Genomic DNA, 85,408 nt, shown 5'->3' on the forward strand with positions numbered 1-85,408 from the left:
TGACTACAGATTAAGCACGCGGGCTTGATTCACCTGACTCGCGGTCTAAACCGAACGCCGTGTGCAGTGAACGAACTGCAAGCTCTAAATAGTTTTCTTCAATAATCACTGAAATTTTGATTTCAGAGGTCGAGATCATCAGAATGTTGATGCCTTCATCTGCAAGTGCGGTGAACATTTTGCTCGCTACGCCAGCATGTGAACGCATACCCACGCCAACAATTGACACTTTTACGATGTCATCACGGGTTGCAACTTCACGTGCACCAATTTCCTGTGCAGTCGCTTCAAGAATCGCTTTGGCTTTGGCCAGTTCACCACGGTTTACGGTAAAGGTGAAATCAGTGGTGCCATCTTCTTCAACGTTCTGGATAATCATATCCACTTCAATGTTGGCAGCGCCAATTGGGGCCAAGATTTTAGAGGCAATACCTGGCTCATCTGGCACACCGAGAATAGTCAGTTTAGCTTCGTCACGGTTAAACGCGATACCTGAGATAATTGGCTGTTCCATGTTGTCTTCCAATTCAGTAGTAATAAGAGTTCCGACGTTGTTTTTAAACTCTTCGTCAAATGCACCATCGTTGTCGTTATCGAAGCTAGATAGTACGCGTAAAGGCACCTGATATTTACCAGCAAATTCTACAGAACGGATTTGCAGGACTTTTGAGCCTAAAGATGCCATTTCCAGCATTTCTTCAAAGGAAATACGATCCACTTTTTTTGCTTTTGGCGCAACACGCGGGTCAGTGGTGTATACACCATCAACATCGGTGTAGATCTGGCATTCATCTGCTTTTAATGCTGCGGCTAACGCAACACCGGTTGTATCTGAACCACCGCGGCCTAAAGTTGTGGTATTGCCTTGCTCGTCTACACCCTGGAAGCCTGCAACCACAATCACACGGCCGGCATCTAAATGACCGGTCATGACATCGGTGTCAATCGCTTCAATACGGGCTTTGGTGAACGCGCTGTCAGTTTTAATTCCGACTTGGCGACCGGTTAGAGATTTAGCTTCTACGCCAATAGAATTGAGCGCCATAGCTAACATGGAAATCGTTACCTGCTCACCCGTAGAAACCATCTGGTCAAGTTCACGTGGGTCAGGGGTGTCGGTAATGGCTTTCGCGAGAGCGAGCAGGCGATTAGTTTCGCCACTCATTGCTGATACAACAACGACCACCTTGTGGCCATGGTCATGCCAGCGCTTTACGCGACGAGCAACATTTAAAATGCGCTCGGGCGTACCCATAGAAGTACCGCCATATTTTTGAACGATTAATGCCATAGTTGTTCCATATAAGCCATGACCCTGATTGCCGCCAGGGTCAGTTACACAAAAGTGAAGTTATTTTGCTTCCAGCCAGGCAGTTAACTCTGCCATCACGGTTGCAAACTTCTCGTTTAGTGGCGCGCCACCTTGTGCTAAGTCAGGTTTACCACCACCTTTACCACCAAGCTCAGTAGCCAAGTGTTTGATGATGTCACCTGCTTTAATAGACGTAGTGAAGTCTTTTGCAACGGATGCAATCAGGCTCACTTTGTCACCCTCTACACCGGCAAGTACAATCACTGCGTTGTCTAATTTTGATTTCACACCGTCATGCAGGTTGCGCAGTGCTTTGGCATCCATACCCTGAACAGTGGTAATAAGTGTTGCACGGCCAGCAATGGTCTGAACTTGGCTTAAAAGTTCACCCGCTTGCAGGCTGGCTAGTTTCTGATTTAGTTGTTCAATCTGTTTTTGCAGGCTAGATGCTGTTTCAACAATTGCTTCAACTTTCTCAATGGTTTGCTCTTTCTGTGCTTTTAACAGCGCATTAATGGTGTTGATGTCACGATCAGCTTTTTGCGCAGCTTCAATCGCTTTGGTGCCTGTCACCGCTTCAATACGACGCACGCCTGCAGCCACACCACCTTCAGAGGTTATTTTGAACAGACCGATGTCACCAGTGCGTTTCACGTGAATACCGCCACATAGTTCGATCGAGAAGTTTTTCTCTTCAATTACTGAACCCATAGACAGTACGCGAACTTCATCACCGTATTTTTCACCGAACAGCATCATCGCGCCTTTGGCTTTCGCAGATTCGATATCTAACAGCTCAGTGGTCACTTCGGTATTGGCAATCACTTCAGCATTCACCAGACGCTCAATTTCTTGCAGCTGTTCAAATGAAACCGGCTGGTCGTTGGCAAAGTCAAAACGTAATACGTCTGATGCAACCAGTGAGCCTTTTTGCTGTACGTGTGAGCCCAGAATTTGACGCAGCGCAGCGTGCAGCAGGTGAGTCGCCGAGTGGTTGCGTGCAGTTGCAGCACGAATGTCCGCTTTGACAATTGCTTCCACGTTTTGTGCTGCTTTCAGGCTACCCATGGTTACAATACCCTGGTGTACAAAAGCACCGCCCGATTTTTTGGTGTCTTGCACTTCAAAAATACCGGTGTCGTTTTTGAAAATACCGGTATCACCGATCTGACCACCGCTTTCTGCATAGAATGGCGTCTGGTTCAGGACGATCAGTGCTTCATCACCTTCAGCGACTTCGTCAACCTGTTCGCCATCTTTATAGATGGCAATGATTTGACCTTGACCTGCAGTGGCATCGTAACCATCAAACTGGGTTTCACCATCCACTTTGACTACGCTGTTATAGTCGATGGCAAATTTACCGGCATCACGTGCACGTTGACGCTGTGCTGCCATTTCAACTTCAAAGCCAGCTTCATCAATGGTTAGGTCGCGTTCACGGGCAATATCTGCGGTTAGGTCGGTCGGGAAACCGTAAGTGTCATACAGTTTAAATACCACTTCGCCTGGAATCACAGAACCTTTTAAGTTCGCCAGTTCGCCTTCAAGCAATTTCAAACCTTGCTCAAGTGTTTTGGCGAATTGTTCTTCTTCTTTCAGTAATTGCGCTTCAATACGTGCTTTTTGAGCTTCCAGTTCAGGATACGCCGCACCCATTACTTCAATCAGCGGTTGCAGCATTTTGTGGAAGAATGAACCGGTTGCACCGAGTTTGTTACCATGACGCACGGCACGGCGGATAATACGGCGCAGTACATAACCACGTCCTTCGTTAGACGGATTGACGCCATCTGCAATCAGGAAGCAGCAAGAACGGGCATGGTCAGCCACCACTTTAAGTGAAGCTGGATATTGTACCGGTGTGCCTTTTTCTTTGGCTTCCGCTTCAAGTGCAGAGGTATCTAGACCAATAATTTCAGCTGCTGCTTTTAAAAGATGCTGGAACAGGTCAATTTCGTAGTTGGAGTTGACGTGCTGTAATACGGCAGAAATACGTTCCAAGCCCATACCGGTATCGACCGAAGGAGCAGGAAGCGGGTGCAATACGCCATCAGCAGTACGGTTGAACTGCATAAAGACGTTGTTCCAGATTTCAATGAAACGGTCGCCATCTTCTTCAGGTGTGCCTGGTAGGCCACCCCAGATATGATCGCCATGGTCAAAGAAAATTTCAGAACATGGACCGCATGGACCGGTATCACCCATAGCCCAGAAGTTATCAGATGCGTATTTCTCGCCTTTGTTGTCGCCAATACGGATAATACGTTCTGGTGCTAAACCGATTTCCTTGTTCCAGATGTCGAATGCTTCGTCATCGGTGTGGTAAACCGTGGCATACAGTTTGTCTTTTGGCAGGGCTAACCATTCATCACCGGTCAGGAATTCCCAGGCAAACTTGATCGCATCACGCTTGAAGTAATCCCCAAAAGAGAAGTTACCTAACATTTCAAAGAAGGTGTGGTGACGCGCGGTATAGCCGACGTTGTCTAGGTCGTTATGTTTACCACCGGCACGTACACATTTTTGTGAAGATACGGCACGGACATAATCGCGCTTTTCCAGACCTAAGAAACAATCTTTAAACTGGTTCATACCAGCATTGGTGAACAGCAACGTTGGGTCGTTGGCGGGAACCAGAGAACTCGACGCGACACGTGTATGCCCTTGCGATTCAAAGTAACGCAAAAATGCTTCACGAATTTCAGCTGATGTCATAAAACGAGTACTCACAACCAAGTCACTCCATAATTCTCGATTTGGCTAAAAGCATAACAGTCTGACAAGATTTTCTCTGCTGTTATACGGGCTTAAAATTTAAAAACGCCAAATTATAACGGAAAAAGCCACACTCACCAATGATTTTAAAGTGTTTTGATGACAAATCTGCGGCGAAAACCCAAACCTCAAAGTCATCTAATCTGCTGTGAAATCACAAGCTGTTGTCATTGCTGCGGTTTAGCCAGTTACCGTGCATCCTGCTTCTTTTTATCAAGCAGAAAATAGTGCTGCCAACTGCTTAAATATTGGACAGGTTTAAATTAATTGCTGAGTTTGGCAGGAATTATTCGCCGTGTCTGGCGGAAATCCTTTAACATAAGCACAGACAAGATTGATGTGCAGTTTGAAGGAATACGGATGCAACGAGTGGCGATTAATGGCTTTGGGCGAATTGGGCGAAATGTACTGCGTGCCTGGTTTGAAAATCCTAAAGAATTTCATTTTGATATTGTCGCGATTAATGACGTTGCCGATGTTGCCACGCTACTACATCTGTTTAAATACGATTCAACCCATGGCCGTTTTCCGGGGCAGGTAGAAATCCAGCTGGAACAGGAACAGATTTATCTGTGCATACACTCGGGGCAGGCCAAGCTGAAAGTTCAGGTGCTGAGCCAGCCACAGCCGGCACAGTTGCCATGGCAGCAGTTAAATATTGATGTGGTGCTGGAATGTACCGGCCTGTTCCGTTCGCGTGAAGCTGCAACCCAGCATATTCATGCCGGTGCCAAACGGGTGATTATTGGCGCAGCACCGTTTGACACGGTTGATGCCGCCATTGTTTACGGGGTCAATCATCATGAGGTCAAAGCCTCAGACCAGATTATTTCCAGTGTTTCCTGTACCACTCAGGCCTTGGTGCCGTTGGTTAAAATTGTGGATGATGCTTTTGGTATTGAAACCGCGCTGATGACTGAAATTCATGCTGTCACGGCTGATCAGTCGGTGCTGGATCATGCGCACCGTGATTTACGCCGTGCACGTGCATCCGGTCAGAATATTATTCCAACCACCTCAAGTGCTTTAGGCGCCTTAAAACAGGTGATGCCCAAAATGGAAAACCGTATTGATGGCTATTCGATTCGGGTGCCCACCATTAATGTCGCCGCCATTGATGTCAGCTTTATTTCCCAGTCACCCATTACCGTGCATAAATTGAATGAAGTGCTGGTGAAAGCCGCGCAGCAGGATTATGCCGAAATTATGCAGGTCACCGATGAGCCACTGGTATCGAGTGACTTTAACCATTCGCCGTATTCTTTAATTGTCGATCTTACCCAGACCATGGTGGTCGGGCATCAGGCCAAAGTCTTTGCCTGGTATGACAATGAATGGGGCTATGCCAACCGTTTACTGGATTTATGTGAATCTTTTGCCCATCAGGCGCATTAATTTCTATCTGTCCAAATCTTTGCCTAAGCTTGGACTGTACGATGGTGGTCTAACCGGGCGAAATGCGATAACAGCCGAGTATTGACAGGTTGGAGGCGATTTTTCGCCTTTTTGCTATATTTTTCGTTAAGATAAAACAAAACAAATAAGTCGAGCACTACACATGATGTTTATTCTACTTTGGGGATTTATTTTACTGTTGGCCGTAGCGGTGATTTTTCTGATCTGGCTGCAGTTTAAAAACCAGCATGATCATTTGAATCGCCAAAGCGATAATCATCAGCTCGAAAACAAAGTCATCAGTCTGGAAGAGAATCTGAAAAAGACTTTAGAGATCATGCAGGATCTGGCCAAGAAAATGCACGTGCAGCAGGAAGCGCTGGATAAATCAGCGCAGCGTATTCATCAGCTGGAAACCCAGAATGTTGAGCTGGTGAATTTAATTACTCAGGTGCTGGATCCGAATAAAGTCAAATAAGTCTTTTTTAAGCAGATGGACGCAGGGCAGAGGGAAAATGATTTCCATCTGCGCTGAAAAAAAGATGATGAGTTTGGGATGTGTCCAGCTCCTTTATCTTCCTCAGCAAAAACAGCTTTTACTCTCGAAATGACAACTCCAGCCGGGCAGGATTGCAATGGAATTGATCAGACAGAGAAAATTATCAAATTTGCGATGCACAGCCCATTTGATCGTGCTAAACTAGGAGAAATCGGGTGTGCTCCCGATTTTTTTATGCGGATTTGTTCCGCGCAGACAAGAATTTAGGTTTACAACATGCCCATTTCAGAGACATGGTTATTACCTGATGGTGTAGCTGATGTATTACCAGAACAAGCGCAAGTCATCGAAACATTGCGCCGTAATTCACTGGATTTCCTCGCATCTCGAGGTTATCAGTTGGTGTACACGCCATTTATTGAATATATCGAATCTCTCTCTTCTCTTTCAGAATCGAATCAAGATTTAGACCTGGCCACGTTCAAGGTGATTGACCAGCTGTCTGGCCGTCTGCTTGGCGTGCGTGCCGATATGACACCACAGGTGGCGCGTATTGATGCGCATGTGCATCCGGTAGATGGTGTGGCGCGTTATTGCTACGCTGGTACGGTTTTGCATACCAAGCCACAGGGCTTTAATACCACCCGTGCGCCTTTGCAGCTGGGTGCCGAACTGTTCGGTTCCGACAGCATTGATGCTGATGTGGAAATGGTTGACCTGATGATCAGCCTGATTCAGGAAGCCGGTCTGGCCGATGGTATCCATCTGGATTTAGGTCATGTGGGTCTGTTCCGCAGTCTGGTACAAAAAGCTGGTCTGAACAAAGCCACTGAGCGTCAGTTGTCTGATTTATATCAGCGTAAAGCCTTGCCAGAACTGGCGGACTTTACCCAGGATTTAGCCTTTGGTTCAGATTTCTATGCGCTGGGCCGTTTTGCCAGTGATCTGGATGCACTGGAAGCCCATTTAAGCGCCGATGTGCTGGCCAATGTGGAATTCAAACATGCCTTTGATGCGGTAAAAACCACCCAGGCAGAAATTCAGGCACGCTGGCCAAATCTGCATATCGGGATTGATGTGGTAGAGCTGCGTTCGTATCACTATCACACCGGTTTAATGTATGCCGTTTATGCACCAAACCGTGCAGCACCACTGGCTCAAGGCGGCCGTTATGATGGTATTGGCCAGCATTTTGGTCGTGCCCGTCCGGCAACCGGTTTCTCTTGCGACTTATATGCGCTCAGCGCCGGTCGTTTCGAAGCCAAATCGGTGGTGGTTGCACCAAAGGGCAATCAGGCAGATTTATTGGCTGCAATTCAGGCCACCCGTACCCAAGGCTTAAGTGTAATTCAGTTATTGGGTCAGGATGATTTAAGCTCTGTACCGTATGCAACTCACCAGCTGGTGAATCGTAACGGTGAGTGGACGGTCGAAAAAATTTAATCGCCAGCGCATGTGTTCATGTCACATGTGCCTGGTTTTCAATTTTAACAGCATGATGTAATGAGGCTATTATGGGCAAGAATGTTGTGGTACTTGGTACCCAATGGGGCGACGAAGGTAAAGGTAAAATCGTCGACCTGCTCACAGATCAAGCGGCTGCGGTAGTACGTTATCAAGGCGGACACAACGCAGGTCATACTCTCGTGGTTGGTGGTAAGAAAACTGTATTACACCTCATTCCATCTGGTATTTTACGTGAAAACGTACTGTGCTTAATTGGTAACGGTGTGGTGCTTTCACCTGAAGCGCTGATCAAGGAAATGACCATTCTTGAACAGGAAGGCGTGCCAGTTAAAGAACGTTTACGTATTTCTCCAAACTGTCCATTAATTCTTCCGAACCACATTGCGCTGGATCAGGCACGTGAGAAAAAACGTGGCAATGCCAAAATTGGTACTACCGGTCGTGGTATTGGCCCTGCCTACGAAGATAAAGTGGCGCGCCGTGCAGTACGTGTGGCTGACCTGGTACGTGGCGGTGACGCATTACGTGCGCAGCTGGCTGAATTGCTGGATTACCACAACTTCCAGTTAACTCAATACTACGGTGTTGAAGAAGTTAAACTGGACGACGTGATTGCACTGTGTGACCAATGGCGTGAAGTGATTGCACCATTAGTGGTGGATGTAACCACTGAAATTCATAATTACCGTAAAAACGGTGACAACATTATGTTTGAAGGTGCGCAAGGTTCATTGCTGGACGTTGACCACGGTACTTATCCGTACGTGACTTCTTCAAACACCACCGCGGGCGGCGTAAGCTCAGGTTCAGGTTTGGGTCCATTGCATCTTGACTATGTGCTGGGTATTACCAAAGCCTACACCACGCGTGTGGGTGCTGGTCCATTCCCAACTGAACTGGTTTACGACGCGGCAAATGACGTGGGTGATGCAATTGGTAAACACCTGGGTACAGTGGGTCACGAGTTTGGTGCATCTACTGGCCGTCAACGTCGTTGTGGGTGGTTCGATGCAGAAATCCTGCGCCGTTCAGTCGATGTCAACTCACTGTCTGGAATCTGCCTGACCAAGTTAGACGTATTGGATGGTTTAGAAGAAATTAAAATCTGTGTTGGCTATGAAAACACCGATTCAGGTTGTGTCGGTTCTTCTGACGCGCTGGCTTATGAAAACTTGAAGCCAATTTACGAAACCATGCCAGGCTGGTCTGAGTCAACTGTGGGTGCGACCAGTGTTGAACAATTGCCTGAAAATGCAATCAACTACATCAAGCGTCTTGAGCAGTTAATTGAATGTCCAATCGATATCATTTCAACCGGTCCAGACCGTGCAGAAACCATTATTCTGCGTCATCCGTTTGAAGCTTAATCGTTTAAGCTGAAATGAGAAAACCCTGTGCTTGCACAGGGTTTTTTATTTTTGGCCGAGAAAAATAGCGCACCATCTTGAGAATTCCCTGATTTTGTTTATAGTGCTAGGCACTTTCGAACAATTAGAGAATGTTATGAAATATAAGAACTTAGCCATTGGAATTGTATTGGCAACGCATTTGACGGGCTGCGCCACTGTGGCAGAACTGGCCGGGGCAGATTCAGCGACCTTAAACTTAAACGCCAGTCAGAGCTATCAGCAAATGTTGCAGGAAGCCGAGCAGAAAAAGGTGCTAGATACCCGTTCTGCCACCTATAAGAAAGTCAATCGCGTGTTTTTAAAGATGAAGCCCTATGCCGACCAGATGAACCAGACCGGGCAGACTTTTGAGTGGCAAGTGGCGGTGATTAAGTCACCTGAAATTAATGCCTATGTGGCTCCGGGTGGCAAAGTAGTGTTCTATACCGGCATTGTTGAAAACCTGAAACTGACCGACAATGAAGTCGCGGCGATCATGGGCCATGAAATGGTGCATGCGCTAGAAGAACATGCCAAAAGTAAAATTGGTGCCCAGACCCTGACCAATCTGGCGGTTAGTATTGGCTCGCAATATGTGGGCCAGTCGGTAGGCGGTTATGGTGGTTTACTGCTGGATTTGGGTAGCCAGTTTGGGGTAGGGTTGCCTTATTCGCGTAATCTGGAAAGCCGCGCCGACAAAGGCGGTTTACTGTTAATGGCCAAAGCCGGTTATGATCCGAATGCGGCCATTACGCTCTGGCAGAAAATGAATGCCAATGATGCGCGTGGAAATAGCGCCATTGCCAAGTTTATGTCGACCCATCCCAGCAATAATGACCGTATTGCCGCGTTACAGCAGATGATGCCGGAAGCAATGCAGTATTACCGCGCTGCGAAGTAATTCAAGACTAAAGTTGCACACATCAGCACTGTCTATTCAGATGGTGCTTGCTAGAATAAAACACAGCAAAAACATTGGGTCAGGCAGGATGCATAAAAATATTTCAAGTACCATTTTCTATTCGTTACTATTTGCCATGGGCGGTGCACCGACCATTGCGATGTTGCTGATTCTGTTACAAAAGCATGATCCGAATATTATGTATCAGGCCTTTATTGGCCTGAGTGTGATTTTTGCCTGTATTCTGGTGCCGCTGGTGCTGATCCAAAACGCCTATTTATTCTATAAACGTAAAAATCCGGCACTGGAAGAGAAAATGGAAGTGGTTTCGCAGATGTATCTGGGCCTGAATATTTTCTGTCTGGTATTCTGGATTTTCTATCAGTTTGCCTATTAAGGCCGTATTTCGCTCGTTGCTGCTGATGTAGCTACAGTTTACACAGCACTGCCATTGTTTACATAAATGATATGATTATGAAGCCATTTCAGATTTAAAGCATTGAAATGATTTCATATAATTCATGAGTATGTGTATAGCCGAATGGCGGAGATTATTATAATGAACAAAAAATTGGTATTGAGTTTTTGTGCCGCAAGTGCAATCACTTTTTCAGGCTGTACAACCGTGGCCGATATGGCCGGTGCAGATACCGCAACCCTAAATGCAACCGCGGCGCAAAGTTATAGCCAGATGGTGCAAGATGCGCGTAACAAGGGGCAGCTGGACACCAGTTCAAGTACCTATAAACGTATTAACACGGTGTTCCAGCGTTTAACACCGGTTGCCAACCAGATGAACCAGACTGGTCAGCCATTTAGCTGGCAGCTGGCAGTATTAAAATCTGACCAGATTAATGCCTTTGTCGCGCCCGGCGGTAAAGTGGTGTTCTATACTGGTATCGTCAATAAACTGAACCTGACTGATGCCGAAATTGCTGCGATTATGGGCCATGAAATGGTGCATGCTCTAGAAGAACATGCCAAGAGTAAAATTGGCGCGCAGGCACTGACCAATCTGGCTTTAAATATCGGTTTAAGCGCTGCAGGCAGTAACGTTGGCCAGTTAGGCGCTGCAGCGGCACAATTGGGTGCACAGGTGGGTGTGGGCTTGCCATATTCACGTAATCTGGAAAGCCGTGCCGATGAAGGCGGTTTAATGCTGATGGCGCGTGGTGGCTATAACCCGCAAGCGGCAATTACCTTATGGGAAAAAATGAACCGCTTGGAAGGTGGTGGCGGGGCATCGTTCCTGTCAACTCACCCATCGAACAGCCAGCGTATTGCAGCGATGCGTGAGAACTTGCCGGCTGCTCAGGCCATTTATAACCAGAACCGTCGTTAAGCTTCTGGGTTTAAAATGGATTTAAAAATGCCTCATATGATGAGGCATTTTTTTATGCATGATGTTGATGGAATTTGATTGAAAGCCATCAAGGCGCCGGGTTGGGCTGCTGACGGTGAATCGCTTCAATGCCTTGTAAAATGTCATCGGACAGATTGACTTCAAAGGCATCAATATTTTCTTTTAGCTGTTCCAGCGAAGTCGCACCAATAATGGTACTGGTGACAAAGAACTGCTGCTTAATAAAAGCCAAAGCCAGTTGGGTTAAGCTGAGGCCATGTTGCTCGGCCAGTTGCGCATATTGTTCAGTGGCCCATTCACTTTCTGGATTGCTGTAGCGGCTAAAGCGTGAATACAGGGTAACACGCGCATTGGTCGGACGGGCACCATGCCGGAATTTCCCGGTTAAATAACCAAAGGCCAGAGGAGAGTAAGCCAGTAAGCCGACGCCTTCATATTTGGCAATTTCCGACATGCCAATTTCATAAGTACGATTCAGCAGGTTATAGGGGTTTTGTACGCTGACAAATTTGCTTAAACCGAGTTTTTCCGCCAGATGCAAAAACTTCATGGTGCCCCATGGGGTTTCATTGGAGAGGCCAATATAGCGAATCCGGCCGTTCTGGATTTCCTGCTGCAATGCGGTCAGGGTTTCTTCAAGGTCGGTGACATGCTGCTGTGCATGGGCTTCGGTATTGCCATAACCCAGTTTGCCAAAGAAGTTGGTCGGGCGCTGTGGCCAGTGCAGTTGGTATAAGTCAATATAGTCGGTTTGCAGGCGTTTCAGGTTGCCATCCAGCGCAGTGCGAATATCGGTAGCGTTGTAACGGGTTTGACCATCACGAATATGGCTGCCGCCTTGAGCCGGTCCGGCAATTTTTGAGGCCAAAAACAGCTTGTCCCGTCCACCGCGCGTCTTGAGCCAGTTGCCAATCATGACTTCGGTGGCACCTTGAGTTTCTGGTTTCGGTGGCACCGGATACATTTCGGCGGTATCCCAGAAATACAGGCCACGTTCCAGCGCATAATCCAGCTGGGCAAAGGCTTCATCCTGGGTATTCTGTTCACCAAAGGTCATGGTGCCCAGACAGATTTCAGGCAATAAAATACCGGTATCAGCAAGGGGATTGAACTGCATAAGATGTCCTTATTCAAAATATCATCAAGCGAATAGGGACTAGGCTAAACCATCGCAGGCAGACTGTTAAATCAATATTTTAGGTTAGTTTGTAAATATTTTTCACATAGCGAACAGGCACAAAAAAGGCAAATCCGAAGATTTGCCTTAAGCATATAGCAGTTTAAGACTTATTCATCATCAAACTGTTCATCTGCTGCATCATTTTGCTCTAAAGAGGCATCAAAAATCAGAATGGCTTTACCATCAGTTTCTATCATGCCTTGTTCTTCCAGGGTTTTCAGAACACGGCCGACCATTTCACGTGAACAGCCAACAATGCGGCCAATTTCCTGACGGGTAATGCGGATTTGACGGCCATTTGGCAAAATCATGGCTTCAGGCTGCGCAGACAGGTCAATCAGACAACGCGCAATACGGCCTGAAACATCAATGAAGGCCAGATCGGTCACTTTACGCGTGGTATTTTTTAAACGGCGCACCAGTTGGGCAAATACCGCATAGCTTAAATCTGGATATTGCTTGCTGAGCTCGTGGAAGTTTTCATAAGTCACTTCGGCAATTTCACAAACGTCACGTGTGCGTACTTCTGCAGTACGTTGTGGATTTGCTTCGAATAGACCCATTTCCCCAAAGAAGTCACCCGGATTCAAATACGCCACAACAATTTCGCGATCATCATCTTCACGCAGAATGATGGAAACAGATCCTTTCAGAATCAAATAAAGTGATTTTGATTCAGACCCCGCATCAACAATTGTGGTCCGTTTCGGATAACGGTTGATATATGCACGTTTTAATAATGCCTTGACTGAATCTGGTAATTGACCAGGAGACAGGGCATCGGTGCTTAATTGTGAAAAGTTTGAAGTCATGCTAACGGTTCCGAAAATGGATAAATAATAGATCGCACAAGACCTAGTATGAACTTGTCACACAGTAGAGATGAAATTCCTTATCAACTCAAATTATGTTAGTGTACAGGCACCTTGTAAATTTATAGTTTTTTTGAAGGACTTGCAATGCAAACGAGTGTTCATTGGCTAGAGAATGTTGCTTTTGAAGCAAAATCGGAAAGTGGCCATAGCGTGGTGATGGATGGTTCTGCCGAGTATGGTGGAGAAAACCGTGGACCACGTCCCATGGAGCTCATTTTAATGGGACTTGGTGGTTGTGCATCGTTTGATATTGTGACCATTTTAAAGAAATCACGTCAGGATGTGACTGGTGTGGTTTGTCAGCTGAAAGCAGAACGTGCCGATTCGATTCCGGCAGTATTCACCAAAATTCATTTGCATTTTGTGGTGACAGGCAAGGCAGTCAAGGAAAAGCAGGTCGCCAAGGCAGTTGAATTATCCGCAGAAAAATACTGTTCAGCTAGCAAAATGCTGTCAGATGGTGGTGTTGAAATTAGCCACGATTTCGAGATTATCGAAGCAGAATAATCATGACTGTAAAGTCATGTAAAAAGTCGGTTAATTACCGGCTTTTTTATTTTTCCATGGTTTTAGACCTCGCAAAAAATTGGCCGCAATGGGCAGAGCTCTCAAAATATGTGTTTCCCGTTACATAGGTCGCAACGTCATTGCTGTATAAAAATAATCCTGATGCTGACTTGAAATTGGCCGGTCACAGACCAATATTATAATTGAGTTATATCTGTTGCATTAAAATAACACTTTGAAAAATATATGAAAAATCATTTGAAATTGCCAAAAGTACTCCCATATATGTTTCAAGTGAAAAAATTGTTGTGAGGAATAACAAGAATGCGTTTTGAAAAATTTACAAATCGCTTACAGCAAGCTCTCTCCGATGCGCAATCGCTGGCGATGGGCAAAGACCATACCGCCATTGACGGCATTCATGTCTTGGCCACTCTGTTAGAAGAAGCATCCAATGTCAGCTTGTTACAGCAGGCCGGTGCCCAGTTGCGTGATTTGCAGAGCAAGTTGCAGCAGGCACTGAATGATGCGCCAACGCTAGCCAATCCGACTGGCGACATTAATTTAAGTCCGGAAGCGGTTAAAGCCTTAAACCTGGCCGATAGCTATGCCCAGAAAGCGGGCGATGAATTCCTGTCTACCGACTGGGTATTACTGGGCCTGAGCGAAGTTGGGACCACTAAAAGCTTATTGAACAGTATCGGTGTCAGCGCAGACAGTCTGCGTCAGGTGATTTTAAAAATTCGAGGTGATGAAAAAGTGATGAGTAATAATCATGAAGATCAACGTGATTCACTCAATAAATACACTGTAGATTTAACCGAACGTGCGCTGGCTGGCAAGCTCGATCCGGTGATTGGTCGTGATGATGAAATCCGCCGTACCGTACAGGTCTTGTCACGTCGGACCAAAAATAACCCGGTACTGATTGGTGAGCCTGGGGTCGGTAAAACCGCAATTGTAGAAGGTCTGGCACAGCGTATTGTGAATGGTGAAGTGCCAGAAAGCTTAAAAGGCAAACGCGTGTTATCGCTGGACCTGGGTTCATTGCTGGCCGGTGCCAAATATCGCGGCGAGTTTGAGGAGCGTTTAAAAGCGGTCCTGAAAGATCTGGCCAAGCATGAAGGCGAAATCATCCTGTTTATTGATGAGTTGCATACCCTGGTTGGCGCAGGTAAAGGTGATGGCGCGATGGATGCCGGCAACATGCTGAAACCGGCGCTGGCACGCGGTGAATTACGCTGCGTGGGGGCAACCACGCTCGATGAATATCGTCAGTACATTGAAAAAGATGCCGCCCTTGAGCGCCGTTTCCAGAAAGTGCTGGTCGATGAGCCAAGTGTCGAAGACACCATTGCCATTTTACGTGGTCTGAAAGAGCGTTATGAAGTCCACCACGGGGTGAAAATTCTCGACTCGGCGATTATTGCTGCAGCGAAAATGTCACATCGTTATATCACTGACCGTCAGTTGCCCGATAAAGCCATTGACCTGATTGATGAAGCAGCATCGCGCATCAAGATGGAGCTGGACTCTAAACCGGAAGCGCTGGATAAGCTGGAACGCCGTCTGATTCAGTTAAAGCTGCAACTTGAAGCTGTGAAAAAAGATGAAGATGCCGGCAGCCGTGCAGAAGTCAGTCATCTGGAAAAACAGATCGAAGACGTCCAAAAAGACTATAACGATCTGGAAGAAGTGTGGAAGTCTGAAAAAACTCTGGTCGAAGGCACTAAGCAGATTCAGGCGCAGCTGGATCAGGCGCGTATTGCCTTGCAAAAAGCACAGCGTGAAAATGATCTGGGCGAGATGTCGCGTCTGCAATATGGCGTGATTCCGGAACTGGAAAAACAGCTGGCCCAAGATGAGCTGGTGGAAGAGAAAGAAGAACCGAAGTTATTGCGCAATAAAGTCACCGATAACGAAATTGCGGAAGTGGTCAGCGCAGCCACCGGTATTCCGGTTGCGAAAATGCTGCAAGGCGAGCGTGAAAAACTGCTGCAAATGGAAAGCTTCCTGCATCAGCGTGTGGTAGGGCAGGATGAAGCGGTGATTGCGGTATCCAATGCGGTGCGCCGTTCACGTGCCGGGTTGTCGGATCCGAACCGTCCAAGTGGTTCTTTCCTGTTCCTGGGTCCAACCGGTGTCGGTAAGACCGAGTTAACCAAAGCCTTGGCCAATTTCCTGTTTGACAGCGATGACGCCATGATCCGGATTGATATGTCCGAATTTATGGAAAAACATTCAGTCAGTCGTCTGGTCGGTGCGCCTCCGGGCTATGTCGGCTATGAAGAAGGCGGGGTATTAACCGAAGCCGTACGCCGTAAACCATATAGCGTGGTGCTGTTTGATGAGGTGGAGAAAGCCCATCCGGATGTATTTAACATCTTGCTGCAGGTGCTGGATGATGGTCGCTTGACCGACTCGCAGGGCCGTGTGGTGGACTTTAAAAACACCGTGATTGTAATGACCTCGAACCTGGGTTCAAGCGATGTGCGTGAACTGGGCGATAATCCAAGCCGTGATGATGTACGCAATGTAGTGATGGCGGCCGTGTCTGAGCATTTCCGTCCGGAGTTTATCAACCGTATTGATGAGCTGGTAGTATTCCATGCCCTGGAAAAAGCGCAGATTCGTGGTATTGCCGATATCCAGCTGGACCGTTTACGTGCCCGTCTGGCCGACCGCGATATCAAGTTAACGGTAGATGATTCTGCCTTTGACCAGCTGATTGAAGCCGGTTTTGACCCAGTTTACGGTGCGCGTCCATTAAAACGTGCCATCCAGCAACAGGTAGAAAATAATCTGGCGCAGAAAATTCTGGCCGGTGACTTCCAGCCGGGAGATACCATTGTGATTACGGCAGATGCAGGCCAACTGGATTTCCAGAAGCTGAAACTGAACTAATCCGCACACGGTTCATCTAAACTGTTTAATCAAAGACCTGGCTTCGGCCGGGTTTTTTTATGGGTATATCTGCAGCAAAAAGCCGGGTAGATGTCGTGATTCACTCTGCAAAGTAAGTCCACGCTGGATGATGAGTGATAGCGTAAAGTTTCCGATGTAAAAAAGCCTGCTATAGGGTAGCAGGCTTTTTATTGCTAATCGAATGAACTGTGAATAGAAAAGGATCAAATCATCCTTTGCCATTCACCGTCCTTGCCAATCACATTTTAGATTTGTGGATGCTGGATTTTCCAGGCGCGGTGAATCTTCTGGTTACGCTTGAAATCTGGACCAATGGTTTCATGGCTGATCTCCTGGATATCAAACAGCGCTGGCAAGGTTTCATCCATTTCAAAACCGCGATAGTTATTCGAGAAGTACAGGGTGCCTTCTGTGGTTAAACGGTTCATGGCGCGTTTAATTAGCGAGACATGGTCACGTTGTACATCAAAAGTGCCGTAGAATTTTTTCGAGTTGGAGAAGGTGGGCGGATCAATAAAGATCAGGTCATATTGCTCATGACCTTCTTTTAGCCACTCAAAACAGTCGCTGGCAAAGAACTGGTGTTGTTCATCGGCATGGTCGACGGTTAAGCCGTTTAAGACAAAGTTTTCTTTGGACCAGTTCAAATAGGTGTTGGACAAGTCCACACTGGTGGTGCTGGCTGCGCCGCCTAAAGCAGCATGCAAACTCGCCGTTGATGTATAGCTGTACAGATTGAGGAAATGCTTGCCTTTAGCTTCTTTGGCAATGCGTAAACGAATCTGGCGATGGTCCAGGAATAGGCCGGTATCCAGATAGTCGGTGAGGTTAACCAGAATCTTGGCCTGACCCTCCTGCACAATAAAGCGTTTCGATGCGGTACTTTGTTTGGTGTACTGGTTTTTACCTTCCTGACGGGCACGGGTTTTAATAAACACGGCATCACGGCCTAAACCGGTCACGGCACGAATCGCTTGTAGCGCCAGGTTAAAGCGTTTTTTTGCTTTTTCAGGATCAATTTTCTTCGGTGGTGCATATTCCTGCACATGCAGACGATCACCATATAAATCGACCGCAACATTAAAGTCCGGTAAATCGGCATCGTATAAACGCAGACAATAGACGTTTTCTTTAACCGCCCATTTCTTTAAGGCCTGCATGTTTTTTTGCAGACGGTTGGTAAAGTCTTCGGCACCTTCAATTGGTTCAAACTGCTGTGGCTGCCAGTCGGCCAGGAATGGTTTTACTACTGCCGATGGTTTGACCGTACCAAAACGAATGTAAATTGGCAGCTTACCATTCATTAAACGCAAGGTTTGCGGCTCATTAAATGCCAGCACATCGGCCTGTTCCACCTGGGCTGCAATGACAGCAGCAGACTGGTTCGGGAAATGTTTTTGTAGCAGGGCAGACAGACCTAAATACAAGGCACGGTTCGAGGCTTTATCTCCCAGACGTTCACCATACGGCGGGTTGGTCACCACAAACGCAGTTTTGCCTTCGGCCTGAAAATCTGGCCAGTCTGACAAGGTGCGTTCTTCAATCTGGATATGATCGAGCAGACGTTCAAAACCGGCAGCAATAATATTCTGTTTGGTGGCTTTGACTGCTTCCCAGTCGGCATCAAAAGCATAGAATTTTGGCAGTGGCTGTTCCAGCGCCTGTTGATGACGCTCAGCCGCTTCTGCCTTTAATGACATCCACAGTTCATGGTCATGGCCATTCCAGCCATTAAAGCCGAAACGGCGTACCAGACCCGGTGCACGGTCGGTTAAAATCAGCAGGGATTCAATAATAAAGGTACCTGAACCACACATCGGGTCCAGAATAATGTCCGGATTCTTTTCTTTGAGTTTGGCTTTTTGCAAAATTGCCGCGGCCAGGTTTTCTTTAATTGGCGCATCGGTCATAAAACGGCGGTAGCCACGTTTATGCAGTGAATCCCCGGACAAGTCGAGGCAATAGGTATGCTCGGTTTTGCCGGCCAGAATATAGAGGGTAATTTCCGGTTGCTTGGTGTCGATACTTGGGCGGCGGCCTACCGCTTCCATAAAGGAATCGACCACACCATCTTTGGCGCGTAAGGTGGCAAACTGGGTATTGACCTTGATTTCGCGTTCCACATGCAGGCGAATGGCAAAGGTGCTTTGTGGTGCAAAAATCAGTGACCAGTCGAAGCTGATTGCACCTTCATAAAGCTCTTCAGCTACATCACGTGCGTCGTGATGGCGTTCCAGCTCATAAGTGTGAATTGGCATTAAGACACGGGAAGCCAAACGTGACCACATACAAATGCGATACGCCTGTTCCAAGCTGCCTTTGAAAATTAAACGACCCGGTAAACGTTCAATATTTTGAACCCCTAAACCTTCTAATTCCTCTTGAAGCAAGGTTTCAAGTCCATCTGCACAGGTGACCCAGTATGTAGAAAGACGCGGTTTCGAATGCATGTAAATTTCCAAAAGCAACAAAGCAATCTGATATTTTAACGTATTTTCACGGCTTTGGGCGGATGTTGTGCTGAAGATATACAAGATTTATTTGTACTAAAACCCACACAAATTTGATCCATTTTCTGTGCTTCCCATCGGTTGGTATACATTTTGCAAAATAGATAACGATAACGAAAAATGACCTTAACTTTAAAATTGGAGAACGGGGAAATATGCGAGTCGAAAGCAGTGATCAGTTAATTGCCCACAATGAAGCCTTTTCAGTGGCTACCTTATTGTATACACGTTTACGCCGGGTCAGCGGCAGGGTAATTGATGCCTTGTATCTGGTCGATCATCCGGGCTATGCCAAAGATGTGATTGAGCTGGCCTTAGCCACCGGAGATGCTGAATTAAGCCGTTATGCCGAACGGCTGACCAAGCTACTGGATTTAAATGCACCGTTGCTGAACCCGCTAGATGAGGTCATCGACGAACAGGTTGAACCCGAAATTACCGAGGAGGAAATTTACCGGGCACAGGTGTCGCATCATTATATTGGTGCTTTACGTTAAAACCGCCATCATCCACATCAACAAGCTCTCGATTCTGGGGGCTTTTTTATCTATCATCCAAAAATAGCCTAAGCAATATTGACCAAAACCGGTTGAATTATCCTGTTGAATTTATGGTAATGATTGAAGAAAACTTGATTCCTTGGCAGGAAAAGGGCTTTAAATGTTGAAATCTTCAGCGCCATCTTTTGGGAATCTCTGTATAATACGTTGACTTAACGTATAAGGAATCTCTCATGCACTTGGCGGCATTGCATACTCCGAGCCAGATTCAACTCAATAAAGATGGAAATCTAAAACATTTCATCACCATCGAAGGGCTTTCCAAACAAACCCTCACCAAAATTTTGGACACCGCGCAGTCCTTTTTTAATGACCAAAATCAGCTGATCACTAACAACCTGCTGGAAGGTCGTACGGTTATGAACCTGTTTTTTGAGAATTCAACCCGTACCCGTACCACCTTTGAAGCTGCAGCCAAACGTCTTTCGGCCAACGTGCTTAACATTGACATTGCCCGTTCCAGTACCTCTAAAGGCGAAACCCTGCGCGATACGCTGTGGAACTTGGAAGCCATGGCCGCCGATATTTTTGTGGTGCGTCATTCCTCTTCAGGTGCAGCGCATTTTATTGCCAAAGATGTCTGTCCAAATATCGCAATTATTAATGCCGGAGATGGCCGTCATGCCCATCCGACTCAAGCGATGCTGGATATGCTGACCATTCGCCGTGAAACCAAAAAAGACTTTGCTGACATGAGCATTGCCATTATTGGCGATATTAAACATTCACGCGTGGCACGTTCTGATGTGGCGGCGTTACAAACTTTAGGCTGTAAAGATATTCGCGTGATTGCACCGAATACCTTGCTGCCATTTGGTTTTGAAGAATACGGAGCCGATGTACGCCTGTTTAATAAAATGGAAGATGGCATCCGTGACTGTGATGTAATTATTACCTTGCGTATCCAGAATGAACGGATTGATTCGCCGGCGCTGTCCTCACCGGCAGAATTCTACAAAATGTATGGCCTGAACAAAGAGCGTCTGGCGCTGGCCAAACCGGATTGTATCGTGATGCACCCGGGACCGATGAACCGGGGTGTGGAAATTGATTCCAGCATTGCCGATGGTCCGCAATCGGTGATTTTAAATCAGGTGACCAATGGTATTGCGGTGCGTATGGCTGTGCTGGCACTGGCGATGCAGGGTCAACTGCAGGAACAAGGTTTAATTGAAGCGATTGCGGTATAAGGAATCAGTCATGCGTATTGTAAAAATTGAAAATGTCCGCGTTCTTGATCCAATGCAAAAGACTGATCGCGTGCAAACGGTATATCTGGAAAATGGCAAGCTGGTTGCAGAAACAGCAGATGTGACTGAAACCATTGATGGACAAGGCAAATGGCTGATGCCAACCATGGTTGATCTGTGCGCGCGGATGCGTGAACCGGGTCAGCAGCAGCATGGTACTTTAAAATCAGAAGGCAAGGCGGCACGTGAAAACGGTATTCTGCACGTGTTTACCCCACCAGATTCCAAGCCGATTGTGCAGGACAATGGTGCTTTGATTCACGGTCTGGTCGAAAAAGCCATGCTGGATGGTGGTATTTATTTACAGGTGATTGGCGCACAAACCCAAGGCTTGCAAGGCAAACAGCCTGCCAATATGGCCGGTCTGAAAAAGGGCGGCTGTACTGCAGTTTCCAATGCCAATGCATCCTTTGTTGATGATGATGTCGTGATTCGCACGCTGGAATATGCAGCCGGTCTGGACCTGACCGTGGTGTTCTATGCCGAAGAACCGCAAATTGCTAAAGATGGCTGTGTGCATGAAGGTTTTATTGCTTCACGTCAGGGCTTGCCTATGATTCCGGCGCTGGCCGAAACCGTAGCCATTGCCAAATACCTGTTGATGATTGAAGCGACCAAAGTCCGTGCGCATTTCGGTTTACTGTCCTGTGGCGCTTCGGTCGAGCTGATTAAAATTGCCAAAGAAAAAGGCCTGCCAGTAACCTGTGATGTGGCGATGCATCAGCTGCATTTAACCGATCAGGTGATTGATGGCTTTAACTCGCTGGCGCATGTACGTCCACCGCTACGTGCTGAAAAAGACAAAGAATTGCTGCGTCAGGGCTTAAAAGATGGCGTAATTGATGCGATCTGTACCCATCATGAACCCTTAAGCAGTTCGGCCAAAATGGCGCCGTTTGCTGAAACCTTACCGGGCTTTACCGCTTTTGATACCTTTGTGCCCTTGGGCGTGCAACTGGTTGAGGAAGGCCTGTTCAGTCCGCTGGAATGGGTGCATACCGTGACACTGGCACCGGCAACGGTTGCGCAAATGGCAGATCGCTGGATGCAGGAAGCTGGCTGGATTCTGGTCGATCCTGAACTGGAGTGGACGCTGGATAAAGACAGCATTCTGTCTCAAGGCAAGAACACACCGCTGATTCAGCAAACCGTGAAAGGCAAGGTAATTCAGACTTTCCTGGCCTAAATTCGCCTGTTCAAGAGCCAGCATTTGCTGGCTTTTTTTATGTTTTAATTTAAGTACATAAAGAAAAATACAATTATTTACAACGTATAAAAAATGACCAGATACACTAAAAAATGCGAGTAGAACAATGAAAAAAATGAGGCCATATCATGCAAACCAGATTGATAGAATTATTGAAAAATAGCGTGTCATCCATTGTGCTAGACGGGGAAACGGATTACCTCATTGAGAAAAACCGTGCCTTAAATGATTTTTATCCGGTGTTTTTATCGGTGTTAAGACACCGGCCATCCCTCATTGACAGCCTGAGAAATCAGCTTAATCCGCGGCTGGCTGAAATTTTTGGTACCAACCTGAACCTGAAACAGCAGTTTCTGGAATTTAGCCGCGGTCAGGCGCCGGCAGATGAAATTGAATCTATCCTGAACCGGGCCATCGTACCAACCTTAGGTTTTTTAGAAAGCGAGGCCGGCTCGACCGATCCTGAGGCGATTGTGCATTTGCTTGATCAGCATATGCCGGACATTCAGGCTGCTTTGCCGGAATGGGCCGCTGCGCTGCTGGCCGGTTTGGGCGTCAATGCCACTGCCGGGCAGACTATTCATCAGGCGCCTGAGTTATATGAAGAGGTGCCGGAACAGAAGCGCTCGCCGTGGGTACCGATTCTGATTTTTATTATTCTGGCATTGTTACTGGCCTTTTTATTTAAAGCCTGTTCTGAACGTAATGAAGAAGAGGTGCCTGTTACCCAGGCAGCAGCGACGGAACCTGCCTATTTGCAGGTCAATACCGGTTCCAATGGCGATCTGGTCACCTGTCAGTTGTATCTGAACAATCCGGCTTATACCGACATTCTGCAAACAGAAGTTAAACGGATTTTTAACCATCCGACAGGGTGTGGGGTGAATAGCGCCAGCAATTATCATAGTGAATTTATTGATCAGGATGTGATTCCAACGGCATTGAAAATCCTGAAAGATGTGCCGAATACCAATATGACCTGGATGGGTGAGCAGATTGCGATTCAGTCCATCAATCCGGCAGATGCGCAGCGTGTGGCCAATCAGCTGCGTCCTTTGGCTAAGAATATGACCATTACGGTGCAGCAGGATCTCGATGTACAGACCGCCACACCAGCCACCACAACCGCAGCACAAGCCTTGGCTGTGATTAACCCGGATAATATTCAGGCGCTGGATGTCGCCACCGCCTTAAATCTGGAAGCAATTCATTTTGAGTCGGCATCTTCGACTGTACCGGAAGCCAATCAGCCAATTCTGGATCAGGCTGCGGCCTTAATCCAGCGTGCGCCGCATGTACATTTGACCATTAAAGGCCATACCGATGCGGTAGGTAGCAATGAAGCCAATAATCTGTTGTCCTTACGCCGTGCTGAAGCGGTACGTGATTATCTGGTGCAGCGTGGGGTTGATCCTTCACAGTTACAGGCCGTGGGGTATGGCCAGCAACAGCCGATGGAACCAAATGCAACCCCAGAAGGGCAGTTCCAGAACCGTCGTATTGAGTTTGAAGTATTAAATACAGAAACCGGGGTGGTACGTGCGGTCGATGACCAAGGTATTGTCGAGAAAAAAGCAGAGTAAGGATTGAGTTAAGGAAATAGAAAAGGACGACGTCAAGTCGTCCTTTTTGGTTTAGTTGAAAAGCGGAGGTAGCGGTGGGGATGTATTCACGACCATCCGATGCCCGCTTTTAAAACCAGCCATTAAGCTGCATTACGTATTAAAGGCACCCCGGTGACTTTCTGGATTTCATCAAAACTGACCTCCGGTGCCAGTTCCACCAGCTGCACGCCGGTTGGGGTAATATCCAGAACGCCCAAATCGGTAATTACGCGATGAACCACGGCTTTACCGGTCAGCGGCAGGCTACACTGTGAAACGATTTTAGGTGTCCCATCTTTGGCGCAGTGTTCCATCAACACCACCACTTTTTGCACACCTGCGACCAGGTCCATGGCACCGCCCATACCTTTGACTTTTTTGCCCGGAATCATCCAGTTGGCCAGATCGCCCTGTTCAGAGACTTCCATGGCCCCCAGAATGGCAATATTGACATGGCCGCCACGGATCATGGCAAAAGAGTCTGCGCTAGAGAAAAACGAAGCACCTTGACGAGCTGTGACCGTCTGTTTGCCGGCATTAATCAGGTCAGCATCGACCGTGGCTTCAGTTGGGAATTCCCCAATCCCGAGCAGGCCGTTTTCTGACTGTAGCCAGACGTTGATATTTTCTGGAATATAGTTAGCGACTAAAGTTGGTAAACCAATCCCTAAATTGACATAGAAACCATCTTCCAGTTCTTGTGCGGCGCGCTGCGCCATTTGATTACGCGTCCAAGCCATGGTTTAAGCCTCCGCCTTTAAAGTCATTTGTTCAATACGTTTTTCAGGATGTGCATTTAACACAATGCGGTTGACATAAATCCCCGGCAGATGGATTTCATCTGGATCGAGCGCGCCAATCTCTACAATTTCTTCGACTTCGGCAATGGTGATTTTGCCCGCCATGGCACAGACCGGATTAAAGTTTTGTGCAGTTTTACGGAAAATCAGGTTGCCGGCCTTGTCGGCTTTATAGGCTTTGACCAGGGCAACATCGGCAGTTAAAGATTCTTCTAAGATATAATCCTGACCTTTAAACTGGCGCACTTCTTTGCCTTCCGCGATGACAGTACCGACACCGGTGGCGGTATAGAAGGCTGGAATACCCGCACCCCCGGCACGTAATTTTTCTGCCAGTGTGCCTTGCGGGGTCAGTTCAACTTCCAGTTCACCGCTCAGAAACTGACGTTCAAATTCTTTGTTTTCACCGACATAGGATGAAATCATTTTTTTAATCTGTTTGGTTTCAAGCAGCAGCCCCAGACCAAAACCATCGACACCGGCATTGTTGGAAATACAGGTCAGCTGTTTGGCACCGGTGTCTTTTAGCGCGGCAATTAATGCTTCAGGAATCCCGCACAGGCCAAAACCACCTACGGCCAGGGTCTGGCCATCCTGAACCACGCCATTTAAGGCGGCTTGTGCGCTGTCATAGACTTTATTTGCCATGTGTCACCTCTATTTTTTATCCTTTTTCAGCAGGTTGCTGCTGTTACATCCTTGAGTGGCTTGAGGGCATTGCTCAAGCCGGGTTTTATTCGGTTATTAAGCGCAGGCTTTTTGCCAGTAGGCATTGGCATAATTGGATGGATTATTGCGCTGTAAAACATTGCTGATATTACGACTGGCCTGCATCAAGGCATCCAGCTGAATACCGGTTTCATAGCCCATGTTGGACAGCAGATAATACAGATCTTCGGTCGAGACATTGCCGGATGCGCCTTTGGCATAAGGACAGCCCCCTAAACCGGCAATCGACGAGTCAAAAACGCGAATACCTTGCAGCAGTGATTGATAAATATTGGCGATAGCCATGCCATAGGTATTATGAAAATGACCGGCCAGCACCGTTGCATCCAGCTCAGCCAGACAGGCATCCCAGACTTTTTTCACCCGGTCGGGTGTGGCGGTGCCAATGGTTTCACCTAAAGACACTTCATAGCAGCCCATATCCAGCAGGCGCTGCGAAACTTTTGCCACCTGCTGTGGATCAATCGCGCCTTCGTACGGACAATCGACCATACAGGACACATAACCACGCACACGAATGTTGTGCGCTTTGGCTTCACGCATCACATCGCTGAATTTTTCAAAACTTTCATCAATTGAGCAGTTGATATTTTTACGGGTAAAACTTTCAGAGGCTGCGGTAAAGACCGCAACTTCTGTACAACCCACTGCCAGCGCAGATTCAAAACCTTTCAGATTTGGCGTGAGCAGGCTGAACTGAATGTTTGGATCTTTGGGCAAGCCGGCAAACAGCACATCGCTGTCTGCCATTTGCGGTACCCATTTGGCCGATACACAGGAACCAACTTCAATGGCCTGTAAACCGGTTTGCATTAAATCCAGAATCAGCTGTCTGCGGTCATCCAGGGTTAAGGGTGTTTTTTCATTTTGCAGGCCATCGCGTGGCCCGACTTCAACAATTTTGACAAATTCGCTCATGCGACTTCCTCCGCCAGCGGCTGGAATTCCACCAGCTCATCGCCAGCTTTGACCTGATCACCGGCCTGGAAGTAAGAGCTGGCCACGATGCCATCATGCGGTGCACGAATCGAGTATTCGATTTTCATGGCTTCGAGGGTCATCAGGACATCGTCTTTTTTGACTTTGTCATTGGCCGCGACCAGTACCTGAGTGATGACACCCGGCATTGGCGCAGTCAGGTTGTTTTCAGCACCTTGTTCATCATCCTGGTTAAATACCGGTTTCAGATAGGTAAATTTATAGCTCTGGCCATTCTGGAACAGGGTAATGCCATGTTCAGTCTGGCTAAAGGCCAGTTTTTGCTGTTTGCCGGCCAGCTTGAATTGCAGGGTATGCGCATCCAGTAACTGACCCTCAAGCTCAAAAGTCTGACCCTCATACTGTGCGACAAAGCCATGTTCTTGTGCTGCAAACTGGATATTTAAGGTTTTGTCATTACATTGTAATTTGATTGTCTGCCCCGATTGCAGGTTTAAACGCCAGAAAGCATTGGTCTGCCAGACCGGATTGCTGGCGCTCGGGTTCTGGGCCAAACGTGACAGCAATTCGATGAAGGCCGCGCTGACCACTAGCGTACTGATCAGCTCTGTGGCCGGTTTTAGCAGGAATTCTTCTTCGCGCTGAATCAGGCCAGTATCCAAATTGGCATTCTTGAAAGAATCGCACAGTACCAGACGATCCAGGAAGGCAATGTTGTTGCCCAGACCATCGACATGGAACTGACCTAAAGCATGGTGCATTTGCGTTAATGCTGCTTCACGGTTTTTGCCCCAGACAATCAGTTTGGCAATCATCGGGTCGTAGTAGGTGCTAATTTCATCGCCTTCAACAATACCGCTGTCGACACGTACCGCTTCATTTTGTGCTGGATAATGCAGATAGCTGATTTGACCAATCGCCGGAATAAAGCCTTTTTCAGGTTCTTCGGCATAAACACGTGCTTCTAAAGCATGGCCGTGAATCTGTAATTCATGTTGCTGTTTCGGTAAAGGTTCACCGAACGCGACACGTAACTGCCATTCCACCAGATCCTGACCGGTGATCATTTCAGTGACCGGATGCTCAACCTGTAGACGGGTGTTCATTTCCATGAAATAAGCAGTACCGTCTTGTTCAACGATGAACTCGACTGTACCGGCACCGACATAATTTACTGCACGTGCAGCGTCAATTGCGGCTTGGCGCATCGCTTCAAGTTTATCTTCCGGCATTTTCGGTGCTGGTGCTTCTTCCAGTACTTTCTGATGGCGGCGCTGTACCGAGCAATCACGCTCAAACAGATGCACATAGTTGCCATGGGTATCACCGAAAACCTGAACTTCAATATGACGCGGCTGCACGACATAGCGTTCAATCAGTACATCTTCATTGCCAAAGCTGGAACGGGCTTCACTCTTACATGAGGCCAGGGCGCTAAGGAAATCTTCACTGCGCTCAACCAGACGCATCCCTTTACCGCCACCGCCGGCGCTGGCTTTAATCAGCACCGGATAGCCAATGTCATCGGCTTGCTGTTTTAAGAACGCAGCATCCTGATTGGTGCCATGATAACCCGGTGTCAGTGGTACGCCGGCTTTTTCCATCAAGGCTTTAGAGGTCGCTTTTAAACCCATCGCCAGAATGGCGTCAACTGGCGGGCCAATAAAGACAATGTTGTTGTCCTGACAGGCAAAAGCAAACTGGTCATTTTCAGACAGGAAGCCATAACCCGGGTGAATGGCTTGTGCGCCGGTGCTTTTTGCGGCTTCGATAATCCGTTCAATCTGTAAATAGCTTTGTGCTGCTGGTGATTCACCAATATAGACTGCTTCATCGGCCAGTTTGACATGCTGGGCCTGAGCATCTGCATCTGAATAGACTGCAACAGTTGCAATTCCCAGTTTTTTGGCAGTACGAATGACACGGCAGGCAATTTCACCACGGTTGGCAATTAAAATCTTTTCAAACATCGTTAGGATCCTTCTAGTTGTTATGCCGTGGTCTTGATCCAGGCCGGGCTTTGTTTGTTAAGGAAAGCATTTAAGCCGTTTTTCGCCTCATCTCCCTGGCGAACGTGGGCAATATGCTGTGCGGTTTGCAGCAAGAGGTCCTCGGTCAGGACTTGCTGGTTCACCATCTGAATGAGCTGTTTCGATGCATGCTGTGCTTCTGGGCCACCGAGTAATAAGACCTGCACAATTTCATCAATTTTGCTGTCGAGCTGTTCCGGCGTGGTCACTTCATGTGCCAGACCAATAGCGTGTGCCTGTTCTGCAGAAATTCGTTCAGCAGTTAAAAAGTAACGTGATGCCTGACGCGCACCAATGGCACGAATGACATAAGGGCTGATGGTGGATGGCGCCAGACCTAAACGCACCTCAGAGGTCGCAAATTTGGCATCGGTGCTGGCCACACAAATATCACAGGCCGAGGCCAGACCCATACCGCCGCCAAAGGCAATGCCATGTACGCGGGCGATGGTTGGCTGTTTCAAGGTGGCCAGACTTTGCAGCATTTTCGCTAGTTTCAGGGCATCGGCTTGGTTTTCTGCTTCAGAGGCTTGACCTGCTTGTTTCATCCAGTTCAGGTCTGCACCTGCAGAGAAGCTTTTGCCGCGTCCAGCTAAAATTACGACACGTACATCCTCACGCGTATTCAGATACTGAAAGCAGGCGTGTAATTCTTCAATCACTTGGGTATTGAAGGCATTGTGCAGTTCGGCACGGTTAATCCACACCGTAGCCACCTGATCTTGCTGTTCGAGTTGTAAAAATTGATAATCCATTTTTGTCACCTCTTACATGCGGAACACGCCGAATTTGGTTGGCTGGATTGGGGCATTTAATGCTGCCGCCAGACTGAGTGCCAATACTTCACGCGATTGTGCCGGATCAATCACACCATCATCCCATAAACGCGCAGAAGCATAATATGGATGACCTTGACGCTCGTACTGGTCACGAATAGGCTGTTTAAACTGATCTTCTTCTTCTGCTGACCAGCTGCCACCTTTGCTTTCAATCTGGTCGCGTTTCAGGGTCGAGAGTACACTCGAAGCCTGCTCACCGCCCATCACCGAAATACGCGAGTTTGGCCAGGTCCACATAAAGCGTGGTGAATAGGCGCGGCCACACATGCCGTAGTTGCCAGCACCAAAGGAACCGCCAATCACCAGGGTTAGTTTCGGCACATTGGCTGTCGCGACTGCCATTACCAGTTTGGCACCATTTTTGGCAATGCCTTCATTTTCATACTGACGGCCAACCATAAAGCCGGTGATGTTCTGAATGAAGAGCAGGGGAATATTGCGCTGGGTACACAGTTCAATAAAGTGTGCGCCTTTTTGTGCCGACTCGGAAAACAGAATTCCGTTATTGGCAATAATGCCGACTGGCATACCGTACAGTTTGGCAAAGCCGGTGACCAGCGTGGTCCCAAAACGTGCCTTGAACTCGTCAAAACGTGAACCATCGACAATACGGGCAATCACTTCACGCACATCAAACGGTTTACGTGCATCGGTCGGGACAATGCCGTACAGCTCGGACGCATCAAATAATGGTGCTTCGACATTTTGCGGCTGTGGATTTGGTTTTTTATTTAAATTGGCGACGATGTTGCGGGCAATGGCCAAAGCATGTTCGTCATTTTCTGCCAGATGATCGGCCACCCCTGATAAACGCGTGTGTACATCACCACCGCCCAGGTCTTCACTGCTGACCACTTCACCAGTGGCAGCTTTCACCAAAGGCGGACCACCCAGGAAGATGGTACCCTGATTCCGCACAATAATGGTTTCATCGGACATGGCAGGGACATAAGCACCGCCGGCTGTACAGCTGCCCATCACCACGGCAATCTGGGCAATGCCCATGCTCGACATGCGCGCCTGATTGTAGAAAATACGGCCGAAGTGGTCACGATCTGGGAACACTTCATCTTGCAGCGGTAAATAGGCACCGCCAGAATCGACCAGATAGATACAGGTCAGATGGTTCTGCTCGGCAATTTCCTGAGCGCGTAAATGCTTTTTCACAGTCAGCGGATAATACGTTCCGCCTTTGACTGTCGCATCATTGGCAATGATCATACAGGTCACGCCATTGACCTGACCGACACCGGCCACGACACCGGCAGCAGGTACATCATCCTGATACACCTGATAGGCAGCCAGCTGACCAATTTCAATAAAAGCCGTACCCGGATCAATCAGATGGTCAATCCGTTCACGTGGTAATAATTTACCGCGATCCAGATGTTTCTGACGTGCAGTTTCACCGCCGCCGAGGGCAATTTTCTGGACTTTCTGTTTCAGGTCATCGACCAGGGTTTGCATCGCTGCGTGGTTGTTTTTGAACTCTTCGCTGCGAATATTGATTTTGCTCTGTAATTGATTCATGCCAACATCCTTGTCTATTCTTGTGATTTATTTTTTAGGCAGTTTCGTTAAACAGTTCGCGGCCAATCAGCATACGGCGAATTTCCGAGGTGCCTGCACCAATTTCATAGAGTTTGGCATCACGCCATAAACGTCCAGCAGAAAATTCATTGATATAACCGTTCCCACCTAGCGTCTGAATGGTTTCACCGGCCATCCAGGTGGCTTTTTCGGCTGCATATAAAATTGCGCTGGCAGCATCTTTACGCAGGCTGCGGCTATGCTCGGCTTTGTCACATTCTGCACCTACGGCATAGACCAGTGCTTTACAGGCCAGCCAGGTCGAATACATATCAGCAATTTTGCCTTGCATCAGCTGGAATTCGCCCAGTGCCTGACCAAACTGTTTACGCTCGTGGATATACGGAATCACGGTGTCTAGGCAGGCATCCATAATGCCCAGTGGGCCTGCGCTTAATACAGCACGTTCATAGTCCAGACCACTCATCAGCACTTTTACGCCATTGCCGACACCACCGAGGACGTTTTCTTTCGGTACACGCACGTTGTCAAAGAACAGTGGATAGGTATTCGAGCCGCGCATGCCCAGTTTATCCAGGTGCGTACCGTGGCTGAAGCCCGGCATGTTTTTTTCAATCAGGAAAGCGGTCATGCCTTTGGCACCGGCCTGGGTATCAGTTTTGGCATACACTACCAGCACGTCTGCATCGCCACCGTTGGTGATCCACATTTTTGAGCCGTTTAGCAGATAATGATCGCCCTGATCTTCAGCTTTGAGTTTCATGCTCACCACATCGGAGCCGGCATTCGGTTCTGACATGGCCAGTGCGCCGACATATTCACCTGAAATCAGTTTCGGTAAATAGCGCTGTTTCTGTTCTTCGTTACCATTACGCTTAATTTGGTTCACACATAGGTTAGAATGTGCTCCGTAGGAAAGGCCAATGGATGCTGAGGCACGTGAAATTTCCTGCATGGCAATAATATGTGCCAGATAACCGAGGTTGGTGCCACCATATTCCTCACTTACAGTCAGACCGAGTAAACCCATGTCCCCAAACTTTTTCCAAAGATGAGCAGGGAATTCGTTGTCACGGTCGACCTGTTGAGCAATTGGTGCGATCTCTTTTGCACAAAATGCAGCAACTGAATCACGAAGGGCGATCAGTGTTTCATCCAAACCGAAATCCAAGCTTTGTAAATTCATTTCTTCATCCATCCTGCGGTTATATTTGTTGTTTCCAAAAAAGCATTTTTGTTGTGCTTGGTTTTTAACATACATCGAAAATTTAAAAAAGTGAACTAAAATTCACAAAATGATTTACAATTCATTTTATCTGGTTGAGAATAAGATATGAGTTATAAAAGATCATCATTGATGCAGGAACGAATGGAACAGAATCGCCTGTCGATTTTGCAGTCCGCTCGTGAACTAATTGCTCAAGGGGGCTTTAAAGAGGCGTCGATTCAGGCCATTGCGGAACGTGCCGGTGTATCTACCGGTCTGGTCTATCGATATTTCGAAAACAAAAGCCAGATTTTAATTGAAGTGTTGTCGAATGCGATTCAGCATGAGGTTGAAATTTTGAACCACATTGCCGGCTCGGATTTATCGCCAAAACAGAAATTGCAAAAATCTGTTACAACTTTTGTGAAGCGTGCCATGAACAGTCCCCAACTGGCGTATGCGCTCATGTTTGAACCGGTTGATTCGGAAATGGAACATGAACGTTTTCGCAGTAAACAGCTGATCAAGCAGAGCATTAAGGAAATTTTGGCTGAAGGAAAAGTCAATGGTGAGTTTGAGTTTGAAGATTTGAACACCGCCGCACTGGGCGTGGTTGGCTCTATGACTTTTGTGGTGATTGAACCTTTAAACCCATCTCGCAATGTGATGTTTGATCAAAACTATAAGGATTACTTTGTCAAACAGATTGCCGATTTTTGTATGAATGCAGTACGTCGACAGGAGGGAAGTGAGTAAAAAACGATAAAAACGGCAGGGAAGACAGACAGGTAGTCGTGGTTCAAAAACAATTAGTAGAGTTGAAAATCAGAATTACAAAGAATCAAGGAGAACGATTCAATGACACAAGTACGGTTAAGCTACGCCTACGGAACGAGCAGCCAGCCTTTACTGGGCACAACGATTGGTGAAAAATTTGATCAGGCTTGCGCGCAATACGCCGAACAGGATGCGGTGGTCAGCCTGCATCAGAATGTGCGTTTGAGCTACCGGCAGTTGCAAGAGCAGGTGAATGCCTTTGCCTGCAGTTTACTGAAACTGGGCTTTCAAAAAGGTGACCGTCTTGCAATCTGGTCGCCGAACTGCGTGGAATGGACCATTACCCAGTTTGCGGCCTTTAAAGCCGGCATTATTCTGGTGAACCTGAACCCGGCCTATAAAAGCAATGAGCTGGAATATGTACTGAATAAAGTGTCGTGTAAGGGACTGGTGATTGCCTCGCAGTTCAAGACCACCAATTATCAGGAGATTCTGACCAAAATTGCCCCGGAGCTGAACCAGGCAGCAAGCAAAGTGCTGAAAGCCGAGCGCCTGCCGCATCTGAAACATATTATTAAAATTGATGATCAGGAACATGCCGGATTACACCGCTTTCAGGATTTACTGACCCCGCCAAGCAAAAAAATGCTGCAAAAACTGCAGCAGATTTCTAGTGAATTGCAGTTTGATGAAACTATTAATATTCAGTTTACATCGGGCACCACCGGGAATCCGAAAGGCACCATGCTGACCCATAACAACATTTTAAATAATGGCTATTTTGTCGGTGAAGCAATTCATCTCAGCCCGGCAGATCGGGTCTGTATTTCAGTGCCGTTATTCCACTGTTTCGGGATGGTGATGGGGAACTTGGCCTGTATCACTCATGGTTCCACCATGGTTTATCCATCAGCCGTATTTAACCCGCTGGATACTTTAAAAGCCATTCAGCAGGAAAAATGTACCGCTGCTTATGGCGTACCGACCATGTTCATTGCCATTTTAGAGCATGAACAGTTTGATGAGTTTGACCTGTCAAGCTTGCGCACCGGTATTATGGCCGGCAGTCCATGTCCGCAGGAAATCATGCAGCGCGTGATTGACCGCATGCATATGTCGGAAATTACCATCTGCTATGGCATGACTGAAACAGCACCGGTAAGTGCGCAAAGTTCAACGGAAGATTCGGTGGAACGTCGCGTCAGTACCGTAGGCCGAGTCCATCCACATCTGGAAGTCAAAATTGTCGATGAAGAGGGCAAGGTGGTACCACGTGGACAGCTCGGTGAACTCTGTGTTCGCGGTTATTCGGTAATGCTCGGCTATTGGGAAGATCAGGAAAAAACCGCAGAAGTGATTGATGCTGCACGCTGGATGCATACCGGTGATATCGCTGAAATGGACGATGAAGGCTTTGTCAAAATTAAAGGCCGGATTAAAGATGTGGTGATTCGTGGCGGTGAAAACCTGTTCCCGAAAGAAATTGAAGATTTCCTCTATACCCATCCGGCGGTTTGCGATGTACAGGTGATTGGCGTACCTGACCATAAATATGGCGAAGAACTCTGCGCCTGCATTATCTTGCATGAAAACGACCCTTGCACAGAAGAAACCATTCGCCAGTACTGCGCCGAGCATATTTCACACAACAAAGTGCCACGTTATGTGCGTTTCTTTAGCGAGTTTCCAATGACGGCATCGGGTAAGGCGCAGAAGTTTAAGCTGCGTGAATTTATGCGTGAAGAGTTAAACCTAAAAGAAATTGCTTGATTCATGCAGGCATCTAATCACATGACAGGGCGACAGGGATATCGCCGGTCATGTGATTGAATCTCGGGAAAAATCAAATCAGAGCAAAATTGCTTTGCTTTCCGCGAGCTGTCATGACTTTCCAACAAGAATGATCTTCGCAAGTCTATTCAAGAGTCAGAGGTAGAGTGAGTTAAAGATGGCCAAAAACTTTCACAGTGAAGTCATTGTCGCCGGCTATGATGATCACATCCGTAAACTGATTCCCGGCTATGAACTGGTACATCAACAGATTGATGCCATTCTAACAGCAGAATTACCGGAAACTGCGCATATTCTGGTGGTCGGGTGCGGGACAGGCTATGAGCTGACCTATTTATTGGCGCATCATCCACAGTGGCAGATTACCGCCATTGATCCCTCCCGTGCCATGCTGGAACAGGCACAAAATACGATCCGCTCAATTGCAGGTGCCGAGCGGGTGCAGTTTATTCAGGCCGATACCCAGAGTTTAGAGTCCCCTCAGCCTTTTGATGCGGCACTGGCCATTCTGGTGGCGCATTTTATTCCCATGCCGGCCAAAGCCGATTTTTTTCAGGACATCTGCCAGCGCTTAAAACCGGGTGGTGTGTTCCTCAGTTATGACCTGATGCAGCCTGAAACATTGGCTGAACAGCAAGTGCTGCAGCATGTAGCGGTGCAACAGGGCTTAACAGTGAGGCAGAGTGAAAAGATGATTGCACATCTGGATGATGATTTTGAACTGGTTTCGGCTGAACAGACCAAAGACGTATTAACAAAAGTCGGATTTAAAAGTTGCAGGGTTTATTGTCAAATCATGAATTATTATGGTTTTTTTGCACGAAAATAAACGAAACAGGGGCTACACAGGCAGGTAGCACACAGACCAAAGAGCAAGGAAGTAGGGAAAATAATGTCGGCATATTACAGTTTTATCAGACGTGAACAGCATGCAGATGGTAGCAGCACAGCTTATTATGAATCGAATATTCATGCTCAGGGCGCGTGGAATCCGCATGAGCAGCATATGGCACCTGCCACCGGTATTCTCTGTGCAGAGCTGGAGCAGTTCCAGCCACGTGCAGAAATGCGCATTGGCCGGGTCGGGCTGGATATTTTTGGTTTGATTGCCTTTGGTGAATTTTCGATTACCACCCGCATGATTCGCCCGGGCAAAACCATTGAACTGATTGAAGCGGAAATGTGTGCCAATGGCAAAACCTGTATTGTGGCGCGTGCCTGGAAAATGCTGACTTCCGACACTCGAGGCATTGCCGGTCTGGAAGATTTACCGGCAGAAAGTCCGGACTATTTACCCGAGTGGGATGGCATGCGCTGCTGGCCAGGCGGCTATATTCAAAGTATTCAGACCCGTGCCCATCTGGACCATCGTCCGGGCAAAGGCATTGTCTGGCTCAGTAATCAGCTTGAAATGATTGACGGCCAGCCGACATCGGATTTTACCCGCCTGATGGGCATGGTAGATACTGCCAATGGCGTGGTGCCACGTCAGGACCCGAATGCCGGTTGGGGCTTTCCAAATTTGGATCTGCAAATTCATCTGCACCGCTTGCCGCAAGGCCAGTGGCTGGGACTGGAAGTGGTACAACAATATGGTGAAGATGGTATTGGTCTGACCAGCGGCATTCTGCATGATGTTCATGGGCCATTTGGACGCAGTGAACAGATTCTGACCTTAAGAAAGTTCTAAAACTGGCTCAAATCTATCAGGACGAATTGATTCGTCCTTTTTTTATTGGCATGCTGTGGGCAGTTCAAAATATAGATGAAACAGATGCGAATCGGGATTATTGGCGCGGGGCGGGTAGCACATCATCTGGCACGGGCATTGAGTGCACGGCACCAGATAGTACAGATTTATAGCCGCAGTTTGGATAAGGCAGCGCAGCTGGCACAGCAGGTACAGGCCAGTGCAATTCATAGCCCTGAACAGTTTGATGCAACATTAGACTTGGTGATCATTGCGGTGAGTGATCAATCCATTGCCGCGGTAATTGAGCAGGTGCATCCTCATCTGCCTGAAGTGCTGATGGTCCATACCTCCGGCAGTACTGCAATGCAGCTGTTGCAGCAGGTACATGCACGTGCCGGAGTATTTTATCCGCTACAAACCTTTAGTCTGGAACGTGAGATTGACTGGACTCATACCCCTTTATTTATTGAAGCGGCACATGAAGACGATCAGGCTGTATTGTTGCAGCTGGCCAATGAACTCAGTCAGTGGGTTTATGCCTATAGCTCCGAGCAGCGTCTGAGCCTGCATCTGGCCGCGGTGTTTGCCTGTAATTTCAGTAATTATTGTTATGACATGGCCCGGCAAATTGTTGATGTCCAGCAGGTCGATTTTAGTCTGCTGTATCCGTTAATGCTGGAAACGGCGCAGAAGGCCACCCAGGCCGACCCTAAAATCATGCAGACCGGCCCGGCCATGCGTGGTGATCAGAATATTTTACAGATGCATCAGCAGTTATTGGCCGATGCACAGCGACCCGATTTACAGGCGGTTTATCAACTATTCAGCCAGCAGATTTTAGAACGTCATCAGTCATAACCCATTGTTGTTATTTTCGGGTTGATGCTGATTGATCGAGTGGGCGATCCGATCTTTTGACTAATAGATCATCTATTTTAAAATCTTTGATCTTAAAATAGGGACGTATAAAAAAAGCGCTGAGATTTCAGCGCTTTTTCAACTTTGCGATTAAGAAATTTTCTTAAAGATAAAGTCGTTAATCTTGTGACCGGCTTCAATACCACGGCGTTCAAATTTGGTTTGCGGGCGCCATTCCGGACGTGGATAGCTGTTGCCTTTGCCTGCCAGGTTTTCTAAACGTGAACGGTTGTCCAGCACGTCCAGCATCCATTCTGCATACGGTTCCCAGTCAGTTGCTGCATGGAAAGTACCGCCCATTTCCAGTTTTTGTTCAATCAGTTCCATACGCTCATCCACCACAAAGCGGCGTTTGAAGTGGCGTTTCTTTTGCCATGGGTCCGGGAAGTACAGTTGCACGGTGTTAATGCTGTTGTCTGGCATTTCACGCAGCACCTGAATTGCATCGGCATCCAGTACGCGCAGGTTGCTTAAACCGGCTGTGCCTGCTTCATATACGCACTGGGCAATACCCGGCACATGCACTTCAATACCCACAAAGTTACGCTCCGGATTGGCCTGCGTCATTAAGACCAGTGAACGGCCCATTCCAAAACCGATTTCTACCGTTAAAGGACGTTCTGGATGTTCAAAATGCTGACGTAAATCGCCAACCGGATATTCCAAAATTAGGTGACCATATTGTTCAAGCGCAGTACGTTGAGAGGTGTTGAGTGGTGAGGAACGACGCATAAACGTCACAATTTCACGGTGCTCGTTTAAGTTGTCCAGCTCGACGACTTGCTGGTCTAATTGATCATTCGACATAACTTTGGCAATCGTAAAAAATTCAAATGCGGTATTTTAAGTCCTGAGCAGTTGAAGTCAAATTTTTTCATGCATTGCGCTATTTTTTTCACGGTAGCTGTCATGAAAATGCAGAAATAGTTTCATCAAATGTTCATGCATCTGTCATGTCTAAAAAATAGCCTGAATAAGCTTTAACAACTGATAAAAAACAATGAAATTACATACTTTATGCTGGGCCATGGCACTCATGGGTTGTGGCTTTTCTGCACATGCAGAGCTGATGTTCAGTCAATATGTCGATGGTACGTCGAACCGTAAGGGACTGGAGATTTATAACCCCGATACGACAGCGGCCGATTTATCTCAGTATCAAATCAAGATTTTTTCCAATGGCTCGACCACAGCCGGACTGACGGTGTCTTTAGAGGGAGTGTTGCCGGCCAAAGCTGAATATCTGGTCGGGCGAAGTGAATTGGAGCTGGTGCTGGGCGATCTGGTCAAAAAAATCGCAAGTCTGAATTTTAATGGTAATGATGCGGTTGTGCTGTATAAGCATAATACACCGGTCGATCGTTTTGGTGTGCTTGGACAGACTACGAGTTGGGCAGAGGGCACCAGTTTAAGCCGCAATAAAACCACGCATAGTGTTAGCTCAGTTGACCCAACAGCACCTTTTGATGTGAACAGTGAATGGACGGCCTGGTCTGACCGGAATGCTTTTAGTCAGTATTTGCTGCCAGAAGGAGAGCAGCCACCGCCTGTGACGGAAACGATTAGCTGTAGCAGTTCTGATACTGCCATTGCCGATTTGCACAGTGCCAGCAAGAACCAGATCTATACCGTGCGTGGGGTGATGACCGCAGATTATCGTTATAGCAATGGTTTTTCCGGTTTTTATCTGCAAACGCCAGATAGCAAAGCCAAACCAAACCTGAATAATGCGATTTTTGTTTATATTCCGGCCAGCAGCCAGATTAAAGGCGGGCAGGTTGGAGAAGAGGTGATTTTACGTGGCCGCCTCACTAGCTATCAAAACCAGCTGCAGCTGGACCAGCTGACTCAGGAGATTCAAACCTGTAATCCGCAAGCGGCAAGCTGGGTGGCACCAAAAACAGTAAATTTACCCTTTGAAAGCCTGACGGATATTCAGCAACACGCACCGCAGCGTTATCAGGGTGCACTGGTTAAACTGCCGCAAACTCTGACCGTCAGTGAAAACTATAATTATGGCCGTTATGGCGAGCTGGCCCTAAGCCTTGGGCGCTTATATATGCCGACCAATCTGTATCCTGCCAAATCCGACGAAGCACTCAGCCTGGCCAAGCAAAACCTGCTATCCAAAATTATTCTGGATGATGGCTATAACAACCAGAACCGGACGCCGTGGTTGCCGCTGAACTTTAATGCGCAAAATACCTTAAGAGTCGGCTATGAGCTGCAAAATGTAGAAGGGATTTTGGAATATCGCTTTAACCAGTGGCGTATTCAGCCTGTTCAGGGCAGAACCTTGCCGAATATCGTGGCAGACAAAAATGAGCGCAGCAGCGTCAGCGCCAAAAATACTGCCCAGATTCGTGCTGCGGCCTTTAATGTCCTGAACTATGACAATGGCGCGGCACAAGGCTTCCCGACCGAGCGCGGAGCAAAAACCAAAGCAGAGTTCGACAAGCAGCATCAGAAAATTGTCAGTGCCTTAAAAGCCATTGATGCCGATGTCTATGGCCTGAATGAAATTGCCAACAATGGTTATGGCCCAGACAGCGCCATTGCCTATTTAACCCAAAGTCTGGGGCCAGACTGGAAGTATGTGACACCGCCAAATGCAGATCGCTTGGGCACCGATGCCATTGCCGTAGCAATAATTTATAACAGCAAACGCCTGACGCCGGTGAATGCTGCTGCCGTGTTTGATGATGGTACACAATTGAACCGTGTCACCATAGCGCAAAGTTTTAAGCCTGTGGCGGGTGGTGAAAGCTTTACCGTGGTGCCTCAGCATCTAAAATCCAAAGGTAGCTGTCCTGATACCGGCCTAGATGCAGATCAGGGTGATGGTCAAGGCTGCTGGAATAGCACCCGTGTGACCGCAGTACAGAAATTAATGCAATGGCTGGCGACTAATCCAACCCAAGTAACACAGCCCAATGTCCTGATTCTGGGCGACTTAAACAGTTATGCCAAAGAAGATCCGATTTTGGCGCTGGAAAAGGCCAACTATAAAAATCTGTTTAATGATGAAAAAATCGGACAGGGCAAACAGGCTTATAGTTATGTGTTTGGCGTGGCCAGTAATACCCAAGGCTATGGCGGCGCCGGTAATTTAGACCATGCCATTGCCGATGCGCAATTGTATCCACGGGTTAAACGTGCTTTTGCATGGGCCATTAATGCCGATGAACCGACGGCGCTGGCCTATAACGAAGACTATAAAACTGCCGAGCAGATTCAGGCCTTTTATAGCCCGGATGCTTTCCGTTCATCTGACCACGACCCGATTATTATTGATCTGGATTTGGCAGATGCACCGGTAGAGCCAAAGCCATCGGAAGACTCCAAAGCGGATACCCATGGGGGGAGTACCGGTCTATGGTCATTATTGGGATTATTCGGTCTGAGTGCTGCGGCTTGGTTACGTCGCCGTAAATAAGGCGGGTATTGATCTGCCATAAAAAAACGCCTGATTATCAGGCGTTTTTTTATGTGGTTTTACTCAAGCTTAATTCGGACTTAATTTATCAATCAGGGTGTCACTGGCTTCATTCAAGCCAATCAGCTCGACCTGAATCCCGCGAGCTTCAAATTTTTGCACCACGGTATTCAGCATATTCACTGAGGTTAAATCCCAAATATGCGCGTGAGTCAGATCAATCTTTACCTGTTGCAGATTTTCCTTAAAGTCAAAGAACTGGAAAAACTTGTCCGAGCTGCTAAAGAAAATCTGTCCGGTAATCTGATAACGGCGTGTATCCTGTACGCGTTCAGACTGAACTTTGACTTCACTTTCCAGCTTATTCACCAGGAATAAGGCCGACAGCAATACCCCAACGAAAACGCCCAAGGCCAGGTTGTGCGTCGCCAGTACAATCGCCACCACGGTCAGCATCACAATATTACTTTGCTTTGGATGCTTGCTAAAGTTACGCACCGAATCCCAGTTAAAGGTGGTAAAGGCCACCATAATCATAATCGCCACCAGCGCCGCCATTGGAATATAAGCCAGCCAGTCTTTAAAGAACACCACCAGACACAGCAGGAAAACGCCGGCGACCAAAGTAGAAAGACGGGTACGCGCACCAGAGCTGACGTTAATAATCGACTGGCCAATCATGGCACAGCCGGCCATCCCGCCCATAAAACCACTGACAATATTGGCATAGCCCTGACCACGACATTCCTGATGACGGTCACCTTCAGTTTCTGTCACTTCATTCACAATAGTGGTGGTCATCATGGTTTCCAGTAAACCCACCGTTGCAAGGGTGATGGAATAAGGGAAAATAATCGCCAGCGTTTCAAAATTCAGCGGAATTTCAGGAATTAAAAATACCGGTAAGGTGTCTGGAAACTGTCCCAGATCGCTCACCGTACGCATATCGGCACCCAAAAATAGCGCCAGCAGACTCAGCACAATAATGCAGATTAACGGTGAGGGCACCGCCTTGCCAATTTTAGGCAGATAGGGAAACAGATAAACTACCGCCAGCCCCAGGCCGACAAAGACATAGCCCCACAGATCCATTTGCATCAGCTCTGGAAGTTGCGCGACAAAAATTAAAATCGCCAGCGCATTCACAAAACCATAGACCACCGATTGCGACACAAAGCGCATCAGCTTGGCCACTTTAAAATAGCCGGCCACCACTTGAATGATTCCGGTCAGTACCGTTGCCGCCAGCAAATATTGCAGCCCGTGCTCTTTGACCAGGGTAATCATCAGTAGCGCCATGGCACCTGTCGCGGCCGAAATCATTGCCGTGCGGCCACCAAAAAAGGCAATGGTCACGGCAATACAGAAGGAGGCATATAGGCCAACTTGTGGATCGACACCGGCAATTGCAGAAAAGGCAATGGATTCAGGAATCAGGGCCAGCCCCACCACCAGACCGGCCAGCACATCGGTCCGGATATTGGAAAACCACTCTTCTTTTTTCAGACTAATCACAATCGGCTTTTCATGAAACTTTAAAGGCGACTATGGTAAAACAAATGAAGTGAAAAAAGCAGCCGCAATCCACTTGAAAAAGCGCCGCGCTTGCTCAATATTGAAAAGGTAAATGTTTTTTACGCATTTACGCTTTTTTGCAATTTACAGGTTCGATCACTTGAAAGTTTGTTAGAAGCCATTTAAAACAGTTAGTAGTTATATAACAAGGATCAGATATGAAGCTTTATTATTCACCGGGTGCATGTTCTTTAGCGGCCCATATTATTTTAAATGAAATTAATGTAGATTTTGATTTAGAACGTGTCGACCTGAAAACCCATAAAACCGAAAAAGGTCATGATTATTACGAAATTAATCCAAAAGGCTATGTTCCGGCGCTTGAGATTAATCCAGGTCTGATTCTGACCGAAAACGTGGCAATTTTACCGTTTCTGGCCCAGCACGATCCAAAACAAGATTTAATTCCGCCATCAGGCATGGGCCGTGCCAAAGTGCTGGAATGGTTAGGTTATCTCAACTCGGAACTGCATGATGCCTACGCGGTATTCTTCGGTGGCCAGTTAACCGATGATGAAAAAAATAAAGCCTATGCTGAAATTGACCGTCTGTTAAGTTATATTGATAAAACTATTGGTGAATCAGACAATGAATATCTGGTCGATGATAACTTTGGCCCGGCCGATGCCTATTTATTCGTACTGACCAACTGGTCGAACCATATTCATCATGATTTAACCCCATATACCCATATTATTGCGCTACGCAATAAAGTGGCCGAGCGTCAATCGGTGCAGATTGCCATGCGTGATGAAGGCTTGATTCCTTGATTCAGGTCTAAAAACCGTAATAAAAAAGGACTCAAGCAGAGTCCTTTTTTCATGTTTCGCTTTTAAATCAAGTGAAACCTAGAAGATTAATTTATCTCTCGGCGAAGCTGCAAAAGGGTTTATTTAAAGAAATAACCGGTTTCTGGCGAGCTGGCATTGGCCATTCTTTTACGCGGCATCCGACCTGCCAGATAAGCTTCACGACCTGCTTCCACTGCTTTGCGCATTGCCGAAGCCATCAGGACCGGATTTTGCGCTGCTGCAATTGCAGTATTCATTAACACGCCATCACAGCCCAGTTCCATGGCAATTGCTGCATCGCTGGCAGTGCCGACACCCGCATCGACCAGTACTGGTACTTTGGCATTTTCTTTAATAATAGAAATAGTATGCGGGTTTAAAATCCCCAGTCCTGAACCAATTAAGCTACCCAAAGGCATAATTGCCACACAGCCCATGCTTTCCAGTTCTTGCGCCACAATCGGATCATCCGAGGTATAGACCATAATCTCGAAACCATCATCAATAAGCGTGCGTGCTGCCTTTAAGGTTTCGGTGATGTTTGGATACAGGGTTTTTTCATCGCCCAGTACTTCCAGTTTTACCAGATTATGACCATCGAGCAGTTCACGTGCCAGCATACAGGTACGCACTGCACTGTTGGCATCAAAACAGCCGGCTGTATTTGGCAAAATGGTATATTTTTCTGGTGGAATCACAGACAGCAAATTTGGCTGATCGGGATGCTGACCAATATTCACGCGACGAATAGCAACAGTTACAATTTCCGCACCGCTGGCCTGAATGGCCAGATCTGTTTCCTGCAGATCTTTATATTTTCCCGTGCCCACCAGCAAGCGCGAGTTAAAAGTGCGTGAACCGATTTTAAGTAGGGTGTCTTCCATACGTGCTCCGTCTTAGCCGCCGCCAACGGCATGAATAATTTCAATGCGGTCTTGATCATGAATAGGGGTGCTTTCCAGTCGGCTTTTCGGCACAATCATCTCGTTTTGTTCTACCGCAAAACGTTTGCCTTCCAACCCCAGTTGTTGCACCAGTTCTAGTAAATTATGGCACTGTGTCTGTTGTAATTCGCCGTTTAAATAAATGTGCATACCTGCAGTTTCCTAGCTGTTCCGTTCCCGAATTATCGGGCATATTTCATGGCATTCCAGGCCAGTACCAGCCAGCCGGCAATCATTAGCGCACCGCCAATTGGGGTAATGGCCCCCAGAGCGCGCGGCAAACCTAGCGCCATCACATACAATGAGCCACAGAAAAACACAATCCCGACCTGAATCAGCAGGAAGCTGGCTTTAATGGGAAATTGAGTCATGACTTTGGCCAGAATCGCCAGTGCCAATAATCCGAGGGCATGATAGAAAAAATAATCAGTCGCTGTTTGCCACCACGCCAGTTGAGCTTCTGTTGCGCGTGCTTTTAAGCCATGTGCCCCAAATGCACCTAACATCACCGCAAGTGCTAAATTAAGGGCAGAAATTGCAATCCACATAGCAAGAATGACCTGAGTAAATTTGCGCTCAACCTTAACATTTTTCCGGGCAACGAGAAAGTGAAAAACTTTCACCCTGAAATGTGGTATTGAATCCAGCTTTTTGATTTTAGGGGGGAAGAAAATGTATTTCTTTAAGATCATCGCCCGGTTTCAGCAAGCACAGACAGCAAAAAAGGGCAGATCGCCCTTTTTTAACTTTAGCACTCTGGAATCATCACTTAGTTAGATGACATTGCCACTTTAATTTTTTCCATGGCATTTTTTTCAAGCTGGCGAATACGCTCCGCAGAAACATTATATTCAGCTGCTAGTTCATGCAGGGTCGATTTATCATCATCTAACCAGCGACGCTGCAAGATATTACGCGAACGGTCATCCAGCTGCTCCATGGCTTCATGCAGGGCAGAAGTACTTTGTGCCTCATAATCTTCATCTTCGACCAGACGGGCCGGATCGTAACGGTTATCTTCTAAATAAAGCGCCGGCGCAACATGGGTAGTGTTTTCACTTTCATCATCATTTTGCGCTTCGAAAGCCGCGTCATAAGCGGTCAGACGGCCTTCCATTTCCAGGACCTGTTCCGGAGTGACATTCAGGTCGTTGGCAATCGATTTGGCTTCTTCCAGCGTCAGTTTTTTGCTGGATTTTTTCAGGCTGCGTAAATTAAAGAACAGTTTACGCTGTGCCTTGGTGGTGGCAATTTTAACAATACGCCAGTTACGGATCACGTATTCGTGAATCTCGGCTTTAATCCAGTGCACGGCAAATGACACCAGACGCACGCCCATATTCGGGTCGAAGCGTTTCACGGCCTTCATTAGACCGAGGTTGCCTTCCTGAATCAGGTCGCCTTGTGGCAAACCATAACCTGCATAACTACGCGCAATATGGACTACAAATCGCAAATGCGACATGACCAGCATTTTTGCTGCATCTAAATCTTGATCGTAATAATAACGTTCAGCTAACTCTTTTTCTTGTTCAGCCGTTAAAATAGGAATTTGATTGACGGTACTAATATAAGCACCGAGATTTACGCCTGGCGCAGATAATGACAGGGGCATCAACTGATTGCGGCTGTCACTCATGAGTTCTCCTTATAGGATCGGTGGGTCGTATTACCTGTAAATTTCATCTTAATACCAATATCCTTGCAAATTAAGGAAAAAAGGTAGAGAAATGTAAAGTTTTATGCCAATGCATGCTGTTTACTTTAATTGAAAATTATTTAATTTCAATAAAGTAATGAAACTCGTTGGCAGAAATTTGTGTCAATTCACAGCCGTACTGGTGAATCTGACAATAGCGGCTGACATCTTGCTGACTATGCGGGTCAGAGGACTTGAGCAGAAAGTGTCCGGCGCCGGTTTTTTTTAAAGCGCGTTTTAGCATCAGTAAGGGCATGGGGCAGGGTTGTCCCATCGCATCAATGATGATCATTTCATCGACAGAGTTGTCCATAATCTGCTTCAATCGGGTCTTTAAAAAAGGACTCAAAATATTAGCAAATTTGGTGCCAAATCTAAAGTTTATTTGCGGTTTTTATCAAAATATAACATTGAAAAATCTTGAATTAACTCTGTCGAAAAAAGCATGAATTCTGAATAAGATAAATCAAAAAAAATCTATTATTTGTCATAAACCCGTGTTAAGCTCGATGCGTATTTAGGATTTGAGATAGGCAGTTGTTGTTTGTCGCCCTATTACAAATTGGATGTAACCGGGATTTTGTTAATAGTTATACAGAATGATTACAAGCTTAGAAATAAAAATATTTTTAAACTTTGTTTACTCTGCTGTTTGCAACACCGGGTGGTCCTTCTTTTTAATCAATGAGGATTAACTTATGACAGCTCGTGAACAAGGCGTAGTTAAATGGTTCAACGACACTAAAGGTTTTGGCTTTATTCAACGTAACGGCGGCGACGATGTATTCGTTCACTTCCGTGCGATTCAAGGCGAAGGCCACCGTTCACTTCGTGACGGTCAACGTGTTGAGTTCAGCGTAGTTAAAGGTCAAAAAGGCTTCCAAGCGGAAGAAGTACAACCTTTAGACTAATCGTTGGATTAATCTGAAAAACGCTCCATCTATTGGGGCGTTTTTTGTTTATAATATGATACGTTTTTGTGATTAATAAGTTAGAGCACATTTTTATGTCATCTGGTTTTGAAACCTTAAATTTACATCCGAAACTGAGACAAGCTATTGCGGCCTTAGGTTTTAAGGAAATGACGCCCATTCAGCAAAAGGTTTTAAAATTTACTTTGGCTGGACATGATGCCATTGGTCGCGCCCAGACCGGTACCGGCAAAACCGCTGCCTTCCTCATTAGCGTCATCAATGACTTATTGAATAATCCGGTGAAAGAGCAGCGTTTCCGTGGTGAGCCGCGTGCCCTGATTCTGGCACCGACCCGTGAACTGGCCTTACAGATTGAAAGCGATGCCAAAGAGCTGGTGAAGTTTACCGACCTACATGTAGTGACCTTGTTGGGCGGTGTCGATTTTGACAAGCAAAAAGCGCAGCTGGATAAAAACTTTGTCGACATTATGGTCGCGACCCCGGGTCGTCTGATTGACTTTGTCGAGCAAAAAGAAGTCTGGCTGGATCAGCTGGAATTTCTGGTGATTGATGAAGCCGACCGTTTACTGGATATGGGCTTTATTCCATCGGTAAAACGGATTGTGCGTTTTTCACCGCGTAAAGAGCAGCGCCAGACTTTAATGTTCTCAGCCACTTTTAGCTATGATGTGCTGAATCTGGCCCAGCAATGGTTATTTGAACCGGTGACTGTCGAAATTGAACCGGAAAAGAAAACCAATGCCGATGTCGAGCAGCGCGTATATATGGTGTCGAATTCAGACAAATATAAACTGCTGCAAGATATTTTGCGCGACGAGCCGATTGAAAAAGTCATGATCTTTGCCAACCGCCGCGATCAGGTGCGCCGTCTGTATGACCATCTGAAACGTGATGGCTATAAAGTGGTGATGCTATCTGGTGAAATTGCCCAGGATAAACGCCTGAAAATGCTGGACCAGTTTAAAAATGGCAAGCACAACATCATGATTGCCACCGATGTTGCCGGACGCGGCATTCACGTCGATGGTGTATCGCATGTGGTGAACTTTACCTTGCCAGAACAGTCAGATGACTATGTACACCGTATTGGTCGTACCGGTCGTGCTGGTACGCGTGGGGTGAGTATCAGTTTCCTGGCCGAAGATGATGCCTTCTATTTGCCAGAAATTGAAAAAGCCATCGGGCAAAAACTGCCATTAACCCGTTTAGATGGTTATTGCTAGACTTTACTATGTCGTGTTGTTGCTGAGGCAGCTACCCGCATCAAAATGAAAAAATGGATCAGCTCCAAAGGACCTGATCCATTTTTTATTGCATCTTTTGATTACGTTCAGATTAGTTGGCCTGACAGCGGAAGGTGAGTACGGTCTGATAATCATCATCCTGTGCCAGCTGGGCATTACGACCCGAGATGGTGCCGAGCACAGTCGCGGCAGCCTGAATCATCTGTCCGGTCTGTTCATCGACCACGCCTTTTAAAGCGCCGTTATAAGTGGTCTGTTCATCGACCACCACCGGTGTAGCGCGGCTACCACAGGTTTTGTTGGCCGCACTAATCGCATTGTTTTTGGAGATGATATTGCTTTTACCTAAACCGGTGACTTCGTACTGATTATTTTCTTTCTGAATTGCCAGCGAAGAGGTCGGGTTTGAAGCACAGGCGGTCAAAAATAGCGCAGCGGTGGCTGCAGCACTTAAACCAATCAGCTTGTTCATGTGTGGTCCCCATATTTTATTTGTTGAATCAGTCATCTATCTAAACATATCTGCACTTTTAGAGTTTGTAGAAGCTGTAAAGAAATGCAGTTTTATATAGTGGCTCTGTGACAGACAAGCCGGCCATTAAAACTCAGGATTTATACAAATAACCCAACGCAAATAGAGTAAATTCTGTGGTTTATGCTAATCTTGAGGCAGATTTTATAGATAGATATAAGCCAATGACGGATACAATGGAAGCTACGGTTCATCAGAATATTCATCAACGTCAGTCGATTGGGCATCTGGTCGAGCCGGCACCGAATGCAGCGCAGCTGGAGCGTGCCTTTCAGGCAGCCTTGACCGCGCCTGATCATCATCGTTTAAAACCGACCCGTTTTGTGGTGATTCCGGCAGAGCGCCGCGAAGCTTTTGGGGAGTTGCTGGTACAGGCTCTGGCCGATTTAGGCCAGACCGATGCGGTGCAGCTGGAACGTGTGAAACATCATCCTTTCCGGGCGCCATTACTGGTGCTGGCACTGACCAAATTCCAGCCGCATCCTAAAGTTCCGGATTTTGAGCAGACCTTAAGTACCGGGGCGACGGTACAGAATTTCCTGCTGTCTTTACAGGCACAAGGCTTTGCCAGCATGTGGCGCAGTGGTGCTGTAGTGGAATCACAATTATTGAAAAAAGCTTTGAAATTAAATGAAGATGATTTAATTTCAGGCATCATCTATATTGGAACTGCCGCAAAAGCGATTGCGCCGCGTGCGGACATTCAGACTGACGCCTATGTCAGTTACTGGACGGAATAAGCATCGCATACGGCTGAGGATATAAAAATAATGTCAGAATTGAATTTTGCCAGTCTGGTAGAACCGGTCAATATTGATCAGAAAACCGCATTAAGAATTACCGTCTTGGGTGGGGGCAGTTTTGGTACCGCCATGGCCAATACCGCGGTGCGTAACGGCTGCGATACCATGATCTGGATTCGGGATGAAGCCACCGCTGAAGAAATTAACCGCACTCATATCAATAAACGCTATTTGCCAGATTTTCCTTTAGAGCCGGGCTTAAAAGCAGTGTCGGATCTGGAGCTGGCGGTGCGCGACCGCGATATTATTTTGGTCGCCATTCCAAGTCATTCTTTTCGTGATGTGCTGAAGCAGATTAAGCCGTTTATCACCTCGCAAGCGGTGGTGTCCCTGACCAAGGGCATTGAGGCCAAAACCTTCTGCTTTATGAGCGATATTATTCGTGCCGAATTGCCAGAAGTGCCGTATGGCGTGCTGTCTGGCCCGAACCTGGCCAAAGAAATTGTAGCCGGGCAGCCCGCCGGAACCGTGATTGCCAGCCAGTCAGAACTGGTGCGTTATGCGGTGCAGCAGGCACTGCACAGTGCTTTATTCCGTGTATTCGGTAGTGATGATGTACACGGGGTGGAACTTGGCGGGGCGTTAAAAAATATTTATGCCGTGGCGATGGGCATGGCTGCCGCGTATAACGTCGGTGAAAATACCAAAAGTATGATTCTAACCCGAGCCTTAGCTGAAATGAGCCGTTTTGCGGTCAAGCTGGGCGCCAACCCGCTGACGTTCCTTGGTTTGTCAGGTGTCGGTGATTTATTTGCCACCTGTAGCAGTCCATTGAGTCGTAATTATCAGGTGGGGTATGCACTGGGCAAAGGTAAAACCCTGGAACAGGCCACACAGGAACTGGGCCAGACTGCAGAAGGGATTAATACCATTGTGCAGGTCAAAGCACGTTCTGAAGAGCTGGATGTGTATATGCCAATTACCAGCGCCTTGTATGATGTGATTTATGAAGGACAGCCGCCGCTGACGATTGCACTGGCACTCATGAAAAATGGCCATCGTAGTGATGTAGAGTTTGTATTGCCGCATCATGAGGTATAAATTGGTTAAAATATGACAGTTTGATGAACCGAACTGTCATATTTACTGCTTATAATGCGGACAAAATGAAATAAGGAAATGTATATGCAATTGACCCTAGTGCGTCATGGTGAAGCTTCACCACCCGTGCATGGTAATGATATTAAACGTCCCCTGACCGAACGTGGGCATACCCAGGCACAGCAAACGGCAGAGTATTTAAAAGATCTGATCCGTCCGGATGTGTTTGTGGTCAGTCCGCTGTTACGTGCCCAGGAAACGCTGGCGCATATCCAGACCTATTTTAAAGATGTGCCTGTGGTGATTTGCAATACCATTAAACCGGATGATGATGCGACTCAGGCTGTTGAGTGGTTATCGCATTTGCCTTATGAATCAATTGCCGTGGTGTGTCATATGAATGTGGTGGCACATATTGCAGAGCAGTTAACTGGGGAATCTTTCCATCCTTATGCGCTGGCAGAAGCGCGTATTTATGAGCAGGCGGTCATTGCTGCAGGTTTATCGACACAAATAAAAAGTTTTATTCCAGACGCATAACAACACACTTTATTTCATGGCAGTACAATAACAATGTTGCAAATATGGATGCCGGAAGCCAATGGGGTTTGGCAATGGTCGAGCGAGGAGTACTGGGTTCAGGCCAATACCCTGGAAGACCTGATTCAGGCGATACAGCTTCATCAGGGTGAAGAAGCAGTGGTGTATTTTCCGAGCCGGGATATACAGATGCTGCAACAGCAGATGAGCAAGGCCCAATACAAGCAGCTGGGGCCAGACGGAATTAAATTCCTGCTAGAAGAGTTTGTGGTATTGCCAATTGATGCCATGAAAGTGCTGCATCATTTTCAGCAGCCGGACCGCCTGACTTTACTTGGTGTGGCGCAAAGCCATGTCGAAACCTTGCAACATGCTTTGGCGCTATTGCCGGTCAAAGTCACGGCCTTATTGCCAGACTTTTTATTGCTGCCAGTGCCTGAGCCTGATCATATTGTGCTGGCCAATGTCTGTGGCCGGTTGCTGGTACGTGAAAATGAATATCTGGGCAGCTCGGTCGATGATCTGGCTTTATTTCTGGATTATCAGGCGCCTGAACAGCATTATCAGATCAGTAATTTTACCGCCGAACAGATGCACAGTATTGAGGCTATCAGCACGCATGAGCAGTTAAACTCTTTCCATTATGAAGTGCCGGTGCTGAAAAAAGTCAAACAGCATCCTTTTAATATTTTACCCAAAGCCAAAAGTGAATCGGGCATTTCGGGTTACTGGAAAGCCTGTGCTGCGGTATTTTTGGGGATTCTGGTGGTGCAGTTCAGTTATGATGCCACGCGCTGGTATCAGTATAAAAAAGTTGCGAATCAGACCGCGGTGCAGGCGATTGATCAGTTTAAATACTGGTTTGGGCAAAACTATCCGGTCACCGAGCAAAATATTAAAAGCCAGTTTGAATATCAGTTAAAACAAAGCCAGACTGCCGATACCCAGGCCTTACAGTTGCTCAGTCGGGTCGGGCCGGTATTGATGCAGAATCAGATTGTGGCCAGACGGGTCAATTATGATCTGTCCAGTCTGAATATGGAATTGCAGGCCAGTTCCGCAGCCAGCTTGCAGGCATTGACCCAGCAATTAAACCAGCAAGGCTTTAAGGTCGAGCTAGGTAATATTCAACCGGCCGCCAACGGCGCAATCGGACTGGTGAAAATACAATAATGAAAGCAGTAGAAAAAATTCAGCAGCGTTGGGATCAGTCGCTGGAAAAATTAAATGACTATTTAGATACGCTGAGCTTGCGTGAACGGATCATGGTGATTTTTACCGGTATTTTTGTGCTGGTGGCCGCCGTCGGATCGGCGCTGTGGTATATGCACGGCGCAGCAGATCAGCAGCAAAAACGGCTCAATACCTTAAAAGATCTGGTGGTGTGGATGCAAAGCAACGCCGTGACCATGAAGCCGGCCGGGGATGTACAGCTCAGCAGTCTGGAAAAAGTACAGCGCGTGGCACAGCAGCAGGGTTTATCGGTTGCATCGCAGCAGTCGGGTGAAAAAATTCAAATTGTAAGCAGTCATGCACAATATTCTGTGCTGGCCAATTTCCTGACCCAGCTGGCACAAATGGGATTAAGCATTGAAAAAATGGAATTAATTTTCGATGCCGGGCAGATTAAATTAACGGCGACAGTGCAATAACCGGTAAAAATAAACAATGGTCAAGCATGGTGTTTTCAACAATCTGGGCCTATAATAGGCCGACTTAAAAAGCCGTAGACTTTTGCCGATATGTTGTATTCTCTTGCCCGCCCTTTGTTGTTTTCTTTGGCACCGGAGCGTGCACATGAGCTCACATTATCTTTATTAAAATCAGGTCATAAAATGGGCCTGATGCGTCAGCAGGTGGCAGCAAAACCGGTCACCTGTATGGGTATTGAATTCCCGAATCCGGTAGGTCTGGCTGCAGGCCTGGACAAAAATGGTGCCTATATTGATGCACTGGCCGCTCTAGGTTTTGGTTTTATTGAAATTGGTACCATCACCCCGCGTCCACAAGCCGGTAATCCACATCCGCGTCTGTTCCGTTTACCGCAGGCCAAAGCCATTATTAACCGCATGGGTTTTAATAATGATGGCGTCGATAAGCTGATTGAAAACGTCAAGGCCGCCAAATTTAAAGGCGTACTGGGGATTAATATTGGTAAAAATGCCGATACTCCGGTAGAAAAAGCGGTTGATGATTATCTGATCTGTTTAGAAAAAGTTTATAATTACGCCTCTTATATTACGGTCAATATCTCATCACCAAACACCAAGAATTTGCGTAGTCTGCAAAGCGGCGATGCCCTGACCGAGCTGTTGCAAACCTTGAAACAGCGTCAGTTGGCGTTGGCCGAAGAGCATCAGCATTATGTACCGTTGGTGCTGAAAGTCGCGCCAGATCTAGAACCGTCCGATATTGAATTTATTGCCCAGCAATTACTGCAATTTAAAATTGACGGTTTAATTGTGACCAATACCACCTTGTCTCGTGAAGGGGTAGAGAATTTGCCACATGGCGATGAAGCCGGTGGTTTATCGGGTGCGCCAGTATTTGAAAAGAGTACCGCGTGTCTGGCAGCCTTTGCCAAAACCTTAGAGGGCAAAATTCCTTTAATTGGTGTTGGTGGTATTCTTTCAGGTGAGCAGGCAGTTGCGAAACGCAATGCCGGTGCAACTTTGGTACAAGTGTATAGCGGTTTGGTCTATACTGGCCCGGAACTTGTGAAAGATTGTGTAGACGCACTTTAAAGTCATGAACGCCATCGATATCTTTATACTGATTATTCTGCTCATTGGAGGGCTTAACGGTTTGCGTCAAGGATTTATTAAAGCCTTTGCGAACTTGGTCGGTTGGATTTTTGCCCTGATTGTGGCGGCAAAATATGCTTCCGTTCTAGCGCCTTCAATGACCGCTCTCAGTGCTGATCCGGTGGTTCAGAAAATTGCGGCCTTTGCTTTTATTGTGTTGGTGATTGTGGTGCTGACCTGGATGGTGAGCGCATTATTAAACCGCATCTTGAAATCGCTGAAACTGGGCCCATTAAATCGTTTAGCCGGTGGTGCGTTTGGTACCCTCAAAGGTCTGCTGATTGTGCTAATTGCCATTCAGGGCATTGGGCCGTGGGTCGAAAGTTCGCCGCACTGGAAACAGTCCAAATTTATTCAAACCCTTTTACCTTATGCGCCTTGGGCCACACAAATGTCCAAAGATGCCGCCAATGAGGCTTTACAGCACATCAAATCAGAAGATGCTCCGAAATCTTCTGGTTCTTCATCTGAACCTGAACGAAAGGGCGCAGATGAGTCAACGAATAATCCTTTTTATTAATCCTAGCTGGTCTGCGAGGTTGCTATGTGTGGAGTAGTTGGTATAGCTGGTAAATCACCTGTTAACCAAATGTTGTTTGATGCATTAACGATGTTACAACATCGGGGACAAGATGCAGCTGGGATTGTCACTTGCCATGAAGGTCGCTTGTTCTTGCGTAAAGACAACGGCATGGTGCGTGATGTATTCCATACCCGTCACATGCGTGCCTTGCTGGGCAACTACGGGATTGGTCATGTGCGTTATCCGACGGCAGGTTCATCTAGCAGTGCAGAAGCGCAGCCGTTTTATGTGAACTCGCCGTACGGTATTACGCTGGCGCATAACGGTAATCTGACCAATGCCGAAGAAATTCATGAAGACCTGTTCAAGACTGATTTACGTCACATGAATACCGATTCAGATTCAGAAGTACTGTTAAACGTTTTTGCCCATGAATTACAAAAACGCGGCAAGCTGGAGCCGGCAGCAGAAGATATCTTCCATGCGGTAACGCGTGTGCATGAGCGTTGTAAAGGGGCTTATGGCGTGGTGGCCATGGTGACCGGTCAAGGGATTGTGGGCTTCCGTGACCCGCATGGGATTCGTCCGTTAATTTACGGTTCGCGTGAAACCGATGAAGGCATGGAATACATCATTGCCTCTGAATCGGTGGCAATTACGGCACTGGGCTTTAAAGTCGAGCGTGACCTGGCACCGGGTGAAGCCATCTTCATTGACTCTAACGGCCAGATGTTTACCCAGCAGTGTGCGGCGCAATCTGAATATCATCCATGTATTTTTGAATATGTGTATTTCGCGCGTCCAGATGCGACCATTGATGGTATTTCGGTATACAAAGCCCGTTTAAAAATGGGTGAGAAGCTGGCGCAAAAAATCCTGCGTGAATGGGGTGAGGAACACGATATTGATGTCGTGATTCCAATTCCAGATACTTCGCGTACTTCGGCCTTGGAACTGGCCAACACCTTAGGTGTTAAATTCCGTGAAGGCTTTATGAAAAACCGTTATATCGGTCGTACCTTCATTATGCCAGGTCAGCAGCAGCGTAAAAAATCGGTACGTCAAAAGCTGAACCCGGTTGAGCTGGAATTTAAAGGCAAGAATGTGTTACTGGTAGATGACTCGATTGTGCGTGGTACCACCTGTAACGAAATTATCCAGATGGCACGTGACGCTGGTGCCAAACGCGTATTCTTCGCTTCAGCGGCACCGATGGTGAAATATCCAAACGTGTATGGTATTGATATGCCGGCTAAATCTGAGTTGATCGCCTCTAGCCGTAGCGTCGAAGAAATTCGTGAAATTATTGGTGCTGACCGTCTGATTTTCCAAGATCTTGAAGATTTGAAAGCTGCAGTACGTACCCATAAAGTACCAGAAGTCAATGATTTCGATTGCTCGGTGTTTGATGGGGTTTATGTCGCAGGCGGTATTGATGAAGCCTATCTGGATAATCTTCAGCAAAAACGCAGCGATACAGCTAAAAAGAAAAAAGACAATTATATTGATGTGAATATTGATGCTGCATCGGTAGATTTGACCGGTTTGAAAGAAGAATAATTCTTGTAAAACTGGCAGGAAAAGCGGGAAATTCCCGCTTTTTTCATTTATGATGTCGCCTAAAGACAATGTAATTTAAGGAAATTTACATTGAAAGATGTAGGTTACTACTTTATTAAAAACAAGAATATGATGTGGTCTGCAAGCCTGTGTCTGCTTGCGGTCATCCTGACCATTTTTATTTTAAATACTGTACTGGGTTTGCTGGTGCATTATATTGATGCTTCGCAGTCCATTTACTGGCATAGCTTAAGCCCTTATCTGGTCGCGGTACTGCTGTCTTTAATGGGCATTTCCATTGCCATTGAATTATATATTTTCCGTTCTGGCGGCCACTCACTGGCCAAGCAGCTGTGTGCACGTCGTTTAAGCCTGATTGAAAGCACGCCGGAAGAAAGTGTTGCCTTAAAAATTACCGAACAGCTGGCCGATACCTTCGCGATTGATACGCCGGCGCTGTATGTCCTGCCGGATGAAGTCGGGGTAAATGCACTGACCGCCGGTTTTTATCCACGCGATATTGCGATTATTCTGACCTGGGGCGCCTTGCAAAACCTGGATGAGCAGGAACTGTATGGCTTGCTCAGTCATGAGTTTCATCAAATTTTAAGTGGTGAAACTGCGGAAAATACCAAGCTGAAAATTCTCTACAGCAGCCTGACCACGTTTAGCCAGTGGGGCAGTAAAGTGGCCAAACTCGGCTTTGGCAAGCAGTATTACAACACCGCTTATGCACCTGCCACGCCTTTTGTTGCACTGGGCGGCATGATCTGGCTGATTGGCAGCTTAGGCATGCTGATTACCCGTTTTATTAAATATTTAAACCTGAGCGGGCGTACCTTTAAAAACGACCTGAAAACCAAACGTTTAATCCAGAACAATGCCAATATTCAAACCCTGCTCAGGATTTATGTGCACCATGCCGGTTCGCAAATTCACAGTGAATATTCGGAATCAATTGCGCATATGTGTTTTGCCAACTCGCTGAGTCCGCAAAGCTGGTTGAATATCCATCCGAGTATTGATGCGCGGATTTATGAGTTAAATCCGGCACTGGTACAGGATCTGCAACTGGAAAACCTGAAAAAGCTGCGCAGTCAGCCCTGGTTTGGTCTGTTTCGTTCACTGGAAGAAGTCAATGGTGAATATTATGCACCGTGGAGTTCGCCGCAACCTTTGCCTTTGTTGCGGTTATCCCCGATTAGTTTTGCCATTAAAGATGCAATCAAGCCGCTGAAACCGGAAATCCGCCGTAATATGCCGCGTCCGGAACTGATCCAGCGTGCCTTGCAGACGGCCACTGGTTCGCGTGAGGTGATGATGGCAATTTTAATGATTCGCCAATACCGCGAATTTATTCCGCCTGAAGTAGAAGTCAGCCGTGCCATTGTCGATGCCTTGTTAAATCTGGATGGTCGGGTGCATATCTCCATTTTTCTGGAAGCCTGCCAGAATATTGGCGGTATGCCGGCCAGTATCGCGCGGCAGTTTTTGACCAAGCTGGCCAAAATTATTCAGGAAGATGGGGAAATTGGACTGCTGGATGCCTTGCTGCTGGAGCGGGTCAAATCTGAGTTGAACCTGCTGCCGCTACATACCCCGACGGCGCTGGATGAAGTTAAACCGCAAATTGTACGTTTAATTGATGCCTTGCTGCATGTGCAGCAAATCAATAGCGGCAACCAGCTGGAAGTGCGGGAAAAAATTTTACAGCGCGTACTGACACCGTATGAAATGTCGCTGTATGAAGAAATTTCCGATGAGCCAATTGATCTGGCAGAAATTCTGAATGATATGGCCGGGCTGTTGTTGCGTGACCGTTTAAGTATTCTGGGTATTGCCGAAGCCTGTTTGTGGAATGACCGGATTATCACTCAGGATGAGCTGGATGTACTGGAGCTACTGTACTGGCGTTTAGGCTTTGCCACCGAAGAAATGGTTGAGCGTATGCAGAAGAAAAACAGTTTAATGATTATCTAAGGACTCTATTTCTGAGTGCGGTAGGCGGATCGAGTCATCCTCATTGAGCAGCTTTGATATGACTGGATGCAGAAAGCACAGCAAAACCGGACTAATCCGGCTAGAATAGCCCTATGGACATAAGTGACGATAGCAGATGATTGGGCATCAACGTGAGATTTTGGCAAGTTTGGGAATTGATATATGGATTCCCCGGGACGCTGCATCTCAAAATTTGCCAGCATCTTCCTTATGGCGCGATCAGGCCCCGGCAGAACTGCTGACTGAAATTGTCATGCCGGCAGCTGTCGCGGCGACGGCGCCTCAAGATATTGCCTTACAGCTTAGACAGCCTGTTGCGGAACCACAAGTCTCTCCGCAAGAGAATCCAGTCGAAAGCCCGGCAGAACCTGTCACGCCTGCGGCTCTGGTTGAAGTGCAGCCTGCCTTACAGATTGACGCATTCCATTTACAAGCCATTGCTACAGAGCAATATACGATTGTGCTGGATGCCACCCACATCAATGAGTCGCAGCAACAGTTATGGCGCAATATTCAGCGTGCGGCACAGGCAGAATTTTTTGAGCTGAATTGGCCCTTTGCTTTGCCTGAGCTGCAAGATGGCCGGGCGGTCTCGGTGTATGTGCAAGGTTTTCTGGATGCGATTGCACTGGAGAAAAAGATCATTGTGCTGGGTCAATTGCCTCATGTACAGTTAACGCAAGCTACAGCGTTGCCCGCTTTGGCCGAGATGCTAGAACAGCCCCTATTGAAAAAACAGCTATGGCAGGCTATGCAAGATAAAAAACACATGACGGATCAGGAATGAAACAAAAAGTTATCGCATTTAGTCAGGTTGATCAGGACGTTTTAAGCCAGCTGAAACAGCAGTATGACGTGGTAGAAATTAGCCCGAAACTGGGTGATGTTAATGAGCAGATTCGTGCTCATGTCCAAGATGCTGATGGCATGATTGGTGCGGGGCGTTTGCTCAATGCCTCTAACCTGACGGGTGCAAGCCGTCTTAAAGTGGTTTCCAGTATCAGTGTCGGTTATGACAATTATGATGTGGACTATCTGACTGAGCAAAAGATTTATCTGTGCCATACACCGCATGTGTTAACCGAAACCACTGCTGATTTAGCTTTTAGTCTGTTAATGGGAGCCGCGCGTCAGCTGGCCTATCTGGATCGCTGGACCAAACAGGGCGAATGGAAACGTACCGTTGGCCCGGCCCAGTTCGGTCAGGATATTCATGGTAAAACTTTAGGGATTATTGGTCTGGGGAATATTGGTGCGGCCATTGCCCGTCGTGGGCGCTATGGCTTTCACATGAATATTCTGTACCATAACCGCCGCGAAAATCTGGCGCAGGCACAACCCTTAAATGCGCAATATCGCAGTCTGGATGAGCTGCTACAACAGTCGGACTATGTAGTGGTCGCGGTGGATTTAAACGCCGACTCGACCGCTTTAATTGGTGCGCGTGAATTTGAGCTGATGCAAAAACATGCGGTATTTGTGAATATTGCCCGTGGTTCCGTGGTCAATGAACAGGCTTTAATTGACGCGCTGAAACAACAGAAAATTTTTGCGGCCGGTCTGGATGTCTATGAAAAAGAACCGCTGCAAAGTTCGGAGCTCTTTGGTCTGGACAATGTGCTGACCTTGCCGCATATTGGCTCAGCGACCGCAGAAACCCGTAAAAAAATGGCCTGGCTGGCCTATAAAAATCTGGTGGATGTGCTGGAAGGCCGGCAGCCGGGCTACGCGGTCAATGGCGGATTTGCGTAAAACTTCCTAACACTTCGTTGCATATTTCTTCGATATTGAATGCTATATTCAAGACACGAGCAGATAATTTGAGAACGGCAATTTGAAACGGTTGTTTTTAGCAGGTAGTTTAGGCCTGCTTACAGCATTCACTTCGACACATGGGGCAAACTTCACCACTTCACCACAATTTAATGTGCCAGAAATTGGCGCAGGGGTGGGGCTGATCGATCAGCAAAAAGAACGCATGATTGGTGAAAAAGTCTATCGTGAAGTGCAGCGTCAAATGCCGGTGGCGCAAAATCCGTGGCTGGAAGACCAGCTGTTCTCGGTCTTCTCGCATCTGCTCAGCCAGACCCAAATGGGCCAGCCCATTGGTCTGCTCATTATTAATGATCCGCAAATTAATGCCTTTGCCGTGCCAGGCGGTCTATTTGCCTTAAATACCGGTCTGGTGACTTCTGCGCGTAATATGGATGAAGTGGCCGGGGTGATGGCGCATGAAATTGCCCACGTGACCCAGCGTCATTATAGCCGTTCACAGGAAGCTTTTAAGGGACAGGGTCTGCTGGCACTAGCAGGTGTGCTGGTGGGTGCATTGGTGGCATCCCAGGCCGATGGTGATGCCGGTGCTGCCGTGATGATGGGCTCACAGGCTGCATTAATGGATAAGCAGCTGGCCTATAGCCGTAATCAGGAACGTGAAGCCGACCGGATTGGCATGCAATATATGTATACCGCCGGTTATAACCCGCAAAGCATGGCCGATTTTTTTGAGGTAATGCACCGTGCCACCAGCCGGGTCAGTTTCCTGCCAGATTTCTGGTTTACCCATCCACTAACCACAGAACGGATGAGTGAAGCGCGTTTGCGTGCCAACCAGTTGCCACGGGTGAAATCATCATTACGTGATGAAGAATTTGATATTTTAAAACAGTACACCTTGGTGGTATCCAATCAGGCGACAGAGCAGCAATTGCAGGTGCTGGCCAGCCGTAACAACTTTGCTGCACAGCTGGCTTTAGCGGCTTTTTATACCCGGCAGGGAGATTATGCTCTGGCGCAGCAAACGCTGGATCAGGCCAAAAATCATCGCCGTTTACATCATCTTATTAGCTTAATTCAAACTGACATCTATTTAGGGCAGAATAAGCTGAGTGAGGCTTATAAAGTGATCAGTTCGCCTGCGCGGATTATGCCGGAGAACCGGGCCTTGAATTACAAGCTGGCAGAAGTGCTGATCCGGCAGAATCAGCCGGCTGAAGCACAGGCACTGGTGCAAAAGTTCCTGAACCGGAATGAGCGTGATTTAAGTGCCTGGCGTTTGATGCAGCAGGCCGCCAATATTGATCGTAGTTCGCCATTACGCACGGTGAATGTATTGCGTTATCGTGCAGAACTGCAATACTGGTCTGGATGGGAGGAAGAAGCGATTAAATCCTTGCTGCATGCCCAGCGTCTGGCCAAAGACAATCAGGCCATGACTGCCAAACTGAAAACACGTACCACAGAAATGCAGCGGGAACGACAGCTCAAAATTTAACAGCATGAAAAATCATAATAACAATAAGGAGAACAATGATGTTACAGGGACAATGTTTATGCGGGCTGGTGTATTACCATTATCAGGCCGAGCTGGAAAAGACCATTTTATGTTTTTGCCAGCATTGCCAGCGTGCGCAGGGGACCATGCTGGGCTGGAATAGCCCGATTGATCAAGCCAAATTTAAAATTGTACGCGGCCAGCAATATTTAAAAGAATATTTTCACAGTCCGAATAAGGCGCGGGTGTTTTGTCAGGAATGTGGCAGCCCGATTTATTCTTACCGTTTAGATTTACCGGGGGTTCTGCGTTTGCGTTTGGGAACGGTGACTGAAGGCTATGTGCCGGCACCCATCGAGCAGGCTTTTGCACATCGAAAACCGCAGTTTTTGCAAGTCAGTCTGCTGGAAACCTCTGTAAGGCATGGGGTTTAAAATGCTAGAATTCCGGCTCCTGGCTAAATAATGATTTTAAATAACGCGATGAAAAAATTATGGATGGGCGTATTGCTCTGGGGGAGTCTGTCTGTGGTCCAGGCAGCAAGTGTGGAGCAGTATGTACTGGCGGTTGAGCAGATTAACCAGAGTTATAAGCAGCAGACCCGGCAGTTTTTAAAGGGCTTGAATCCGCAGCAATCGGGTTTTAGTCCGGCGCAGCAACAGCAGTTTTGTGGCATTGTGCAGAATTATATTGATCAGCTGTATAGCGCTGCAGATGAAAACCGTGCCTATCTGGATCCGCAATATCGCAACATGACCAAGCAGGATGTGGCCCAGCAGGTGTATTCATCTAAAGAAATGCAGATGCTGAAAAAATATCAGGTCAATTGTGCACACTGATAGAAGTGACTCAAGAACTGCTTAAAACTTTAGGCAGTTTTTTTATTTTCGGGAAAATAAACTGATACAGCTGTTGATGCTGTTCGGGGAGGAAAGTGAGGCGTATGCCTGACTTGAATTAGCTTAATTTGGCTTTAATTTTGGCAGATACTTGTGCAGGATCGGCGCGCCCGGCTATGAGCGGACGCAGAGAATTCATCACCTTACCCATATCTTTCATGCTAGTAGCTTCTTGCGCTGCAATCGTTTGCGCAATGATGGAATCAAGTTCTTCCTCAGTCATAGCTTCTGGTAGAAACTGAGATAACACCTCAATTTCGGCTTGTTCCTTACTAGCTAAATCTTCTCGGCCAGCACCTTCAAAGGCTTTAACCGATTCTTTACGTTGTTTAATTTGCTTTTCAATGACCGCAAGAACCTGAGCATCGTCAAGCTCTTTGCGCTCATCGACTTCGATTTGCTTAATTGCCGCCTGTAGACTACGAATGACCGTTAACTTGTCCATTTCTTTAGCGCGCATTGTCGCTTTCAAAACGTCAGTAATCTGGCTTTTTAAAGTAGTCATGTTTTAATCCAGGCAGTCAATCACAAATTAATCTTAGTAAAGGCGAGTAGTACGTACTGATTCACGCGCCAATTTCTTTTGGTAGCGTTTAACAGCAGCAGCTTTTTTGCGCTTACGTTCTTGAGTTGGTTTTTCGTAGAATTCACGCTTACGTACGTCAGCTAAAACACCTGCTTTTTCGCAAGAACGTTTGAAACGACGGATAGCTACGTCTACTGGTTCGCCTTCTTTCAATTTAACTTGTGGCATGAAGAATCCTCATTAAGTTATGGATAAGATCTGGGGCCGAATTGCCCTCGATCACAAGTGAAGGTCAGTATTTTACTCATTTACATCTCATATCACAAGTCTATAATAGTTCCCGCAATAAATTTGATACAGGTTATAGGCAGTTTAATGATCGTTTTAGGCTTAGAAACATCGTGTGATGAAACAGGACTCGCGCTGTACGACAGTGAGTTGGGTTTACGCGGACAGGTGCTGTATAGCCAGATCAAACTGCATGCCGAATATGGCGGCGTGGTGCCAGAACTGGCCTCACGGGACCATGTGCGTAAACTGATTCCATTAATGAACGAACTGCTTGAGCAAAGCGGTGTGAAAAAATCGGATATTGATGCCGTGGCCTATACCCGCGGTCCGGGCCTGATGGGCGCCTTGATGACCGGGGCGCTGTTTGGCCGCACCCTGGCATTTGCCTTAAATAAACCTGCGATTGGTGTGCATCATATGGAAGGGCATATGCTGGCGCCGTTATTGTCTGCAACGCCACCTGAATTTCCATTTGTTGCACTGTTGGTGTCGGGTGGACATTCACAGCTGATGGCCGCGTATGGCATTGGCCAGTATGAACTGCTGGGTGAGTCAATTGACGATGCTGCCGGTGAAGCTTTTGATAAAGTGGCCAAGATGATGGGCTTGCCGTATCCGGGTGGGCCGAATATTGCCAAACTGGCCGAGCATGGTGATCCGAATGCTTTTGCTTTCCCGCGTCCGATGCTGCATCAGGATTTAACCTTTTCCTTTAGTGGTTTAAAAACTGCCGTTTCGGTGCAGATGAAGAAACTCGGTGATGAAAACCGTGATGCCGATATTGCCGCCAGTTTCCAGGAAGCGATTGTAGATACTTTGGTAAAAAAATCGGTGAAAGCATTAAAACAGACCGGTTTAAAACGTCTGGTGATTGCGGGTGGCGTGAGTGCTAACAAGCGCTTGCGTGAACGTCTGGAAGCCGATTTAGCCAAGATTAAAGCCACGGTTTATTATGCAGAGCCTGCGCTGTGTACCGATAATGGCGCCATGATTGCCTTTGCAGGTTATCAGCGTTTAAAAGCAGGACAGCAGGATGGTTTGTCTGTGACGACCACACCGCGCTGGCCGATGACGGAATTGACCAATCCAGAGCAAGTATAAAAGAGGCGAAAGCCTCTTTTTTAATGCTTATAATGCAATGAATTTAATAATTTTTTATTGAGTTAAAATGAAATCAGTCAGATATAAAGATTTAAATTTGGGTAATGGGATATTTGAAGGTTGAAATGATCAGCAGGGTTTGATGATATGCGGTTATGAATGGGGTAACTCTAAGAAAGATCAGGAGCAGTCACAGGACGCAAAGCCAGTTGATTTTAATATCGCTTGTACCTTTAGTAACAAAGTTCCGAGATATGGGCAGGGTGCTTTATCATGGCCCTATGATAATAGAATTAAACGGTGGTTTGCTTTATGGGGCCATCCGCTAGATAGTAATGAATATGGTCAGGATTTTGATAAGTCCATTATACAGACCAATTGGGCCAATACCTGCAATCATCAATTAGCGAATTACTCGCATCTGTTGAGCGAAGAACAGGTCAATAATTTTATAAATCATATCAGTACCTTAAAACCTAAGATTATCCTGTTTATGGGAAGTCAGCTGATACATCTTTTAAGAAATCCTATAGTTAAAGCCCGTTTTGAAGAAATTGTGGGTACAGAAATTCCAGATAGTTTTGTAGTGAAGCAAAAGAAAGAGTTTTCAGGAAGAAAATTTAAAATATATTTTTGTGAGTTTGAAAACTGTCAGATTATAGGTTTACCACATCCATCTTCAAGCCGCGGGTTATCTGATCGGTATATTGAATTATTTGAACCTGAAATGAATACGATCATTTCACAATTTAAAAAAGAAAAAGCGATTAATCCTTAAGATAGAAAGCCCAATCTCACAAGGTTGGGCTTTTCAACATGAGCGAACAGATTGTAGATGAGGATTTTCAATCCATAATCGCTATTTCTGTCTGGCAGAGCAATATAGGCAACTTAAAGTTGCTTTAACTGCGCAGACCCAATCCAGTGCTTCGAGAACTGATAAGCGGCACGACCAGAACGCTGCCCACGTGCCTGACACCAGCGTAAAGCTTCGGCACGCGCTTCAGCGGTGAGTTTCATCTCCGCCTTTTGCAGATAATGCTCGACAATTTCTAAATACAGATTCTGATCCATTGGATAAAACGACAGCCACATCCCGAAACGATCGGACAGCGAAATTTTTTCCTCAATCGCTTCCTGTGGATGCAGCTCGGTATATTGCGGCACATCTACCCGTGTTACCGGTGTATTTTCATGCATAAACTCAGGTAATAAATGCCGGCGGTTACTGGTGGCATAAATCACAAAATTACTTGAACCGGACTGTAATGAACCATCTAGCACGCTTTTTAAAGAACGATAATTTTCATCTTCGGCGTTAAAGGCCAGATCATCACAATAGACAATAAATTTTTCCGGCCGATCTGCAATCAGCTTCTGAATTTCAGGCAAATCCGATAAATCATCACGTTCAATTTCAATTAACCGTAACCCTTGTGCTTCATACTCGGTTAGCAGGGCACGCACAATGGAAGATTTTCCGGTACCACGTGAACCGGTAAGCAGTACATCATTGGCCGGTAAGCCTTTTAAAAACTGCAAGGTATTTTGAATTACTTTTTCTTTTTGTTTTTCAATGCCTTTTAAATCTTCCAGATAGATTTTTCGTGGCTGGTAAATGGCTTTTAACTGTTGATCCTGCCATTTAAAGGCCGATGCAGAAAAATCGGTGGCTTGCTTGAGTTCAGGCAAATGTTGCTGGAGCTGCTGTAAAACGGTTGCAAGCGAGGTGAGAATATTATCGGGTAAATCAATATGCGCCATGATTATTCAGCTTTTCGGTCTAGGTCAAAAGATTATCGGGTGCACAAACGACTGTATACCAAGGCGAAATGATTTAGCAATGAAAACATGAATTATGCAATTGAAGAATGTCTGAAATTTCTGCATAGTTAGGAGACATCGACAGATCAGCGCCTATTCAGCGAAGCGCAGAGGGAAGCTATGTTGTTTAAAGAGTTTAGCCAGGACATTAATCCTCATCAGGCCTATCGGATCAAAAAATTAAAACGAAAAATAGAACATGCCGAGAGTTACGAAGAATGGAAAAATCTGGCACTAAAAATAGATGAAGAATCGGGGGCGCAGGAATGGAAGTATGACAACACCTCGCCGTATTTTGATGCTGAAATTATTGCCCATCGTCTGAATTTATTACGCCGTTACCGCCTGGCAGAGCGAACCAGCGATCTGATGTATATTCTGCGTGAAGGCCTGACCTATGATGTGGCCAATATTGCCCATCCGATGCTGTTTACCGCGACCTATGTCGGCACCAAAAAAATTATTGAAGATTATATTGAAGAAGTCAGCAACAGTCTGGCCTTTATTGCATCCAAAGAATGCCATTTGCTCAGTACCCAGGAAAAAATAGAATTTTTTAAAAACTGTCAGGTGGCTTATGGCCAGCCGGCGATTATGTTTTCAGGCGGGGCAACCTTGGGCCTGTTCCACACCGGTGTGTGCAAGGCGCTGCTCGAGCGTGACCTGATGCCGCAAGTGCTATCTGGCTCCAGTGCCGGGGCGATTATGACCGCCATGCTTGGTATTTCCAAACCGTCGGAGATGATGCACATTTTAAATGGCGAATCGTTCTTTACCGAAGCTTTTCATTTTCGCCGCTGGGAAGATATTTTAAAGGGCAATGGCGGTATTGCCGATGTGCGCTATCTAAAAAAATTCCTGCTCACCAACCTGGGTGATGTCACCTTTGAAGAAGCCTTTAAGATGTCCGGGCTGCATATCAATATTGCAGTTGCGCCGTATGATGCATCACAGGAAGCACGCATCATGAACAGTTATACCTCGCCAGATTTGCTGGTCTGGAGTGCAGCTTTGGCCTCCTGTGCGGTACCGGTGCTGTTTCCACCGGTGCGTTTGACCAGTAAACGGCAGGATGGGGAACATACGCCCTATATGGGCAGAACCCGTTGGGTCGATGGCAGTGTGCGTAGTGATTTCCCGCAGGAAAAAATGGCGCGTTTATATAATGTGAATTACACCATTGCCAGTCAGGTCAATCCGCATGTGGTGCCATTTATGCAAACCGATGCCGAGCGTTTCCGTAAAGATATGCTGAGCTGGCCGGAGCGTATTGTGCGCCGTCAGGGCAAAGTGATTAGTAAGGGGATTATGGACTTTACCCGTGAACGTGTCGGTGGTGTGCCGGCGGTACGCCGTCTGCTCGATCATGGCCATGGCATTGTCGATCAGCGTTATTATGGTGATGTGAATATTGTTGGCAAATATGGCTGGCGTCATTATAGCTATATGTTGCAAAATCCGCGTCCACACCTGTTCCGATTGCTGCAACGCGAAGGTGAACGCGCCACCTGGCCAAAAATCTCCATGATTGAAACCCATGCCCGCGTGGGTAAAACCATTCAGCATTGTCTGGAACTTTTAGAATATCAGCAGAACCCCGTTGAACACGCCAAATCCGAATTTATTGCCGTTTAGTCCGGCTGAACTTGAACACTATTGTTTTGAGTTAAAAACCAAGCCGCAAAGCTTCAAGATGGGGCGGCGTCTGTTTCAGTTTCAACAAGGGCAATCTGTATACTGGTTGAAAGCCCAGCAGAGGGATGCGCATCCGCAACTGAGCGCAGGTTTTTGCCGAGAGCTGGATTTTTATCGCCAGTTTCAGCAGGCAGATGCACCGGATTTTTTACTGCCATTCTATTGTAGTCAAAATACCGAAATGCTGTGCATTCAGCAGGAGACTTTTCAGGATTATCTGATTGTGCCGAATGCGCCGGCGTTTTTTGCTTTAGCCCCCTCACAATTTAGCCAAAGCCAGATTCAAACACGTTTGCTGCAGGTACTGGATAGCCTGGAACAGCTAACACGGTTGGGCTATTCACATGCAGATTTAAAAGCCGAACATTGGCGCGAATGGGCAGGGCAGGTCAAACTGATTGATTTTGAGCAGTTGCAGGCCATAGATGATCCGCTAATGTCCAATATGACTGCCACACCACGCTATATGGCACCTGAATTATTTCATGGTGAAGCCAAAACGCTGGCCAGTGATCTTTATGCGCTGGGGATTATTATCTATGAATGGCTGACTCAGCGCCGTTTACAGGCCAAAAGTTATCAGGATTGGGCCTATTTGCATTGTCAGCAGCTTAAAATTGAGTTACCCGCAGCGTATTTGGGCTTTCAAGACTTGCTTGAAGTGATGCTCAACAAACAAAAAAGCCAGAGAGAAGTCAGTTTTTTTGCCTTAAAAACGCTGTTAAGCACTGAAAATGCTTAAGAAAAAACCAAAATAGAGGCTTTTGTTTTTTATTTAAACAAACAAGTGGCTTTTTCATAAAAAGGGCTTGTCATCGGGAAGTGATCTCTATAATATACACAGCCATCGGGGGCGTGGCGAAATTGGTAGACGCACTGGATTTAGGTTCCAGCGCTGCGAGGCGTGAGAGTTCGAGTCTCTCCGCCCCCACCACTTAAATATCAAGTGAGCTTGATTTTAGGTAACAGAGGATTGGTGTAATGGTAGCATGACGGTCTCCAAAACCGTTCGTCAAGGTTCGAATCCTTGATCCTCTGCCAGAATTTTGAGAAATCCAGCATTAAGTTGGTACCCGGTATGGGGGCGTGGCGAAATTGGTAGACGCACTGGATTTAGGTTCCAGCGCTGCGAGGCGTGAGAGTTCGAGTCTCTCCGCCCCCACCACTCAAAATTAGCAAGGTCAAAATCCTCGCTTTTTTGTTGAACCGGCCAGCTTGAGTATTTCTTCAAAAAATTGGCATCTTTATATGGGGATGTGGCGGAATTGGTAGACGCACTGTGTTCAGGTCGCAGCGCCGCAAGGTGTAAGAGTTCGAGTCTCTTCATCCCCACCAAATTCTGAAAAAGCAGGGCAGATGTCCTGCTTTTTTATTGCCTGTTATTTTGTCAGGCCTTTATCTCGCCCAAAGAAAAGCCCGCAGAACAGACGGTTCAACGGGCTCAAGTTATGAGAACACTTTATTTTTCTCGATCAAAGAGTGCGTAAACGAATTCAGGCTTTTAAGTGGTCCTCAAATTCTTCACCGAGTTGTACGGCTAGTGCATTGCCGGCCAGTTCACCCGTGACCAGACCATATTCTTTTTTAAAACTAAAGGTAAAACCACGGCCATCGGCTAAATTTTTGACTGAATATCCCAGTTTTTCTAACCAAATACGAAAGGCAATTAAATTTTTAGCTTTTACCACTTTTTTCACGAGTGTACTCCCTTATCTTCAATAAAGTATAGATATGGTTATATCAAGATTTTTTAAAGGGCAAAATTCAAGAATGTGTCAAAAAATATTGAGACTGATGATTTTTGCAGCAAAAAAGACAGAATTTGAGCGCCTGAAAAACATGTATTGATGAATAAAGCGGCAGAATTTTAAGCAAATTTTAAATTAATTGATTGATATATTTGATGTATTTTTATTCTAAATTTTCAACATTATCTATGGGCTATTTAAGCCGGTTTGAAATAATTTGTTAAATATTGATGACAACACATCTTTAAGTATTTCTTACAACTTCGGCCCGGCGCGAGATAAAAAGTTGTAGCGATCTGCCGGCTATAATTTGCATACGCTGAGTGATTGATGGCTTTATTTTCAGCCATCGCGGGCGTGGAGATCGGGTATCATAAAGCACAGCAACAGGAGTGAGTAAGATGACGCCAAATACCATTGAAGCTGACGTACAGCAGACCATTCAACAGATGCAGCAACAGGGCCAAACCCCGGTGGCGGTAATGCTAGGCCATGAAGACTGGCTGGTCTTTACCGAACAATCGCAGGTGGCCTACACTCCATTTGGCAGTGCGCGTCGTTATCAACCAGCGTTGGGCGGCTTACTGCTGGTACGCATTGATGAAATGAATGCGGTACGTGTGGTGACACAGACCGAGCTGGATGCGTATGCGGCCAGTCACCAGCTGTTATAAACCGGTTAAACCGCTTTAAAAATTATCTTTCATTTCACGTAATTTTTGGAATTCTTCGACGCTGTCCACCCGTAAAAAAGGATTGGTCTGCAGTTCCAGTTCAATGGTACTTGGCAAGGTCGGCTGATTTAGCAGGCGTAAATCTTCCACCTGCTGATAACGCTGTTGTAGCGCCAGATTATCCGGTTCAACATGCAGGGCAAATTTGGCATTGGACAGGGTATATTCGTGGGTGCAGTACACTTGGGTGCGCGCTGGTAATGCCGCCAGACGGTTTAAAGAGTGATACATCTGCTCAAAGGTGCCTTCAAAAACCCGGCCGCAGCCCATCGCAAACAGGGTATCACCGCAAAACAGGGTATCGATGGCATCCATAAAATACACAATATGCCCCAGGGTATGGCCGGGAACCGCCAGTACATCCACCTGCAGATCATGAAATTTAAAATGGGCTTCATGCTGCAAAGGGTGGGTGATAAACGGAATTTTACTCAGCTCTTCGCGTGGTCCATACACTGGAATATTGCGTGATTGCAGCAGCTCCGGCACACCCCCAATATGGTCTTTATGCCAGTGGGTCAGCCAGATCTGGCTTAAATTTAAACCATGTTCACGGCAATACTGTTCCACCGGTTCGGCTTCGGTGGGGTCGACCACAATCACATCTCTGGATGTGGTATGTTCCAGCAGCCAAATATAATTCTGTAACTGGTTCTGAATATCCAGCAGATGCACTTTATAGTTGCTCATCCCTCACCCCCACATAATATAATGCCCAGTATAGCCTGAAAGCGATGTTGTCGTCGCTGTGTATCCAAAATTGATCTTTGACTGAAAAGGTCTACAATAAGCCACGTTTCAATTTTCCCCTGCACGTTCATGAGTTTTGCCTATCGCGCCGATATTGACGGTTTAAGAGCGATTGCCGTCCTGTTGGTGATTTTTAATCATATTGGCCTGTCTATTTTCCCCGGTGGTTATATTGGCGTCGATATTTTCTTTGTGATTTCGGGCTATTTAATTACCTTGATTTTAAGCAAAGAAATCCAGAACCAGACTTTCTCAATTGGTCGCTTTTATAAAAAGCGGGTGGTGCGTTTGGCACCGGCCTATTTTACTGTACTGAGTGTGGTGAGTCTGGTGGCCTGGCAGGTGATGCTGCCCGATGAGCTGAGTCGTTATTTCGACAGTGTCTTTTATGCCACGTTTCTGATGGCCAATATTTATATGCAGCGTGAAGTCGGTGATTACTTCAGTCAGAGTGTCAATGAAGTGCCGCTGCTGCATTTATGGTCGTTGGGTGTTGAAGAGCAGTTCTATATTTTCTGGCCGCTGATTCTGCTGTGCTTTATGAAAAGAAGTAACCGGCAATGGGGTCTGCTGATGGTCGGATCTTTTATTCTCATGTCGTTGCTGTATGCGCAGCAGCAGTTGAGCGTGAATGCCGAGAAAGCCTATTACAGTATGCCGGTCCGCGCCTTTGAACTGCTCTTGGGTGCGCTGATCTGCTTTTTGCCACAAATAAAATGGTCAAAATGGCTGGCGCAAACGCTGGTCTGGAGTTGTCTGGCGCTGTTGTTAGGCACGGCAATGTGGTTGGATCATGCCACACCATTTCCGGGCGCAATGGCGCTGATTCCATGTCTGGCAACGGCCTTGATTATTTATATCGGCCAGAGCGTGCAGTCGCAGAATGTGGTACTGACCAACCGTTTTAGCCTCTGGATGGGCAAAATTTCCTATCCTTTATATTTATGGCACTGGCCGGTAATTGTACTGTTCAGTATCTATATGCTGCCGGTTAATGCCGGTTATCAGCTGGCTATGGTGCTGCTTAGTATCGCGCTGGCCTATCTGACTTATCGTTATATTGAACAGCCGAGCAAAGGTTTTGTGATGGCTGCCAATTACAAGGTCATTCTGAGCGGTTTTGTGGCGCCGGCGCTCTGTTTTATTGGCGTGGCGCAGCTGGTCAGTCAGCATCAGGGTTTTCCGGAGCGCCTAAGTCCGCAAGTGCAAAACCAGATGGCAGCCTTAAATTCGTTTGCGCATGGCATCCGGCAGAAATGTCACAGCTTTCCCAATCCTGAAACGCTGGCCAATCCGCAAGACTGTGTGCTGGGTGTGGAAAAACCGCAGATTGATTTTATGCTGATTGGTGACTCACATGCCAACAGTTATACCGGACTGCTGGATGTCTGGGCCAAAGATGCCGGACTGCGCGGTTATGACAGCACTCAGGACACCACTATTTATTTACCGGGTGTCCAGCGTGGCCGTGGTGAGCATGAAGTGGCTGCCTTTCAAGCCCGCAATGACGCAATTGAGGCGCATTTAAAACAGCATCATTATCAGTTTGTGGTGATGTCAGCTGCCTTTAGCCAGTATCTGGATGCCGGGCATGATCTGCATCCGAGCGCAGAAGAGGACAGTCAGGTCGCGAATCATTTAGACAGTTATTTTGCCGGTTTACAGGCTGCGGTGGATAGTGCACTGGCCAGCAGCGAGTATGTAGTGATGCTGATGGATGTTCCGGTGATTGATCCGGATCAGGCCAATTGTTCATTACGCCGTGAATGGCTGGGGATTGAGCGTGAATGCGCGGTGTCGGCAGAGGCATTCCAGCAGAGCAATGCACCAATTTATCAGTGGATGAATGAATTGCAGCAGCAGTACCCACAACTGATTGTGGTCGAGCCGACCAAGGTGCTGTGTGATGCGCAGCAATGTGATTTAAGTGTCGAGGGGACGCCGCTGTATCGAAATCAGGATGATGATCATCTCAGTTTTAAAGGTTCGGAAGCGCTGGGGCAGGCCTATTTACAGCAATACGGCAATCCGCTGAAATCACTTTAAGCTTTCTCGTCTGCACAAAAAAGCCGTGAATAGATCACGGCTTTTTTATTGTATTTCAGCTTAGCGGATTTTCGCCAGGAAACGGCCCAAGCGGCTAAGCGCTTCACGTAATTCATTTTCAGCCGGCAGGAACACCACACGGAAATGATCTGGGGTTGGCCAGTTAAAGCCGGTGCCTTGAACCAGCAGCACTTTTTCGGCTTTCAGGAAATCCAGCATCAGTTTTTCATCATCTTCAATGGCGTAGACATTTGGGTCCAGTTTCGGGAAGCAGTACATTGCACCTTCTGGCTTGACGCAAGACACACCCGGAATTTCGTTCAGCATTTCCCAGGCAATATTGCGCTGTTCATACAGACGGCCACCCGGACGGATCAGGTCATTAATTGACTGATAGCCACCAAGCGCGGTCTGAATCGCATATTGCGCCTGATGGTTGGCACACAGACGCATAGAGGCCAGCATGTCCAGACCTTCAATATAGTCGGCTGCGCGTGAACGGTCGCCAGTAATGGCCATCCAGCCAGAACGGTAGCCGGCAATACGGTAGGCTTTAGATAAACCGTTGAATGAAATACACAGCTGATCACCAGCCAGGGCTGCAACCGACACATGTTCAATGCCGTCATACACGATTTTGTCGTAAATTTCGTCGGCAAATAAAATCAGATCATATTTTTTTGCCAGCGCGACAATCTGTTCCAGCACATGACGTGGATAAACTGCACCGGTCGGGTTGTTCGGGTTAATAATCACAATACCGCGGGTATTGGGTGTGATTTTGCTTTCCATATCGGCCAGATCTGGATACCAGTGATTTTCTTCATCACATTTATAGTGAATGGCCGTACCACCCGACAGATTAACCGCCGCCGTCCACAGTGGATAGTCCGGCATTGGAATCAGCATTTCATCGCCATCATCCAGCAGGCCTTGCATGGCCATTACGATTAGCTCAGACACACCATTGCCGATATAGACATCATTAACGTGCAGGTCAAAAATGCCTTTTTGCTGATAATACTGGCAAATAGCCTTACGTGCCGGGAAAATCCCTTTGGAGTCGGTATAACCGACTGCATTCGGCAGGTTCAGCGCCACATCGTTAATAATTTCCTGTGGGGCTTCAAAGCCGAAGGGGGCGGGGTTACCAATATTCAGTTTAATAATTTTATGGCCGGCCTCTTCCATTTCATTGGCCGCTCGTAACACAGGTCCGCGAATGTCGTAGCATACATGCTCGAGTTTTGAGGATTTTTTAATTTCGCGAGGAGTCGTGTTACCTGTGGACATAATTCCATCCAATTATATGTTTCTGTTAGCAAAAAATAGATTACGCAATTATCACAATCTATACTGAAATTTAGCTAGATATTTTGCAAGCTCTAGCGTAAATATGGAAGTACTGAAGCATGACATTGAATGTCAAAGATTTAAAGGAGTTAGTGATGGGAAAACTCAATAAAACAGACCGAGAATGGCAAAGAGAGTTATCACCAGAAGAGTTTCGGATTACACGACAAAAAGGAACCGAACCGGCCTTTACAGGGAAATACTGGAATAGCAAACAGGATGGGGTGTATGTGTGCCGTTGCTGTGGAGAAGCCTTATTTTCTTCCGACACCAAATACGACAGCGGCAGTGGCTGGCCAAGTTTCTACCGTCCAATTGCCCCGGGGGTTGTGGAAGAACATAACGATCAGTCGCATGGCATGGTGCGTACCGAAATTGTCTGTCATCATTGTGATGCACATTTGGGCCATGTTTTTGATGATGGACCGCAACCGACCGGCTTGCGCTATTGCGTCAACTCGGCGTCATTAGAACTAAAAACACAAGAAAAAAGTGATGAGGAAACCTATCCATGACCAACATTTATCAGTTTGAGGCTGAGTTGTTAGATGGGAAAAATAAATCATTTGCCGATTATGAAGGCAAGGTTTTATTGGTGGTGAATACCGCCAGCAAATGCGGTTTTACCCCGCAGTTTGCCGGACTGGAAAAGCTGTATGAAAAATACAAGACCCAAGGCTTTGAGGTGCTCGGCTTTCCCTGTAACCAGTTTGGTGGCCAGGACCCCGGTTCCAATGAGCAGATCGGGGCCTTTTGCCAGAAAAATTATGGGGTCAGCTTTCCCATGTTTGCCAAGGTTGATGTCAAAGGCCCGGAAGCACACGCAATTTTCCGTTATTTAACCAATAACAGCAAAGGCATTTTGGGCAATGGCATCAAGTGGAACTTTACCAAGTTTTTAATTGGCAAAGATGGCAAAGTCTTAAATCGCTATGCACCAACCACCAAGCCGGATGCGCTGGAACAGGATATTGAACAGGCCTTACAGGGTTAATACAGGGCAGGTGATTTCAGTATCAGCTTTAATTTTGGGGATGATCCTCATCCATGCAAACAGTGTTTAGTCCTGCCTAAAATGAAAAATCCACTCAATAGAGTGGATTTTTTAATATCAGCACCTACAAAATCGCTTTGAGGCGCTGAATCACCTGTTCGCACTGGGCGATATCGGCCACCAAGGCTAAACGGACATGATTTTCACCCGGATTACCTTGCTCGGTTTCACGCGATAAATACCGGCCCGGCAACACTTTAATATGCGCTTTTTCCATCAGCATTTTGGCAAAGGCTTCATCATTATCAACTTTGAGCCAGTAATAGAAACCGGCATCCGGTTTTTGTAAAGGGAGTAGTTGCCCCAGCTCGCTTTGGAACAAGTCAAATTTGGCGCGGTATTGCACGCGGTTGTCTTCAACGTGCTGCTCATCATCCCAAGCCGCAATAGAGGCCAGTTGATGCTGTACCGGCATGGCTGCACCGTGATAGGTACGGTATTGCAAATACGGTTTCAGTAAATCGGCATCGCCGGCAACAAAGCCTGAACGCATCCCCGGCAGATTGGAGCGCTTGGACAGGGAATGGAAAACCACGCAGTTTTTATAGTCGTCGCGGCCTATTTCGGCACAAACTTCGAGCAGGCCAGTCGGTGCTTCATCAAACCACAGTTCTGAATAGCATTCATCCGAGGCAATCACAAAACCGTATTGATCGGACAGCGCAATCAGCTTTTTAAACTGGTCTTTGGACAGTACCGCACCGGTCGGGTTGCCCGGCGTGCAGACAAATAGCAAGGCAGTTTTTTCCCAGACTTCGGCCGGCACGGCATCAAAGTCACCTAAATACTGGTTGTCTTCGGTACAGTTAATGAAATACGGTTTGGCCCCAGCCAGCAAGGTTGCGCCTTCATAAATCTGGTAAAACGGGTTTGGCATCACCACATACGGTGCATCTTCACGTTTCACCAGTGCCTGTACAAAAGAGAAGATCGCTTCACGGGTACCTGAAACCGGTAAAACATGGTGATCTGCACTGATGCTGTTTAGCTTGAAACGGCGACTCAGCCACTGGGCAATGCTGTGGCGTAATTCAGGCAGACCCTTGCTGTTCGGGTAAGTCGATAAATGCTGGAAGTTGTCAATAATGGCCTGTTTTACAAATTCCGGTGCCGGGTGCTTCGGTTCTCCAATCGAGAGGGGAATCAGCGGTAAATCGGCCGGTTGTATATCCTGAAAAAGTCGGTTTAACTTTTCAAATGGATAAGGGTGCAATAAAGACAAACTTGAGTTCATGTAATCGTTACCGATAGGTTGATGTTAATGTTGGCACACCTGATTTGAGGCTTCATCAAGTGCTGCCTTTAATTTGGCCGCAAAGCTTTTGGCTTCTTCTGCATTCATAGGCGTACCATCTTTTTTGGTGACAAAGAAAATATCTTCAGCACGTTCGCCTAGAGTGGCAATTTTAGCAGAATGAATATCCAGCCCCTGCATCATAAACAAGCCGCCGACTTTGGCAAGTAAGCCCGGCTGGTCAAGTGTCGCAATTTCCACCATGTTCTGGTTGAGTGCGGCATTCAGGCTGATGTCGACAGTATTTTCAATATCAAAATGGCGCAGCTGGCGCGGAATCAGGCGCTGCATCAGCCCCGGATATTTGTCTGACTGGCTTAATGCAGTGACCAGTGATTGAATCACGGTGTCCTGACGCTCGGCATCGGTCAGCAGGGTACCAAAACGGTCCAGTACCACATAAGTATCTAAACTAAAGGCTTTGGTGGCGGTAATAATCCGCGCGTCCTGCACATCCAGATTCATGCGGTCTAAAATCGCCACGGTGGTGGCAAACAGGTTCGGCTGATCTTGGGTGTAAATAAAGATTTGCACCGCATCTTGCGCATATTTACGATGCGCGCGCATCAGTACCAACGGTGCCGGATTATCACTGTGCTGCAAGATGGCACGGGTATGCCAGGCAATTTCATCGGCGGTTTCTTTCAGGAAGTATTCATCGCCCAGTTCCTGCCAGACTTTTTCCACTTCTTCCAGCGAGAAATCCTCGACCAGTAATTCGCTGGCCGCAAATTTGGTGTCTTCAATCAGCATCTGATAATCCACCGGACGACCCAGGCCGGAACGGATCACATCACGGGCATGGGTGTATAGCTGGCGCATCAGCGAGGCGCGCCAGGTGTTCCATAAGGTTGGATTGGTGGCGTTAATATCGGCCACAGTTAGGGTATACAGATAATCCAGATGTTCCATATCGCCCATCAGTTCGGCAAAGGCTTTGACCACATCCGGATCGGAAATATCTTTTTTCTGTGCAGTGACTGACATCAGCAGATGGTTTTGCACCAGCCAGGCCACCAGATTACATTCACGCTCGGTAAAGCCATGCGTGCGGCAGAAGGCTATTGCATCGGCGGCACCAAGTTCACTATGATCGCCGCCACGACCTTTGGCAATGTCATGGAAAATTGCGGCGAGATAGACAATGTCACGACGCGCCAGACGCTGGAACACCGAGCTGACCACCGGAAAATCTTTGGCAAATTCCGGTTCTTTAAAGCGGTTCAGGTTGCGAATCAGCAGCAGGGTGTGCGCATCGACGGTATAAATATGGAACAGGTCATATTGCATCAGGCCGGTAATTTGCCCGAAAGCCGGAATATAGTTGCCCAATACACCATAGCGTTTCATTGCCACCATGGTGTCATATAAACGGTACGGCGAGCGTAAAATCGCCATAAACAGCGCCTGATGGACTGGATTATCACGAAAATCGCGGTCAATGCGTTTGGCAGCCAGGGTCAGCAGGCGTAAGGTGCGGGCACGAATCCCGGTAATTTCAGGACGATTGGCCAGCAGATAGAAAATTTCCAGAATCGCACTGGGCTTTTCAGAAAAAATCTTGTGATGCTGCACCGCCAGTTTGCCATCGACCAGTTTGAAGTTTTCATTAATTTCTTCAATCTGGCGTTCATATTGCGGCAGGCGCGGGGTAATCACCGATTCATTAAAATAGGCCAGTAACATTTCATTTAGCGTCGACACCTGCTGCGCGGTGCGGTAATAACGCTTCATGAACTGTTCAATCGGATAATTGGGTGATTTGCCTTCTTCACGGACATAGCCGAACTTGGCTGCAATATCACGCTGATAATCAAACAGCAGGCGGTTTTCATCGCGTTTGGTCAGCAGGTGCAAATAATGGCGAATTTCCCAGAGGAAACTTTCGGCTTCTTCCAGTACGCCCAGCTCAAACTCGGAAATAAAACCCAGATGCACCAGATCATAAATACGGTTGACACGGAAATGCCGTTTGGCAATCCAGCCAATCTGGTTAATATCGCGGATGCCACCCGGTGCAGTTTTAATATCCGGCTCTAAATTGCTTTCGGTATGGTTGTGCTGAGCATAGCGTTTGGCTTGCTCTTCCATCTTGGCATCAAAAAAGGTTTTATCGGTCCAGGTTTGCGACACAATCCGGCGTGGCCATTTGGCCAGATGTTCATTGCCAATAATCAGTCGTGCTTCAATTAAAGCGGTGGCCACAGTCAGGTCATTGGTGGCCTGAATCACGCAATCCTGAATGGTACGCACGCTAATGCCGGGTTTGAAATTACCGACATCCCACAGCGATGAAATAAAGGTTGAAATCAGCTTTTCCTGTTCCGGCGAGATTTCATCTTCTGACAGGATCATGATGTCGACATCGGAATAGGGCAACATTTCGCGGCGGCCATAACCGCCCACCGCAAACAGGCCTAAATCGGTCTGGTCCAGTCCGGCATGTTGCCACAGGAATTTTAGCGCCTCATCAATAAAATTGGAGCGCGCCAGAATAATGTCACGGATCGAATGTCCATTTTCAAAACATTCCCCCAGCTGATGTTCAACATCACTTCGCCACTGATTAATGGCCTGAATGTCATGGTTACTTTTTACGTAATTCAGCAAGGGTAAGGTGTTGATCATGAACAGCGTTCCGTGTTGTGCGACTAGTTTTGATTGACACTGACGTTTTGTGCAGTAGCGTAAGCCAGCTCACGTGCCTGCTCAGTGGTTTCTGCGCGGGCGGTGGCCACACCCATGCGGCGACGCTTGAAGCCTTCCGGTTTGCCAAACAGACGTAAATCAGTATCCGGGTGAGCTAAAGCAAGATTCAAGCCAGAAAATGACAGGTTCTGGTCATCCACACCGGCATAAATCACTGCACTGGCAGCCACACTATGACGCGCCGTGTTCACTGGCAAGCCGAGAATCGCACGGGCATGTAATTCGAATTCACTCTGGTATTGTGAGGCCAACGTGACTAAACCGGTATCGTGTGGACGCGGTGACACTTCACTAAACCACACTTGATCGCCTTTGACAAACAGTTCTACCCCAAAAATACCGCAGCCGCCAAGTGCGCTGGTAACCTTGTGGGCAATACGTTTGGCTTCTGCTAAGGCCTGGCTGCTCATTGGTTGTGGCTGCCAGCTTTCGACATAATCACCGGCATCCTGACGATGGCCAATAGGGTCGCAGAATGAGGTTTCAATTTCACCAGTTTCTGGATGTTTAGAGCGTACCGTGAGTAGGGTAATTTCAAAATCAAAATCAATCTGCGATTCAACAATCACGGTGCCCTGATTCACACGGCCACCGGTTTGCGCATAGTCCCAGGCGGCATCGACTTCATCAAAGCTTTTTACCCGGGATTGGCCTTTGCCTGAGGAGGACATCACCGGCTTCACAAAGTTTGGATAGCCAATATCATCACAGGCTGCACGGAAGCTTTCCAGCGAGTCGGCAAAACGGTAGGCAGAGGTTGGCAGTCCCAGTTCTTCTGCAGCTAGACGGCGGATGCCTTCGCGGTTCATGGTCAGATTGACTGCCTTGGCTGATGGAATCACGGTAGCAACGTTTTGCGCTTCAATATCCAGCAGTACTTCTGTGGCAATGGCTTCAATTTCCGGCACAATCAGATGCGGTTGCACCTGAGCAATCAGCTGTTTCAGTGCGTTAGGATCGGCCATATTAATGGTATGGGCATGATGCGCCACTTGCATGGCAGGGGCATGATCATATCGGTCGGCGGCATGCACTTCTACACCTAAACGTTGTAAAGAAATCACCACCTCTTTCCCCAATTCTCCTGAACCCAATAGCAATACTTTAAATGCCGAAGCTTGAAGAGGAGTACCAATCGTCACGCTCATGTAATTCATCCATGCTTGATTTTATGGGCTTTTAGCATAGCAGAACTGCACCGCGATGTTAGTGCCGATTCGGAGAAAATCGTGATTTTGTCCAACAATTTTTAGACGCAGTGGGCAAGAGGAAATACAGTGTTGAAAACGCAGCACAACTGCAGCACTGCGTCTGGTGTTGAAGTCAAAACCTAGAAGGAAAATGGAATATAGGTATAAATCAGGCCATAGGTCACGGCCGCAGTCAAGGTGGCCGGTACAATTTTCTTGTATTTAAAATACAGCCCGGCCAGCACTATAAATCCGACCAGCATGGCAAAACTTTTATTGGGCGTTTCCAGTAACGGTGGCAAGGTCGCGACCACCAGCATTGAACTGATTGCGGCAATACCAATTGAACCCAAAGCAATCTTTAGCCAGAGGGCACCCCGTTTTTGTGAGTCCTGCTGAAACTTCTGAATCACAAAAAACGGTCCAAAGCGTGAAGCAAAATTGGCGATGCCGACCACAATTCCGACCAGAATAATTTCAAGATTCATGTGAGCCTCCTGCGTATGCATCATCCGGTTGTTTTAAGACATAGTGTTTGAACAGACCTGCAAAAATGCCCGATAAAATACCAATAAAGATGGCAGCGGACAGGTCAATGAAATAGCAGGCGATGGCAGATACCACCAAAGTCACACTGACCACAAAGGTATGTTTTTTCTCAAAGGCGGCCAGCAGGAAACTCAGGAACAGGGCCGGTAACAGGAAATCCAGTGCGGCTTGTAAAAACTGCGGCAGCTTACTGACCTGATCGGCAAACAGACCGCCCAGTAAAGAACCGAGCGCCCATGACATCCAGCTAAACAGACTTAAACCCAGCATCCAGGATTCCGACCATTGTTGCCGGCGCTGCGACAGCTTGATCATGCCGGAAGCAAAGACTTCATCGGTCAGGCCCCAGGCCCAGATCGCGGTTTTCTTTAAATTGAGCCGGTCCTGAATCAGGTTGGTTAGGGCCGGGCCATAGAGCAGATGGCGAATATCCAGTGCAATGACAGTCAGGGCGGTCATCCAGATGGAGGTACCGCTGCCTAACAGGGCCACCACCAGAAACTGGCTGGCACCGGCATACATGGTGCAGGATAAAAACAGGGCTTCCCAGGCGCTAAAACCGAATTGGGTCGCCGAAACGCCAAATGCAAAAGAAACGGGGAGATAAGTAAAAATAATGGCTTGGCTATCTTTAGCGCCTTGCCAAAAACCGGCTGGCTGTGTGGAAAGCGTTTTGTGTTCAGACACGACACACCTGAAGGAGAGTTGAACAAGGAGTCAAATGATGATTGTGTATTGTACCCGAATTCACTAGCATAGTGCCGAAATGTTTGTTGAAGCGAGCCAGATATGTGGATGTTCAAAACACGTCAATTTGTGGTTGCGACTGTACTGGGCAGTAGCCTGTTATTACAGGCCTGTGGGAGCGATCAGTCCGGTGAAAAACCGGAAATTAAACCTGCACCGAAACTGACCAATGATGCAACGGCGTATGCAGAAGCGGCCTGGAAGCTGATGAATGAGGTGGAACCTTATGTTTATCGCAAACAGCGCAATTTAATTGAAGATAATGTACGCAAACCGGCGCGCCAGTTAAGCACCGAATGGCGCATTAACGTCAAAATGACCGATTCAGTCACCGAAGGAAAATATGCCTTATGCCGTAAAGCACTCACCAGTCTGGAAATCTGGGCGCGTGCCACTTTGGAAAGTAGCGCAACGGTAAGCCAGAAACAGGCCGATTATGAACGCGATAAACAGCAATGTGCCGATGCGATTGCCCATCCGGAACTGGGCAATACCGATCCCAAACAAAAAGGCAATGCGATTGCGACAGCATCCTGAAGCATCAATAAGCGGAGTTCTGGCTCCGCTTTTTTAATGGCGCCGCCGTATTAAATTGATCTTTGCAATCAGAATAGCGATTACATTACACAATTAGTCTGCAAGATATTGGCGCATCTTTCACGGTGCTGAACGGTTATGGTGCGCTTGAGTGCACTGAAATCAAGCGCTTTCGAGAACTGGAAAGCGTAGGGAATTCAATAACATCTCAGTAAATCAAAGAAGATATCAAGATCGGTTCGCTGATTGATTAATTTTCTTGCTTAAATTGTGGTGAGCCAAAGATTGCTCTTCAAAAAAAGAGTATAAAAAAACCCTCAAATATTTGAGGGTTTTTCATTGATATCAGGCGATTACACGTTAAAACGGAAGTGTAAAACATCACCATCTTGTACGATGTAAGTTTTACCCTCTAAACGCCATTTACCTGCTTCTTTGGCACCGGCTTCGCCGTTGTATTGTACGAAATCATCATAGGCCACACATTCAGCACGGATAAAGCCTTTTTCGAAGTCGGTATGAATGACACCTGCCGCTTGTGGAGCGGTTGCACCGACTTTCACCGTCCAGGCACGTACTTCCTGCACACCGGCAGTGAAGTAAGTTTGTAGGCCGAGTAAGCCATAACCTGCGCGGATGACCACGTTCAGGCCAGGTTCTTCCATACCCATTGCTTCTAAGAATTCAGCACGTTCATCATCTTCTAATAATGAAATTTCGGCTTCAATCTGGTTGCAGAGTGGTACTACAATCGCATTTTCAGCTGCTGCCAGTTCACGTACTGCATCTAAGTGCGGGTTGTTTTCAAAGCCATCTTCCGCCACGTTGGCAATATACATGGTTGGTTTTAAGGTTAATAAACCAAAACCACGAATCAGTTTACGTTCGTCATCGTCCAGATTGGCTGCACGTGCCGGTTTGCCTTCATCCAGTAATGGCAGGATTTTTTCTAAAACGGCTTTGGTCGCAACCGCTTCTTTGTCACCGCCTTTGGCTGTTTTGGTTAAACGGGTCACGGCTTTCGATACCGTTTCTAAGTCGGCCAGCGCAAGTTCAGTGTTGATGGTGGCAATATCGTCCAGCGGGTCAATTTTACCATTCACATGAATGACGTTTTCATCTTCAAAACAACGCACCACGTGAGCAATCGCGTCAGTTTCACGGATGTTGGCCAGGAACTGGTTACCCAGACCTTCACCTTTTGAAGCACCTGCAACCAGACCGGCGATATCCACAAATTCCATGGTGGTCGGCAGGACACGTTGTGGGTTTACAATGGCCGCCAGTTTGTCTAAACGCGCATCCGGCACCGGCACAATACCGGTGTTTGGCTCAATGGTACAGAACGGGAAGTTTTCAGCAGCAATTGCAGCTTTGGTTAAGGCGTTGAAAAGAGTCGATTTACCAACGTTAGGCAGACCTACAATACCACAATTAAAACCCATGAAATGACTCACAAAGTGTTATTCAAAAATTGTCGCTGATTTTACATGAAAGCCAGCATAAAGTCAGGTCATGGCGGGGATGTTTGTTGAAAAAGCATATTTCTGAAATATGTGCTGCGGATGGTGGTGTAATGCGTGCCGTATCTGTGTTGATTTTTAAACAGGATAGCCTGACCTAGATACGCTTGATGAAGCGTTTGGCCGAATACCGGCGATTTTTGAATAAAAAGCGCATTGTTTTTCGGCAGCAGTATGACTAAAGTAGCCAATGGATGTTGGCTGTTCAAATTATTGAACAAAAAATAAAAATTGACGGAGAAGATATGCGTATTTTGTACCAGTTTCCCTTATCTCATTTTTGTGAAAAAGCACGCTGGTTGCTGGATCATAAGGAACTGGATTATAACGCGCAGAATTTAATTCCGGGTGTGCACCGTGCTTTTGCCAAGCTAAAAACCGGACAAAACAAGCTGCCGATTTTACGCGATCAGGATCAATGGATTGCAGACAGTACCCAAATTGCCCTGTATTTAGATGAAGTGTATCCGGAGCATACCTTATTACGCCCAGACCCGACGCAGCGCAATGAAGCACTGGAGATTGACCAGTTGGCCTCGACTCTGGGTTATCACGTTCGCCGCTGGGGACTGGCACATACTTTATCTGAAAGTGAACAGCCTTTAGATTTGCTGATTGGTGAAAAAGGTTATTTACGTCAATTTGAAAAATATTCCAAACCCATTATGAAGATGCTGATTTCCAAAGGCTATCAGCTGGATCAGGACAAGGTTGATGAATCGGAACGGGAAATGCGCCGTTTAATAGCCGAATTAAACCAGCGTCTGATAGCCAATGGCGGCGCATATTTTGTCGGTGAGCGTTTAGGCCTGGCGGATATTGCGGTCTGTTCCATGCTGGCTCCGATTCTGGAAATTCAGGATACACCGTGGGAAAAAGAGCAGGGCGAAACCTTGTCCGAACAATTCCTGCAATTTAAACAGGAACTCAGTGATTTACCTTTAGGGCAATATGTACTGAGAATTTATCAGACCGAGCGTCATGCCCGTGTGGACTGGCGCGGTATCTAAACGGCAACCATAAAAAATACGCGCCTGTAGCGCGTATTTTTATGACTTTATCAAATCCATTAAATGAATGGGGTAGATGAATCCAGATCAATTGCAGGCAGTTGCGGCGCAAGGCTGAGCAGGTCAAAGTTGCTGCTACTGCTTTCTGTACTGGTCGATTGCAGAGCTTCTTGAAGTTCAGGTAACAGGTTGTCCAGACTCAGACTGCTGTCTGCTCCTGTACTGGCGCCTTGTAACAGATCTTCCAGATTAAAGTCAGTTGAACCAAATGCATCGCCCAAGCTGTCAGTAAGATTGCCTAGGTCAAAGTCTGTGCCACCGTCAGTCAGACCTTCCAGTAAGCCACCTAAATCAAAACCACTGCCGATGTCTGGGAGACCGCCAAGTAAGGCACTTAAGTCAAACTCACTGCTGCCACCTGTTAAGCCTTCAAATAACTGGGTCAGTGTTTCAAGGTTCAGATCACCGGTGTTATTGCCGATGAGTCCTTCAAGCAGTTCAGAAATCGTTTCAAGGTTAATTTCACCCGTATTACCACCGATTAAGCCACCGACCAGTTCTGAAATTGCACCAATATCAAAGTCGCCGGCACCACCGCCGATGAGACCACCGACCAGGTCAGCAATGGCTGCAATGTCGAGATCACCTGAACCACCACCAATTAATCCGCTGACTAATCCGGCAATTGCACCGATATCAATATCGCTAGCGCCACCACCGATGAGACCACCGACAAGCTCAGCAATCGCTGCGATGTCGATATCGCCTGAACTACCACCCATCAGACCGCTTACCAGCTCTACGATTGCACCGATATCAAAGTCACCCGTACCGCCGCCAATTAAACCACCAACCAATTCAGCAATCGCTGTGATATCGAGATCGCCTGAACCACCACCGATTAATCCACTGACTAATCCGGCAATTGCACTGATATCAATATCGCCAGCGCCACCACCAATTAAACCGCCAACCAATTCAGCAATCGCTGCAATGTTGATAGCGCCTGAACCACCACCGATTAATCCACTGACTAATCCGGCAATTGCACTGATATCAATATCGCCAGCGCCACCACCAATTAAACCGCCAACCAATTCAGCAATCGCTGCAATGTTGATAGCGCCTGAA

At 47.0% G+C, this 85,408-nt stretch carries 79 protein-coding genes and 4 tRNA genes; 50 read left to right on the forward strand and 33 right to left on the reverse strand.

All coding sequences use genetic code 11. From position 1 onward, the window contains the following. Nucleotides 1–10: 10 nt before the first annotated feature. Both FTT68_RS01685 and alaS read right to left on the reverse strand, forming a co-directional pair. A complete protein-coding gene (locus FTT68_RS01685; RefSeq protein ID WP_160232502.1) occupies nucleotides 11–1,291 on the reverse strand; it encodes an aspartate kinase in 1,281 nt (426 codons plus the stop codon). Nucleotides 1,292–1,351: 60 nt separating this feature from the next. After that, nucleotides 1,352–4,045 (reverse strand): alanine--tRNA ligase, encoded by a 2,694-nt coding sequence (alaS, locus tag FTT68_RS01690; RefSeq protein ID WP_171502411.1) that lies wholly within the window; start codon nucleotides 4,043–4,045, stop codon nucleotides 1,352–1,354. A gap of 405 nt (nucleotides 4,046–4,450) precedes the next feature. Between alaS and FTT68_RS01695 the strand changes: the two genes are divergently transcribed. From FTT68_RS01695 to FTT68_RS01725, 7 genes are all read left to right on the forward strand, one after another. Then, a complete protein-coding gene (locus FTT68_RS01695; RefSeq protein ID WP_016658386.1) occupies nucleotides 4,451–5,485 on the forward strand; it encodes a type I glyceraldehyde-3-phosphate dehydrogenase in 1,035 nt (344 codons plus the stop codon). Between the two features lie 163 nt (nucleotides 5,486–5,648). After that, complete coding sequence (locus tag FTT68_RS01700) at nucleotides 5,649–5,963, forward strand: hypothetical protein (protein WP_005177014.1); 315 nt, start codon at nucleotides 5,649–5,651, stop codon at nucleotides 5,961–5,963. A 297-nt stretch (nucleotides 5,964–6,260) separates the two neighbouring features. Next, nucleotides 6,261–7,427: an ATP phosphoribosyltransferase regulatory subunit gene (locus FTT68_RS01705; protein WP_005177016.1), complete on the forward strand. Its 1,167-nt coding sequence runs from the start codon at nucleotides 6,261–6,263 to the stop codon at nucleotides 7,425–7,427. Nucleotides 7,428–7,498: 71 nt separating this feature from the next. Next, nucleotides 7,499–8,818: an adenylosuccinate synthase gene (locus FTT68_RS01710; RefSeq protein ID WP_005177019.1), complete on the forward strand. Its 1,320-nt coding sequence runs from the start codon at nucleotides 7,499–7,501 to the stop codon at nucleotides 8,816–8,818. A gap of 136 nt (nucleotides 8,819–8,954) precedes the next feature. Continuing rightward, the gene (locus tag FTT68_RS01715; RefSeq protein ID WP_104469896.1) at nucleotides 8,955–9,740 is read left to right on the forward strand and encodes a M48 family metallopeptidase; all 786 of its coding nucleotides are present in this window, start codon (nucleotides 8,955–8,957) and stop codon (nucleotides 9,738–9,740) included. An 88-nt stretch (nucleotides 9,741–9,828) separates the two neighbouring features. Beyond that, nucleotides 9,829–10,137, forward strand: a complete 309-nt coding sequence (locus tag FTT68_RS01720; RefSeq protein ID WP_005177024.1) for a hypothetical protein — start codon at nucleotides 9,829–9,831, stop codon at nucleotides 10,135–10,137. Nucleotides 10,138–10,299: 162 nt separating this feature from the next. Then, the gene (locus tag FTT68_RS01725; protein ID WP_005177027.1) at nucleotides 10,300–11,082 is read left to right on the forward strand and encodes a M48 family metallopeptidase; all 783 of its coding nucleotides are present in this window, start codon (nucleotides 10,300–10,302) and stop codon (nucleotides 11,080–11,082) included. 88 nt (nucleotides 11,083–11,170) lie between these two features. Here the strand turns inward: FTT68_RS01725 and FTT68_RS01730 are convergent, their stop codons facing one another. Together FTT68_RS01730 and crp are read right to left on the reverse strand one after the other, a co-directional pair. Further along, nucleotides 11,171–12,220, reverse strand: coding sequence for an NADP(H)-dependent aldo-keto reductase (locus tag FTT68_RS01730; RefSeq protein WP_168382978.1), 1,050 nt, complete (start codon nucleotides 12,218–12,220; stop codon nucleotides 11,171–11,173). 170 nt (nucleotides 12,221–12,390) lie between these two features. Next, nucleotides 12,391–13,095, reverse strand: coding sequence for a cAMP-activated global transcriptional regulator CRP (gene crp, locus FTT68_RS01735; RefSeq protein ID WP_005177031.1), 705 nt, complete (start codon nucleotides 13,093–13,095; stop codon nucleotides 12,391–12,393). 147 nt (nucleotides 13,096–13,242) lie between these two features. On the opposite strand from crp, the gene FTT68_RS01740 reads away from it, so the two are divergent. Beyond that, a complete protein-coding gene (locus FTT68_RS01740) occupies nucleotides 13,243–13,665 on the forward strand; it encodes an OsmC family protein (RefSeq protein ID WP_005177032.1) in 423 nt (140 codons plus the stop codon). A 324-nt stretch (nucleotides 13,666–13,989) separates the two neighbouring features. Beyond that, complete coding sequence (clpB, locus tag FTT68_RS01745) at nucleotides 13,990–16,569, forward strand: ATP-dependent chaperone ClpB (protein ID WP_180048282.1); 2,580 nt, start codon at nucleotides 13,990–13,992, stop codon at nucleotides 16,567–16,569. Between the two features lie 266 nt (nucleotides 16,570–16,835). Here clpB and rlmKL read toward each other — a convergent pair whose 3' ends face one another. Beyond that, nucleotides 16,836–19,040, reverse strand: a complete 2,205-nt coding sequence (gene rlmKL, locus FTT68_RS01750; RefSeq protein WP_075174773.1) for a bifunctional 23S rRNA (guanine(2069)-N(7))-methyltransferase RlmK/23S rRNA (guanine(2445)-N(2))-methyltransferase RlmL — start codon at nucleotides 19,038–19,040, stop codon at nucleotides 16,836–16,838. Nucleotides 19,041–19,255: 215 nt separating this feature from the next. Between rlmKL and FTT68_RS01755 the strand changes: the two genes are divergently transcribed. The 4 genes from FTT68_RS01755 (at nucleotide 19,256) to FTT68_RS01770 (ending at nucleotide 23,700) form a co-directional block, all read left to right on the forward strand. Further along, nucleotides 19,256–19,597, forward strand: coding sequence for a hypothetical protein (locus tag FTT68_RS01755; RefSeq protein ID WP_104487417.1), 342 nt, complete (start codon nucleotides 19,256–19,258; stop codon nucleotides 19,595–19,597). A gap of 236 nt (nucleotides 19,598–19,833) precedes the next feature. Further along, nucleotides 19,834–20,850 carry an aspartate carbamoyltransferase catalytic subunit gene (locus FTT68_RS01760; RefSeq protein WP_005177046.1) on the forward strand — a complete coding sequence of 339 codons (1,017 nt, stop codon included), beginning with the start codon at nucleotides 19,834–19,836 and terminating at the stop codon, nucleotides 20,848–20,850. 10 nt (nucleotides 20,851–20,860) lie between these two features. Then, nucleotides 20,861–22,096, forward strand: coding sequence for a dihydroorotase (locus FTT68_RS01765; protein ID WP_180175139.1), 1,236 nt, complete (start codon nucleotides 20,861–20,863; stop codon nucleotides 22,094–22,096). Between the two features lie 149 nt (nucleotides 22,097–22,245). Next, nucleotides 22,246–23,700, forward strand: a complete 1,455-nt coding sequence (locus FTT68_RS01770) for an OmpA family protein (RefSeq protein ID WP_180175140.1) — start codon at nucleotides 22,246–22,248, stop codon at nucleotides 23,698–23,700. 122 nt (nucleotides 23,701–23,822) lie between these two features. Here the strand turns inward: FTT68_RS01770 and FTT68_RS01775 are convergent, their stop codons facing one another. From FTT68_RS01775 to FTT68_RS01805, 7 genes are all read right to left on the reverse strand, one after another. Beyond that, complete coding sequence (locus FTT68_RS01775) at nucleotides 23,823–24,461, reverse strand: CoA transferase subunit B (RefSeq protein WP_005177056.1); 639 nt, start codon at nucleotides 24,459–24,461, stop codon at nucleotides 23,823–23,825. A gap of 3 nt (nucleotides 24,462–24,464) precedes the next feature. Beyond that, on the reverse strand, nucleotides 24,465–25,169 hold the full coding sequence (locus FTT68_RS01780; RefSeq protein ID WP_075166674.1) for a CoA transferase subunit A: 705 nt from the start codon (nucleotides 25,167–25,169) through the stop codon (nucleotides 24,465–24,467). Between the two features lie 96 nt (nucleotides 25,170–25,265). Further along, nucleotides 25,266–26,168, reverse strand: coding sequence for a hydroxymethylglutaryl-CoA lyase (locus FTT68_RS01785; RefSeq protein WP_005177060.1), 903 nt, complete (start codon nucleotides 26,166–26,168; stop codon nucleotides 25,266–25,268). Beyond that, nucleotides 26,165–28,159, reverse strand: a complete 1,995-nt coding sequence (locus tag FTT68_RS01790; RefSeq protein WP_180175141.1) for an acetyl/propionyl/methylcrotonyl-CoA carboxylase subunit alpha — start codon at nucleotides 28,157–28,159, stop codon at nucleotides 26,165–26,167. Before FTT68_RS01790 ends, FTT68_RS01785 begins: the two co-directional genes overlap by 4 nt. Before the next feature lie 20 nt (nucleotides 28,160–28,179). Next, complete coding sequence (locus FTT68_RS01795; RefSeq protein WP_104472984.1) at nucleotides 28,180–28,974, reverse strand: enoyl-CoA hydratase/isomerase family protein; 795 nt, start codon at nucleotides 28,972–28,974, stop codon at nucleotides 28,180–28,182. Between the two features lie 12 nt (nucleotides 28,975–28,986). Beyond that, on the reverse strand, nucleotides 28,987–30,588 hold the full coding sequence (locus tag FTT68_RS01800) for a carboxyl transferase domain-containing protein (RefSeq protein WP_104472985.1): 1,602 nt from the start codon (nucleotides 30,586–30,588) through the stop codon (nucleotides 28,987–28,989). Between the two features lie 34 nt (nucleotides 30,589–30,622). Next, nucleotides 30,623–31,795 carry an isovaleryl-CoA dehydrogenase gene (locus FTT68_RS01805; RefSeq protein WP_104469947.1) on the reverse strand — a complete coding sequence of 391 codons (1,173 nt, stop codon included), beginning with the start codon at nucleotides 31,793–31,795 and terminating at the stop codon, nucleotides 30,623–30,625. A 147-nt stretch (nucleotides 31,796–31,942) separates the two neighbouring features. Between FTT68_RS01805 and FTT68_RS01810 the strand changes: the two genes are divergently transcribed. The 5 genes from FTT68_RS01810 to FTT68_RS01830 all read left to right on the forward strand — a co-directional run bounded on the left by FTT68_RS01810 (nucleotide 31,943) and on the right by FTT68_RS01830 (nucleotide 36,935). Beyond that, nucleotides 31,943–32,572 (forward strand): TetR/AcrR family transcriptional regulator, encoded by a 630-nt coding sequence (locus tag FTT68_RS01810; protein ID WP_180175142.1) that lies wholly within the window; start codon nucleotides 31,943–31,945, stop codon nucleotides 32,570–32,572. Between the two features lie 102 nt (nucleotides 32,573–32,674). Beyond that, complete coding sequence (locus tag FTT68_RS01815; protein ID WP_104488771.1) at nucleotides 32,675–34,363, forward strand: AMP-binding protein; 1,689 nt, start codon at nucleotides 32,675–32,677, stop codon at nucleotides 34,361–34,363. Between the two features lie 178 nt (nucleotides 34,364–34,541). After that, nucleotides 34,542–35,213, forward strand: a complete 672-nt coding sequence (locus tag FTT68_RS01820) for a class I SAM-dependent methyltransferase (RefSeq protein ID WP_104489702.1) — start codon at nucleotides 34,542–34,544, stop codon at nucleotides 35,211–35,213. A 63-nt stretch (nucleotides 35,214–35,276) separates the two neighbouring features. After that, the gene (locus tag FTT68_RS01825) at nucleotides 35,277–36,074 is read left to right on the forward strand and encodes a thioesterase family protein (protein ID WP_168390819.1); all 798 of its coding nucleotides are present in this window, start codon (nucleotides 35,277–35,279) and stop codon (nucleotides 36,072–36,074) included. Nucleotides 36,075–36,158: 84 nt separating this feature from the next. Then, nucleotides 36,159–36,935 carry a Rossmann-like and DUF2520 domain-containing protein gene (locus FTT68_RS01830; protein WP_168405297.1) on the forward strand — a complete coding sequence of 259 codons (777 nt, stop codon included), beginning with the start codon at nucleotides 36,159–36,161 and terminating at the stop codon, nucleotides 36,933–36,935. 150 nt (nucleotides 36,936–37,085) lie between these two features. On the opposite strand, the gene trmB is transcribed toward FTT68_RS01830, so the two are convergent. After that, the gene (gene trmB, locus FTT68_RS01835; RefSeq protein ID WP_180006824.1) at nucleotides 37,086–37,802 is read right to left on the reverse strand and encodes a tRNA (guanosine(46)-N7)-methyltransferase TrmB; all 717 of its coding nucleotides are present in this window, start codon (nucleotides 37,800–37,802) and stop codon (nucleotides 37,086–37,088) included. Nucleotides 37,803–38,022: 220 nt separating this feature from the next. On the opposite strand from trmB, the gene FTT68_RS01840 reads away from it, so the two are divergent. Beyond that, nucleotides 38,023–40,431 (forward strand): ExeM/NucH family extracellular endonuclease, encoded by a 2,409-nt coding sequence (locus FTT68_RS01840; protein ID WP_180175154.1) that lies wholly within the window; start codon nucleotides 38,023–38,025, stop codon nucleotides 40,429–40,431. 69 nt (nucleotides 40,432–40,500) lie between these two features. Here FTT68_RS01840 and FTT68_RS01845 read toward each other — a convergent pair whose 3' ends face one another. Then, nucleotides 40,501–41,946 (reverse strand): SulP family inorganic anion transporter, encoded by a 1,446-nt coding sequence (locus FTT68_RS01845; protein ID WP_005177090.1) that lies wholly within the window; start codon nucleotides 41,944–41,946, stop codon nucleotides 40,501–40,503. Nucleotides 41,947–42,164: 218 nt separating this feature from the next. On the opposite strand from FTT68_RS01845, the gene FTT68_RS01850 reads away from it, so the two are divergent. After that, complete coding sequence (locus tag FTT68_RS01850; protein WP_005177091.1) at nucleotides 42,165–42,776, forward strand: glutathione binding-like protein; 612 nt, start codon at nucleotides 42,165–42,167, stop codon at nucleotides 42,774–42,776. Nucleotides 42,777–42,895: 119 nt separating this feature from the next. Here FTT68_RS01850 and FTT68_RS01855 read toward each other — a convergent pair whose 3' ends face one another. The 5 genes from FTT68_RS01855 to FTT68_RS01875 form a co-directional block, all read right to left on the reverse strand. Beyond that, entirely contained in the window at nucleotides 42,896–43,681 is a 786-nt protein-coding gene (locus FTT68_RS01855; RefSeq protein WP_005177093.1) for a thiazole synthase, read from the reverse strand. A gap of 12 nt (nucleotides 43,682–43,693) precedes the next feature. Beyond that, nucleotides 43,694–43,891: a sulfur carrier protein ThiS gene (thiS, locus tag FTT68_RS01860; protein WP_180175143.1), complete on the reverse strand. Its 198-nt coding sequence runs from the start codon at nucleotides 43,889–43,891 to the stop codon at nucleotides 43,694–43,696. 32 nt (nucleotides 43,892–43,923) lie between these two features. Then, nucleotides 43,924–44,289 (reverse strand): DUF423 domain-containing protein, encoded by a 366-nt coding sequence (locus tag FTT68_RS01865; protein WP_180175144.1) that lies wholly within the window; start codon nucleotides 44,287–44,289, stop codon nucleotides 43,924–43,926. Between the two features lie 221 nt (nucleotides 44,290–44,510). Continuing rightward, on the reverse strand, nucleotides 44,511–45,380 hold the full coding sequence (gene rpoH / locus FTT68_RS01870) for an RNA polymerase sigma factor RpoH (RefSeq protein ID WP_005177101.1): 870 nt from the start codon (nucleotides 45,378–45,380) through the stop codon (nucleotides 44,511–44,513). 136 nt (nucleotides 45,381–45,516) lie between these two features. Further along, nucleotides 45,517–45,753, reverse strand: coding sequence for a sulfurtransferase TusA family protein (locus FTT68_RS01875; RefSeq protein ID WP_016658363.1), 237 nt, complete (start codon nucleotides 45,751–45,753; stop codon nucleotides 45,517–45,519). Nucleotides 45,754–46,138: 385 nt separating this feature from the next. Here FTT68_RS01875 and FTT68_RS01880 point away from each other — a divergent pair, with 385 nt between their 5' ends. After that, nucleotides 46,139–46,351 (forward strand): cold-shock protein, encoded by a 213-nt coding sequence (locus FTT68_RS01880; RefSeq protein ID WP_005177104.1) that lies wholly within the window; start codon nucleotides 46,139–46,141, stop codon nucleotides 46,349–46,351. A 95-nt stretch (nucleotides 46,352–46,446) separates the two neighbouring features. Then, nucleotides 46,447–47,598 (forward strand): ATP-dependent RNA helicase RhlB, encoded by a 1,152-nt coding sequence (rhlB, locus tag FTT68_RS01885; RefSeq protein WP_005177106.1) that lies wholly within the window; start codon nucleotides 46,447–46,449, stop codon nucleotides 47,596–47,598. Nucleotides 47,599–47,710: 112 nt separating this feature from the next. On the opposite strand, the gene FTT68_RS01890 is transcribed toward rhlB, so the two are convergent. Then, nucleotides 47,711–48,091 (reverse strand): hypothetical protein, encoded by a 381-nt coding sequence (locus tag FTT68_RS01890; RefSeq protein WP_005177108.1) that lies wholly within the window; start codon nucleotides 48,089–48,091, stop codon nucleotides 47,711–47,713. Nucleotides 48,092–48,315: 224 nt separating this feature from the next. Between FTT68_RS01890 and FTT68_RS01895 the strand changes: the two genes are divergently transcribed. The 14 genes from FTT68_RS01895 (at nucleotide 48,316) to FTT68_RS01960 (ending at nucleotide 61,536) form a co-directional block, all read left to right on the forward strand. Beyond that, complete coding sequence (locus FTT68_RS01895; protein ID WP_180175145.1) at nucleotides 48,316–48,891, forward strand: nitroreductase; 576 nt, start codon at nucleotides 48,316–48,318, stop codon at nucleotides 48,889–48,891. A gap of 30 nt (nucleotides 48,892–48,921) precedes the next feature. Further along, the gene (locus FTT68_RS01900; protein ID WP_016658361.1) at nucleotides 48,922–49,995 is read left to right on the forward strand and encodes an NAD(P)H-dependent glycerol-3-phosphate dehydrogenase; all 1,074 of its coding nucleotides are present in this window, start codon (nucleotides 48,922–48,924) and stop codon (nucleotides 49,993–49,995) included. Between the two features lie 84 nt (nucleotides 49,996–50,079). Next, nucleotides 50,080–50,535 (forward strand): histidine phosphatase family protein, encoded by a 456-nt coding sequence (locus tag FTT68_RS01905; RefSeq protein ID WP_005177115.1) that lies wholly within the window; start codon nucleotides 50,080–50,082, stop codon nucleotides 50,533–50,535. Nucleotides 50,536–50,568: 33 nt separating this feature from the next. Further along, nucleotides 50,569–51,708 (forward strand): type II secretion system protein GspL, encoded by a 1,140-nt coding sequence (gene gspL, locus FTT68_RS01910; protein WP_180175146.1) that lies wholly within the window; start codon nucleotides 50,569–50,571, stop codon nucleotides 51,706–51,708. After that, nucleotides 51,708–52,187, forward strand: a complete 480-nt coding sequence (gspM, locus tag FTT68_RS01915; protein WP_180175147.1) for a type II secretion system protein GspM — start codon at nucleotides 51,708–51,710, stop codon at nucleotides 52,185–52,187. Before gspL ends, gspM begins: the two co-directional genes overlap by 1 nt. A 90-nt stretch (nucleotides 52,188–52,277) precedes the next feature. Continuing rightward, complete coding sequence (locus FTT68_RS01920; RefSeq protein WP_016658357.1) at nucleotides 52,278–53,279, forward strand: quinone-dependent dihydroorotate dehydrogenase; 1,002 nt, start codon at nucleotides 52,278–52,280, stop codon at nucleotides 53,277–53,279. Between the two features lie 4 nt (nucleotides 53,280–53,283). Further along, nucleotides 53,284–53,859, forward strand: a complete 576-nt coding sequence (locus tag FTT68_RS01925) for a CvpA family protein (RefSeq protein ID WP_016658356.1) — start codon at nucleotides 53,284–53,286, stop codon at nucleotides 53,857–53,859. 24 nt (nucleotides 53,860–53,883) lie between these two features. Further along, nucleotides 53,884–55,422: an amidophosphoribosyltransferase gene (gene purF, locus FTT68_RS01930; protein ID WP_005177128.1), complete on the forward strand. Its 1,539-nt coding sequence runs from the start codon at nucleotides 53,884–53,886 to the stop codon at nucleotides 55,420–55,422. Between the two features lie 90 nt (nucleotides 55,423–55,512). Beyond that, nucleotides 55,513–57,402 (forward strand): M48 family metallopeptidase, encoded by a 1,890-nt coding sequence (locus FTT68_RS01935; RefSeq protein WP_104505564.1) that lies wholly within the window; start codon nucleotides 55,513–55,515, stop codon nucleotides 57,400–57,402. A gap of 136 nt (nucleotides 57,403–57,538) precedes the next feature. Beyond that, a complete protein-coding gene (locus FTT68_RS01940) occupies nucleotides 57,539–58,210 on the forward strand; it encodes a hypothetical protein (RefSeq protein WP_180175148.1) in 672 nt (223 codons plus the stop codon). Next, the gene (locus tag FTT68_RS01945; RefSeq protein ID WP_180175149.1) at nucleotides 58,207–59,175 is read left to right on the forward strand and encodes a D-glycerate dehydrogenase; all 969 of its coding nucleotides are present in this window, start codon (nucleotides 58,207–58,209) and stop codon (nucleotides 59,173–59,175) included. Before FTT68_RS01940 ends, FTT68_RS01945 begins: the two co-directional genes overlap by 4 nt. A gap of 82 nt (nucleotides 59,176–59,257) precedes the next feature. Further along, nucleotides 59,258–60,697: a M48 family metalloprotease gene (locus FTT68_RS01950; protein WP_180175150.1), complete on the forward strand. Its 1,440-nt coding sequence runs from the start codon at nucleotides 59,258–59,260 to the stop codon at nucleotides 60,695–60,697. A gap of 38 nt (nucleotides 60,698–60,735) precedes the next feature. Continuing rightward, a complete protein-coding gene (locus tag FTT68_RS01955; RefSeq protein ID WP_160241430.1) occupies nucleotides 60,736–61,131 on the forward strand; it encodes a GFA family protein in 396 nt (131 codons plus the stop codon). A 48-nt stretch (nucleotides 61,132–61,179) separates the two neighbouring features. Beyond that, nucleotides 61,180–61,536 carry a hypothetical protein gene (locus FTT68_RS01960; RefSeq protein WP_171502426.1) on the forward strand — a complete coding sequence of 119 codons (357 nt, stop codon included), beginning with the start codon at nucleotides 61,180–61,182 and terminating at the stop codon, nucleotides 61,534–61,536. A gap of 118 nt (nucleotides 61,537–61,654) precedes the next feature. On the opposite strand, the gene FTT68_RS01965 is transcribed toward FTT68_RS01960, so the two are convergent. After that, nucleotides 61,655–62,101, reverse strand: a complete 447-nt coding sequence (locus FTT68_RS01965; RefSeq protein ID WP_005177146.1) for a GatB/YqeY domain-containing protein — start codon at nucleotides 62,099–62,101, stop codon at nucleotides 61,655–61,657. 33 nt (nucleotides 62,102–62,134) lie between these two features. Beyond that, nucleotides 62,135–62,350 (reverse strand): 30S ribosomal protein S21, encoded by a 216-nt coding sequence (gene rpsU, locus FTT68_RS01970; RefSeq protein ID WP_001136722.1) that lies wholly within the window; start codon nucleotides 62,348–62,350, stop codon nucleotides 62,135–62,137. Between the two features lie 147 nt (nucleotides 62,351–62,497). Between rpsU and tsaD the strand changes: the two genes are divergently transcribed. Both tsaD and FTT68_RS01980 read left to right on the forward strand, forming a co-directional pair. Continuing rightward, a complete protein-coding gene (tsaD, locus tag FTT68_RS01975; RefSeq protein WP_180175151.1) occupies nucleotides 62,498–63,514 on the forward strand; it encodes a tRNA (adenosine(37)-N6)-threonylcarbamoyltransferase complex transferase subunit TsaD in 1,017 nt (338 codons plus the stop codon). A gap of 142 nt (nucleotides 63,515–63,656) precedes the next feature. Further along, nucleotides 63,657–64,292, forward strand: a complete 636-nt coding sequence (locus tag FTT68_RS01980) for a hypothetical protein (RefSeq protein ID WP_253586877.1) — start codon at nucleotides 63,657–63,659, stop codon at nucleotides 64,290–64,292. A gap of 113 nt (nucleotides 64,293–64,405) precedes the next feature. Here FTT68_RS01980 and FTT68_RS01985 read toward each other — a convergent pair whose 3' ends face one another. Continuing rightward, the gene (locus tag FTT68_RS01985) at nucleotides 64,406–65,278 is read right to left on the reverse strand and encodes an ATP-binding protein (protein ID WP_075166693.1); all 873 of its coding nucleotides are present in this window, start codon (nucleotides 65,276–65,278) and stop codon (nucleotides 64,406–64,408) included. A gap of 180 nt (nucleotides 65,279–65,458) precedes the next feature. Here FTT68_RS01985 and FTT68_RS01990 point away from each other — a divergent pair, with 180 nt between their 5' ends. The 6 genes from FTT68_RS01990 (at nucleotide 65,459) to FTT68_RS02015 (ending at nucleotide 68,368) form a co-directional block, all read left to right on the forward strand. Further along, a complete protein-coding gene (locus FTT68_RS01990; RefSeq protein ID WP_168383937.1) occupies nucleotides 65,459–66,973 on the forward strand; it encodes a DUF3336 domain-containing protein in 1,515 nt (504 codons plus the stop codon). Next, nucleotides 66,939–67,775, forward strand: coding sequence for a protein kinase (locus FTT68_RS01995; protein ID WP_180175152.1), 837 nt, complete (start codon nucleotides 66,939–66,941; stop codon nucleotides 67,773–67,775). The genes FTT68_RS01990 and FTT68_RS01995 overlap by 35 nt, the downstream gene beginning before the upstream one ends. A 107-nt stretch (nucleotides 67,776–67,882) precedes the next feature. Then, a tRNA-Leu gene (locus FTT68_RS02000) sits at nucleotides 67,883–67,967 on the forward strand. 33 nt (nucleotides 67,968–68,000) lie between these two features. Beyond that, a tRNA-Trp gene (locus tag FTT68_RS02005) sits at nucleotides 68,001–68,074 on the forward strand. A 39-nt stretch (nucleotides 68,075–68,113) separates the two neighbouring features. Continuing rightward, nucleotides 68,114–68,198 (forward strand) — tRNA-Leu (locus FTT68_RS02010). 85 nt (nucleotides 68,199–68,283) lie between these two features. Continuing rightward, nucleotides 68,284–68,368, forward strand: a tRNA-Leu gene (locus tag FTT68_RS02015). Nucleotides 68,369–68,526: 158 nt separating this feature from the next. Here FTT68_RS02015 and FTT68_RS02020 read toward each other — a convergent pair. Then, a complete protein-coding gene (locus tag FTT68_RS02020; protein WP_005177162.1) occupies nucleotides 68,527–68,730 on the reverse strand; it encodes a hypothetical protein in 204 nt (67 codons plus the stop codon). Between the two features lie 452 nt (nucleotides 68,731–69,182). On the opposite strand from FTT68_RS02020, the gene FTT68_RS02025 reads away from it, so the two are divergent. After that, nucleotides 69,183–69,455 carry a hypothetical protein gene (locus tag FTT68_RS02025; RefSeq protein WP_005177167.1) on the forward strand — a complete coding sequence of 91 codons (273 nt, stop codon included), beginning with the start codon at nucleotides 69,183–69,185 and terminating at the stop codon, nucleotides 69,453–69,455. Between the two features lie 15 nt (nucleotides 69,456–69,470). Here FTT68_RS02025 and gloB read toward each other — a convergent pair whose 3' ends face one another. Continuing rightward, nucleotides 69,471–70,205 (reverse strand): hydroxyacylglutathione hydrolase, encoded by a 735-nt coding sequence (gene gloB / locus FTT68_RS02030; protein WP_005177169.1) that lies wholly within the window; start codon nucleotides 70,203–70,205, stop codon nucleotides 69,471–69,473. Between the two features lie 129 nt (nucleotides 70,206–70,334). Here gloB and FTT68_RS02035 point away from each other — a divergent pair, with 129 nt between their 5' ends. Further along, a complete protein-coding gene (locus FTT68_RS02035; RefSeq protein ID WP_180175153.1) occupies nucleotides 70,335–72,311 on the forward strand; it encodes an acyltransferase family protein in 1,977 nt (658 codons plus the stop codon). Nucleotides 72,312–72,371: 60 nt separating this feature from the next. On the opposite strand, the gene FTT68_RS02040 is transcribed toward FTT68_RS02035, so the two are convergent. Beyond that, complete coding sequence (locus tag FTT68_RS02040; protein WP_005177173.1) at nucleotides 72,372–73,604, reverse strand: pyridoxal phosphate-dependent aminotransferase; 1,233 nt, start codon at nucleotides 73,602–73,604, stop codon at nucleotides 72,372–72,374. Nucleotides 73,605–73,759: 155 nt separating this feature from the next. On the opposite strand from FTT68_RS02040, the gene msrB reads away from it, so the two are divergent. Together msrB and FTT68_RS02050 are read left to right on the forward strand one after the other, a co-directional pair. After that, the gene (msrB, locus tag FTT68_RS02045) at nucleotides 73,760–74,179 is read left to right on the forward strand and encodes a peptide-methionine (R)-S-oxide reductase MsrB (RefSeq protein ID WP_005177175.1); all 420 of its coding nucleotides are present in this window, start codon (nucleotides 73,760–73,762) and stop codon (nucleotides 74,177–74,179) included. Continuing rightward, a complete protein-coding gene (locus tag FTT68_RS02050; protein WP_005177178.1) occupies nucleotides 74,176–74,658 on the forward strand; it encodes a glutathione peroxidase in 483 nt (160 codons plus the stop codon). Before msrB ends, FTT68_RS02050 begins: the two co-directional genes overlap by 4 nt. 124 nt (nucleotides 74,659–74,782) lie before the next feature. Here FTT68_RS02050 and dapC read toward each other — a convergent pair whose 3' ends face one another. The 5 genes from dapC to FTT68_RS02075 all read right to left on the reverse strand — a co-directional run bounded on the left by dapC (nucleotide 74,783) and on the right by FTT68_RS02075 (nucleotide 81,147). Beyond that, nucleotides 74,783–75,952, reverse strand: coding sequence for a succinyldiaminopimelate transaminase (dapC, locus tag FTT68_RS02055; protein WP_104511227.1), 1,170 nt, complete (start codon nucleotides 75,950–75,952; stop codon nucleotides 74,783–74,785). A gap of 24 nt (nucleotides 75,953–75,976) precedes the next feature. After that, complete coding sequence (gene glnD, locus FTT68_RS02060) at nucleotides 75,977–78,640, reverse strand: [protein-PII] uridylyltransferase (protein ID WP_075166700.1); 2,664 nt, start codon at nucleotides 78,638–78,640, stop codon at nucleotides 75,977–75,979. 23 nt (nucleotides 78,641–78,663) lie between these two features. Continuing rightward, on the reverse strand, nucleotides 78,664–79,869 hold the full coding sequence (gene purT, locus FTT68_RS02065; RefSeq protein WP_104472646.1) for a formate-dependent phosphoribosylglycinamide formyltransferase: 1,206 nt from the start codon (nucleotides 79,867–79,869) through the stop codon (nucleotides 78,664–78,666). Nucleotides 79,870–80,051: 182 nt separating this feature from the next. Then, nucleotides 80,052–80,399, reverse strand: coding sequence for an L-valine transporter subunit YgaH (gene ygaH / locus FTT68_RS02070; protein WP_104472645.1), 348 nt, complete (start codon nucleotides 80,397–80,399; stop codon nucleotides 80,052–80,054). Next, nucleotides 80,389–81,147 carry an AzlC family ABC transporter permease gene (locus tag FTT68_RS02075; protein ID WP_045795021.1) on the reverse strand — a complete coding sequence of 253 codons (759 nt, stop codon included), beginning with the start codon at nucleotides 81,145–81,147 and terminating at the stop codon, nucleotides 80,389–80,391. Before FTT68_RS02075 ends, ygaH begins: the two co-directional genes overlap by 11 nt. 102 nt (nucleotides 81,148–81,249) lie before the next feature. On the opposite strand from FTT68_RS02075, the gene FTT68_RS02080 reads away from it, so the two are divergent. Then, complete coding sequence (locus FTT68_RS02080) at nucleotides 81,250–81,744, forward strand: hypothetical protein (RefSeq protein ID WP_016658335.1); 495 nt, start codon at nucleotides 81,250–81,252, stop codon at nucleotides 81,742–81,744. A gap of 353 nt (nucleotides 81,745–82,097) precedes the next feature. Here FTT68_RS02080 and ychF read toward each other — a convergent pair whose 3' ends face one another. After that, complete coding sequence (gene ychF, locus FTT68_RS02085; RefSeq protein ID WP_005177206.1) at nucleotides 82,098–83,189, reverse strand: redox-regulated ATPase YchF; 1,092 nt, start codon at nucleotides 83,187–83,189, stop codon at nucleotides 82,098–82,100. Nucleotides 83,190–83,512: 323 nt separating this feature from the next. Between ychF and FTT68_RS02090 the strand changes: the two genes are divergently transcribed. Further along, a complete protein-coding gene (locus FTT68_RS02090; RefSeq protein WP_005177208.1) occupies nucleotides 83,513–84,277 on the forward strand; it encodes a glutathione S-transferase family protein in 765 nt (254 codons plus the stop codon). Nucleotides 84,278–84,336: 59 nt separating this feature from the next. Here the strand turns inward: FTT68_RS02090 and FTT68_RS02095 are convergent. After that, nucleotides 84,337–85,408: hypothetical protein (locus FTT68_RS02095; protein WP_180036616.1), on the reverse strand; the 1,072-nt coding region annotated here is incomplete at its 5' end.

Source organism: Acinetobacter sp. Q85-2 (genome assembly GCF_013420555.1).
In the GTDB taxonomy this organism is placed as follows: domain Bacteria; phylum Pseudomonadota; class Gammaproteobacteria; order Pseudomonadales; family Moraxellaceae; genus Acinetobacter; species Acinetobacter indicus.

Coding starts and splice junctions, on each gene's coding strand:
- FTT68_RS01895 (WP_180175145.1), top strand. CDS start 48,316: ATGACGGATACAATGGAAGCTACGGTTCATCAGAATATTCATCAACGT.
- ygaH (WP_104472645.1), bottom strand. CDS start 80,399: ATGAATCTTGAAATTATTCTGGTCGGAATTGTGGTCGGCATCGCCAAT.
- gspL (WP_180175146.1), top strand. CDS start 50,569: ATGTTGCAAATATGGATGCCGGAAGCCAATGGGGTTTGGCAATGGTCG.
- crp (WP_005177031.1), bottom strand. CDS start 13,095: ATGACTTCAAACTTTTCACAATTAAGCACCGATGCCCTGTCTCCTGGT.
- FTT68_RS01810 (WP_180175142.1), top strand. CDS start 31,943: ATGAGTTATAAAAGATCATCATTGATGCAGGAACGAATGGAACAGAAT.
- FTT68_RS01685 (WP_160232502.1), bottom strand. CDS start 1,291: ATGGCATTAATCGTTCAAAAATATGGCGGTACTTCTATGGGTACGCCC.
- FTT68_RS01980 (WP_253586877.1), top strand. CDS start 63,657: ATGATATGCGGTTATGAATGGGGTAACTCTAAGAAAGATCAGGAGCAG.
- FTT68_RS01800 (WP_104472985.1), bottom strand. CDS start 30,588: ATGAATCAATTACAGAGCAAAATCAATATTCGCAGCGAAGAGTTCAAA.
- FTT68_RS01945 (WP_180175149.1), top strand. CDS start 58,207: ATGAAACAAAAAGTTATCGCATTTAGTCAGGTTGATCAGGACGTTTTA.
- gloB (WP_005177169.1), bottom strand. CDS start 70,205: ATGAGCAACTATAAAGTGCATCTGCTGGATATTCAGAACCAGTTACAG.
- rlmKL (WP_075174773.1), bottom strand. CDS start 19,040: ATGCATTCGAAACCGCGTCTTTCTACATACTGGGTCACCTGTGCAGAT.
- msrB (WP_005177175.1), top strand. CDS start 73,760: ATGGGAAAACTCAATAAAACAGACCGAGAATGGCAAAGAGAGTTATCA.
- FTT68_RS01710 (WP_005177019.1), top strand. CDS start 7,499: ATGGGCAAGAATGTTGTGGTACTTGGTACCCAATGGGGCGACGAAGGT.
- FTT68_RS01940 (WP_180175148.1), top strand. CDS start 57,539: ATGATTGGGCATCAACGTGAGATTTTGGCAAGTTTGGGAATTGATATA.
- FTT68_RS01925 (WP_016658356.1), top strand. CDS start 53,284: ATGAACGCCATCGATATCTTTATACTGATTATTCTGCTCATTGGAGGG.
- FTT68_RS01695 (WP_016658386.1), top strand. CDS start 4,451: ATGCAACGAGTGGCGATTAATGGCTTTGGGCGAATTGGGCGAAATGTA.
- FTT68_RS01855 (WP_005177093.1), bottom strand. CDS start 43,681: ATGGAAGACACCCTACTTAAAATCGGTTCACGCACTTTTAACTCGCGC.
- FTT68_RS01815 (WP_104488771.1), top strand. CDS start 32,675: ATGACACAAGTACGGTTAAGCTACGCCTACGGAACGAGCAGCCAGCCT.
- FTT68_RS01900 (WP_016658361.1), top strand. CDS start 48,922: ATGTCAGAATTGAATTTTGCCAGTCTGGTAGAACCGGTCAATATTGAT.
- FTT68_RS01805 (WP_104469947.1), bottom strand. CDS start 31,795: ATGAATTTACAAAGCTTGGATTTCGGTTTGGATGAAACACTGATCGCC.
- FTT68_RS01740 (WP_005177032.1), top strand. CDS start 13,243: ATGCAAACGAGTGTTCATTGGCTAGAGAATGTTGCTTTTGAAGCAAAA.
- FTT68_RS01850 (WP_005177091.1), top strand. CDS start 42,165: ATGAAGCTTTATTATTCACCGGGTGCATGTTCTTTAGCGGCCCATATT.
- FTT68_RS01700 (WP_005177014.1), top strand. CDS start 5,649: ATGATGTTTATTCTACTTTGGGGATTTATTTTACTGTTGGCCGTAGCG.
- FTT68_RS01790 (WP_180175141.1), bottom strand. CDS start 28,159: ATGTTTGAAAAGATTTTAATTGCCAACCGTGGTGAAATTGCCTGCCGT.
- FTT68_RS02040 (WP_005177173.1), bottom strand. CDS start 73,604: ATGTCCACAGGTAACACGACTCCTCGCGAAATTAAAAAATCCTCAAAA.
- FTT68_RS01725 (WP_005177027.1), top strand. CDS start 10,300: ATGAACAAAAAATTGGTATTGAGTTTTTGTGCCGCAAGTGCAATCACT.
- FTT68_RS01890 (WP_005177108.1), bottom strand. CDS start 48,091: ATGAACAAGCTGATTGGTTTAAGTGCTGCAGCCACCGCTGCGCTATTT.
- ychF (WP_005177206.1), bottom strand. CDS start 83,189: ATGGGTTTTAATTGTGGTATTGTAGGTCTGCCTAACGTTGGTAAATCG.
- FTT68_RS01765 (WP_180175139.1), top strand. CDS start 20,861: ATGCGTATTGTAAAAATTGAAAATGTCCGCGTTCTTGATCCAATGCAA.
- purF (WP_005177128.1), top strand. CDS start 53,884: ATGTGTGGAGTAGTTGGTATAGCTGGTAAATCACCTGTTAACCAAATG.
- FTT68_RS01920 (WP_016658357.1), top strand. CDS start 52,278: ATGTTGTATTCTCTTGCCCGCCCTTTGTTGTTTTCTTTGGCACCGGAG.
- rhlB (WP_005177106.1), top strand. CDS start 46,447: ATGTCATCTGGTTTTGAAACCTTAAATTTACATCCGAAACTGAGACAA.
- FTT68_RS01720 (WP_005177024.1), top strand. CDS start 9,829: ATGCATAAAAATATTTCAAGTACCATTTTCTATTCGTTACTATTTGCC.
- FTT68_RS01785 (WP_005177060.1), bottom strand. CDS start 26,168: ATGAGCGAATTTGTCAAAATTGTTGAAGTCGGGCCACGCGATGGCCTG.
- FTT68_RS01960 (WP_171502426.1), top strand. CDS start 61,180: ATGAAAAAATTATGGATGGGCGTATTGCTCTGGGGGAGTCTGTCTGTG.
- FTT68_RS01825 (WP_168390819.1), top strand. CDS start 35,277: ATGTCGGCATATTACAGTTTTATCAGACGTGAACAGCATGCAGATGGT.
- thiS (WP_180175143.1), bottom strand. CDS start 43,891: ATGCACATTTATTTAAACGGCGAATTACAACAGACACAGTGCCATAAT.
- tsaD (WP_180175151.1), top strand. CDS start 62,498: ATGATCGTTTTAGGCTTAGAAACATCGTGTGATGAAACAGGACTCGCG.
- FTT68_RS01865 (WP_180175144.1), bottom strand. CDS start 44,289: ATGTGGATTGCAATTTCTGCCCTTAATTTAGCACTTGCGGTGATGTTA.
- FTT68_RS01705 (WP_005177016.1), top strand. CDS start 6,261: ATGCCCATTTCAGAGACATGGTTATTACCTGATGGTGTAGCTGATGTA.
- FTT68_RS01795 (WP_104472984.1), bottom strand. CDS start 28,974: ATGGATTATCAATTTTTACAACTCGAACAGCAAGATCAGGTGGCTACG.
- FTT68_RS01830 (WP_168405297.1), top strand. CDS start 36,159: ATGCGAATCGGGATTATTGGCGCGGGGCGGGTAGCACATCATCTGGCA.
- FTT68_RS01770 (WP_180175140.1), top strand. CDS start 22,246: ATGCAAACCAGATTGATAGAATTATTGAAAAATAGCGTGTCATCCATT.
- FTT68_RS02090 (WP_005177208.1), top strand. CDS start 83,513: ATGCGTATTTTGTACCAGTTTCCCTTATCTCATTTTTGTGAAAAAGCA.
- purT (WP_104472646.1), bottom strand. CDS start 79,869: ATGAGCGTGACGATTGGTACTCCTCTTCAAGCTTCGGCATTTAAAGTA.
- gspM (WP_180175147.1), top strand. CDS start 51,708: ATGAAAGCAGTAGAAAAAATTCAGCAGCGTTGGGATCAGTCGCTGGAA.
- rpsU (WP_001136722.1), bottom strand. CDS start 62,350: ATGCCACAAGTTAAATTGAAAGAAGGCGAACCAGTAGACGTAGCTATC.
- FTT68_RS02025 (WP_005177167.1), top strand. CDS start 69,183: ATGACGCCAAATACCATTGAAGCTGACGTACAGCAGACCATTCAACAG.
- FTT68_RS01880 (WP_005177104.1), top strand. CDS start 46,139: ATGACAGCTCGTGAACAAGGCGTAGTTAAATGGTTCAACGACACTAAA.
- dapC (WP_104511227.1), bottom strand. CDS start 75,952: ATGAACTCAAGTTTGTCTTTATTGCACCCTTATCCATTTGAAAAGTTA.
- FTT68_RS01875 (WP_016658363.1), bottom strand. CDS start 45,753: ATGGACAACTCTGTCGATGAAATGATCATCATTGATGCGATGGGACAA.
- trmB (WP_180006824.1), bottom strand. CDS start 37,802: ATGTCGAATGATCAATTAGACCAGCAAGTCGTCGAGCTGGACAACTTA.
- FTT68_RS01955 (WP_160241430.1), top strand. CDS start 60,736: ATGTTACAGGGACAATGTTTATGCGGGCTGGTGTATTACCATTATCAG.
- FTT68_RS01820 (WP_104489702.1), top strand. CDS start 34,542: ATGGCCAAAAACTTTCACAGTGAAGTCATTGTCGCCGGCTATGATGAT.
- FTT68_RS01905 (WP_005177115.1), top strand. CDS start 50,080: ATGCAATTGACCCTAGTGCGTCATGGTGAAGCTTCACCACCCGTGCAT.
- FTT68_RS01990 (WP_168383937.1), top strand. CDS start 65,459: ATGTTGTTTAAAGAGTTTAGCCAGGACATTAATCCTCATCAGGCCTAT.
- clpB (WP_180048282.1), top strand. CDS start 13,990: ATGCGTTTTGAAAAATTTACAAATCGCTTACAGCAAGCTCTCTCCGAT.
- glnD (WP_075166700.1), bottom strand. CDS start 78,640: ATGATCAACACCTTACCCTTGCTGAATTACGTAAAAAGTAACCATGAC.
- rpoH (WP_005177101.1), bottom strand. CDS start 45,380: ATGAGTGACAGCCGCAATCAGTTGATGCCCCTGTCATTATCTGCGCCA.
- FTT68_RS01715 (WP_104469896.1), top strand. CDS start 8,955: ATGAAATATAAGAACTTAGCCATTGGAATTGTATTGGCAACGCATTTG.
- FTT68_RS01965 (WP_005177146.1), bottom strand. CDS start 62,101: ATGACTACTTTAAAAAGCCAGATTACTGACGTTTTGAAAGCGACAATG.
- FTT68_RS01985 (WP_075166693.1), bottom strand. CDS start 65,278: ATGGCGCATATTGATTTACCCGATAATATTCTCACCTCGCTTGCAACC.
- FTT68_RS02050 (WP_005177178.1), top strand. CDS start 74,176: ATGACCAACATTTATCAGTTTGAGGCTGAGTTGTTAGATGGGAAAAAT.
- FTT68_RS02080 (WP_016658335.1), top strand. CDS start 81,250: ATGTGGATGTTCAAAACACGTCAATTTGTGGTTGCGACTGTACTGGGC.
- FTT68_RS01775 (WP_005177056.1), bottom strand. CDS start 24,461: ATGGCTTGGACGCGTAATCAAATGGCGCAGCGCGCCGCACAAGAACTG.
- FTT68_RS01755 (WP_104487417.1), top strand. CDS start 19,256: ATGCGAGTCGAAAGCAGTGATCAGTTAATTGCCCACAATGAAGCCTTT.
- FTT68_RS01730 (WP_168382978.1), bottom strand. CDS start 12,220: ATGCAGTTCAATCCCCTTGCTGATACCGGTATTTTATTGCCTGAAATC.
- FTT68_RS01760 (WP_005177046.1), top strand. CDS start 19,834: ATGCACTTGGCGGCATTGCATACTCCGAGCCAGATTCAACTCAATAAA.
- FTT68_RS01780 (WP_075166674.1), bottom strand. CDS start 25,169: ATGGCAAATAAAGTCTATGACAGCGCACAAGCCGCCTTAAATGGCGTG.
- FTT68_RS01840 (WP_180175154.1), top strand. CDS start 38,023: ATGGCACTCATGGGTTGTGGCTTTTCTGCACATGCAGAGCTGATGTTC.
- FTT68_RS02035 (WP_180175153.1), top strand. CDS start 70,335: ATGAGTTTTGCCTATCGCGCCGATATTGACGGTTTAAGAGCGATTGCC.